Below are 113210 nucleotides of genomic sequence, written 5' to 3' on the forward strand. Positions count from 1 at the left end.
ACCGCAACGAAATTTGGCCCGGGGATAACGACGCCGGCCAAGTAGACCAAAAAGACTGTCAAAACGGCGGAACCATCGATCATGTGCTTCCTCGCGAGTCCTGTGGACGGTGATCGTCACGGGTGAGATGTACTAAGAGCTAAGGTCGTTTGTGACCTCAACGTCCATCGAAATAAGAGTCTTGCACAGCGTTATCGAGATCAGTGGCTTTTTACACACTTTGGACCACTGGCTGCCAGTCAATTGTGTCCAAAGAATCAGGGACAATTCATAATGCTGTCCATCTCCACTAACACCTCCAAGATCGACACCCATGCCTGAAGAGTTCGAAGTCCCCAGCCCACACGAGCAACACATTGAGCACACCACCCATCATGCGCATGCACAAGGCGACAGCTTTGCCAGCAAGATTGCGGTGATGACAGCCATCATGGCGACCGTCGGCGCCCTGATGAGCTATCAGGCCGGCTCAACGGAGAATGAGGCGGCCATGGACAAAAACAACGCCGCTATCCAGAAAACCGAAGCCGCCAACGAGTGGAATTATTACCAGGCCAAGTCCAGCCGGCAGAACCTGTCGGATCTGGCAAGCCATCTCCCAGGGCTGGACTCCGCCCATTATGTTGCTGAGGCGCGGCGGTACGGGGAACAGAAGGAGGAGGCGCGCAAGAAGGCTGAAGCATTCGAACAACGGGCAAGGGAGTGGGACGAGAAGTCAGAGCAGGCGTTGCATCAGCATCACCGCTGGGCCCAGGCAATGACAGCGATTCAAATAGCAATTTCACTGGCGGCCATTACCTTGCTGACGCGTAAGGAATGGCTCAAGCGGCTCTCGTTTGGGGCCGCGGGTGTTGGCGTCATGCTGGGTTCGCTGGCTTGGCTGCATATCTGAGCGAGGCGCTCAGACGTTCACCTGTCGAATGCGATTGCTACTGGTCGATTTCTGCCCTTCACGAACGGCAGGAATCGGTCAAAAGTGGACGGTGGACACGGTGATGGCAAAGCTAGACAAGGACTTACAGGACGACAAGGAACTTTATACGGCACGCCATCGCGACATGGCATGTCACCTATAGTAGTTATACGCTTGCAAGGAATCGCAATGATCACCGTCTATGGAATTGACTACAATTTAAATGCCAAAAAAGCACAGATGTCCGATGTGCTACATAATTGCATGACTACCGTTCTTGGGTTACCCGAAGACAAGCGTGCTCACCGTTTCGTCCCGCTAGATAAAACTAATTTCTATTACCCCGGCGGCAGATCTGAAAAATACACAGTAATCGAAATAAGCATGATTTCTGGGCGAACGGAAGAAACAAAAAAGAAGCTCATAAAGCAAATATTTACAGACTTTGAGCGAAACTTGGCTATAAATCCGGTTGACGTTGAAATCACAATATTTGAGCAACCAAGTCATTGCTGGGGATTCCGAGGGATCACAGGCGATGAGGCAACCTTGAGTTACAGGGTTAACGTATAACAAGCGGTTCAAGCCGTTCGCTTCGCTCTCTGGGACCGCGTACCGCGGTTCCTTGATTTATTTTCTCGACTCAAATCATCCACTTTTTGGCCGGTTTAGGTCTTCCGGGAACGGCTGCTATTCAATCGGCCAAAAGCGAACACTTGGGCACGCGCGACCATATCCGCTACCGGGAAACTCCCATTTCCCCGGCCGCTCGGCCATCAACCAAAGCCTGGATCTCTGCGAAGACACCCGAAGCAAGGCTGGCCGGGACGCCCCAATAATCAAATATCCCGCCCTCATCTCTGTTTTGGCCGCAAGTGACGAAAACGCCAGTTCCAAAATGCCGCTTCAGACGCATCGCCAACCAGCCCACGAATCCGCTGTTGTCTACGTTTTCAGGGAAATGGAAACGGAAGACGCCGAACAGTTCTCGCTCGATGTCGTCGCAAGGGACCAGTTGACTCCATACCTTGTCGTCTCGAACGAGCGCCAGTGCGTCGGGATATGCCGCACCAGGAAACGATGACAAGGGAAACTCCAAAAACGTATATGTGCCAGGAAAGAACCGGACGCGCGCCTGAGAGGTCACGTGCAGCAGTCGGCGCTCGGTATCCGCTGCCGTTTCATGCGATATGTTCACCAATTCATAATCTCCGCTCTACGAAGCGCAAGGCGCTATTACTTTGATTGACCAGAGGCATGATGAACAGCAAGATCTTGAAGATAAATGCTCAAGATTTAATAACATTGACAACTAAAGGTTGTAGATATGGACAAGCTGAAAAGCATGGCAGCGTTCGTGGCGGCAGCCGAATCAGACTCGTTCTCGGCAGCCGCTGCCTTGTTAGGCGTGACCCCGCAATTGATTGCCAAACAGGTCGGCAATCTGGAATCTGAGCTAGGCCTCAAATTGATCACGCGAACCACTCGCCGTCAAAGCTTGACTGCCGTGGGCAGGGAATATTACTCACGCTGCAAAGCCATTCTGAGCGACGTTGATGACGCCGATGCTCTGGCCTTGGCAGCGAACTCAACACCGCGAGGAAAAATAAGGATCAGTGCGCCGTATAATTATGGCTCTCATCGACTGATCCCGTTCCTCACCCAATACCTGACGCGTTACCCCGAAACGGAAATCGAGTTGGAGTTGACGGACAGGTTCGTGAATGTCGTGGAAGAAGGCTACGAAGTCGTCTTCCGGCTGGGAAAACCTCAGCTGGCCGACAGTGCAGCTCTGGTTCAACGCGGTTTGAAACCTTTCAGGATGTTAGCCTGCGCATCCCCCGCTTATCTCTCGCGCAAAGGGGTCCCGCTCCATCCTGAGCAGCTCGTGGACCATGACTGTCTGGGCTACCTGTTTTCCGATCGAATGACAGACAAGCTCTGGCGATTCACTAAAGATATGCAGACGTTCACGATCCCCATTGCGAGTCGACTGAAAGTAAACAACACCATGGCCAAGGTGAACGCCGCATTGTCGGGTTTCGGTATTACGCTCTGCGTCGAGGACGTGCTGACGCCCTACGTGCGACGAGGTGAGTTGGTCGTGCTTTTTGAGAACTTCGAAGGCCCCATCTACCCTGTCAACCTGATCTACCCCGCCGACCGTCGCCCTTCAGCAAAGCTCCGACACTTCGTGGATGAGGTCATCCAAAGCTTGGGTTGACCGCAGCTAGAGCTGATTGCACACAGCTTGAGCGAGCGTGCCAGTCGATGGATGGCGAGCACTGCGTGATCATGGATGTGGAACCCACACCGGCTCATCGAACCCCAGAAGTCGAGAGCACCAAGACGATAATCGATCGGGTCGAAGTGCAGTTCGACATCAAGCCAGAGCGCCTCATTGGCGACACCGCTTACGGTACTGCGCCGATGCTGGCCTGGATGGTGGAGAAAAAAGACATCGAGCCGCATATGCCGGTGTGGGACAAAACTGAGCGCAAGAACGACAGCTTTTCGAGTAACGATTTCCACTGGAATGAAGAGGCCGAGGAATACCGCTGCCCGGCCGGCAACGTATTACGCAGCGAATGGCGAGCCTTCAAGACGAGCGTTCGCACGTCACCAACACCATCATCTTCCGATCCAGGCAGACCGACTGCGCGACATGCCTGCTGAAAGCCAAGTGCTGTCCGAACACCTCGATTCGCAAGATTGCTCGCAGCGTCCATGAAGCCGCTCGTGATGTGGCTCGACGCATTGCAGCAACGCCGGAGTACGTGCGCTCTCACCATGAGCGCAAGAAGGTCGAAATGCTGTTTGCCCGCTTCAAGCGCATCCTGAAACTGGATCGCCTGCGACTACGGGGCATGAGTGGTGCGGCCGACGAATTCACGCTGGCCGTCGCAGTGCAGAACCGGCTATCGATCCTGCACGCAATGATGGCAATATGACTCATCTTGGAGAAAGTAACATTCGGCGCGAGGCGAAGCCGGATGTCATGCGCATAGGGATAAGGAATATGGTTTCGATTCAGGTGGATGGTGAGGACAAGACCGCAAAGATCAGCGACTGGGCGATTCGCTGGAGCGACAAGTACGAAGCCCTGGAACTGACCTGTCACTTCCCCTCCAAGAAAAAATACACCCGTGCGCTCAGTAACTGCCAAGTTTCGCCCACCCGCGAGTTGACCAATGTATTGCTGCACAAGCCCGGCAGCACGATCGTCACGCCCATTGCCAAAGCTACGATTTACGGCGAGCGATATGCCGTCGTGCACTACCCGGGCGCCGAAAAGCCCTATGTCTACAAGATGGACGGTATCGGCTTTACCGCCCCGACATCGATGAAGGAAACACCGGTCTTCCGCTATTTCACTCTCGTGGCGAATGCCCGACAGGATCACGCTGAGTCGAAAACTGATCGTGAAATTGCCGACAATGTGGTGCGCCAGCTCGGAAAACTGCCCGCCATCGCTGGCACTGCCCTGCAAGCCTATTGTACGGGGCGCAACGGCACGCTGGCGCCGGGTCAGGGGCTCATCTATCCGTTCGGGCTTAACGAGAGTCAGCTTCAGGCGGTCGAGCGGGCGTTCAGCGCGCAAATCAGCGTGATCGAAGGCCCGCCAGGGACCGGCAAGACCCAGACGATCCTCAACATCCTCGCCAATATTCTGTTACGTGGGCAGACGGTAGCGGTGCTGTCCAACAACAATGCTGCCGTGGAAAACGTCTACGAAAAGCTGGAGAAATACGGCCTGGGCTACTTGGTCGCCAAGCTTGGCAACCAGGACAAACGTGAGGCCTTCTTTGCCGATCTGCCTGCTTGGCCATCAAACGCACCCGAGCCGGCACCATCCCTAGATGAAATCCAGGCCTTGCTGACCCGCTTGAAGCAGCACCTGCAAGACCACAACAGGGCGGCACAACTGCAAATCGAGCTGGACGAGCTGGTCATCGAGCGGCGCTACCTGCAGCAGTGGCAGGCAGAAAGCGATGTACAGGCCACAGTCTCGCTCGACAAGTACGGCCTGACACCGCGCAAGACTGCGGACCTCATGGCCTACCTGGCGTACCTCGGCGAGCAGCGCATTCATCTCAAAGACCGTATCGAGCTTCTGTTCAAATTCAGAATCTTTCGCACCAAGCCATTCACCGAGGGCGAGGCGCGCATGGCCGTTTTCCATGCACTGCAGATGCATTACTACGACAAGTCGCTACGGGACAAGGAAGCGGAGCTGCGGGCGTGCCGTGAATCGTTGGCACGCGCGAATTTCACGGCCCTGCTGAAAGAACTGACAACAGCATCGATGCACCATCTCAAGCAGCATCTGCAACTTCAGGTACCGCCGCCGTCGGACAGCTTTGATGTCAAAACTTACCGCAGGCATTTCGATGTCTTCTTGCAGCGCTTCCCTATCCTGGGCAGCGGCACGCACTCCATCGTCAATTCGATCGCGCCGGGAGCGGTCCTCGACTACGTGATCATCGACGAAGCCTCTTTGCAGGACATCGTGCCGGGCATCCTGCCACTGGGCTGCGCAAAGAACCTGATCGTCGTTGGAGACAACCGCCAGTTGCCGCATATCCCTGTGGCACTGGGGCTTCAAGCGCCCGCCGAAGTCTACGATTGCGAGCACTACAGCCTGCTGGATTCGTGCATTGCCGTGTTTCAGGACACGCTGCCCAGAACCCTGCTGAAAGAACATTACCGCTGCCACCCCAGGATCATCCAGTTCTGCAACCAGCAGTTCTACGACAACGCACTGGTGCCGATGACCGAGGACAAGGGCGAAGCCCCCCTGCGCCTGGTGGTGACAGCCAAGGGCAACCACGCCAGGAAGAACACCAACCTTCGGGAATTGGACTCCCTGCTGAAGGTGCTTGGGGACGAGGGGCCGCCCGTCGGTATGGACGGTGAAGGCCGCGGTTACATCGCCCCGTTCCGGGCGCAAGTCAACCTTTCCGACACGCACTTGCCGACGGATTTCGTCAAGGACACCGTGCACAAGTTTCAGGGGCGCGAATGCGACGAGATCGTCTTCTCCACCGTGCTGGACAAGAAGCGCTACAACCAGGCGCGAACACGCCTGGATTTCGTCGACGACCCACGCATGATCAACGTGGCAGTTTCGCGGGCCAAACATCGCTTCACCCTGGTGACCGGTGACGAGGTGTTCACTGACAACAATGGCCACATCGCCGCGCTGATCCGCTACATCAGCTATTACGCGCAGGACGATCAGATCGTACGCGCGCCGGTGGTGTCGGCATTCGACTTGCTGTACCGCGAGTACGACCAGTCTCTGGCACGCTTGGACGCCCGCCTGCGGCCCGAGGATTCACGCTACAAGTCCGAGCAGATCGTGGCACAGTTGCTGCGTGAAGCGCTGTCAGCCCCGGCGTGCCAGGCATTGAAGTACCACACACAGATCCAGCTGGATAAGCTTGCATCGCCGGGTAGCCTCGACTGGACGGAGCCCCAGCGGGCGTTCATGAGGCGCGCCAGTTGCGATTTCGTGATCTATTTCAAAGTGGGCAAAAAACCGATAGGGGTGATCGAGGTTGATGGCGGGTACCACGACCGACCCGTGCAGGCAGCTCGGGACGCCATGAAAAATGAGATTTTGGCTAGAAGTGGCATTCCTATTCTGCGGCTGCGGACAGTTGAGAGTGACATTGAGCGGAGAGTTGGCGACTTTATCGGGCAGTGGGCTAGTCCTACGCATGGCGCATAAGCACTGGGTCAGAGGTCGTCAGTCGTTGATGGTAGCAATCGACCCGAAGCTGTCTGTAGCCAAGCCGCAAGCTAGCCGATCGAAGGGTTACCGAAAGTATTCGCGACTCCTGTGGGAGCGGGCTTACCGGAGTGCCGCACCACCGCGAACACGGGCGAAGCCCTTGCCATCCAACACGATGCCAGAGACAGCATTTTGCATGTAAGGATCAGGCTTGGTCAGTAATCGCTTCAGTGATCGGGTCGAAAGCAGCCGCTGGCGAGGGACCGCTTTCGACCCGGGCTGTGTAAAAACGTTTTAGAGCAGGTTTGAAGGTTCGAATCGGAACGAAAACCGCGTTCCTACGCAAATTTCAGGACCACTGATCTGCCAATCACGGTCAGATTTTACGTAGCGACACAGACTTCAAAACGAGGCCTGCGTTTTTACACAGCCTGGACCCATAGCGGACACTCCAGCAGCCAGTCAGATGTGTCTGCGAGACCAGAGGGCCATTCAACTTACTGGAAATTGTCTGCCCCCGACCTAGGCAACCTCATTGCGCACTTGACGGCAACTCTTATCCGGTATGGCGTGGCTTACAACCTCCTAACATCAGGCATTAGGTACTTTAAGGTCGAACAACAGCTCATCGGTTGCGCGATCAAAATGGTCGGTAAGGAAATCCAGCAATACACGCACGCGGGGAATCCGGTAACGATTGCCGTGTAATACCGCGTAGACGCCGGCCTCTCGGACACAAAAGTCAGGTAACAGGACCTTCAGTCGTCCAGCACGGATATCGGCTGCCGCATCCCAAATGGTCTTGCGTGCGATGCCATGTCCAGCCAACGCCCATGCGCGCGCGAGGGCGCCGTCGTTGGTTTCCCATGCCTGGCTCATGGGAACGGTGTGGTTCCATTCCTGACCATCCACCACAAAGTGAAAGGTGTTCAATGGACCTGCAGACGTCACCAGCACGATGAACTTGTGGCTAGGCAAGTCAGTAGGGGTTTGGGGTTCACCGTATCGCGCCAGATAATCAGGCGAAGCGCACAGTACTCGCCAGTTGGGAGCCAACTGCCTGGCGATCATCGAGCTGTCATGGGGCTGTCCAAACCGGATTGCCAGATCGACATCGTCCTGCACCAGATTTGATACCGAGTCCGACAACGTCAGTGCGACGTACAGTTCCGGGTGCAATGTACTGAATGTCTCAAGCCAGTCATTTAAAAGATTGCGGCCAAAATCGGCGGATGCGGATATCCGGACCTTGCCACGCACCTCTGTTTGACTGGCTTGAAGCCCAGCTTCCGCCTCATCGATAGCCCGCAATGCGACCCAGCATTGCTGCAAATAAAACCGACCTTCTTCCGTGAGGCGCAACTGACGCGTTGTGCGATCAAACAACTTGGTGCGCAGCGCCGCCTCAAGCTTGATAAGTCGCGCGCTGGCCGCGGCCGGCGACAGCGCCAGTTTGCGCCCTGCGGCAGACAAGCTGCCGAGTGCTGCCGCTTCGACAAACAAACGCATGTCGCCCAATCGGTCAGTAGCCATATTCAATTCAAATTTGATGGTTCATCAAATGGTAGACCAATTATCAAATTCGTAGCAATTCATCACACTCACGTCTCCCATTCCTCTGAGCACAGGTCATGACCGGCAAATCGCAATTTGAAAATGGCTCTTTCACGACATCGGGCAATACCGAATACCTCACTACTGGGCGTCTCCCATTGGCGGCCCTGTTGGCGCTGACAATGGGGAGCTTTATCGCCACCGCCAACGAAACGGTGCCAGCAGGACTTTTGCCGCAAATCGCCGAGGCATTTGGTGTGTCGCAAGCGTGGGCTGGTCAGATGGTGACCCTATGTGCGCTGGGCTCAGGGTTAGCGGCTATTCCATTGACTCTCGCTTTGCAGGGCTGGCGTCGGCGCTTGGTGCTATTACTGGCTGTCGGGGTGTTTTGCGCCTGTAATGCGGTGACCGCCCTGTCGCCCTGGTTTTCATTGACGCTGGCTGCCCGCTTCGTGGTGGGTATCGCAACCGGTCTGGCCTGGAGCCTGCTGGCCGGCTATGTCAGACGATTGGTCGCCCCACAGCAGCACGGTCGCGCAATGGCGCTGGCCATGCTCGGCATCCCTTTGGCACTTGCCCTAGGCGTACCGCTAGGTGCCTGGCTCGGCAAGCTGCTGGGATGGCGTTGTGTGTTCGGGACTCTCTCAGGACTCAGCCTTTTGCTGATGGCCTGGATATATCTGAAAGTGCCTGATTATCCCGGACAACGCTCCGATCGACGCTTGCCGCTACGCAGGGTCCTGCAAACCCCGGGCGTGCGGCCCGTGCTGGCGGTGGTCATGCTCTGGATCCTGGCTCACTACACCCTCTATACCTATATTGCTGCGTTCCTGGCTTCTGTTGGATTGGCCGATCAGATAGATCGGGGCCTCCTTTCATTCGGTATTGCGGCCTTGTTCGGTCTATGGATGATCGGCACGCTGATTGATGACAGGCTTCGGAGTCTGGTACTGCTCAGCCTGACAGCATTCATCCTGGTTTCGTTTGCCCTGGGCCTGGGTGAGCTGCCCGTCAGTGCGATCTATATCGGCATCGTCCTGTGGGGGATGAGCTTCGGTGGTGCGCCAACCTTATTGCAAACCTCCTTGGCTGATGTTGCCAGTGACGGCGCTGATATTGCGCAATCAATGTTGGTGACCGTCTTCAATCTGGCGTTTGCAGGCAGTGGTGTGATCGGCGGCATTTTCCTGGAAACATGGGGGGCAGGTGCTATTCCCTGGGTAGCGCTGGCATTGTTGCTACCAGCGCTGTTGATTGTTTCGATAGCCAAGGGGCATGCTTTCAGGCGTTAACTACTGCCGAGGAGTTGAGGATTTATCAACCCTAAGAGGGTGGGCAGAGGTGATCATTGAGGCTTCATTTGATTTGGCCTTGATACACCCTTGGTTTAAGGGCGATCCCTTCAATGAGCCTCCGTAGTTGTGCTCGCGATCGCCCTCGTGATGAGCAAGTGACCGATCTCTACCTATAAACGCGGTCAGCTGCTGGTCGATTTCTATCCGCGAAAGGCTGTTTCTGGTGGCTTTCTGCCTATCACGACTGACGGAGATCGACCCGTTTTCTGCCTTTCAGCATAGGCAGCTATGGCTCAGCATCAAACCGCACAAATCTTCTAAACGTTCTTTTCAAAAGCGCGGTAATTTAGTCGCCCGCACAGTTCAAAGCTGAACCATACCTCTGGAGCCTTCCGTGGATAAACGCAACTGGATTGAGCTGTCCCAGGATGCCGATACCGGGATTGAATCGATTCGTGCCCATTTTCAGGGGCATGCCTACGATCCGCACTGGCATGACAGTTTTCTGGTGGGGGTCACCGAACAGGGGGTGCAGCAGTTCAATTGCCGACGCGTTCGCCATCTTAGTACGCCGGGCAAGGTATTCATGCTGGAGCCGGGGGAAATCCACGATGGGCATGCGCCGACCGAGGAAGGGTTTACCTATTCCATGCTCTACCTCGATCCGCACTGGCTTGAACGGGAGTTGCATGCGTTGTTCGAGCACGCGCCAGCCGATAGTCAGCCGGGCTTTGCCGACACCCTGAGCCAGGATCCGGGCCTGGCCACTGCCATTTATCAAGCCTTCCACGTGCTCCATGAGGGTGACTTGCGCATCGTGCGCCAGAGCGCCATCGATACCTTGTTGGGGTCGCTCACTTGCCACCTTGATTGGCGCAAGCGGCAGGCCTTTGATCCGCGTCTGCCGTTGGTGGCCCAGGTTGCGCGTGACTATCTGCATGCCCATGTCTACGAGGACATCGGGTTGGATGATCTGGCTCAAGCCTGTGGTGTTGATCGCTTTCGCTTGACGCGGGCCTTCAAGGCAGCCTTTGGGCTGGCGCCTCATGCTTATCTGATCCAGCTGCGCCTGGCCAAGGCGCGGCAGCTACTGGCGCGGGGCGAGTCGCCGGCGCAGGTGGCCAGTGCTCTCGGGTTCTCCGATCAAAGCCATATGGGGCGCTGGTTCCGCCGTGCCTACCAGCTCACGCCAGCGGACTACCGCAAGCGCTGCTCAAACCTTCCAGACTGAATCCCGCTGACCCGCGACCATGGCCTCCTATCTGATCAAGGAGTCCATGCCATGTCTTTTTCGCTGTTCCTTTCTGCGCCTTCGATGTGTCCTCAGGGAGTCTGAGCCATGGAATCGTTGTTGCCTTTCCTGCTGTTTGCGTTCGTTGCCTCGATCACCCCGGGGCCGACCAATATTCTGGTGCTGAGCCACAGTTCGCGGTGGGGGCTGGGCGCTACGCTGCCGATCATTTTTGGCGCTTGCGTGGCGGCGGCGCTGATTGTGTTTGCCGTCGGGCTCGGCGTGGGCGAGACGCTGCTGCGGTTTCCGCGAGTGCAGCAGGCGATGGCCTGGATCGGGGTGTTCTGGTTGAGTTGGCTGGCCTGGCAGATCTTTCAAAGCGCACCGCCGTCCCTGAACCCGACTACCCCGCGCGACGAGGGCCTGAGTGTGTTCGGTGCCGCCACCCTGCAATTGCTCAACCCCAAAGTCTGGATGATGGCGGTGGCGGTGGTGAGCGTGTTTGCCGGTGGCGGCGACAAGACCATGCGGCTGGTGTTGTTGTCGCTGGTGTTCCTGTTGGTCTCTTTGCCGTGCATGACTCTGTGGGCGTTGCTCGGCGTGGGTAGTGCTCGGTTTTTTGGTTCGCCACAGGCGTTCAAACGCGTGAACCATGCACTGGCTTTTTTGCTGCTGGTGTCGGCCTGGTTGACCGTGCTGGTGTAGGTCGAACATACCTGGGCAGGGCGCTTTAATCAGCAGCCAGACCCCGCCAAGCTTAGGGTGATGATGAAGGCCTGTATGGAGAAATAGGCAGGCAGAATGCGTATTACCAGGCCGACTATAGTCTCGATTGTCCAGTAACGTTCTGGTTCTGACCGTTTAACTTGCTCTAAATCATTCTTACACAGCTTCGGCCGATTGCTGCCTGTCACGACAGGCAGAAAACGACCCAAAGCGGTCAGTCGTGACAAGTAAAAAGCGACTGAGTAAGGTCGTTCGCTTCGCGCCAGGCTCGACTGTCGAATCCGGTGGCAACATCTGGAAACTCTACACCCGCAACCGATAAAGAGCCCAGCAGGCTAACACTCGAATTCCCTTCATTGATTTTCGCTTGTTTCGTGGCCCTAAAACTGGACATCCCTCAGCGGCCTTGGCCCCGGTTTCTTTCATCAGGGCTTGAGTTGCTACAGAGCAGCGCGAGGGCTAGCTGGCTAGGGAAGCCGCATTGTCTGCCAACCCTCATTGCCCAATATCTTTGATAATGAGCGTACTGATTGCCGCACCTTTGACGCTGATCTATTACATCAGAGTTTCAAGACTTCCAAGCGAAAGTGGTGGCACACTCATAGTGGCTCTTATCCTAGAAATTTAATTTGTTGTTCTAAAACCCGGAACGTGGCTCTAGCCTGGTTTATTACATCGATGAACGTGAGCCGTTCCTCGTCAGTCAGATTGGGAATTCGCTCAAGTTTACTTATTGCCAATCCAGCTCTCTTCAGCAAACTTACATGCTTATCGTTAAATATTTCAGGATATCTATTGGTTAGTTCGTGCTTCACGAATGCTGCCAAATAACCTGCTTCAAAAGAAGTATGTATTGAAAAATTATTGCCACCGAACTCGCGCAAGTTATTTATAGCGTGCTCCAGCGAATAATCAACTTTCCTGCAGAATTCGCAAAGCTCGTCCTTGTCTTCCTCTCTCATTGATCTATATGTCTCAAAATACTTTATTATCTGTTGGCCGAGGTCAAATAATGCTTTAATGTCCGAGATCATTTTGATTGCCTCCACACTTTGTGTCAGTTGGTGGAGTATAGGCAAAAATCCGCCTTGATCAGCTCGCAACGCACCGCAACCCCGCATTTAGCCCCGTTGTGGACCTCTCCCACTGTCAGCCGTGAATTGGTATCTGCCTCTACCTCGGTGTGGTTGGGCTGCGTGACGGAGCTGAGACTTCAATCACTGATTTGGCTTAAAGGATGACAGAGGCTTGTAGGTCTCTGTCTGGTGGTGAGCAATCACATGCCATAGCCCGGCCATCTCCAGATGAGTTGGAAGCTCCTAATGGAGGTCCGCTTTTGGCCGATTCTGTTGAAAAAGTCGGTCTGCCCAAACTGCCTGATCATTGACTGGTGAAAACACCTTTTTTGCACGCTGCTACGTGAAATCTGAGTCCGGAAGCCACTGCAAAAAGTAAAGATTTCAATCTCGGACGCGTACTTTTCTGATACGCAAACCATGGCCGACTTTTTCAACAGAATCGGCCGATAGCTGCCTGAATCAGGCGTCGCCTAGCAGCATGATATGAGTAGCATGGACATCCTCTGTTCGCATGAAACCGCAGTGCAGGTAAAACGCGTCTCCTTCAGACGTATCGGTGGAAAGACGTACGTTCTGAAAGCGAAGAGTGGCATGTGCGACCAGCGCTTTTACTAGCGTTTGACCCACGTGTTGCCCCCTTGAAGAAGCTGCTACGTAAACCCGTCGCAGCCTTGCCGTATTAGTCTCGCCATATGGATCAACTGAAAGGCCTCCGATACCTATCAGTTGCTGGGTGAAATACGCCGCCATAAGACATTCTCCGGGTGCATCGAAGCGATTCGCTCCGGAGTGCCATTCGGCAATCAGCCGAGTGAGAAACCTGAAACCCTCTCCAACTGCCTCTTTTTCCAAGGCTAGAATCTGTGGCGGCAGGTGCGTGATCTGATGAATTTCGACTTGTTTCATGCATCGTCCTTGATTCGGTGTGAAACCGTTTTGGTTGGTCGAGAATCTTCGTGTGCACGCTATGAGAGATGCAAGTGGCAGTTATCGACCCAATGCTGCCATCGACGACTCAGCTTATGGCATGTGTAGAATAGTGTTTTCCCCATTTTCAAAGGAATGATCCAGTGATCACTTGCCACGTCAGGTATGTAATCGATCCCTACCAGATCCCGGCTTTCGAAAGCTATTCTCGCCATTGGATTCGTGTGGTGAACCGTATGGGAGGGAACCACCACGGCTACTTTCTACCAGCCGAAGGCGCCAACAATATCGCTTACTGTCTATTCAGCTTTTCCAGCCTGGCAGATTATGAGCAGTACCGTAGGGAGGCCGGAGTAGATCCTGAGTGCGTTCAATTGGTGACGCAGGCTACCGAGCAAAAATTCATCCTGAGCTACGAGCGCAGTTTCCTTCGTCCCATTCTTGATTGAACTGACTGTTTTCGACCCAAAGCTGCCGGTGGCGATAGATAGTCAAAAACGGCCAAGTGCGGACTGACACACGGATTCCGTCCATTTGCGCGAGCCAATGGGCACTCCGTAACAACCGCTGAACCTAACGACTTTCGTAGAGAGGCTGCCGATGCAGGACATTCCAACCATGTACGGTACCCACACGCTACGGAGAACTAAGGTATCGCTAATCTATCGCAGGACGAAGAACCTGAGAGCAGTGCAACTCCTGCTTGGCCGTACGAAGCTTGAATGTACCGTTAGATACTTGGGGATCGAGGTCGATGACGCCCTGGAAATGGCGGAACAGACGGACGTCTGACCACCCAACGGTCGAGACTAGACCGTTGCAGTCTCTTGCCAGGCTCTAGGTCGCCAATGCTATATGACCAGTAGGAAGGATTTGTTCAAGCATTGCTTGGCGAGGTACCAATCGCTGCAGATCCTTCATCGTGACGTTCCAGCTATCCAGGCGTCTATAACTTCGTAGCCAAGGTTGGCTCTCATCCTGGAAGAGGGAGATCTTTTATGATCATTAAACCGCGCGTTCGCGGCTTTGTCTGTGTGACTACCCACCCCACTGGCTGCGAAGCCAACGTCAAGAATCAGATCGATTACGTTACTACGAAAGGATTGATCACCGGGGGGCCAAAGAACGTACTGGTGATTGGTGCATCGACCGGATACGGACTTGCTGCGCGGATAACGGCAGCTTTTGGTTGTGGCGCCAGCACTCTCGGTGTGTTTTTCGAACGTGAAGGCGATGAGGGCAAGCTCGGCACCGCCGGCTGGTACAACACAGCGGCCTTTCACACGTTTGCCGAGTCCGACGGCCTCTACGCCAAGAGCATCAACGGCGATGCTTTTTCCGATGAGATCAAACAGAAGACTATCGACGTTATCAAGCGCGACTTCGGGAAGGTCGACCTGGTTGTTTACAGTCTTGCCGCACCGCGCCGGACACACCCCAAGACGGGTGAAGTACTCAGTTCTACCCTCAAGCCGCTCGACAAGGCCGTGACCTTGCGGGGCCTGGATACTGATAAGGAAGTGGTCAAGGACACCACGCTACAACCCGCGATCCAAAGCGAAATCGATGGCACGGTGGCCGTGATGGGCGGCGAAGATTGGCAGATGTGGATCGATGCCTTGCACGAAGCGGGTGTTCTGGCTGATGGGGCGAAAACGACCGCGTTCACTTATCTGGGCGAAAAGCTGACTCATGACATCTACTGGAACGGCTCCATTGGTGCGGCCAAGAAGGACCTGGATCAGAAAGTCCTTGGTATCCGTGAACGGTTGGCTGTTCTGGGAGGCGACGCGCGGGTCTCGGTATTGAAAGCGGTGGTTACCCAGGCAAGTTCAGCTATCCCGATCATGCCGCTGTATCTGTCATTGTTGTTCAAAGTCATGAAGGAGCAGGGCACACACGAGGGATGCGTCGAGCAGGTCTACGCGCTCTACAAAGACAGCTTGTACGGCCATTCTCCAGTTATGGATCAAGAGGGTCGCCTGCGCGCGGACTACAAGGAGCTGGCTCCCGAAGTCCAGGATCGGGTCAAGCAACTATGGGATCAGGTCAGCAATGACAACCTTTATGAACTTACTGATTTTGTCGGTTACAAGGCGGAGTTCCTGCGTCTCTTCGGTTTCGGGATCGAAGGGGTGGACTACGAGGCTGACGTCGATCCGGACGTCAAGATCTACAACCTGCTCCAAGCTTAGGTCGTAAGTATGGATAGCTGCCTCGATGCCCATGCAGAGGCAGCTGCTGCCCAAGAGGGGTTGTAACGGGATGTCTGTTTTGGCCGGTTGAATCCACAGCTGAAAGCGGTGCTTCGATGAACGTCCGGTCTTGGCCAGCCCCCTTCGATACCGACAAATTTATCCCTGCCGAGCGGATCTCTGGCAGCGCACAAGAGGCCGCCCCCGGCAGCCCAATCCTCAGAGCGACCTGCCTAAGCGCCATACCTCTAACTTCGCAACCCCCTCAAAGCAACCGTTCAATGGCAGAATCTCCTCAACTTGATCGTTTTGGAGAACACCATGCTTCGTGCGTTTGAACGAAGGCTCGACCCCTTTCCTCCTGACGAGGTACCACCGCCACCCGACGGCCTGGCTCGCTTCCTGTGGGCCTGTACGCGGGGTGCTCGCGGTTACATTCTGGTGTTTGCGCTGCTCAGTGCCGGTGTGTCGATTTACGAAGCCTGGCTGTTTTCCTTCCTCGGGCAAGTCGTGGACCTGCTCTCGACCTGGCAGGCAGGCGGTGAAGCGGCTGCGCAGGAAAGTCGCGTGTTGTGGGGCATGGGCATCATCATGGTGGCCAGTGTCGGGCTGGTGGCGTTGCGCACCATGGTGCAGCACCAGATATTGGCGATTAACTTGCCGTTGCGGCTGCGCTGGGACTTCCATCGCTTGATGCTGCGGCAAAGCCTTTCGTTTTTTTCCGATGAGTTTTCCGGCCGGGTCACGACCAAGGTGATGCAGACGGCGCTAGCGGTGCGCGACATGCTATTCACCCTTATCGAGATCGCGCCCGGGATCGGGGTATATTTCATCGCGATCATCGCACTGGCCGGCGGCTTCGCCCTGAAACTGATGCTGCCTTTCATTGCCTGGGTCGTGTTGTTCGGGCTGGCCATGTGGTACTTCGTGCCCCGCCTGGGGAAAGTCGGGCAGGAACAGGCCAATGCGCGGTCGATGATGACCGGGCGTATCTCAGACGCCTACACGAACATCACGACGGTGAAGCTGTTCTCCCACTCCAATCGTGAAGCGCATTTCGCGCGTGCAGCGATGGAGGATTTCAAACAAACCGGCTTTCGTCAGATGCGTCTGGTGAGCCAGTTCGAGATCGTCAACCAGGCATTGGTGGTGGCGTTGATCGTGGCGACGGGGGGGGATGCCCTGTGGCTATGGCACCAGGGTGAGGTCGGCGCAGGTGCCGTGGCGGCAATCACCGCCATGGCGTTGCGTATCAACGGCATGTCGCACTGGATCATGTGGCAAATGACCTCGCTGTTCGAGAGCATCGGCACCGTGCAGGATGGCATGGCAACCTTTACCCGGGGCCCAAAGGTGCAGGATGCGCCGGACGCGGGCGTGCTCGTGACCTCCGGCGGCGCGGTCACCTTCGATAAGGTGAGCTTCAACTACAATGGCGAACGTCAGGTGCTCGATGGCCTGAGCCTGCACATCCGTCCGGGCGAAAAGATCGGTCTGGTTGGCCGCTCTGGCGCCGGCAAATCCACGCTTATCAACTTGCTGCTGCGCTTTTATGACGTCGACAGCGGGGAGATTCGCATCGATGGCCAGAACATCGCACAAGTGACGCAAGACAGCCTGCGCGGCGCCATCGGTATGGTCACGCAGGATACCTCCCTGCTGCACCGTTCCATTCGTGACAACATCGCCTACGGCCGCCCCGATGCGACCGACGCGCAAATCCGCAGCGCCGCGGCCAATGCCCAGGCCGACGAGTTCATCAGCCAACTGAGCGACCGGCAAGGCCATACCGGTTACGACACCCTTGTGGGTGAGCGCGGCATCAAGCTGTCGGGCGGCCAGCGCCAACGCGTCGCGATTGCCCGGGTGATGCTCAAGAATGCCCCGATCCTGCTTCTTGACGAGGCCACCAGCGCGCTGGACTCGGAAGTCGAAGTGGCCATACAGGAAAGCCTCGATGAAATGATGCAGGGCAAGACGGTGATCGCCATCGCCCATCGACTGTCCACCATTGCGGCCATGGACCGGCTCATCGTCATGGACAACGGACGCATCATCGAGCAGGGCACCCACACCGAATTGCTCGGGAAGAACGGGATTTATGCGCGGCTGTGGCAGCATCAAAGCGGCGGGTTTCTGGGTGAGGATCAGGGAGTGGTCGAGGCTATGGATCAGGTGTGAGCGTGAAGAGGGCGCAGCCGGGGGCGATAGGGGCGGGCCACGACCGTTGCCACTCGGCGACGGCTGCTGTCGGCCCAAAGTGGGCAGATCGGTCCTGACTCGGACCGGTCTGTCGATGGCGGTTAGAAACACCAGTCCTCAGCATATACGACGCGACAGAATGGTCCCGCCAGAGTCGCATTGTGATGAGCGACAATCTCTTCAGCCGTCAGCGCAGGGGTGCTGTTGCAGGTGTGGCCATCGGCGATCAGCACTGCATCGAATCCAAAATCCCGTGCAGCGCGGCAGGTGCTATCGACACAGTATTGGGTCTTCATTCCGGTAATGACCACGCCCTGAGCGCCACAAGCTCGTAGCTGATCGGCCAGAGCAGTCTTGGTGAAGGCGTTGGGTCGGCTTTTCTCGAAGATCACTTCGTCACCCTGTAGCTCCAGTTCCTGCACCAGTTGCGTCAACGGACTTCCGGACTCGATAGGCGAACCAGGTGGACCAATATGGCGTGCGAGAAAAATCGGCGCACCTGCACGCCGGGCTTTACTCAACAGGTTATTCAACGTGTCTAGCAGCGCTTCGCCAGCCCATGGTTTTTCCGGACCATGAAACAAGCCAACCTGCATATCGAGAATCAAGAGTGCATACATAGTGCTTTTCCTTGCGTTTGGACCAGCGACACAAGGGCAAAAGAAAAGGCCCTATCCATCACTGGCGGGCCTTTGAAGTTCGTGTGTTATTGGCTCACGACACCTCTCACGACCCGCCTCTGGCGGTCGTGGTAGTCGTGGTCAAGGCAATTCGTGGCTGATTCATAACGCTGACAGTAGCTGCACGGCACCGGGTTGGCAAATGAGCGCATGAAGGTGAGGACTGATTCACCATCGTTAAGGTTCGCTGTTGGCCGATAGCCGTCCGCTACGAAGCGCAGCTATCGAATTCCTAGTCGCTCTGCTTCAGTCGCATTTTCCGAAAGCTGGATTTCTAAAGACATGGCGCTCTCCCTGAGCAGTGAGTAACGGGGTCAACAAGGTATGATTCTTAGGTCCTGCGCGTAGAGCAATACTCCACAATGAGTTGAGTGACCGCTGCCACAATCGCCTGATCCGCTTCAGGAGCGCTGAACAACCGAAACTGCGCATCCGGCAAATCCGGCAATCCTTGTTCCGCACCAAGAACCGCCAGTCCTTGCCCCAACTGGCTGACTGGCATGGGCGCTACCGCGAAGCCAGCAAGCGCCGCGGCTCGCAATCCGGCCGTGCTGCTGCACAACATCGCCGTTCGTTGGGCGATCCCCGCCCGAGCCAGTTGTGTCAGGGCCACCTCGCGATAAGGGCACGGCTCGGGGAACAGGGCCAGCGGCAACGGCGTCGGTAACTCGGTGACGGGCTGCGCCGACCAGGCCCACACCAGCGGTTCTTGCCATAGCAGCAGCCCCGTGTCGCTGGTTTCGCACAGAGAGCCGATGACCAGTTCCAGATGCCCTTGCTTCATCAAGGCCAGCAATGTGCCCGGAATGCCCACCTGCACGTCGATCTCCATCCCCGGGTACTGCGCCGCGAAATCCTGAAAAGTGCGCATTAATCGCGACTCGACAAAATCTTCGGATACCCCGATCCGCAGTCGCCCGTGAAACGGCGTGCGCGTCAGTTCAGCCCAGGCATCACGGTTCAGCGCAAGGATGGTGCGTGCATAAGCCACCAGGCGTTCGCCATCGGGCGTCAGTCGCTGGGAACGGGTGGTACGCCTCAACAGGGGTTTACCAATCTGTTCTTCCAGTCGTCGCACGTGCCCACTGACCGCGGACTGGGTCAGGTGCAGCTTCTCGGCTGCACGGCTGAAGCCTTCTTCATCGACGACTGTGACAAAAGTCTTGAGTAGCAGAGCATCGAACATAGTTTGATATGTGATTAATGGCTTATTTATTTACGATTTATATTCCAAATAAAACTATGTTGCAATGTTTGCCGCCCCCCATCTCCCATTACCCGAGGCGTGCCATGACTACTCTTCTGCATATCGAATGTTCCCCGCGCAAACAGCGCTCGGCCTCCCTTGAAGTCGCCCGCAGCTTCATTGCGCGCTATCAGGAAAACACCCCGGACACTGAAATCATCACCCTAGACCTTTGGAACATGGCGTTGCCGGAGTTCAATGATCAGGCCATGGAGGCCAAATATGCCGGACTCAATGGCACGCCCTTGACCCCGGTACAACAAGACGCCTGGAACACCTTGAAAGATCTGGCCGCACACCTGCACAGCGCGGATGTGCTGGTGATGTCCGTGCCACTGTGGAATTTCAGCATCCCGTACAAACTCAAGCACTTCATCGACCTGGTGTCGCAGAAAGACATCCTGTTCAGCTTCGACCCGGAGCGCGGTCTGGAAGGCATGCTGCACAACAAGACCGCTGTGGTGATGTATGCCCGCGGCCTGGATTTTTCGGCGCAGTCGATCACCCCGGCAGAGCGCTTCGACTTCCAGAAGCCTTACGTTGAAGCCTGGCTGAAATTTATCGGCGTGACGGATGTGCACTCGGTGACTGTAGAGAAAACCATCCTGGGGGAAGACGTTGACCTCAGCGCGCGTGAGGTCGCGACTCAGCAGGCCAGGAGATTGGCGGATAGTCTTGGTCGCTGAGGTTACAGAATCTTTCGCACGAAGAGGCCTGTTGGTCCCCCCCAGTCACGGGGGCCAAGAGCAGTCATTGGACAGAGTGATGGCCCTGTACTAGCATCACCCAGAATGATGCCTATTTGAATTGAGTTGCGACGAACGCCTTTAGATGGATCGTTAGAAGTAGTAGGAGTAGTCCATGGACGAAAGAACTTTCTACGATAGTGGTAAATTAAAAGTCACTGGCGTGAGATCTGTCGTCAATGATCATATCTATACTTTATCGCCTGTAAACTCAACCTGATTGACCCCAGTAGCCATTGGCGCTTATTTGCTTGTCTACTCAAAAGCGGGGGGCGGCGGTTCCCTCCTGCTCATCTCAGTCTCAGTAGTTCAGTTAATGATTGCTTTAATCAGGATGGGGTCACATGATGCTACTCATAATTGCCTGCTCAATTGTTATTTCAATGATGTTTGGGGCGCTATTTTACATTGTAAGGCAACCATTAAACCCAAGAAAAACTTTGCAAAATAGTATTTATAGTGGTGTCGCATTTACTGCGCTGGTAAGGCTTGTTGCAACAACTAATAAAGTTAACTCATCTATTCTCGTGCTTGTTGCGGCGGCGATAGGGGTTGTTGTCTGTTTTTTTCTTGGTTGGTCTTTGATTGGTATAAGAAAAGAGAAAAAAGAAAGCGCTTGAGAAAAGCAGGAAAGGATTTATTTGGTGAGACTGGTGAGGAGGTTTTTGCTGGACAAACGAGCGCTGTTTCTGGATCGGCTGGATGTCCGTGGTGATGAGCATGAAAATGGTTTTTTTGGTTTCTAAATTTTTAGCTGGGACTTCTGGTGTCTTACTGTTTTTTTATCGAAATAGCTTGTTTGTTCAATATGCGGGGGAGGGCACGAAAAATCCAGACGCGACACATCAAGTCCTGATCAATAATCACGGGGCTTATTCATATATAACCTCGACGCAATCTGACCATCTTCGTATGTTGATTTTGGCAGCGGCTGCTTTATTTGCAGTAGCGATCGCAATCGATCTTTTACAAAAGAAATACCGTCGTTAAATTACAGAGGAAATGGGGCGCAGCCCCCCCCCAGCGCTATAGTTGCGCATCCTGCACCGTAGGCTATTCAACGCCCAACGGGATATTCAAACCCAGCTTCACGGTGCTCATCGAAACAAGGGTTTTGAAGCGTTTGACGTTATTGTTCTCAAAGAGCAACTCGCGGGTCAGGTCGGTGTACTGCTGCATGCTCCTGACCGCGAGGATCAGCACGAAGTCCCACTCGCCCGCGACGTAGTAACACTGCTGCACTTGCGGACACGCGGCAAAGCTTTTGCACAGTACTTTGATCGACGGCACGCTGCGTCCGGATTCGATCTGCGCCAGCATCGCCCGACTCACGCCGCATTGCCGGGCCAGAGCGTCGAGGGACAAATGGCGCTTGCCCCGCAGCCGTTGCAGGTTCTGCGCGACCCGCTCGCAGATCGGGTCTTCTGAATGGCCGCGTCAAAGCCCTCGACTGCTCCTGATCAACTCATAGGCCCGACGCACCAGCGGGTTCACGGTGTTGGGCCGAATCCACAAGTGGTAGGTCACGTCCGGCAGCCGTGGCAGGCCATCGTTTTCGCCGAGCACGCGCATATCGGGGCCGAGCATTTCCATGCTTCTGGGCGTGACACCCAACCCGGCACGCGTTGCGGCCTTGATGCCAATCAGGTTCGACGCCAGGTACGCCTGGCGCCATGGAATATTCGCGCGCTCCAGCGCTTCCAGGGCGTAGCGACGATAGATACTCGGTTCATCCACCAGAATCAGCGGCAAGGGTTCTTCGGGCGTATGAATGTACTGCGCCGAGCAGATCCACCACACCGGCGAAGTGCGCAAGGCGAAGCCTTCGAGCGTCGGGTCTTCACGGGTGGAGATCACCATGTCGACCTTGCCCCGGTGCAGATCATCCATCAGAAACGGGCTGCGGCCGACATCGATCTCCAGGCGCAAGCGCGGGGCCGAGCGGGCGATGTGGCTGAGGATCGGCGGCAGGATGGTGTCGGCGATGTCATGGGGTGAGCCGATCCGCAGCACACCGCTCAAGTTGCTTTCGCGCAGGGAGTTCAGCGCATCGTCGTTGAGCGAAAGCATCTGCCGCGCATGACGCAACAACTGCAAGCCGGCTTCGGTCAGTTGCTTCTGACGCCCGCGCTTCTCGAACAGACTCACCCCCACTTGTTGTTCCAGACGTTGCATGTGCTGGGTGACCGACGATTGCGTGCGGGCCAGTTGTGCGCCGGCCTCGGCAAAACTGTGGTGATCGACCACGGCAATGAAGGTGCGCAGTAATTCGAGATCGAGGGTAGGTGAGGTCGGCATGGCCATTTCCGGGGCTGTTTTTACATCAAGGCTGCAAACATAAACATTACATTTGTTTATGTGTTTTTGGCGATGTTTTAGTGCTAATGCGGTAACTACGGGCGCTGTGAGGATTTTCGCTTAGCAGCAATACGGCAAGTTATAACGATATTAGATATTTGAATTTCCGTTACTTCAGGACTGTACCTAGGATGCCGCCTCATCAGGTCGGGGAACGCCGATCATCCATGAGGGGAAATCCATGTTGCTTGAGCGCTCACCTGTAAAACGATGGTTGCCTGTGATGCTGGGCGCCTTGATCTCATTGGCTACCAGTGCCGGGGCTCAGGCTGATGCCACGCTGGACAAGATCCAGCAACGGCATGTGCTGACGGTGGGGGTCGTACTGTCCGGCGGCCCCTTCGGCAGTATCGATCCGGGCACTCAGAAACCTCGGGGCTTGAACGTCGACCTCGCTCAGGAACTGGGTCGGCAGTTGGGCGCCGAGGTGCAATTGGTGCCGGTATTGCCCGCCAACCGCGTGCAGTTTTTGCAGCAGGGCAAAGTGGATTTGTTGATCGCCAACATGGAATGGACCGCCGAGCGCGGTGAGATCCTCGGTTTTGTGCCAACGCCTTTCTACCGTGTCGGCGGTACCGCGGCGCTGCTCAAGGACAGCAAGATCAGCCGTTGGGAAGACCTCAAGGGCCAGCCCGTCTGCACCTCCCAGGGCAGCAGCTACATCAAGCCGCTCACCGAGCTGGGTGTGGAGATCAAGGCGTTCAAGAGCTCGTCGGAATCCTTGCTCGCGCTGCGTGGCAACAACTGCGTCGCGGCAGTGCATGACGCCACGCTGATCAACCCGTTGATCGCCGACAACGCCGAATGGCAGGGCTATCGGGCGCTGAGTCCGGAGCTCAACCCGGCCCCTTCGGTGATCTGGACCCGACCTGGCGAACGCGACACCCAGGCCCGGCTCGACCCCATCGTCAAGGAACTGCACCGCAGCGGCTGGCTGATCGACGCCCAGGCCCGCAACCGCATCACCCCTGCGTCACCGGCCTTGGTGGAGTTGCAGAAACAGTTCCAGGCCAACGGCGCCTGAGCGGTTCACCTCATTGTTTTCAATAGACCGCCGACGGATTCGGCGGTCGTTCAAGGTAGTCGTGCATGAACCGATATTTTTCCGCTAGAAGCCTGGCCATGCTGTGCCTGGCAGGATGCGCCGTGCTGGGCGCCAGCCTCGCTCAGGCCGATGCCACGCTGGACAAGATCGAACAACGCCACGCGATCAGCGTCGGGGTGATGCTCAGTGGTCCGCCGTTCGGCACCCTCGACCCCAAGACCGGCGAACACCTGGGGTACAACGTCGAACTGGCTAAGGGCATCGCCAAGGCGCTGGGTGTCGAGGCCCAGACTGTTTCGGTGCTGGCACCCAACCGGGTGCAGTTCCTGCAGCAGGGCAAGGTCGACATCCTGATCGCCAATATGCAGTTCACCGAAGAACGCGCCGAGATTCTCGATTACGTGCCCACGCCCTATGAAGAAGTCGGTGGCGCCGCGTTGATTCGCAAGGGTGCGGGTATCACCCAGTGGAGCGACTTTAAGGACAAACCGGTGTGCGTGTCCCAGGGCAGCAACTTCATCAAGCCATTACAGGAAACCTACGGCGCGCAGATCAAGGCGTTTCGCAGCCAGTCCGAATCGCTGTTGTCGTTGCGCGGCAATGGCTGCGTGGCGGCGGTGCATGTCAGCCCGACCATGCATACCTTATTGAGCGATGCCGAGTGGGCCGGGTATGAAATTCCGCTGCCGGGTGACTTGATCCCGTCGAACTCGGTGATCTGGATACGCAAGGGCGAGCACGATACCCAGGCGAAGCTGGATGCCATCGTGCGCGACTGGCACCGCAGCGGCTGGCTGATCGAATTGGGCGAACGCACGGGCATGGCACCGTCGCAAGCCTTGCGTGACCTGCACGAGCAATACCGCAACGCGGCACCGCTGGCAGTGCGGTCATGAGTCGACCGTTGTTCGTGGCCTTGCAGCAACTGCTCGGCGCCCGTCATGTGCAGACCAGCGAAGAGGCCGCGCCGTACCTGACCGACAAACAGGGCCGTTACGTGGGGCAGGTGATTGCCGCCGTGCACCCGGCAAGCACCGAAGAAGTTGCGGCGGTGGTGCGCGCGTGCGTGGCCTGCGATACGCCGGTGGTGGTGCAGGGCGGCAACACCGGGCTGATGGGCGGCGCGACTCCGGACGCCAGTGGCCGCGCGGTGTTGTTGCTGCTCGACCGGATGAATCGCGTTCGGGCAGTGGACACCGACAACGACACCCTGACCGTCGAGGCGGGCTGCATTCTGCACACCATTCAGGGCGTCGCCCGCAATGCCGGGCGCCTGTTCCCGCTGAGCCTGGGCGCCGAAGGCAGCTGCACCATTGGCGGCAATCTGGGCACCAATGCCGGTGGCACGGCGGTGCTGCGCTATGGCAATACCCGCGAATTGACCCTTGGTCTGGAAGTGGTCACCGCCCAGGGCGACATCTGGAATGGCCTGCGCGGTTTGCGCAAGGACAACACCGGCTACGACTTGCGCGACCTGTTCATCGGCAGCGAAGGCACCCTCGGCATCATCACCGCCGCCACCCTGAGACTGTTCCCGTTGCCCAAGGCCCAGGCCACAGCGCTGTTGGCCTTCGACTCGCTGGCCCAAACGGTGACGTTCCTGTCCCATGCCCGCGCCGGTTTCGGTGCCAGCCTGACCGCGTTCGAACTGCTCAGTGCCGGGTGCCTTGCGTTGCTGCGCGAGCAATTTCCCGAAGGCCCACAACCCTTTTCCGGTGCCCGTCAGCCTTGGTTCGCGTTGTTGGAATTGTCCGATAACCACAGCGAAAGCCATGCCCGCGAAGCGTTTGAACAGGTACTGGGCGAGGCCTACGAGCAGAGCCTGCTGGCCGATGCGCTGATCGCCGAAAGCCTCGCCCAGAGCCAGGCGTTTTGGCTGTTGCGCGAGAACATGAGCGAGGCGCAGAAGCGTGCCGGTCGCAATATGAAGCACGACATCTCGGTGCCGATTTCCCAGGTCGTGGCATTTGTCGCCCATACCGATGCGCTGTTGCAGCGCCATTTCCCTGGTGTGCGGCATTACACCTTCGGCCATCTGGGCGACGGTAACCTGCATTACAACGTCGCCCATCCGCACAACTCAACGGTCGAGGCGCACATGGCCCATTACGCAGCACTCAGCCAACTGGTGCACGACAGCGCCCACGCTCACGGCGGCTCCATTAGCGCCGAGCACGGTGTCGGCCAGCGCAAACGGGACATGCTAGGGCGCTACAAAAGCCCGGTGGAACTCGACCTGATGCGCCGGATCAAGCAAGCGCTGGACCCGAACAATCTGCTGAACCCCGGCAAGGTTTTGAAGGGGAGTCAGTCATGACGCTTCGTCTGTCCAAACGCGTACAGCGCGTCTCGCTGTCGGCCAATGCCGCCGCGAAATCTCAAGCCACGGCATTGCGCGAGGCTGGTCGCGACATCCTCGACCTGACCACCGGCGAGCCGGATTTTGACACCCCGGAGCACATCAAGCAGGCCGCTTATGCCGCCATCGCCGCCGGTGCCACCAAGTACACGCCGAAACCGGGCGTGAAGGCCTTGCGCATCGCGGTGCAACGCAAACTCCAGCAGGAAAACCAGCTGGACTATCCGCTGGAATCGATCGTGATTGGCAACGGTGCCAAACAGATCATCTTCAATGCCTTTGCCGCCACCCTCGACGACGGCGATCAGGTGCTGGTGCCAACGCCGTACTGGCCGTCGTTCCCCGACAGCGTGCGCTTCAATGGCGGCGAGCCGGTGTTTATCGAATGCGGGCTGGCGCAGGGCTGCAAACTGACGGCCGAACAATTGGAGCAACGGATTGGCGAACGGACTCGCTGGCTGATCCTCAACGGCCCCGGCAACCCCAGCGGCGCGGTGTACAGCGCGGCCGAGCTGCGTGCCCTGGCCGAGGTGCTGCGGCGCCATCCCCACGTGCTGATTCTGCTGGATGAGCTCTACGAACATATCCGTTTCGACGGTTTGCCTGCCCAGAGCCTGCTCAACGTTGCGCCGGATTTGCAGGCGCGCAGCCTGCTGGTGGGCGGGGTGTCCAAGACCTACGCCATGACCGGTTGGCGCATCGGTTTCGGCGCCGGACCGCAAGCGCTGACCCAGGCCATGACCGTGGTGCAATCGCAATCCACCTCGGGCGCTTCCTCGGTCGGACAAGCCGCCGCATTGGCGGCATTCGAAGGTGGACTGGATTTCTTGCGGTCGCAAGTCGCGGCCTATCAACAACGCCGGGATTCACTGGTCAGCGCCTTACGCGAAGTGGACGGTCTTGAAGTGCTCGAACCTCAAGGTGGTTTCTTCGTGTTTGTGCGCTGCGCCGGGTTGTTGGGGCGCTATCGCCCGGACGGTCGACGTCTGCAAAGCGATGCCGACGTCGTCGCGTATTTGCTGGAAGAGGGCGTGGCCGGCGTGGCGGGCAGCGCTTATGGCTTGTCGCCGTGGTTTCGCCTGTCCATTGCCACGGCGACCGACACCGTAGTCGAAGCCGGATGCCGCATCGCTCAAGCCTGCAGGCAATTGCGGGGCGAACCATGAGTCATTTGTTGGAGCTGTTCGTCCACTGGGCCGCCGGATTCGGCCTGAACTACGGCTTTCTGCTGGACGCTTATCAGCGCGGAACCCTGGAGAAGGGCGCGCTGACCACGGTGCTGCTGTGCCTGTTCACCATCGTCGGCAGCCTGCTGGCGGGGGTCGGTTTGGCGGCGATGTTGACCTCGGGTAAACCCTGGCTGACAAAACCTGCTCGGGTGTTTGTCGAAGTCACCCGCAACACACCGACGCTGGTGCAGCTGTATTGCGCATTTCTGGTGCTGAATATGCTGCTGACCCAGGCCGTCGGCGCGGCCAACCCGCTGACGCCGTTCGCTTGGGTGGTGATCGTGATTTCGCTGCACAAAGGTGCGTTTCATGCCGAAGCCTTGCGTGCCGGGATCGAAGCGGTGCCGGCAGTGACAATCGAGGCGGCCAGTTCGCTGGCGTTCAGCAGTCGCCAGTTGTTGTGGAATGTGCAACTGCCGCTGGCCCTGCGTTTTGCCTTGCCATCGCTGATCAACAATCTGATCGACCTGGTGAAAATGACCGCCGTCGCCTCGGCCATTGCCGTCGGCGACATCACCTACGCGGCGATCATGATCTGGACCCAGAGCGATAACGTGTTGGAGCTGATGATTCTGATCCTGACGTTTTTCGGCCTGCTGAGTTTTACCGTCAATTGTGTGGGGCGCCTGCTCGAAGCGCGCCTGAGGATGCCCGGCTATGGCCATTGAATCGTCCGTCACCGCGCCGCTGGCCTGGCCGCGTCGGCATGTCGGCAAGTTGCTGCTGTTGGCGGGGGCCGTGCTCTGGCTGGTGTATTTCGCGCCGCACAGCCCGGTACTCAAGGCTTTGCTGCAATGGTCGCCAGCCTTGGTCGTCGGGTTTGGCCAGAACATTCTGATCAGTCTGGTGGCGATCGGGCTGGGCTCGTTGCTGGGGTTGTTGGTCGGAGCCCTGACGTTGTCGCCGTTGTGGCTGCTGCGCTTGCCGGCGCGGATCTGGGTGCAGATTTTTCGCAACGCGCCGTGGCTGGTGCTGATCTATTTCACCACCTATGTGTTCCCGTTCGAGATCCACATCGGCAGCGCTTATGTCGCGTTCCCGGACTGGGTCAAGGTCACGATTGGCCTGGCGTTGCCGGCGAGCGCCAATGTTGCGGAGATCTTCCGTGGTGCCGTCGCCTCGATCCCCAGTACCCAGTGGGAAGCGGCGCGATCCCTGGCCTTCACTCGCGCTCAGATTTTTAGTTCGATCATCCTGCCGCAGTGCTTCAAGCGCATGTTGCCGCCGTGGATGAACCTCTACGCGGTGATCACCATGGGCACCGCACTGGCGTCTTTGGTGGGCGTGCATGACGTGATCGACACCGCGCAAATCGCCAGCAACACGGTGAACCTCACCGGCTTCACTGTGGTGATTTACCTGAGCCTGCTGGTGCTGTTCTTTGCTTACTGCTACCCGATTTCCCGACTCACCCAACGCCTGGAGCGACGTTATGCCTTCTACTGAAACCGTCGCCGAACCCTTGGTCAGCCTGCGCGACCTGCACCTGTCATTTGGCAGCAACCCGGTGCTCAAGGGCATAGACCTCGACGTGCATCGCGGCCAGGCCGTGTCGATCATTGGCCCGTCCGGCTCCGGCAAGTCGACGATCCTGCGCTGCATCACCGGCCTGTTGCAGCCCCAGCGCGGGAGCATCCGCGTCGGCGCCACCGAGGTTCACACCCTGGCCCAGGAAAGCCAGCGTATCGAATTGCGCAAGCGTGTGGGGTTTGTGTTCCAGCAGTACAACCTGTTTCCGCATTTGTCGGTGCTGGAGAACCTGGTAATCGCCCCGCGCAAAGTGCTCGGGCGCAACCGCGCCGAGGCCGAAAAAGACGCCCGCGCCTTGCTGGCCAAGGTGCGCATGGAGCACAAGGCCGATGCTTTTCCGGGGCAACTCTCCGGCGGTCAGCAACAGCGGGTGGCGATTGCCCGGGCGTTGGCCATGCGCCCGGAACTGATTCTGTTCGATGAGGTGACTTCTGCCCTCGACCCGGAAACCGTTGGTGAGGTGCTGACGGTGATTCGCGAACTCACGGAAGAGGGCATGACCTGCGTGCTGGTGACCCACGAAATGCGTTTTGCCGAAGAGATCAGCGACATCGTCTACTTCACCGAAAACGGTGTGATCGTCGAACGCGGCAGTGCCGAGCAGATCTTCCAGCACCCCACCAGCGAACGGACCCAGGAGTTTCTGCGTCACGCCCTGGGCGATCCGGGACGCCGTCCCCGTGTCGCCAACGATCCATATCTGTTGAGTAACCTGAGCCGCTACAGCCTGTCCGTCTAATACCGAGGAGTCTGTTCATGAGTACCGATAACCGTGCCGCCGTCATCGAGGATTTCCTCAAGAAAATCCGCGTCATCCATCAGCGTGGCGTCGACCGCGCCGCGTTGACGGAGATCGTCGCCTTGCTCGAAACCCTGGCCGAGCGCCGTGATTTGTTTAATTTCGACGCGTTCCCGGCGCCCGTGCCGGGGCAGGGCAGCACCGCGTTCCGCTACCGCCTCAACGACGATGGCGACACGCCGACGCTGTACCTCAACTCATTGCTGCCGGGTAAAAGTACGATCCCGCACAACCACGAAACCTGGGCGATCATCAGCGCCATCGAAGGCCAGGAAATCAATTACGTCTACACCCGTGATGACGAGGGCCGCGAGCCTGGGTTCACCACGTTGCACCTGGAAAAGGAAGTGATCGTGCAACCCGGCACATCGATCTCGTTTCTCGGTGAAGACCTGCATGGCATCCGTGTCGAAGGCGAGCAGCCGACCCTGCATTTCCACCTGTACGGTTTGCCGCTGGAATCGCTCAATGGCCGTTATGGGGTCGAGGCCGACGGGCGCATTCTCAATTACAACGCCTCGCAAATGGCGCCGTCGATCAAGGCCTACACATGAGCCAGACCGTAACCCCAGGGCAACTGCAGCAATGGCTGTTCGACGGGCAGGAAATTGCCCTGTTTGACGTGCGTGAGCATGGCCAATATGGCGAAGCTCACCTGTTTCACGGGGTGAACCTGCCCTACAGTCGCCTGGAGCTGGAGGTCCGACGCCTGGCGCCGAATCCTCAGGTGCGGCTGGTGATCTATGACCAGAACGGCGGGGACATCGCGGTGCGCTCTGCTCGGCGTTTGCAGGCGCTGGGGTACAGCCGCGTGCATATTCTCGACGGCGGTGCCGATGCCTGGCAGGCGGCAGGCCTGCAACTGTTCGCGGGTGTGCATGTGCCGTCCAAAGCCTTTGGCGAATTGGTGGAAGAGACCAGTGATACGCCGCATGTCACCGCCAGGCAGCTGGCTGAATGGCAAGCCCGGGGCGAGCCTCTGGTGGTGCTGGACGGTCGGCCGTTCGACGAATACCGCAAGATGACCATCCCCGGTTCTGTCTGCTGCCCGAACGGCGAGCTGGGCTATCGCGTACAGGATCTGGTGCCGGACGACAGCACGCCGATTGTGGTCAATTGTGCCGGTCGAACCCGCAGCATTATTGGCGCCCAGACCCTGATCAATCTTGGATTGAAGAATCCGGTCTACGCCTTGGAAAACGGTACGCAGGGCTGGTACCTGGAAGATTTCCGGCTGGAACATGGCAGCACCCGCCGCTATGCCGATGAGGTGTCATCCAAGACCTTGCCGCAACAACGCCTCGCCGCGGCACAACTGGCCGCACGGGCCGGGGTAGAAACCGTTACGGCGGCGCAAGTCGAGCAGTGGGCCGGGGAGGCCGCACGCAGTTTGTTTCTGTGCGATGTGCGCACCGCCGAGGAGTTTGTCACCGGCAGTTTGCCCGGTGCGCAACACACGCCGGGCGGGCAGTTGATTCAGTCTACCGACCTGTACATCGGCGTGCGTCAGGCGCGGTTGGTGCTGATCGACAGCGATGGCATACGGGCGCCGATCGTTGCCAGTTGGCTTCGGCAGTTGGGGCATGAAGCTTATGTGCTGGAAGGTGGGGTGAGTAGCGGTCTGGCATTGCCCGCGCTTGAGGTATCCGTTCACGAAACATTGCCCGTGACCACCGCGCAAGCCCTGGCCGATGCGTTGAAGGATGGCGCGGTGGCATTGATTGACCTGCGCCCGAGCATGACCTTCCGCAAAGGTCATATCGCCGGCTCACGCTGGTCGATTCGTTCGTTGCTGGCAAGTGAAGTGGCCGGTGAACAGCGACCCCTGGTGTTGCTGGCCGATGACCCGCAGCTGGCAGCGTTCGCGGCGCTGGAATTGCCCGATGTTCAACGTGCGCAAACCCGGCTGTTGAGCGGCGGCGTTGACGCCTGGCGCGAGGCGGGTTTTGCGTTGCAAGAAGATGCCAATACGCCGCCCGATCAGCAGTGCATCGATTTTCTGTTCTTTACCCATGATCGCCACGCCGGCAACAAGGACGCGGCGCGTCAGTACCTGGCCTGGGAAATCGGCCTGTTGGCGCAAATGAGCGCAGACGAAATCGCCAGCCTGAAACCGCTGCGCGCGCCGTCTCAAGCGACTCGTGATGCGCGGGTGCGTACCCGTCTAGTGCAGGCGGCGCGTACCGAAAAGGGCAGTGGCAGTCGAGGTGTCAACGTGCCCGTCACTCGTTTGAGTACGGTGCTGTTCGACAACCTGGCGCAGATGCGCGATGCCCGTGCTCGCCGTGACCGGGAGCGGGTGCTGAGCTATGGCGCTCGGGGCAATCCGACCGCTTTTGCCTTGGAAGACCTGGTGACGGAGCTGGAAGGCGGTTATCGCACCCGCTTGTTTGGCACCGGGCTGGCGGCGGTGGCGCAGACGTTCCTGGCCTACCTGCGGCCCGGCGATCATGTGCTGATTACCGACGCGGTGTATGCGCCCGTGCGGCGTCTGGCTCGGGAGCTGCTTGGGCCGTTCGGCATCCAGGTCGGCTACTTCGCGCCTGACGGCAGCGGCCTGCAAGGGCAACTGCAAGCCAATACAAAAATGGTCTACACCGAAGTGCCCGGCTCGCTGCTGTATGAACTCAGCGACCTGCCGGCCATCGCCGCGCTGTGCAAACCACGAGGCATTCTGCTGGCCGTCGATAACACCTGGGGCTCGGGCTACCTGTACCGGCCGCTGACGCTGGGCGCGGACATCTCGATCATGGCGTTGACCAAGTACCTGTGCGGCCACAGCGATGTGGTCATGGGCAGCGTCTGTACCCGACAAGAAGTCTGGCAGCCGCTGGCGTCCATGAGCGACACCTTTGGCAGCGCCGTCAGCCCCGACGACGCCTGGCTGGTGCTGCGCGGCGCCCGAACCCTGGCGTCACGCCTGGAGGTGCACGAACGCCAGGCCCTGGAAATCGCTCATTGGCTACAAGCGCAACCGCAGGTGAAACGGGTGTTCCATCCGGCGCTGGCCGATCATCCCCATCATGCCCTGTGGCGGCGGGACTTCACGGGCAGTAACGGCTTACTGTCCTTCGAACTGCGTGATGCCGACGCTACGTATGTAGAGCGCTTCATCGATGCGTTGCAGGTGTTTGGTCTGGGCGCGTCCTGGGGCGGCTATGAAAGCCTGGTCACCGTCGCCGACACCCAGGATCGCAACAGTGCGGCAGATCGCGCATTGAACCCGGTGCTGCGGTTGCACATTGGCCTGGAAGATGTCGACGCGTTGATCGAGGATTTGCAACGCGGGTTCACCGCGATCGCGGACTAGGACTTGCGCTGATGCGGGTAAGTCGCATCGCGATCTGTAGCAGCTGTCGAGCTTGCGAGGCTGCGTTCGGCTGCGAAGCAGTCGTCAAACCAGAACTTGCGGTGTGTCAGGCGAATCGCGTTAGCCGGATTCACGACTGCTGCGCAGCCGAACGCAGCCTCGCAAGCTCGACAGCTGCTACAAAGAGTGCGCTGCGGCTTAATTTGCCGGCATTAGGACTTGCGTAGCAGGAGCAACGCCAACGCCGCAGCCGCCAGCACCGCCCCGGCGATGAAAGTGCTGGCGGAGCCCGAGGTTTCCCATAGCGCGCCAGCCAGTACGCTGGCGATCAACAGGCACACGCCGCTGATCAGATTGAACAGGCCGAACGCCGTGCCCCTGAGATGCTCGGGTGCGGTGTCGGCGATCAGCGTCGCGAGAATGCCCTGGCTGAAGCCCATGTGCAGACCCCACAGGGCTACGCCCGCCAGCATGGTCATGATTGAATCCGCTTGCGCCAGCAGCAGGTCCGCCAGGATCAGCAGCCCCATGCCGACACACAGCAACTTGGTGCGGCTGATCCGGTCGGACAGCCAGCCGGCCGGGTAGGCGGACACCGCATACAACAGCGACATGACCACCATCACCATCGGCACCCAAGTGGCCGTCAGACCTGTCTGCTGCGCTTTCAAGACCAGAAAGGCCTCGCTGAAACGGGCCAGCGTGAAGAGCCCGCCGACGATCACCACCCACCAGTAACCCTGGGAAAACTCCCGCAGTACCTTCCAGTGGATAGGCGAGCGAAAGGTGTGTTTCCCGGCGACATCGGTAGGCTCTTTAACGCCACCGACAATCAGCGCCACCGATATCACCGCCGGGATCACCGCAAACCACAACACCAGATGGATCTGCCCGAGCCAGAGCATCAGCACGATCGCCAGAACCGGACCCAGAATCGCCCCCACGGTGTCCATCGACTGGCGTAAGCCGAAGCAGGCACCACGGATTTCGGCGGGGGCGACATCGGCGACCAGCGCATCGCGCGGCGCGCCACGAATGCCTTTGCCGATGCGATCCAGAAAGCGCGCGGTGAATACCACATCAACCGAGTGCGCGAGGGGAAACAGCGGCTTCGACAACGCCGCCAGACCGTAGCCCATCAACAGCAGGCCTTTACGCCGGCCGATAAAGTCGCTGATGGCGCCGGAGAATATCTTGACCACCATCGCCGTCGCCTCGGCAATGCCTTCGATCACCCCGACGGTCAGTGCGCTAGCGCCTAAAGTAGTGACCAGAAATACCGGCAACAGGCTGTGCACCAGCTCTGACGAAAGGTCCATGAACAGGCTGACAAAACCCAGGGCCCAGACCGTGGAGGGGATACGCAGTGAGGCTGGTCTGGGTTTTGCTAGGTTGTCCATGCTGGTTTCCGGGCTGAATACTCATCGAGTATTGATAGCGCCAACCTCGGCTATCAAAGGTTCTGACTTAAAAAGATCAACGTATTGCCATGCGCCTCGGCCGCCGCCCGTTGGTTGTAGCTGTCACGGTGCGAGCAGTTGAAACCATGTTCGGCCCCCGGATACACCTCGATATCGACATCGTCGTTGAACTCGAAACGCTCGGCGATTTGCTTCACGGCGTCGATGGGGATGTGGCTGTCCTGTTCGCCGAAGTGCATCAGCAGCGGCACCTTGATTTCACCGGCCCGATCCAGTTGGTTCTGAATGCCGCCGCCGTAATAGGCGATCGCCACGTCGACGAAACCGTTGGCTGCGGTGTTGTACGACAGCATGCCGCCGAAGCAGTAACCGATGGAGGCGATCCTGCCGTCGAGCCCGGTATGCGTCTTCAGGGTATCGATGGCCAGTTTGATGTCAGCCTGGGCTTTATAGCGGTCGGTGGCGTTCATCAATTCGACAGCGCGTTTCCAGCCGGCTTCGTCGTAGCCCAGTTCGATACGGTGGCCGTGGCGCCAGAACAGATCCGGCGCTATGACCAGATAGCCATCGGCGGCGTATTGCTCGGCAACCGAGCGAATGTGTTCGTTGACCCCGAAGATTTCCTGAATCAGCACGATCCCCGGCCCTTTACGGGTGTGGGGGATGGCCAGGTAAGCGCCGAAGGTGCCTTCGGGACTGCTGATTTCGATCCATTGGCTGGTTACGCTCATGATGGCTCCTTTGCATAAGTTGGATGGGGTATCGAGACGCTGGCGTCTCAGCGGTGACTGCGCCGCCAGAAGAGTCGAGCCAACAACGCGTCCATGCTGAGTTTGCCGGCCCCCGAGAACAACAACGGCATGAGGGCTGCGAGGTAGATCAACGGCAGCTTGAAGTTGCCGTGGCCTTTGTTGCTGATGGCATAACCCTGGGCAAGTTCACTCAATGTAGACCAATCGGCCGGCCAGTGGACGGCAGCGGTCGCGACGACCGTGACCACCACGAGAATAATCGCCGAGAGCCGTGTCCCGAGGCCTGCCAGCAGGGTGAGGGCGCAGATCAGCTCGGCCCACATCGCCAGTTCCCAGTTCAGCGTGGCGGGAACGTGGTTGAAGGGAAACGGGAAGCGGTCCTGGATGTCCGCGAACCAGTTCTGGCCGTTCCATTTTTCCAGGCCAGACTCGAAAAACTCCCAGGCCAGAAACAGCCGCAGGGTGAGGGGCGCGATCCAGTTGCCGACGCGGTCGAGGTTCAGGTGCAGGCCTTTGACGGCTGATGAAAGGGAAGTGTTCATGGGTTTGATCTCCGTGAGTTTGATCGTTGGCAGGCAATCACCCGTAGCCGCTGTAGCAGCTGCCGAGCAGCGCGAGGCTGCGTTCGGCTGCGCAGCAGTCGTACAGCCTGACGTTGCGGTGCGTCAGGCTGACCGCGTTAGTCGAATTCACGACTGCTGCGCAGCCGAACGCAGCCTCGCAGGCTCGACAGCTGCTACAGCGAGCGCAGAGCTGCTACGGGGTGTTGTTGGTCAGGGGATAGGCGCGGGGCAGGCTACGTTTGTACTTCTGCGCAATCGTGCCCAGCAGCCGAATGACAATCGCCGAAAACATCAGGCCGAACGGCAGGACGTACCAGGCGCTCAGGGGGATGCGTTTGAAGTTGGAAAAGGCGAACACCGCCGCGATCACCCACATGCCGCAGGTGTGCAGGGTTTTCCAGGCTTTGGGGCCGATCAGGCGCGCCGTGGTTTTGAATGAGGTCAATGCCATCAACAGAATGAACAGGTAACCGACCGAACCCGGAATATTGCCGACGGTGGTGCGACCAGGCCAGAACTCGGGGTTCAGTTGGCCGTAGCTGTAGATCAGAATGGCGTGGACCAGATGGGAAAACGCGAAGGCCAGGCCGATGAAGCGTCGTTCACGCACCAGCGAGTGGCTGAAAGGCGAGGGCACCAGCACCGCCAGGGCCGATGCAGTGAATGCAGCAAGAAACAGCGCAAACGAAGTGCGTGCGGTGGCGCGAATGGCGCTGCGGGTGGCTTCCACCAGATCGGGGTTGAGCAGCAGAATCAGGCCGGTCATCAACAGCACCAGCATGGCCAGCAGGCCAAACAGCGACCAACCATGGTAACGGGGGACTTGGGTCATCATGACGACACTCCTGAGCAAGGGCCGACCCGGTTTGCCGGTGGTCAGCGGACGACAGAAGTGTTGCAATCAGCTGTATTGGCGATATGTCTGAAAGACCACCCGGTGCAAGTTGGTGTATCCCGGGCCGCGACAGATACATTCCCATACAAAACTGTGATTCAACGCCGCTCAGCGGCGTCTAGCGACAGTGTCCCCGCAATCCCATGGGGCGAGACTTCGGAACCCGGCATGCAAGCTCTGTTGAACGAGATCCTTGACGCAGTCCGACCGTTGATCGGTCAGGGCAAAGTGGCTGACTACATTCCCGCCCTCGGCGAGGTACCGGGCAATCAATTGGGCATTGCCGTGTATGGCAATGACGGCGAGTTGTTTTGTGCTGGAGACGCCGACACGCCGTTTTCGGTGCAGAGTATTTCCAAGGTGTTCAGCCTGGTGCAGGCCATCGAACACTCCGGCGAAGCGATATGGGAACGCCTGGGCCACGAGCCGTCGGGCCAGCCGTTCAACTCGCTGGTGCAGTTGGAATTCGAGCGCGGGCGCCCGCGCAATCCCTTCATCAATGCCGGTGCACTGGTGATCTGCGACATCAATCAATCGCGCTTTGCCGCTCCAGCGCTGTCGATGCGCGATTTCGTCCGGCGCTTGTCCGGCAACCCGAACATCATGGTGGACGGCAAGGTCGCCGAATCCGAATACCAGCACCGCGCGCGTAACGCGGCCATGGCGTATCTGATGCAGTCGTTCGGCAACTTCCATAACGATGTCGAGGCGGTGCTGCGCAGCTACTTCAGCCATTGCGCGCTGCGCATGAGTTGCGTGGACCTCGCCCGGGCGTTCTGCTTCCTGGCCAACGACGGCTTCTGCAAACACAGCGGCGCACAGATCCTCAGCGCCCGCCAGACCCAACAAGTCAACTCGATCATGGCCACCAGCGGGCTGTACGACGAAGCGGGCAACTTTGCCTATCGCGTCGGTCTGCCGGGCAAGAGCGGCGTGGGCGGGGGCATCGTCGCGGTGGTGCCGGGGCAATTCACGGTGTGCGTCTGGTCACCGGAATTGAATGCCGCCGGTAACTCGCTCGCTGGCATGGCGGCGCTGGAGTTGTTGAGTCAGCGGATTGGCTGGTCGGTGTTCTGATGGCGCTCCTTGACTTGCACCGGGTGGTCGCTAACGTGAAGTAGATCTTTTGACTGCTCACCCGATCGGGTGGAGGCGCGGGTGATTCCATGATGAAGTTCGGTTCCGCGCTTCTCGTCTTCAATGAGGCGGACGCTCATTTGCGCGACGGGTTGTCTGCCGTGGTGCAGGTCGGTAATACCCTGTGGGTCGCCAATGATGAATCCTTGAGCCTTGAACGTTTCACCCAGCGCGAGCGCGCCAGCCCGGGCCAATTTCTGTTTGATCAGCAGAAGCGGTTCCCGTTGGCATCCCTGTTGACGCTGCCGGTCATGCCGGACATTGGCAAAGAAGACGTTGAAGCCGACCTGGAAGGCATGAGCTACGACCGCGACACAGGGTATCTCTGGATCGTGGGCTCTCACAGCCTGAAACGGAAAAAACCCGATAGCACCAAGTCCCTGAAGAAAAACGCCGAACGTCTGGCCATTGTCAGCCGTGATGGCAATCGTTTTCTCCTGGCCCGGATTCCGCTGGTCGAAGAAAACGGGACGTTCACTTTGGTGAAGAGCACCACCAGCGATGATCGAGTCGCCGCTCAATTGGCCGGCAATCAACTGGGTAACGAATTGCTCGATGAACTCAAGGACGACGAACATGTCGGGGCATTCCTGCACATTCCCGGCAAGGACAACGGGTTCGATACCGAAGGCCTCGAGGTCAATGGCAAGCGTGTTTTTATCGGGTTGCGAGGGCCTGTGCTGCGGGGATGGGCAATCATTCTGGAGGTCGAACCCGAAGACCATCCCAAGGTTGCTCACACACTGAGGCTGAAGAAAATCGGGCCGGGTGGGCGAAAGTATCGAAAGCATTTCTTCCAGCTGAATGGACTCGGCGTCAGGGACTTATGCCTCGATGGTGACGATATGTTGATCCTGGCTGGACCGACGATGGACCTCGACGGGCCCGTTACTGTATTTCGATGGCACGACGGCGCCAGGCCAGCAGATGAAGGTTTCGTTTTCAGCGAACAATTGACGTCGGTCCTGGAGGTTCCTTATGGGCAAGGAGAAGATAAAGGCTGCGATCATGCCGAAGGGATGACCTTTATCGGCACCGAAGGCGTAGAAGAGCCCTTGTTGCTGGTGGTTTATGACGTGAATTCGGACAAGCGTAAACAGGGTAGCAATGGACTGGAGCAGGACGTATTTCGACTTGCAAAAAAGTAACCTCCACCGCGTCCCGGTGAATGACGCTCCACGGATTTTCCTATACATTTTCCGACCGCCCCCCTGCATGGTGAAACCGCTTCATGTCTCTTGCGCTCGAACGTCTAGTCGCTGGCACGCCGATCCCATTTGCCGGTAATCGTGTCACGGTCGTCAGCCCCGAACTGGCGGCGCGCTTTCAGCCCGGCGACCATCTGCTGGTGGAGCAGGTCAGCGGCGAGTTGTTGCTGATCCCGGTGGCGGATCAGCAGGCGGCGACGGTCGCCATCGAGCGCGCCGAGGCGGCGTTTGCCGCAATGTCCAGCGTTTCGGATCACGCCATCAGCGAGTTCTTCGATCGCTTCGCGCAACGCCTGGAAACCCCGGAATGCTGGGCCTTGATTGCAGCCGCCAACCTGGCCGACATCGAGCGGGCCAAGGCGCGCGGGCGTTCCACCACAAGATTGCTGGCCGATGAGCGCATGCGCCGCGACATGATTGCCGGCCTGCGGGCCTGGCGCGATGCACCGGCCACCCGCGGCCAAGTCGTGAGCTGCGTCGAGCACGACGGCTGGAAAGTCGAGCAGGTGGTTTCGCCGCTGGGCATCGTCGCTTTTGTGTTCGAAGGCCGGCCGAATGTCTTCGCCGACGCCGCCGGTGTATTGCGTACCGGTAACACTGCGGTGCTGCGCATTGGCAGCGACGCGTTGGGCACCGCCCAGGCCATCGTCACCCATGCATTGAATCCGGCACTGGCCGATGCCGGGTTGCCGAGCGGTGCAGTGTCGCTGGTCGAAAGTGTCAATCACGCCGCCGGCTGGGCAATGTTCGCCGACCGGCGCCTGTCGCTGGCCGTGGCTCGTGGTTCGGGGCGTGCGGTCAGCCAGTTGGGCAGCATCGCGCAACAGGCCGGCACCGCCGTCAGCCTGCATGGCACCGGTGGCGCCTGGCTGATCGCGAATAAAGATGCCGATGCCCAGCGTTTCGCCGCCGTGGTGCGCAATTCGCTGGACCGCAAAGTCTGCAACACCTTGAACGTTTGCCTGATCCACCGCGACCGAGCAGCCGAACTGGTGCCGCTGTTTCTCGATGCACTGCAACAGGCTGGCACCGCGCGGGGCCAGGGCTGCAAACTGCACATCGTCGAGGGCAGCGAGCAGCATTTGCCGAGCGATTGGCGCACCGCGAGCGTCGAGGTGTACCGCGCCGAAGGCTATCAGACCGAAGCACAGGCCGAACCGCTGCCCGAGGACCAATTGGGCCGCGAGTGGGAATGGGAAGAAACCCCGGAAGTCAGCCTGAAGATCGTCGACGATCTGGATCAGGCCATTGCCTTGTTCAACCGCTACAGCCCGCAATTCACCGTGTCTCTGATCAGTGAAGATGCCCAGGCGCAGGCGCGGTTCTACAACGCGGTCAACGCGCCTTTTGTCGGCAACGGGATCACCCGCTGGGTCGACGGACAGTACGCGCTGAACAAGCCGGAACTGGGGCTTTCGAACTGGGAGAGCGGTCGCCTGTTTGCGCGCAGCGCGATTCTCTCGGGTGATGGCGTGTTCACGATCCGCAGCCGCATGACCCAGACGAGCCTGTCGGTCAAACGCTGAGAGCGGTAAGTAAAGCTGCTCCCAGAGGATTTTCATCGCTCATCAGGAGCCGCCGGCCGCAGGCAACGGCACGCACTATACTTATTGTGTGTCCGTGCCCGCGCGGGGACGGACAGCGCATCTGATTACGTGTGAGAGGATTGCGCCATGAAACTTCATGACTTCCAACATTACTCCCATGGTCTGGAAACGGTCGTTCACGACACGTGGATTACCACCCGGGTAAAGTCGGCCCTGGCATTGGCCGATACCACTCTTGGCCTGAATGTCCATGTCAAAACCCATGCGGGTGCGGTGGCATTGAGCGGTCGCGTCAATACCCATAGACAGTGTGAGCACGCTGTTGCACTGGCCCGTTCGGTTCCTGGTGTCGTCAACATCGATGCCAGCGAATTGCTCACTCATGTGTTCACCCCAGGCAGTTTTCCAGAAGCGCCCAACGCTGAAGACACACCTGAACGTCGGCCACAATCGTCAGCCAAGACGGACGACAAATAACCAGGGCGACCGTGTGAGTGTCACATTCCCGGCCGGGAAACGAGGACGGGCGCAGTAGCGCGCCTGTCCACTTTGTAACGCTGCGCCAAGCCTGGTGCAGCTTGTGCGGTCGACACCTTCAGGCGGCTTCGACCGTTTTGCCGTGCACGGCGCAAGTGCCGGGGTGTTCGGCCAGCGACACGAAGCTGTGACTGCCGGCATCCAGGGCATCGACCGAGCCGGTTTCGATGTCATAGACCCAGCCATGCAGGTTCAACAGGCCTTTTTCCAGGGCCAGGCGCACGCTCGGGTGGGTCTGGATATTCGCCAGTTGGGCGATGACGTTTTCCCGCACCATCGAACTGACCTTGGCCGCGTCGCTGGCATGAGGGCGGGCTTCGTTGATCACCTTGGCCGACTCGGCGTGCTGCAACCAGCCGCTGACGGCGGGCAGGTGATCCATGCATTTGCACTGGGCAATGGCGGTCATGGCGCCACAGTCCGAATGACCGCAGATCACGATGTCCGTCACGCCCAATACCGCGACCGCATATTCCACCGTGGCCGACACGCCGCCCGGATGCGGGCTGTAAGAGGGCACGATATTGCCGGCGTTGCGCACCACGAACAGTTCGCCGGGCTCTTGCTGGGTCAGCAGTTCCGGTACCACGCGGCTGTCGGAACAGGTGATGAACAAGGTGCCGGGATGCTGGGTGGTGGCCAGGTGTTTGAACAGGTCGGTACGTTGCGGAAACGCTTCTTTCTGAAACTTCAATAAACCTTCGATGAGCGCTTTCATGGCGGACTTCCTTGCAATGAATGAGGGGGCGTAGCAGCCTCGCAGGCTCGGCAGCTGCTACGGGGTATCGCTTGCTAAAGGTGGCCAGTTACTTAGAACGGACGCAGCGGCAGGAACTTGCCGTCCAGGGTAATCACGGCGCGGGAGCCGCCTTCCGGGTCTTCGACCTTTTTCAGGTCCAGCTTGAAGTTGATCGCGCTGATGATGCCGTCGCCGAACTGCTCGTGAACCAGGGCTTTGAGCGTGGTGCCGTAGATCTGGATCATTTCGTAGAAACGGTAGATGGTCGGGTCGGTCGGAACACCCGACAGGCTGCCGCGCAGCGGGATGATTTGCAGGCGGGCCACGGAGTCGGCGTCCAGCTCGAGTTTTTCGCCGATTACTCTGGCGGCGGCTTCCGGCAGTGGATGCTGACCGAGCAGGGCGGCGGTGACGTAGGCCAGACCCAGGCCGGTGCCGTCAGTCAGATCCTGCCAGGACAGATTCTTGCGCGCCTTGGCATCGAGGATCGAAGTGGTCAGGGCCAGACGAGTGTCCTGGTAAGCGTGGGACTGTTGCATGGTGTGACTCCTATCGGTTGTGGCTGGAAAGTGGAGCCATCTTCGGTTGATTGATCCATAGCGTCCAAGATCGATATACAATGATTTGCATAAGTCCTGCCTATAGATGATGAGCCCCATGCTGCTCCGACATTTGCGCTACCTGCTGGCGGTCGCCGACCACGGCGGCTTCACCCGCGCCGCGGAGGCATTGCACGTCTCCCAACCGACACTGTCCCAGCAGATCCGGCAACTGGAGGAAACCCTGGGTGTCAGCCTGTTCGACCGCACCTCGCGCACGGTCAGAGCGACCGACGCGGGGCAGGCCTATATCGAATGCGCCCGGCGGGTGCTGGTGGAACTGGAAGCGGGCAAACGCGCGCTGCATGATGTGAAGGACTTGTCTCGCGGCACCTTGCGACTGGCCATGACGCCAACGTTCATGGCGTATCTGGTGGGGCCGCTGGTGCGCGATTACGCGGCGAAGTTTCCGAACATCCATCTGCAGATTTTCGAGTTGTCGATGGATGACATCGAGACGGGGTTGCTTGATGACTCGCTAGACATTGCCATTGCCTTCACCCCGGTGAGGAGCCCGGATATCGAGTGCGTGCCGGCGTTTGTCGAGACTCTGGGTGTGGTGGTCGGGCACCGTCATCCGTTGTACGAACGGCAGATCCCGCTATCGCCCAAGGAGATGGCGCAATTGGAATTCGCGTTGCTGACGCCGGACTTCATCACCCGATCCTCAGTCGACGAGTATTTTCGGCAGCAGAACATCACGGCCAAGGTGGCGATCGAGGTGAATTCGGTGAGTACGTTGCTGGAGGTCATTCGCCACACGCCGATGGCCACCATCCTCCCGGAGCCCATCGCCACGGCGGAACGGGCATTGCGCCGAATTGAATTACAGGGCGAGGCACCCCGGCGCGACGCGGCATTGCTGCGCAGGAAGAACAACTATCACAGTGCCGCGTCTGTGGCGTTCGCGAACCTGGTGATGGCCGGCAGCACCAGCGTGTGAATCAATCATCCACCGACTGGCAGATGCCATTGCCGCCTTTCTTGCTGGTATAGGTCACGGCTACCGTTTCGTCATCCGCGATGCTGATCGAGATCGTCACATCCGGCCCCTTGGCCTCGAAAAGGCGATCATTGATCATTTTGGTCTGGGCTTCTTTGCTGTTGATCATCACCGGACCATCCTGGTCGGCGTGGACCATGATTTTCCCGGGACAGTCCACATCGAAGGCGGGAATGCCGGGGAGACTGTTCGCATGGGCTGCACTCGCCAATGCCAGTAGCATGAATGTCAGGGTTGTTTTCATCGCAGACCTCCAGCGGATAAACCGATGTCCAGCGCACTGTTAACCATAGCCCTGTTCTTTTGACCCGGTGCAAAGTCAGAGGTGCAGACGGTGACGAATAAAAAAGGCCCCGCTCGATAAAACGAGCGGGGCCTTCTTGTGTTTGGGAGAGATCAGTACAACCGATCAATCACCCGAACTTCATTCTGGTTCTGCAGCGAGGCCCACGCCTGTGTCAGCGTTTGCAGCACATTACCGATGAAGTCCTTGTCGGCCGCGGCTTTCTTGCCGACATAGCCCTGGCCGCGACGGTACATCTTCATGCGGGCCAGCAGGTTCTGGTTGTTCTTGTCGAACTCTTCTTCGTGGGCATGGGGCGACAGGCAGTCGATATGGACCTGGCCCGATTTGCTGATCCACAGAATATGGCTGTCATGGCTGTCTTTTTGCGCAGCGAACAAACGAGCCAGTTCATCGATAGTAGGTTGATTGTTCAGATTCATTGTAAGCCCCTTGACCATTTGGTGATCTTTCAAAGTTGATTCGCTAATACAGGTAGCCCATCGGTTAGTTGATCCCTGGCACCGAAACCAGGACGTCAGCGGTCGACCGTCAATACGACGGGGTCGCGCATCTGTTGCATGTAGTCGTGTTGAATAACTGCTACGCAATAGCGTCACAACGAAGAGAAGCAGCGAAAACCTGGAGGCCACTGCCGACGTTTTCAGGGTCGGCCACAAGCTTCATGAGGATTGATCGCTAGCGTTTCTCGCCCTTGTACTGGACGTTCAGGCCAGGTCAGCTTCTTCAATCTGCCTTGTGGGCAGCGTGTATCCGGGAAAAACAGCTCGGCGGTCAGACGAACTTGCTCAAACGTGTTGCCTGTACTCCCGATCGGGGAGACGTCTGCATCATGCAAGGGCAAATCGGAGGCGTCAACGGTTTTGTAGTGATTATTTTTGTTCACTACATATTGTCGGACAAAGTGGTTTTGGAATTAGAAAGTCAGCGTGGCCACCGTTTGGAATCTTTGGCAGCGCTTACCCCGGCCCCGTAGGCGTTGCCGAGGGCTGCGATCTTTCAAAGCGGTAAACGGTGCATGGATAACCGTCGATCGGCAGCTGATGCACGGTGAACACTCCGGCCGTGAGATCGGGCATCACCCTGGCCCAGAACAGCCGCGCAGGCTGGTTGGCATCGATGTGGAAAATCTGCCATTGACCGGGGAAGCGGCTCAAGAGGGCAGAGACGACAAACTTCGCGACACCTTGGCCACGAAAGCGTCGACTGACAAAAAAGTAGCCGATGTTGTACTCGGCGCCGACGATATGGGTTTGGTTATCCACGGTCACGAACCCTGCCAGCTCGCCGTCGACCTTGATCAGAAACGGCCGGGTTGCCGGGTTGCGCCAGTAGTCCAGTCTGGGCTGGATGTTGAAGAAACCATGTTCCCCGAGCTTCAGCGGCAGCCATTCGCTGAAATCGTACATGTAGAACTGCATCAGGTTTTCGATGGTTTCCAGTTCGTCGCGCTGGGCGGCGTGCAGTTCTATCGAGGGCTGGCTCCTGATTGTCGCCATGGTCGTACCTTCGGTGTCTTAACTGACATTGAAGAACACTAGACCATTTCGATTCGCTGCCCTCAAACCTTGCCCGCCGGTTTCGCCGCGCGCTTGGTTCCAGTCGAAGGCTTGCGTTTGGCGGGTTTGCGTTTGTTTTTCCACGGTGTGGCGCCACGCCCGGCCGGGCTTGCCGGCCCGCTGATGGTCAGGTTCAGGCCGGCGCAACGTGCCACTTGCTTGCTCATCCACGCGGCCTGTTTGGTGACGAATTCTTCCAGGCTCATTTCACCGCTCTGCACCATGTCCAGCGCCTGTTCCCAGATCGCCGTGGTGCCGGGGTCGGCAATCGCGCGCGGCACCGCATCGATCAGGCTGAAAGCCGCCGGCGTCGCGGCCAGGGCCTTGCCGTTCTTGATCAGATAACCACGATCCAACAGGCCCTGGATGATCGAGGCGCGTGTGGCTTCGGTGCCGATGCCGGTGGTGTCCTTGAGCTTTTGCTTGAGCAGCGGATCTTCCACCAGTTTGGCAACGTTCTTCATTGCCTTGATCAGATCGCCTTCGGTGAATGGCTTGGGCGGCTGGGTCCAGAGGTCCTTGAGCTTCACGTCGGCCACCGCGCAGTCACGCCCTTCGGCCAGTGTCGGCAGTGTTTGCGGTGCCGGTGCTTCGCGGCCCTTGGCGGGCGCGAGGGCTTCGGGCAGGGCGCGTTTCCAGCCGGGCTCGGCAATCTGCTTGCCCACGGCACGCAAGGCTTCACCGGCACAGTCGAAGTCGGCCTGGGTGCGGTCGTATTCATGATTGGGCAGGAACTGCGCCAGGTAACGCGCACGAATCAGGGTGTAGACCGCCCGTTGCTTGCCCACCAGTCGATCGAGATTCTTCGCCGCGGCGGTCGGAATGATGCCGTGGTGCGCGCTGACCTTGGCATCGTTCCAGGCCCGCGATCGGCGTTGCGGCTCCAGATAATCGTGCAAGGCGTTCAGGGCCGGATCGGCTTGCCGGAGCGCCGCCAGAATACCCGGCGCTTCGCTGTGCTGACTCAGGGGCAGGTAGCCGCAGTCGCTGCGCGGGTAGGTGATGACTTTATGGGTTTCATACAGGGCCTGGGCGATATCGAGGGTTTCCTGGGCGCCGAGCCCGAGTTTTTTCGAGCAGACTTCCTGCAAAGTACCCAGGTCGAACGGCAGCGGCGCGACTTCGCGCATGCGCTCGGTACGTAGCTTGATCACCCGAGCGCTCGCCGCATTGCCAATGGCCGCAGCCGCCTGCTGGGCCAGCGCCTGGTTCAGGCAGCGATCCTGATCGTCACAAGCATCGGACGCCGCGCGCCACTGGGCAGTGAACGCAGTGCCATCGTGCAGCAGTTGCACGTCGATGGCCCAGTAGGCCACCGGGACGAAATCGGCAATGCTGCGGTCGCGATCCACCACCAGGCGCAAAGTCGGCGTCTGCACCCGACCGACCGGCAACACGCCCTGATAGCCGGACTGACGCCCCAGCAGGGTGAACAGCCGACTCATGTTCATCCCGATCAACCAGTCGGCCCGGGAGCGCCCCAACGCCGAATGATAGAGGCTGAACGTCTCGGCCCCCGGCTTGAGCGCCGCCAGCGCCTTGCGGATCGATGCATCGTCCAGGGCCGACAACCACAGCCGCTGGATCGGCCCGCGATAACGGCAATGTTCCACCAGTTCCCGGGCGATCATCTCGCCCTCACGGTCGGCGTCGGTGGCAATCACCAGTTCACTGGCCTCGCCGAGCAGGCGTTTGACTGCCTTGTACTGGCTGGCCGTGCGCGGCTTGACGGTCATTTTCCATTTTTCGGGAATGATCGGCAGATCCGCCAGCACCCAGCGCTTGTAACGCGCGTCGTAGGCATCCGGCGGCGCGGTTTCCAGCAGGTGGCCGATGCACCAGGTCACCGTGACGTCCGTTCCCAGCCAGCAGCCGTCGCCCCGACGCCTGGCGCCGAGCACGGCCGCGATATCTTTGGCCTGGGAAGGTTTTTCACAGAGGTACAGCCGCATAACCACCATCATCGATCAGTGTTCGAGAGGTGCACAGAATGGCGGTTGATGAGCGATGGAGCAATCTTTATCTGTATGGATGTACAGCTTGAGCTGTTGCGTTTGATGACAGCGGTCAATCCAGCGACTGAAGCACGCTCCGTTCGGCTGCGAAGTACTCGCGATACCAGAACATGGGGTATACCTGTTGGGGCGCGGAAACCGCACAACAGCAACAGAGGAACCTACTTCATGAAAGTCCCAGGTGCCGGTAGTCCCATCTCCATCGTCCCCCAACCCGGCTGCGTGGTGGTGAAGTTCCATGGCATTCAAGTGGCGTCGTCCACTCGGGCGCTGGTCATGCATGAGACCAATTATCCTCCGGTGTACTACATCCCGCGGGAGGACATCGCCGAACAGTATTTCGCCCGCACCGACCACACCAGCTATTGCCCGTACAAGGGCGATGCCAGCTACTACAGCCTGCAGATCCCCGGGCATGAAGGTGCCAATGCGGTATGGAGTTATGAGCACCCCAAGGTGTCGGTTGCGCAGATTGGCGGGTATGTGGCGTTCTATCCTGACGAAGTGACGTTTGAGGTGCTCAAGACCTGATGTGCAGAAAACATTTTGTGGCGAGGGGGCTTGCACCCTCGCCACAAACTAACCTCCCGTTAGCGCTCAGTTTTTATCGAGATCCACGTTCTTCGTCTCGCGCAAACACATCATCCCCACCACCAGGCTCACCCCGGTAATCACCACCGGGTACCACAACCCGTAAAAGATGTCCCCGGTGTACACCACCAGGGCAAACGACACCGTCGGCAGGAAACCACCAAACCAGCCGTTGCCGATGTGATAGGGCAGGGACATCGAGGTGTAGCGAATGCGGGTCGGGAACAGTTCGACCATCAGCGCCGCCAGCGGGCCGTAGCACATGGCGGAGATGATGATCAGCGCGACGATCAACACCACGATCATCGGTTTATTGATCAGCTGGATGTCGGCTTTTGACGGATACCCGGCCAGGGTCACTGCGCCACGCAGGGCCGCTTCGTCAAAGCCGTCGAGCTTCACGTCACCGACGCTCACCTGCACACCGCTGCCGGTCGGGGCCGCTTCGCTGCTGTAGGGCAGGCCCTGTTTGACCAGGAAGGTTTTGACCTTGTCGCACGGGCTATCAAATTTCGCCTTGCCCACCGGGTCGAACTGGAAGGTGCAGGTGGCCGGGTCGGCCAGCACGGTGATAGGTGCCTGACGGCTGGCCTGGTCGATGGCCGGGTTGGCGTAGTGGGCGATGGACTTGAAGATCGGAAAGTACAGTGCAGTCGCCAGCAGCAGGCCGATCATCAGCACCGGTTTGCGCCCGACTTTATCCGACAGCCAGCCGAAGAAAATGAAGAACGGTGCGCCAATGATCACGCTGACAATCAGCAGACTGTTGGCCAGGGCCGGGTCCATTTTCAGGAACTGCGTGAGGAAGAACAGCACGTAGAACTGCGCGGCATAGAAGGTCACCGCTTGCCCGGCGTTGATGCTGAACAGGGCGATCAGCACCACTTTAAGGTTTTCCCATTTGCCGAAGGAATCGCGCAGCGGCGACTTGCAGAGTTTGCCTTCCTCTTTCATTTTCACGAACGCAGGCGACTCGTGCAGGCTCAGGCGAATCCAGGTGGAAATGCCCAGCAGCACGATCGAAAACAGAAACGGAATACGCCAGCCCCAGACTTCGAACTGGTCGCCGGTGAAGTAACGGCAGCCGAGCACCACCAGCAGCGACAGCAGCAAGCCGAGGGTGGCGGTGGATTGAATCCAGCTGGTGTGGAAGCCGCGCTTGCCGATCGGTGCGTGTTCGGCGACGTAAGTGGCAGCGCCGCCGTACTCACCACCCAGCGCCAGGCCCTGGAGCATGCGCAGCACCACGAGGATGATCGGCGCGGCGATGCCGATGCTCGCGTAAGTCGGCAGCAAACCGACGCAGAAAGTCGCCAGACCCATGAGGACGATGGTCGCGAGGAACGTGTATTTACGCCCGATCATGTCCCCCAACCGTCCGAACACCAACGCACCGAACGGGCGCACGATGAAGCCGGCGGCGAAGGCCATCAGCGCGAAAATGAACGCCGTGGTGTCGTTGACCCCGGCGAAGAACTGTTTGCTGATGACCGCCGCGAGGGCGCCGTAGAGGAAAAAGTCGTACCACTCGAACACCGTCCCCAGGGACGAGGCGAAGATGACTTTCTGGGTTTCCTGACTGGTGCCCGCGCTGCGGACGGCTTCCAGGGGCTGAACATGTTCTGACATATCGGTATCCCTCACAGTGATTGTTTTTGTTGTTCCACTGTCGACGCCAGCCTTGTGGGCGGGTGCCGCTATTCCTTTGCTCAAGAGACTGCGGTCAGTGCTTTTTCGTCAGGGGCAAAACTCCTTGCGGTTGTTTCGAGGATCAGTTGCGCGGCTTTCTCGGCGATCATCAATGTCGGCGAGCAGGTGTTGCCCGAGGTGATGCGCGGCATGATCGAGGCGTCGGCGATGCGCAGGCCGGGGATTCCATGCACGCGCAGCTCAGCGTCGACTACTGCTTCCGCGTCGTTGCCCATCCGGCAGGTGCCCACCGGGTGGAAAATGGTGGTGCCGATCCGGGCGGCGGCTTCGTGCAATTGCTCTTCGCTCTGCAAGCTGTCGCCGGGCAGGTATTCCACCGGTTTGAACGCTTGCAGGGCGGGGGCGCGAACGATGCGGCGGGTCAGGCGGATCGCGTCGGCCGCCACTCGCAAGTCTTCGGGATGGCTCAAGTAGTTGGGCTGAATCAGCGGCGCTTCCCGCGGGTCGGCGGAGCGAATGTCTATGCGCCCACGGCTTTGCGGGCGCAGATCGCAGACCGACGCGGTGAAGGCGGGGAAGGCGTGCAGCGGTTCGCCAAAGCGCTCCAGCGACAGGGGTTGCACGTGGTATTCGAGGTTCGCCGAGGTCTGCTCCGGCCCCGAACGGGCGAAGGCGCCGAGTTGGCTTGGGGCCATGGACAATGGGCCGCTGCGGTCATACAGATAACGCAGGCCCATGCCCATCTTGCCCCACAGCGTGCCGGCGATCTGGTTCAGGGTGCGGGCGTTTTCCAGTTTGTAGATCAGCCGCAGTTGCAGGTGATCCTGCAGGTTGCCGCCCACGCCGGGCAGTTCATGGGCAACGCCGATGCCGAGTTGTTGCAGCAGCGGGCGAGGGCCGATGCCGGAACGCTGGAGGATGCCGGGTGAACCGACGGAGCCGGCACACAGGATGATTTCCTTACGCGCCTTGAAGGTTTTCGCCTTATCTTGCCAACGGGCGCTGATCGCCGAGGCACGGCCGTTTTCCAGCAGCACGCGGTCGACTTCAACATCAGTCAGCACCGTGAGGTTGGTGCGGTGACGGACCGGTTTGAGAAACGCCTTGGCCGCGTTCCAGCGCACCCCGGCTTTCTGGTTGACCTGGAAATAGCCGCAGCCTTCGTTGTCGCCCTGGTTGAAGTCATCGATGCTGGCAATGCCGCTTTGTTCGGCAGCAGTGCGGAAGGCATCGAGAATCGGCCACGACAGGCGTTGCCGCTCGATCCGCCATTCGCCGGCGGCGCCGTGAAACTCCGAATCGCCGGCAAAATGGTTTTCGCTCTGTTTGAACAGCGGCAGCACGTCTTGCCAGCCCCAGCCGGGATTGCCCTCGGCCGCCCAGCCATCGTAGTCGCCAGCCTGGCCGCGCATGTAGATCATGCCGTTGATCGAGGAACAGCCGCCGAGCACCTTGCCGCGCGGGTAGCTCAGGGCACGGCCTTGCAGGCCCGGTTGCGACTCGGTCTTGAAACACCAGTCGGTGCGCGGGTTGCCGATGCAGAACAGGTAACCCACGGGGATGTGAATCCACGGATAGTTGTCGCGGCCGCCGGCTTCGAGCAGCAACACGCGGTGTTGCGGGTTGGCTGACAGTCGATTGGCCAGCAAACACCCGGCCGGCCCGGCGCCGACCACGATGTAATCGTATTCATCAAGGGAAGTCTGCATCCCTGACCTCGTATTGTTGTTCTTGTTGTCGGTCATCCTAGTTGTTAGCTTTCGTTAAAAGAATGTTAGTTTTTGCGCAGCTGCTGTGCGTTTTTAAACAGCCGTTAGTAACGGCATAACGTCAAGGATGGTTCATGTTCGACTGGAATGACCTGCGGTTTTTTCTTGAATTGCAGCGCAGCGGCCGCTTGCTGACCGCCGCCCGCCGCTTGAACACCACCCACGCCACCGTGGCCCGGCACATCGAGGCCATCGAAAAAAGCCTCGGCACCGCGCTGTTCGTCCAGCATGCCCAAGGCTACGAATTGACCCCGGCTGGCGAAGCGCTGCTCAAGCACGCCGAGGCCATGGAAAACGTCGCGCTACTGGCCCAGGAAGAAATCACCCAATCCACCGCGCCGCTGGGCAAGATCCGCGTCGGGGTGACGGAGGGGCTGGGCATCATGTTCCTCGCCAGCCGCATGAACGGGTTGTTCGAACGCTATCCGGGGTTGGAAGTGGAACTGGTGGCGGTGCCGCGCTTCGTCAGCATCCTCAACCGTGAAGCGGAGATCAGCATTCACCTCGAACGCCCGGCCGCCGACATGCTGGTCACCCGCAAACTCACCGACTATCGACTGGCGCTCTACGCCAGCCAGGCCTATCTGGACCGCTCGCCACCGCTGCGCAGCCGCGAAGACCTCGGCCGCCACGCGTGGATCGGCTACGTCGATGATTTGCTGTTCAGCCAGGAACTGATGTTCCTCAACAGCTTCTGCCGTAACCCTCAGGTGGTGTTTCACAGCACCAGCGTCATCGCCCAACAACAGGCCGCACGCTCGGGCCTGGGGATCGCCGTGCTGCCGTGCTACATGGCCAGCGCCGATCCTGAACTGGTGCCGTTGCTGCCGGACGAAAGCATCCAGCGCAGCTATTGGATCAGTACGCGGCGCGAGCTGCACAAGTCGGTGCGGCTGCGGGTGTTGTGGGATTACGTGGTGGAGTTGTGTGAGCGTGAGCAGGCTCTGCTGCGAGGCTCCATTCCTTTGTAGGAGCGAGCGGTGCGGCGATCCGACTTGCCTGCGAAGGCGTCAGGTCTGGCACACCGCGTTATCGTTCTTCGCGGGCTAGCCTCGCTCGGGTAATGGAATCTTGAGTCAGTGAGAAACCTGTGGCGAGGGAGCTTGCTCCCGCTTGAGTGCGTAGCACTCACAAAAATCGGCGATTGTTCAGATTTTGGGGCCGCTACGTAGCCCAGCGGGAGCAAGCTCCCTCGCCACAGAGTGTTCAATGGTGCTGGTCAACAGGAATCGACAGCGTCGCCCGCAACCCGCCTTCGGGCGGATTGACCAGGGTAATCCGCCCACCCAGCCGCGTCGCGATGGTGTTGACGATGGCCAGTCCCAAGCCTGCGCCGCCGGTGTTTCCACGGCTGTAAAAGCGTTCGAACAATCGTGCGCGATCCGCTTCGTCGATGCCCGGTCCCTGGTCCTGGACGCTCAAATTGTAGAACCCGTCGTCCTGGCTCAATTGCACGGTGATGACGCCATGCTCCGGCGAAAAATTCGCCGCGTTGGTGACCAGGTTGTTCAGGGCGATGTCGATGGTGCCGGCGTCGGCGAGGACTTTGAAAGGCCGATCCTCGGCGTCGAAAGCCAGTTCCAGGTTCCTGCTCAGTAACCAGGGTGTGAGCTGGGCCAGGCTGGCGCGCACGGTTTCACTCAGGTCGATGCTGTGCAGCACCGGCGTCACAGCCTTGGGTTCGAGACGGGCCATGGTCAGCAATTGATTGACCAGACGGCTGGCGCGGTCGACCCCGGCAATCAGAAACGCCAGGGACTCACGACGCTCCTGTTCCGTGCCGGCTTCCAGCAGGTTTTGCGCATGCACCCGCAACACGGCCAGTGGCGTACGTAATTCGTGGGCGGCGTCGGCGATGAAGCGCCGCTCACGGCCAAGCACCTCTTGAATTTGCGCGAGCATCCGATTGAGCGCCGCTTGCATCGGTTCCAGTTCGCTGGGCAACGGGGTCAGTTGCAACGGCTCCAGAGAACCGCTGTGCCGTGCCCGCAACGTTGCCGCCATATCGGCCAGGGGTTTGAGCCCCCAGCCAATGGCCAGCCAGACCATGGCCGCCAGCATCAGGCTGCCCAGCACATTGGGCCACAGGGTGTGACGCACGATCCGGTCGACCAGGTCTGCACGCACGTCGTCCCGTTCACCGACCCAGATGCGCAGGTCATTCTCTTTGTCTTCGAGCACGAACACCCGCCAATGACGGCTGCTCAAATCCACCACATCGCTGAAACCATGTGTCGTCGGCGGCACGGTGAAGGAGGGGGCGCTGGCGGTGTGCACCAGCACTTCGCCTTTGCTATTCCACACCTGAAAGGCAATTTTGCCTTCATAGGGGTGACCATCGACGCCCGGCACCGCTTCACTCAAGGCCTTGTTGAACGCTTGATACAGTTCGGCGTGTTCATGGCTGGCCAGCGGCATGCGCATCACACCCTGCAGCAGCCGGGCATTCTGCGCCAGTTGGGCGTCGTAGACTTCGGCGATTTCGTGATTGCTGTCGTGCAGGTTGAACACGCTGAGGATTGCCAACCCCGTCAGCATCAGGCCGATGATCAGCGTCAGGGTGCGACGCCGGATCGAAGTCATCGACGCTCCTCCACCAGATAACCCACCCCACGAATGGTGCGGATCAGGTCGGTGGAGAACTTCTTGCGCAAGTGATGGATGTGCACTTCCAGGGTGTTGCTTTCGGCTTCTTCGTTCCAGCCGTAAAGCAGTTGCATCAGGTGATCGCGGGTCATGACCCGGCCCGGAGGCGAGAGCAATTCATGGAGCAGTTGATATTCCTTGGGCGTCAGCGCCACCGGTTCGCCCTGATAGCTGACTTGCTGGGTGCCGGGGTTCAGGCAGATGCCAGCGTGTTCGATCAGCACTTGCGCGCGACCGGCACTGCGGCGCAACAAAGCTCGCAGGCGAGCCTTGAGTTCGGCCAGATCGAAGGGTTTAACCAGGTAATCGTCGGCGCCGGCATCCAGCCCGGCGATGCGGTCTTCAGTGGCATCCCGGGAGGTGAGGATCAGCACCGGCAGGTTCGAGCCGCTGTCACGCAAGCGGCGTAGCACTTCCAGACCGTCCATGCGCGGCAGGCCGAGGTCGAGCACGGCCACATCGAAGGTTTCGCTGAGCAGTGAATGCAAGGCGTTGCTGCCGTCCTGCAGCCAGTCGACGGTGTAACCCTCACGGCCCAGGGCCTGATGAATGCCCTCGCCAAGGGCTACGTCATCCTCGATCAGTAATAAGCGCACACGGGACTCCTGTCAGTCGAGTTTCTTGTTCACGTCACCCAGTAATGCTTCGATCTCTTTGCGACGCCCGGCGTCGGCGCTTTCCCGGCCAGGACGGGGCGCGGCGTGCAGGGCTTTTTGCAGGGCATCCCGAGCTTCACCATAGCGCTTTTGACGGTAAAGGTGATCACCCCAGAAGTACAGGCTGTCGATGCCGGTCGGGTTCAGGTCCAAGGCCTGCTTCAACAGTTTTTCGGCCTTGTCGGCGTCGCCGAAACCGATAGGCCAGCCGGGCACCCGATCATACAGCGCCGCGAGGCTGGTGTAGGCCGAGCCTTGCAGGGCCTTGGGATCGATGGCCAGGGCTTTTTCCAGATCGACTTTGGCGGCCTTGGCCTTGCTCAGGGCACCGAGGCCACCCTGGGCGCCGGCCCAACTGCTGGTGACGATGCCGGACCAGATCCACGCTTCGGCCAGGGACTGGCGTTCCCGGGTGAACGCCGAGGCCTGGGCTGCGAGTTTTTCGAAGGCGGCGCTGCGCTGTTCGGCAGGCAATTCGTACTGGATGTGCGCCCAGCTCTGTTGGATGGCATTGAGGCGCTGCTGATCGGCGGCGTCCAGCGCCCAGACGCTTTGGCTCAGTACCCCGAACAGCAAGCAGGCGAGAATTTTCTTCATGGTTTGAGGCTCTCCTTATCGGGCTTCTGACTCAGGCGACGGATCAGCGGCAATTGCTTGCGCAAGCCACGGTCCACCAGATGCGGCAACAGACTGTTCAGGCGCACGAAAAAGCGTTCCGGCCAGCCCAGGTACAAGTCGCGACGGTCACCGGCAATGGCGTGGATGACCGCCGAGGCAACGGTTTGCGGGTCGTCGACATTGGCTTTGAGCGCATCGTTCAGCGCTTGGGCCGCCGCGCTGTTCATGCTGGTATGGGTTGCCCGGGGGGCGACGTAGAGCACGTTGATCCGGGTATCGGCCAGTTCCCGGCGCAGGGCTTCGGAGAAACCGCGCAGGGCAAACTTGGTGGCGCAATAGCTGGCGTAACCGGGGTAGCCGATGGAGCCGTAGGTCGAACCGACGTTCACCACCATGGCACTCTCGGCCTGCCTGAGCAGCGGCAGCAACAGCCTGGTCAGGCTGATCGGCGCGCCGACGTTCACCGCGAGCATGGCGTTGATCTCGCTGTCATCGAGCTGTTCGAGCATGGCGAAGTGATTGACGCCCGCGGCATTGATCAGCAGGTTGATGCCGCCGATGGCCTCGGCCGCCGCCAGCACTTTGCGCCGGTCGTCGGGCAGGGTCAGGTCCGCCCCGACCCAGCGCAACTGCTCCGGGTAGCGCTCGAGCAAGGGCTCCAGCGACTCTCGATGCCGGGCCACGGCCAATACGTGTGCACCACTGGCACACAGGGTGCCGGCGATGGCCAGGCCGATGCCGCCACTGGCGCCGGTCAATACCACGCGTGCCTCAGACGGGCGCATGCAGATTCTCCCCATCGCGCGGCAGGCCACGGAACATGTCGGTGTAGAGCGTGTACACGACCTTTGAGGCATGAATCACCGCAGCCTGGTCGGCCGGGTCTTCGAGCAGGTTCATCAAGCGGCGGTAGGTCTGCATGTGTTCGATATCCAGTGAGCCGTGGGAGCTCAGGTAGCTGAAGGCGGTCTCCGGCAGCGCCAAGCGTTCGCGGATGCTGCCGGCCGCGTGGGTGGCCAGGGCGATGCTGGTGCCTTCCAGCACGTTGACCATGCCGAACAGGCCCACCGGGTTGTCCCGGGCAATCAGGTCGTAAAGAAAGCTGACCATCAACTCGATCGGCAGCGATGGACGACCATCACGCACGGCGTCTTTGTCGCCGCCACAGGCTGCGATGTCGTCGAGCACCCACTGTTCGTGGCCGTATTCGTCCTCGATGTACTCGCACACCGCTTTGCGCAGCCATTCCAGACGCTGCGGCAGACGTGCGCCGCACGCCATCATCAACGGCACGGTATGGCGCACATGGTAGTAGGCCTGGGTGAGGAAGGCGCGGTAGCTGTCCAGGCTCACGTTGCCCTCAAGGGCATCGCGGATGATCGGCAGATTGAACAGCTCGTGGCGTTCTTGATAGGTGGCTTCTTGCAGCGTGTCGAAAAAACTCATGGTGCAGATACCTCGGGGAAAACGGATTCAGTGAGCAGCGCCCGGTAACGCTCGACAATGGCGTCGCGGCGCGGTCGGCCATTGGCGGTCAGCAGGCCGTTGGCGGGGGTGAACGGTTGATCGAGACGGGTCCAGTGATGAACCTGAGCGTAATCAGGCAAGGCCTCATTGGCCTGGGCCACGGCGGTGGCCAGTTCTTCATCGGTGCAGTCCGGCCGATGGGGCCAGAGCAGGGCGTGGTTGCTCGGCGTCGCTTCGCCGTAGACGAACGCCTGGGCGATGTGGCGACGCTGGGTGAGTTCGGCCTCGACCCATTCCGGGTTGACGTTGCGGCCGAAACTGGTGATGAACTGATGCTTCTTGCGCCCGTTGAGGTAGAGAAAACCTTCCGGGTCGAACTCGCCGAGATCGCCGGTCGGCCACCATTCATCGTGGTAGGGCGCTTGCCCCAGATAGCCGAGCAGGGTCGAGCCCTTGACCAGCACTTCGCCGTCGTCGGCCAGGCGAATTTCTACATGGGGCAGGGGCCGGCCGACGCTGCCGGGGCGGTGTGCTCCGGGGCGATTGAGGCACACCACCGACGCACATTCTGACAATCCGTAACCTTCATACACTGGCATGCCGATGCGTTGGGCACGATGCAGCAGTTCTTCGGAAACCCGCGCACCGCCCACGGCGGCAAAACGCAACGATTGGGGGTTGAACGCTTTTTGCTCGGCGGCGCTGACCAGCATCAGCAGCAACTGTGGCACCAGGATCAAGCTCTCGGGCGCGCGGGAGGCCAGACACCCCAACAAGCGCGGCACATCGACACCGCTGGCCCCCTGAATGCCCAGGGTTTTCTGGCTCGGCACGCTCAGGGTCGCGCCGGCATACAGCGCGGCATAACAACCGAGGTTTTCCAGCAGGATCGCCAGGGGCAGCAGTGCCAAGTGATGTCGCGGATGGGTGGGCTTGCTCGCCTGATCCAGTTCACGGGCCACTCGCAAAAGGCTTTCGGCGCTCAGGCATACACCTTTGGGTGTGCCGGTGGTGCCGGAAGTGAAGGTGAGTTTGGCGGTGCCTTCGGGGATGAGGTTCGGGCCGCTGAAGGAACGACGCCAGAATTCGCCTGTGTGTTCGTAGCCGGCCCCTTGCAGTTCGGCGCCCAGTTCCGGCTCGGCAATCACCCGTTCGGCCTGGCTCTGTTGCAGGCAATGAATGCGTTGTGCCGGGCTGAAGAAGGGCGGCAACGTCAGGCAGGTCAGGCCTTCGAACAGGATGGCCAGGTCCCAGAGCATCGCCTCGGTACCGTTGTCCAGGGCCAGCGCGACCACTTTGACGTGCTCATCACGAAGACGCTGTTGGCGATCCGTGACCTCGGCGTACAGCGTGGCGTAGTCGAGTTTCAACTGATCGCCCCACAGGGCGACGGCGTTGCCTTTGTGTTCGGCGTGATGGCGCAGGGTTTGTTTGAAACGCTCCATTTCAGGCGACATGGCTGGACTCCTCAAGGGAGGTTGGCAGCCCCAGGCGATTGAACAGGCCGATGTTGCGCAAATGAATGAAGCCGGCGCGGATGTTGCCGACATGCACCCATGGCTGGCTCTCGTAATAACTGCCCCAGTGGTGACGGTCGTCGCCCAACCGCTCGGGATCGGCGGCGCAGAGCGTCACCGGCTTCAAACCCAGGCGATGAAAACTGTTTACCAGCCCGATGTTGCCGGTGAACGCCACCCATTCCAGCCCGCCCATGGCCAACAGATAGGTGATGGCGACGATGCTCAGCCGCGCGCTACCGGTATCGCTGGCTGCGAGGTTACCGACCTCGACAATCCCGGCCCGGTCCACCGGTTGGCCGGCAGCGGCGCTGATCAGCGGATCGATCGCCTCGTCCAGGTAACGCTCCAGAAACAAGGGTTCGGCACTGGCCAGTCGTAAGCCGGCCACCGCACACAGCGTGTCGGACTCATCGCTCAGGCCGAACAGTTGTGGCATGAAATGGCGGATATCGGCGCCATGGGCCTTGCGAAAACGCTGCTGGATAAAAGCTTCGAAGACGGGTCGCTGGGCATCGTCTGGCAAGGCCCTGACCAGACTCATCTGCGAGGTTTCGGCTTGACCGAAGTGCAGGGGCAGAGGGATGTTCCAGTCAAAATCGTGCATGGGCAAGAACGCCTCCCCGAGTCAGTTTGGGGGGAGTATCAAAGGCGATTCTTAACGAAGTCTGAAGGTTATCTTCAGATTGTCTTAAGACTGGACAGGCAGGGTGGCGCCGGTCGGTTCGACGAAACCGGATCCAGGCTGCACGAAATGAGTCGGCAGCCGCCACCGATCTTCAAGAGGCTCTGTATGACCCGAGATTCAGCAGTACACCGGTATGGAAAACTCTCGATCACCTTGCACTGGCTGATGTTGGCGCTGTTCGTCGGCGTTTATGGCTGCATCGAGATCAAAGGGCTACTGCCCCGTGGAAGTGATTCGAGGGGCCTTTTTCTGGGGCTTCACGGCTTATTCGGATTGAGCATTTTTGCGTTGGTCTGGGTCCGCCTGCTCGGGCGCCTCACCCCCCGGCCACCGATTACCCCGGCTCTGTCAACCTGGCAGACCGGCGTCTCGCACCTCATGCACCTGGCGCTGTATGTGCTGATGATCGCAACACCGCTATTGGCCTGGTTGATGCTGGCCGCCGGCGGCAAGCCAATGCCGTATTTCGATTTCTTCCTGCCGGCGCCCGTGGCGGTTGATCCCGTGCTGGCCAAGCAATTCAAACATTGGCATGAGTGGCTCGGCAGTGCCGGCTACTGGCTGATCGGTTTGCACGCGGCGGCGGGGTTGGTCCATCACTACTGGGTTCGCGACAACACGCTCACGCGCATGCTGCCCAAGGGCTTTGGTGCGGGTGTCAACGAGCGTCAGCGATAAGTTTCCCTGGGCGTTCGGGGTGCCTCGAACACTGCGTTATCGTTCATCGCGAGCCTGCTCGCGATGAAGCCATCACCGTTACCTCAAACCTTGCCCGCTTGCTCTTCCAGCTGATCCGACTCAAACAACTTCGCCAGTTCCGCCCGCGCTTCCTGCGCCGTCTGCATCACCTTGGCCGCATCGTCATACACCGCGTGCTGAGCCTCCAGCACCTGTTCGTCGTGATGGGTAAAGCGCTTGATCCGCGCATCCGCCTGGGCTTGGGTCAGCCCAAGGCCAACCAGGGTGCGCCGGGTCATTTCCAGGCTGGAGTAATAAGTTTCCCGCACCGCCTGCGCCCCGACATCCACCAACCGGTGCACATGCTGACGGTTACGGGCACGGGCGATGATCTTGATGTGCGGATACAGCTTGTGCACCACCTCGGCCGTCTTGATGTTGGTGTCCGGATCATCGGTGGCGATCACAAAGAACTCCGCTTGCTCGACCTTGGCCGCGCTGAGGATTTCCGGGCGCATCGGGTCGCCGTAGAACACCGGCACGCCGCCGAAGCTGCGGGACAGTTCGATGGTTTCCACCGAGGTGTCGAGGGCGATGAACTTGATGTTCTGCGCCCGCAGAATCCGCGCCACGATCTGACCCATACGGCCCATGCCCGCGATGACCACGCGGGGCGTGTCGGCGTCGATTTCGCGGAACTTCTGCGGCACCTCCACCGGTTGCACCTTGGGTTTGACCAGGCGTGCGCAGGCGAGCAGCAACAGCGGCGTCAGCGCCATCGACAGGGTGATGGTCAACACCAGCAAGTCGTACAGGCGCGGCTCGAACAAGCCCTGGTCCCGACCGATCTTGAACACCACGAAGGCAAACTCACCACCGGCCGCCAGCACGATCCCCAGACGAATCGCATTAACCTTGCCCAACCCTCCGGCCAGTCGACCGACCACAAACAGCAGCGGCAGCTTGATGGCGATCAGCAGCAGGGTCAGCCCCAGCACCACGACCGGCGCACTGAGCAGCAGACTCAAGTTGGCACCCATGCCGACGCTGATGAAAAACAGCCCCAGCAGCAGGCCCTTGAACGGTTCGATCTGCGCTTCCAGTTCGTGACGGTATTCGGAGTCCGCCAGCAGCAAACCGGCGAGGAACGCGCCGAGTGCCATGGACACGCCCACCAGATCCATCAGCCACGCCGTGCCGATCACTACCAGCAATGCGGTGGCGGTGGACACCTCCGGCAGACCAGTCTTGGCCACCACGCGAAACACCGGGCGCAACAGATAACGCCCGCCGATCACCACCACCGCGATGCTGCCCAGCACCCGCAAGCCATGGTTCAAATCTTCGGCCGCGCTGCTGGTGTGATCACCGCCGGCCAGCAACGGCACCATCGCGATCAAAGGGATCGCGGCGATGTCCTGGAACAGCAAAATCGCGAACGCCAACCGCCCATGGGGGCTGGTCAGCTCCTTGCGCTCGGCCAGGCTTTGCAAGCCAAACGCGGTGGACGACAACGCCAGGCCGAGGCCCAACACGATGGCACTGTTCAGGGACTGGCCGAACACGAACAACGCCAGCACACCAATCACCGAACCGGTCAGCAGCACCTGTGCCAGGCCCACGCCGAACACCGATTTGCGCATCACCCACAAACGTCGCGGCGACAGCTCGAGGCCGATGATGAACAGCAACAACACCACCCCGAGTTCGGAGATGTGGCTGACGCTTTGTGGATTACCGATCAAACCCAGCACCGACGGCCCGATGATCACCCCGGCAAACAGATAGCCGAGCACCGCCCCCAATTGCAGGCGCTTGGCCAAGGGAACGGCGAGCACCGCCGCGAACAAAAAGACGACAGCGGCTTGTAACAGGTTGCCTTCATGGGGCATGTGAAACTCCAAAAACTCGATACGGCGGGGGCGATAAGGATAAAGGCTGGAGCCGGATGCGTCAGCCATGAACGAAAATGTTTGGGCCTCGCGATGGCAATTTTGCAGGCACCCAAGATGTCGTTACATTTAGCATCAATTAGTGACATTCATAGGATAAGCTGATCAAACTGTTCGTTCCCGAGTGCGCACCATGACCATCAACTTCGACCTTAACGATCTGCAAGCCTTTCGCGCCGTGGTGGAGCAGGGCAGCTTTCGCAAGGCTGCGGACACCGTGCGTATCTCCCAACCGGCCCTCAGCCGGCGGATCGAAAAGCTCGAAGATGCTCTGGGCGTGAAATTGTTCGAACGCACCACTCGCCGGGTCAGCCTGACTCAGGCCGGGCGTGGTTTCATGCCCAGCGTCGAACGCCTGCTGGATGACCTGGACGTGGCGCTACTGGGTATCAGCGAAGTCGCCTCGACCCGGCTCGGGCATGTCACCGTCGCCTGTGTGCCGTCGGCGGCGTACTACTTCATGCCGCGTGTGATCGCCCACTACCATCGGCAATTTCCGCGGATCAAGGTCAAGGTGCTCGACTCCAGTGCTCACGAGGTATTGAGTGCCGTGGTCAACGGTGAAGCGGACTTTGGCCTGAGCTTCATGGGCACCCTGGAAGCCGAAGTCGAATTCGAGCCGCTGGTGCAGGAAGGTTATGTGGTGGCGTGCAGACGAGATCACCCCCTTGCAGGACGCAGCAGCGTGACATGGGATGAGTTTTATCAGCAGGATTACATCTCGCTGGACAAGACTTCGGGCAATCGCTTTTTGCTGGATCAAGCGCTGGCTGGCGTGGTGCCGCAGCGGCCGAGCATCTGCGAAACCCGTCATGTGACGACCATGATCGGTCTGGTGGAGGCCGGGTTGGGCGTGGCTGCCGTGCCGTTGATGGCGATGCCGGCGGCGGACCACCCGATTCTGACGCGGGTACCGTTGACCGATCCGCAGGTGATGCGCAATGTCGGGTTGATCAAGCGCCGGGGTCGTACGTTAACCCCGGCGGCATTGGCGTTGGAGCGCCTGGTGGTGGAAATGAAAGTCCAGCAACCTTCGGTCAGTGGCTGACTGAGTCCAGCCCCGTCGCTTTTACGTCCGGCTGGGCTGCGCTGGAGGCCAGGTACGCAAGCAGCGCCTTGGCCTCGGCCGGGTGTTGCGCATTGACCGGAATACCGGCGGCGAAACGGGTGACCGATTGCACCGATTCCGGAATTTTCGCCACAAAACTTACCCCAGGCACCGGTAGCAATTCGCTGACCTGCTGGAAGCCCAGTTGATAATCGCCGGTGGCAACCACCGAGCCCACCGGGATTTTCGGGATCATCTTCGATTTGGGTTTGAGCTGGTTTTCGATGCCCAGACGCTTGAACAGTTGATCCTCGATATACACGCCGCTGGCACTGTCGGAGTAGGCGACTGACTTGGCGTCGAGCAAGGTTTTTTTCAGGCCTTCCACCGAGCTGATGTCCGGCTTCGGCGCACCTTCACGCACCACCATGCCGATCCGCGAATCCGCCAGTTCGACCCGTGAAGCGGGATCGACTTTGCCTTGCTTGATCAGGTCGTCGAGGGCATAGCCGACCATGATGACCACGTCGGCTTTCTCACCGCGGGCCAGACGATTGGGAATCGCTTCCGGGGCTTTTCCCATGGATGGACCGAGGGCGGTGTCCAGGGTGTTGCCGCTAGACTCGGCGAATTTCGGACCGAGGATTTTGTAGGCTGCCGTGAAACCACCGGACGTCATTACACGGATTTCTTCAGCCTGGGCGATCGAACTCAGACCGAGACTGGCCACCAGGGCCAGGGCGGTAAAGTTGAAAAACCTTTTCATCAAATAGCTCTCGCAGTTAGAGGTTGGGTGGTTCACGACACGGCCGGTTGCAGGCGGCCAGAGGCACGGCGATAGAGAAACAGCGTCGCGCACAGGGCACAGAACGCGGCGAAACTCATCCAGTAACCGGGTGCGGCCTTATCGCCGGTGTACTGGATCAGGAAGGTCGATATGGCCGGTGTGAAACCGCCGAACACCGCCGTCGCCAGGCTATAAGCCAAGGAGAAACCTGCGACCCGAACCTCGACCGGCATGATTTCCGTCAGCGCGGCGATCATTGCGCCGTTGTACAAGCCATAAATGAACGACAACCACAGCAGCACCAACAGCATGTTGATGAAACTCGGTGCTTGCACCAGATAGGTCAGCGCTGGGTAGGCCGTGGCCAACGTCAGCAACGCCATGGCGATCAGTACCGGGCGACGACCGATGCGATCTGAAAGCGCGCCGCCAATCGGCAACCAGAAAAAATTCGAAACGCCCACCAGCAAGGTCACCAACAGCGCATCGGAGGTATTCAGGTGCAGCACGGTTTTGCCGAAGGTCGGCGCGTACACGGTGATCAGATAGAACGCGGTAGTGGTCAGGGCGACCATCATCATCCCGGCGAACACGATGACCCAGTTCTGTCCCAGGGTGCGGAACACGTCGCCCATGCTTGGCCGGTGTTTACGGGCGGTGAACTCTTCGGTTTCTTCCAGGTTACGGCGCAGGAAGAAGATGAAAGGCACGATCATGCAGCCGACGAAAAACGGAATCCGCCATCCCCAATCGGCAATCATCGTCGGCGCCATCCATTGGTTCAGACCATAGCCCAAAGCCGCCGCGACGATGATCGCCACTTGCTGGCTCGCGGATTGCCAACTGGTGAAGAAACCTTTGTTGCCGGGAGTGGCGATCTCCGCGAGGTACACCGATACACCGCCCAGTTCCGCACCGGCCGAGAAGCCTTGCAGCAATCGGCCGATCAGCACGATGGCCGGGGCGAACAGCCCGATGGTTTCGTATCCGGGCACCAGCACAATCAGAATCGTACCGCTGGCCATGATCGACAGGGTGACGATCAGCCCTTTGCGGCGCCCCACATCATCGATGTAAGCGCCCAGTATCACGGCGCCCAACGGACGCATCAGGAAGCCCGCGCCGAACACCGCGAACGTCATCATCAGGGACGCAAACTCGCTGCTGGCAGGGAAAAATACGGCAGCGATCTGCGTGGCATAGAAGCCGAAAAGGAAGAAATCGAATTGCTCGAGGAAGTTGCCCGAGGTCACTCGGAAAATCGCACTGGTCCGGGAGCGACCGGAATGGATTGATGCTGTCATTGACGTGTACTCCACCGCTTTTATGACGTGCACTGCCTGGACGCGGTGCACGGTTCTTATTGGGGTGGATAGTGGAGCAGGGACATCGATATGTTAATTGCATAGTTGGTATGTATTGATGCATGAAGCGGATCAATGCTGCCGACCCAGAGACGCGGCGTTTACCCAAGGCTATTCGCTGTGTACGCGTATCGGGCTGATGTTCCCCAACCGATACTGATTATTCCCGCTGCGCTTGGCCTCATACATCGCCAGGTCGGCAATGTGAATCAACCGGTCCATGCTCGGCGCATGGTCCGGGAACACCGCAACCCCAAGGCTGCTGCCGATGTGGCGCTGGTCGTTGCCGATGGTCACCGGCGGTGCGAGTTCGATGAAGATTTTCTGGCAGATGCTGCGGGCTTCGTCTTGCAGGCTGTTGCCTTGGGGAAGGCCTTGGAGGATGACCACGAACTCGTCGCCACCGATCCGGGCGACGGTGTCGGTTGAACGCAGGATTTTCTTCAGGCGTGTTGCGGTGGTGACCAGCACGCGGTCGCCGGCCGCATGGCCATAGTGGTCGTTGATCGCCTTGAACCCATTGAGGTCGACAAATACCAGTGCCACCCGCGTGGCGCTGAGGCGGGCGTGTTCCAGGGCAGCGGACAGGCGCTCTTCGAGTACCAGGCGATTGGGCAGGCCGGTCAGTGGGTCGTAATGGGCCAGGTGCTGCAGATAACTGGCGGAGGCTTTTTCTTCGGTGATGTCGCGGACCACGCCCATCATCTTGATCGTTGCGTCATGCTCATTCTTGACCACATTGCCGGTCTCCCGCAGCCAGCGGATGCTGCCGTCCGGCCAGACCACGCGGTATTCCTCGTCGTGGTTTTCGCCGGTTTCCAGGCAACGCAATTCACCGGCGCGGACCTTGACCCGGTCGTCCGGGTGCACACAGGAACAGAACAGGGCGTAGGAGGGCGTCACCTCGCCGATCTTGAACCCGAACATCCCATAGATTGCATCCGACCAATAGAGCTTGTCGGTATCAACCTCCCAGTCCCAGGTGCCGATGCGGGCGAAGTATTGGCTGCGTTTGAAGCGCTCGGCGTCGCCTTCCTGGTGGATACTTTGTCCCTCGGTGAGGCTATCGATCAGCGCACGGCACTCGGCCAACTGCTTTTGCAGCGAACGATCGCGCCAAATCAGCGCGACGATCAGGGCAAGGGTCAGCGAGCCGATGGTGACGTCGGTCCAGAGCTGACTCATTGAGGAATTGCGCTCATGGCGTATCGAACCGTGGGGGAGGTGGCGGGTATATTAAGGCTCTGTACGAAAAACTGCCTGCGTGTCGATCATGATGCGTTAAAAACAGGCTCGGAATGCTCATTTACAACCCGTAAACTCCGCTTCTTCGCCTGTTTTTGCCTTGCCTGATCGACACTCGGCGACTTTTCGTACAGACCCTGGCAAGCAGGAGGTGGGTCAGTTCACCACTGACGGTTGCGTCGCGACCGAGACGGTGAAGGTCACGACAACCAGCACGACGAGTACCCAGAACATCACCATGACTGTCAGCATGACGACCTTCAGGCTTTGATAAAGCCAGCGCAACCAATGGCCTTCGGGTTTTGCTTCTGAGCGGGTTCTGAGTACGCCTTTCAAATAGAAGCCGAGGAGGGCCAGCAGTGCGCCGTCAATCAACAGCGCAGGCAGGCCGGCTTCGGGGAAAATGCTTCCCCACCGATAGAATGACGACCGGCTCAGGAACACCACATAACAAATGAGGCTGCCGTAGGGGATGGCTCTCCACCATTTACCGGCCAGCGCTCCGACCATCAGGCACATAATCACCATGAACGGGTTGAGGAGAATATTGATCATCCACTCCAGTACGTTGGGGAAGTAGCCCGGGGAATGGATGCTGCGCCAGATGTGTTCAAACATTGTTCAGGCTCCTGCCTTCTATGGAGTAAGTGGTGCTTCGGTGCTTCGGTGCTTCGGTGCTTCCGTGCCGCTGCACGGTATCGGCGTATTGTCGGGTTACATAAGTCCTGTTGTGTAAATTAGGGTCTGTACGAAAAGTCGCCGAGTGGCGATCAGGCAGTTTTCGTATAGTGCCCAGTTCACGACCACTGCCGGATGCAGAGCGAAATGGTTGCCAATAGCCCGCATTTCTGGGAAAACGGCGCCCATCAAGCCCGCTCGGGCAAGCGCACAGATAGAGTGAATGTAATGAATGATGAGTTGCAGGTAATCGACCTTGAAGTGGGCGACGGCAAAGCCGCCGTCAAAGGCGCGCTGATCACTACCCAATATCGCGGGTGGTTGGAAGACGGCACCGAATTCGATTCTTCCTACAGCCGGGGCAAACCGTTTCAGTGCGTGATTGGCACCGGGCGGGTAATCAAGGGCTGGGACCAGGGAATCATGGGCATGCAGGTCGGCGGTAAGCGCAAGCTGCTGGTGCCGGCGCACCTGGCCTACGGCGAGCGCTCGATGGGGGCGATTACGCCGAATTCGAATCTGATTTTCGAGATTGAATTGCTGGAAGTGCTGACGCGGGATGATTGATGGGCGAGTGAATTGAAATGATTAACCCCGCTGTCTCTGAGAGGAGAGAGCGGGGTTTTTGCTATCTGTGGCGAGGGGCTTGCTGTGGCGAGGGGGCTTGCCCCCGTTGGGTTGCGCAGCGACCCCAAATCCAATCCATCGCGGTTTCTCAGGACTGACCGCATACGTTGATTTTACGACTGCTGCGCAGCCGAACGGGGCGATGCGGCGTTCCGACAAGCCCCCTCGCCACGGATGCTCATTTCAACAACTATTTTTGCTGAAGGCTTGATCGGCTATTACTGCGGATCGATGTTATCCAGCGCCCGGTTCACGGCCAGTTCCCTTTGCGGATGGGCAAGTCAGGTGAATGCCTCAATATCATCAAGGGTGTTCGCCACAATCCCTTCCAGGGAGGGAAATTTCTTCTTCATCTTCTCAAGGGCCGGGCGTACAGCACCCAAGTCCAGACCACCCTGTCTGCGGGCTATGTGCCCGAGCGCGGTTATGGCAGATGCTGCAACTGATTCGGACTCACTCTCGAGGTACTTCAGACAGGTGTTTTGAGCCCAGGACTTGTCTTGTTCATTCAGGCCAATAGAAATCAATGCGACAACAACGCTGGTTTCTACGTTGCTAGCTAGAAGTCTCGTCGTTTCCTCGTGGCTCATTGTTGGATCTTGGTAGAGAAGGCTCACTTTTTAACTCCCTGAATATTGCCTTTGTGATCGGTTTTTCCTTTCCAGCCATGAGCGTCCTGGTTTCATCTTTTGAAAGCGATGCGGACGCTATATCAAAGGGCATTTGATAGATGTAGGACTGGTCTGAAACTCTGGCCGCTATTACAAATGCTAATGGCAACAACAGTTTTTGCTGGAGGCCTGATCCGCTATTACCGCGATACAAGCCGATGAGCCATGATGCGGTCAACCCGACTTGCCAGCCCCGGCAATATCGGTAACTATGCCCGCCTAAATAGGGGTAGGGGGTATAGGTATGTCGCACATCCACGAACACAAAGACGATTTGCTCAATCGCGTCCGGCGCATTGCCGGTCAGGTCCAGGCGGTGGAGCGGGCGTTGGAGTCCGATGCCGAGTGCGCCAAAACCCTGCACTTGGTTGCGGCAATTCGCGGTGCGGTCAATGGTCTGATGGACCAGTTCATCGACGCCCACGCCCGTGAACATGTGGCCCGTCCCGGCCTCAGCGACGAAGCACGCGCCGAAGGCGTGGAAGACTTGTTGCAAGCCATCCGCCGTTACTCGAAATAGAGGCCTGCCCCATGACACTGACACCTCAGGCTTCGCGCTTTACTCACGACCATCTGTTTCTGGGGGCCGCCCACGATGAAAATGCTCGCCGCACGTTGTGGGTGGTGGCGCTGACGTTCGTGATGATGATTGGCGAGATTGCCGCTGGTTATATCACCGGCTCCATGGCGTTACTGGCGGACGGCTTTCATATGGCGACCCACGCCGTGGCCTTGGGCATTGCCGCGGCGGCCTACAGTTTTGCCAGGCGACACGCCAACAATTCGCGCTTCAGCTTCGGTACTGGCAAGGTCGGGGATCTGGCGGCTTTTGCTTCTGCCATGGTGCTGGGCCTGGTGTCGATCGGCATCGCCGGCGAATCGATCCTGCGGCTGTTTCAACCTATCACCGTGGCTTTCACCGAAGCGACGGTGATTGCGGTGGTGGGGCTGGCGGTGAATGTCGTCAGCGCATTGCTGCTGGCGGGCAACCATGGGGATCACGGTCATGATCATCACAACCATAACCACGGTCACCATCATCACGACAACAACCTGCGCTCGGCGTATGTCCATGTGCTGGCCGATGCATTGACCTCGGTACTGGCTATTGCGGCATTGTTGGCCGGGCGCTATTTGGGTTGGGTCTGGCTGGACCCGGTGATAGGCGTCGTCGGAGCCCTTGTTATCGCGAAATGGGCCTATGGCTTGATGCGCGATAGCGCCGCGGTATTGCTCGACGCCACCGACGAGCACGTCGCCGCCGAAATTCGTGAGCTGCTTGAATCGACGGACGATGTCCGCATCAGTGACCTTCATGTCTGGCAAGTCGGGCCCCAGGCGCGAGCCGCAATTGTGAGTGTCGTGGCTACGGCGAGCGTCAGTGCCGACGCCATCCGCGAACGTCTGGCGCCGGTTCATGAGTTGTCTCACCTGACGGTCGAATATCGCAACGCTTGAGGTGTTTTTCAGGCAAAGAGCGGAATGCGCCCGTTAAGGGAAGGGCGGTAGTGCCAGGTCAACCGATCCAAAGCCGGTTTCATTATCAGGATCTGAGTCAGCGTCGCGCGGGCAATGCTCAAGGCCAGCACCTGCCCTGGGCATTGATGACGGCCGGCGCCGAAGGTGAAGCTGCGGCGGTTTGGGCGTTCGAGCAGGAATGTATCGGGATCGTCATTGAGCAGCGGATCACGATTGGCCGAGGCCAGCAGCACCAGAATGACGTCGCCGGAGTTCAGGTTCACGCCGTCGATTTCGCAGGGCGCTGCGACGAAGCGGCGGGTGTTCTGTACCGAAGGATCGAAGCGCTGCACTTCGGCGATCAGGTCGTTGGCTTGAGTTGGGTCGATCTGCGGGTTTCGGCTCAACGCCAGTAGCGCATTGCCGATCAGCCCAGCGGTGGCTTCGTAGGTCTGGGAGAACAGGCCGATCAGGTTGGCGATCAAGGTTTCCGGGGCGGTCGAGGTGGCGAAGCGCTGCCGGATACCGGCGAGCAGGGTGCTTCGATTGTTCGGATCAGCCAGAAGCTCGATGAAATATCCCTTCAGCTGTTCTGCCGCAACATGGGCAGCGTCCAGTTGGGCCTGGTCGCTGAGGGGTGACAGGCAGGCGATGAAGTCAGCGGTCAGCTCGCTGATGGCCCGGCCCTGAGCCGGAGAAAAGCCCAGCAACGTCGCCACTACACAGACCGGCCCGCGAAACATCGCCGCGTACAACCCATCGGCTCCAGGGGTAATCAACCGAGCGCTGACCAGTGAATTGACGTCATTCCCATCAATCAGCGTCAGCCCCGGCTCAATCGCTGCCCTCGGGCAACGCTGCCGCTCACCCTCGTTCATCCGCATTAGCTGACCGAACACTTTGCCCGCCATGCCCTGAGCAATTGCCTTGGGCACCGGCTCATGCGCCGGCCGCACATGGCAATCCGGATGCGCCAGCACGGCGGCGACCGCTCGGGCGCTGCTGGCCACCCACAGTTTCAGTCCCTGATGAAAAACCAATCCACCCTCGGCACGCAGTTGCGCGTAGTAGGGGTAAGGATCGGCGTGAGTCGCAGCGATGATCGGGTCCATGGGTCGCAGCCTTATCGATGGTTGAAAAGTGTTGCTACTATCTCCAGTCCGAAGGGGCCTTGATTCGTCCGGGAGCGAAATATGAACGCAGAGCAACACGACGTTGGCATCTCTCAAGTGGCGGCAGCGATTGCAGAGCCTGCGCGGACGAAAATCCTCTGCTCGCTGATGGACGGCCATGCCCGCACCAGCACCGAGCTGGCGGCGGTTGCCGAAGTCAGCGCCTCGACCGCCAGCGCACACCTGGCCAAGCTCAAGGAACTGGCGCTGGTGCGTTTGCACGTTCAGGGCCGCCATCGCTATTACAGCCTCGCGGACAAACGCGTGGCCCAGGCACTCGAAGCACTGATGGTGATCGGCCAGAACGCCGTGCCGACATTCAACCCGCGCACCCCGGACCGCCTGCAATTCGCCCGCACCTGCTACGACCACATGGCCGGCACGTTGGCAGTGGTGCTGCATGACCGGATGATCGACGCGGGGTGGTTGCTGCAAACCGATGAGCAGGCTTATCGATTGAGCGACAGTGGTGAAGCGTTGTTCGAAGGATTGGGCATCGACGTCAAAGACCTCGGCACTTTGCGCCGCCGCTTTGCCTGCCCGTGCCTGGACTGGAGCATGCGTCGGCCGCACCTGGGCGGTGCCTTGGGCGCGGCGTTGCTGCAAACGGCGATCAAACGCCAATGGGTGACGCAGGATCTGGACAGTCGGGCGTTGGCGTTGACGGCGGTGGGGCGAAAGGAACTCGGTCACCGGTTCGCCGTTGAACTGCCGATTCAGGGAACGACAGCGCCACTCACGTCCACCGGGAACAGGCGCCGCGCGATCGCCAGTCCTGCGACTTAGCGACTGGCCGAGGCCATGAGCACGCCAAAACCGGCGAAGGTCACGCCCGAAACTTTTGCGGTCAGCCAGGAACCTTTCGGGCTCGACAACCAGCCTTTGGCGGCATTGGCGAGCAAGGCATAGCTGCCGTGCACCAGGATTACCAGTACGCCGTAGGAGGCGACCAGCTTGATGAACTGGCTGTAGAAGTGCGCCGAAGTGTCGATGAATTGCGGGAACACCGCCAAAAAGAAAAACACCGCCTTGGGGTTCAGAAGCTGCATCGAAGCCGCTTCAAGGAAGCGATAACCCGGGCTTGAGGAGCGTGTTTCAAGCAGCGTGCTGAAACGATCCGAGCGCCAGCTTTTGTAGCCCAGGTACAACAAATAGCCAGCCCCTGCGTATTTCAATGCGGTAAAGGCATTCGCGGAGGTGCTGAGTATCAGGCCAACACTGGTGGCGCTGATGGCGGCGACCACAAACGCCCCCGACGCGATCCCCAGAATGCCCGGCACGGCCCCCCTCCAACCGTGGCGCACCGCGTTGGACAGGGTCAGGACCACACCAGGCCCCGGGCTCAAAATGGTCAGGGTGGCGAAGAGTACAAAGAGTCCGTAACTGTTCATGGCTTGCTCCGTCAGGTGGCGTTGGCTGCGTGCTGGCAGATTGGCGTGGCGAGGAGGGCGTGACAAACGCTTTAATTACAGCGCATAGGTGACTAAATTAGACGCATGAATCCACTACCGCCTCTTAATGCTGTTCGCGCCTTCGCCGTTGCTGCTCGTCATCAGAGCTTCAGCCTGGCGGCCGAAGAGCTGCATGTCAGCCACAGTGCCGTCAGCCGGCATATCAAATTGCTCGAGGAATACCTGGGGGTGCTGCTGTTCGAGCGACGTATCCGGCAATCGGTGCTGACGCCGGCCGGCCAGCGCTTCTATGAGCAGGTCAGCGCCGGGCTGTCGCAGATCGCCAATGCCGCCACTGCGCTCAAGCAGCATGCCTCGCTGCCTACGGTGAAGATCAATGTGCGTCCGTCCTTCGCCATGCTTTGGCTGACGCCCAGGCTGGCGGATTTCGTTGCGCGGCACCCCGGCATCAAACCGCAGGTGATCACCCAGACCCAGGCACCCGATCAGGCACGCGACGGGTTCGATATCGTCATTCGCCGTGGTCGTGACGATTGGGCACCGGCGATTGAGGCGCGAGCGCTGTTCGAAGACGAACTGTTGCTGGTCGCGGCCCCTGCGCTGATCGAGCGCCTGCCACTTGAAGACCTCACGTCCCTGAGTCGGCATACGTTACTGACCGCCAAGGCACGCCGTGAAGACTGGCACAATTGGGCCATGCACTTTGGTCAAAGCCAGTCAGCCACTCAGGTCACCCGGCAGTTTGATCACATGCACCTGGTGCTTCAGGCCGCAGTGGATGGACAGGGCGTTGCCCTGTGCCCGACCTCTTTGCTGGGCAGCCATATCTCGAGCGGACGCCTGATCTGCCCGTTATCCGAGTTGCGCATGCCGTTGCCGCGTTATTACTACGGTGTTGCGCCGGACGTGACGGCGCACACGCGGATCTTTGTGGAGTGGTTGTTTGCCCGGATTGCTCAGGATGAGCTGAGTTGGCAGACACCTCGTGCCGTGACCGCTACGCCCTGAAATCCCAGACGATCTCCACCACCCGCACCGCCAGCACCAGGTAAACCAGACCCAGGATGATCTGGAACGCCGTGTGATACGGCAACCTGGACAGCCGGCGCAAGCCGTCGCTGACACTGAGCAGCATCAACAGTGCTGATATTGCAATCAACCCCCAGCCGGCAAGGTTTGAGGCGAGCAATCCCATAAACAGTTGATGACCGCCTCGCAACGCGTTGGTGCCCGCCGCGAACAACAGGGCGCACACCAGCAGGTTCTTGATGTTGTCGAACACCTGCGTGGTGAAGTCGGTTTCCAGCAAGGCCAGATACTTTCGCCAGAATTTATCCATGGTTGTGGTGGCACCTGTTGATGGCGGTTGCACGAGGCAAGTCTAGTGGCGTTTTGCACGAAACGCGGGCGAAAAAAAGCCCGGCCTTCAATGTGATGGCCGGGCTTTTGTGTTCAAACGGACTGTGGCGTCAGATCAAACCTTGACGATCCAGCCCGCTGGCGCTTCGATGTCGCCGGTCTGTACACCGGTCAGCTCTTTGTAGAGCTTCTGGGTGACCGGGCCGACTTCGGTTTCGCTGTGGAACACGTGCAGCTTGTCGTTGTAGCTGATGCCGCCGATCGGGGTGATCACCGCGGCGGTACCGCAAGCACCGGCTTCCTTGAAGTCGGACAGCTTGTCGATGAACACGTCACCTTCAACCACTTCCAGGCCCAGACGGGTCTTGGCCAGTTCGATCAACGACAGACGGGTGATGCCCGGCAACACCGAAGGGGAATTCGGGGTGACGAACTTGTTGTCGTGGGTGATCCCGAAGAAGTTGGCCGAGCCGACTTCTTCGATTTTGGTGTGGGTCATCGGGTCCAGGTAGATGGCGTCGGCGAAGTGCGCCTTCTTGGCCTGGGAGCCTGGCATCAGGCTGGCGGCGTAGTTGCCACCGACCTTGGCCGCGCCGGTGCCTTGTGGAGCGGCACGGTCGTAGCTGGAGATCTGGAAGTTGTGTGGGGTCAGGCCGCCCTTGAAGTAGGCGCCGACCGGGATGCAGAAGATCGAGAAGATGAACTCGGGTGCGGTACGCACGCCGATGTTGTCACCCACGCCGATCACGAACGGACGCAGGTACAGCGCGCCGCCGGTGCCGTAAGGCGGAATGAAACGCTCGTTGGCGCGGACCACGTCCTTGCACGCTTCGATGAACTGTTCGGTGGACACTTGCGGCATCAGCAGGCGCGCGCAGCTGCGTTGCATGCGGGCGGCGTTCTGGTCCGGGCGGAACAGGTTGATCGAACCGTCCTTGCAACGGTAGGCCTTCAGGCCTTCGAAGCACTGCTGGCCATAGTGAAGGGCAGTCGAGCCTTCGCTGATGTGCAGCACGTTGTCTTCGGTCAGGGTGCCTTTGTCCCACTCGCCATTACGCCAGTGCGACAGATAGCGCTTGTCTGTCTTGATGTAGTCAAAACCCAGCTTGTCCCAATTGATGCTTTCGTTACCCATGACACCCTCTATCACTTAACAACCGTCGAAACGGTTCAAGGCTTCTGACATTTTTCTGGATGGGGACAACAATACTTCATTCCGGGCCTAAATCGCAGCCCGGACTATCGGGTGATTGGCAGATTTCTTAGCCAGCTCATGAAACTTGTCGCCGATCTTTCATCATTCGAAACCCTGTGGCGAGGGAGCTTGCTCCCGTTCCGGTGCGCAGCACTGGTAAAACCGAACACTGCGGTGCATCAGGCAGATCGCAGTGACGCGGTTGGGGCCGCTTCGCAGCCCAGCGGGAGCAAGCTCCCTCGCCACAGTTGAGCGGTTACAAATGCAGCGCGTGACCCAACGCACGCAACGCCGCTTCCTGCACCGCCTCGCCGAGCGTCGGATGCGCGTGGATGGTGCCAGCGATGTCTTCCAGCCGCGCGCCCATTTCCAGGCTCTGACCGAACGCCGTCGACAACTCCGAAACACCCACACCCACCGCCTGCCAGCCAATAATCAGATGATTGTCACGCCGCGCCACGACCCGCACGAAGCCACTTTTGGACTCCAGTGTCATCGCCCGGCCATTGGCGGCGAACGGGAAGCTGGACACGATGCAGTCCAGCCCCGCAGCCTTGGCCTCGTCCGGGGTCTTGCCGACCACCACCAGTTCCGGGTCGGTGAAACACACGGCGGCAATGGCGGTCGGGTTGAATTCGCGGTGTTTGCCGCTGATCAGTTCGGCAACCATCTCGCCCTGGGCCATGGCCCGGTGGGCGAGCATCGGTTCGCCGCTGAGGTCGCCGATGGCGTAGACGTTGCGCATGCTGGTCTGGCAACGGTTGTCGATCTTGATCGCCGAACCGTTCATGTCCAGGTTCAAGGTTTCGAGGTTCCAGCCCTGGGTGTTGGGTTTGCGACCGACGGCCACCAGCACCTGATCGGTTGCAAGATTCAGGATGTCGCCGTTCGGGTCGCGAACTCGCAGGGAATTTCTTTGTGAATCAAAGCCTTCAACGCTGTGCTTCAAGTAAAGCTTCACATCGAGTTGTTTGAGTGCTTCGTGCACCGGATGGGTCAGTTCGGCATCGTAGGCCGGCAGAATACGATCCTGCGCCTCGACTACGCTGACCTCGGCGCCGAGCTTGCGATAAGCAATCCCCAGCTCCAGACCGATGTAACCGCCACCGACCACAACCAACCGTTTCGGCACGCTTTTCGGCGCCAGGGCTTCAGTGGAGGAGATGATCGGCCCGCCAATCGGCAGCATCGGCAGGTTGACGCTTGTCGAACCGGTGGCCAGCACCAGGTGCTCGCACTGAATCCGCGTGTCGCCGACCTCAACGGTTTTGCCGTCGATCACTTTCGCCCAGCCGTGGATGACCTGGACCTTGTGCTTCTTTAATAGCGCGGAGACGCCAGTGGTCAGGCGATCAACGATGCCGTCCTTCCACTCGACGCTTTTGCCGATGTCCAGGGTCGGCGCCGATACGCTGATGCCCAGCGCCGAGTATTGGCTGTGGTGCTGTGTCTGATGGAACTGTTCGGCGACGTGAATCAACGCCTTGGACGGAATGCAGCCGATGTTCAGGCAGGTGCCGCCCAACGATTGGCCTTCCACCAGAATGGTCGAAATGCCCAATTGACCGGCACGGATCGCCGTCACATAGCCGCCAGGGCCGCCGCCGATGATTAGCAGCGTAGTATTTAGAGTCTGTTGCATTCCTTACTCCACAAACAGCGTTGCGGGTTGTTCGAGCAAGCCACGAACGGCCTGGATGAATTGCGCCGCGTCCATGCCATCGACCACGCGGTGATCGAAGGAGCTGGAGAGGTTCATCATCTTGCGGATCACGATCTGGCCTTTGATCACCATTGGTCGTTCGACGATTTTGTTCACGCCGACGATCGCCACTTCCGGCAGGTTCAGCACCGGCGTGCTGACGATGCCGCCCAGGGCGCCGAGGCTGGTCAGCGTGATGGTCGAGCCGGACAGCTCATCGCGGCTGGCCTTGCCAGTGCGTGCGGCAGTTGCCAGGCGGGAGATTTCCGCGGCGTTGTCCCACAGGCTGCGGGCTTCGGCGTGACGCACCACCGGCACCATCAAACCGATGTCGGCTTGGGTGGCGACGCCCACATGCACCGCGCCGAGGCGGGTGATGACCTGGGCCTCGTCGTCGTAACGGGCGTTGATCTGCGGGAAGTCGCGCAGGGCCACGACCAGGGCGCGCACCAGGAACGGCAGCAAGGTCAGCTTGCCACGGGTCGCGCCGTGTTTTTCGTTCAGGTGCGCGCGCAGTTCTTCTACGGCGGTGACGTCGATTTCTTCGACGTAACTGAAGTGGGCGGCACGCTGGGTGGCGTCCTGCATACGCTGGGCGATCTTGCGGCGCATGCCGATCACCGGGATTTGCTGTTCGTCGTTGCGCTGGGCGTAAGCGGCGGTGGCCGTCGATGCGTTCGACTGACCCTGAGCCAGATAAGCCTCGAGGTCTTCGTGCAGAATCCGCCCGGCAGGGCCGCTGCCCCGCACCAGTCGCAATTGAATGCCAAGGTCCAACGCATGCTTGCGCACGGCCGGGGAGGCCAGCGGACGTTCGTCGGCTTCACGCGCGACCATCGGTCCTTGGCAAGCGGCAGCCGGACGCGGGGCCGCTGCAGCCGGTGCGCTTTCTACGACGGCTTCAACGTTCGGCGCCGCCACAGGTGCTTCTTTAACAACAGCCGCTGGCGCAGTCGATTCCTTAACGTTACCCGCGCCTTCGACTTCAATGCTGATCAGCACGCTGCCGACCGCCATGACTTCGCCCGGCTGTCCGCCCAGTGCAATCACCTTGCCGTTCACCGGCGAGGGGATGTCGACCATCGCCTTGTCGGTCATGACATCGGCCAGCACCTGATCTTCGACGACCATGTCGCCGACCTTGACGTGCCACTGAGACAATTCAACTTCTGCAATGCCTTCGCCAATGTCCGGCATTTTAATAACGTGCGTGCCCATTCAGACCTCCATAACCCGATGCAAAGCCGCGCCCACACGGGACGGACCAGGGAAATACGCCCACTCTTGCGCGTGCGGGTAGGGGGTGTCCCAACCGGTGACTCGCTCGATCGGCGCTTCCAGGTAGTGGAAGCAATGCTCTTGCACCAGCGCGACCAGCTCGGCGCCGAATCCGCAGGTACGGGTCGCTTCGTGAACAACTACGCAGCGTCCGGTTTTCTTCACCGACTTGACGATGGTTTCCAGGTCCAGCGGCCACAGGCTGCGCAGGTCGATGACTTCGGCGTCGATGCCGGTTTCTTCAGCGGCGACTTGCGACACATAAACCGTGGTGCCGTAGGTCAGGATGGTCACGTCCTTGCCCGGGCGGGTGATGGCGGCAACGTCCAGCGGCACGGTGTAGTAACCGTCCGGCACTTGCGCGGCCGGGTGCTTCGACCATGGGGTCACCGGGCGCTCGTGGTGACCGTCGAACGGGCCGTTGTACAGGCGTTTTGGCTCGAGGAAGATCACCGGGTCATCGTTTTCGATGGAGGCGATCAGCAGGCCTTTGGCGTCGTAAGGGTTGGATGGCATGACGGTGCGCAAGCCGCAGACCTGGGTGAACATCGCCTCGATGCTCTGGCTGTGAGTCTGGCCGCCATAGATGCCGCCGCCGCAGGGCATGCGCAGGGTCATCGGCGCGGTGAACTCGCCGGCCGAGCGATAACGCAAGCGCGCCGCTTCGGAAATGATCTGGTCCGACGCCGGGTACACGTAGTCGGCGAACTGGATCTCGGCCACCGGCCGCAAACCGTAAGCACCCATGCCCACGGCGACGCCGACGATGCCGCTTTCGGAGATCGGTGCATCGAATACGCGGGAGGTGCCGTACTTGGTCTGCAGGCCTTCGGTGCAACGGAACACACCACCGAAGTAGCCGACGTCCTGGCCGAACACCACGACGTTGTCGTCACGCTCAAGCATCACATCCATGGCCGAGCGCAGGGCCTGGATCATGGTCATGGTGGTCGTGGTCATGGCGGTTTCCAACTGAATATTATTGTTGTGATCGTTCATGTCAGATCCCCAACTCCTGACGCTGGCGCTTCAAGTGCTCCGGCATCTCTTTGTAGACGTCTTCGAACATGGTCGCGGCGCTCGGAATCTGGCCGCCGGCGAGGGTGCCGTACTGCTCGGCTTCTTTCTGCGCGGCGATCACTTCGGCTTCCAGTTCGGCGCTGACAGCGGCGTGTTCCTCCTCGGACCACTGACCGATTTTGATCAGGTGCTGCTTGAGGCGAGCAATCGGGTCACCCAACGGGAAGTGACTCCAGTCGTCCGCAGGACGGTATTTGGAAGGATCATCGGAGGTCGAGTGCGGGCCGGCGCGGTAGGTGACCCATTCGATCATGGTCGGGCCGAGGTTGCGCCGCGCGCGTTCGGCAGCCCAGGCGGATGCAGCGTAGACCGCGTAGAAATCGTTGCCATCGACCCGCAGGGAGGCGATGCCGCAACCGACGCCGCGTCCGGCAAAGGTGGTGGCTTCACCGCCGGCAATCGCCTGGAACGTGGAGATCGCCCACTGGTTGTTGACCACGTTGAGGATCACCGGCGCACGGTACACATGGGCGAAGGTGAGGGCGGTGTGGAAGTCCGATTCAGCAGTGGCACCGTCGCCGATCCACGCCGAGGCGATTTTGGTGTCGCCCTTGATCGCCGAGGCCATGCCCCAGCCCACCGCCTGGACGAATTGGGTGGCGAGATTGCCGGAAATGGTGAAGAAACCGGCTTCCTTGACCGAGTACATGATCGGCAACTGACGGCCCTTGAGCGGATCGCGCTCGTTGGACAGCAGTTGGCAGATCAGGTCCACCAGCGGCACTTCGCGGGCCATCAGGATGCTTTGCTGACGGTAGGTGGGGAAGCACATGTCGTCGATGTTCAGGGCCAGGGCCTGGGCGCTGCCGATGGCTTCTTCGCCGAGGCTCTGCATGTAGAACGACATTTTTTTCTGGCGCTGGGCGACCACCATGCGGTTGTCGTAGATCCGCGTCTTGAGCATGGCGCGCATGCCTTTACGCAGGATCTCGACGGGTACGCCTTCAGCCCATGGGCCGAGGGCATTGCCCTGGTCGTCGAGCACGCGAATCAGGCCTTTGGCCAGATCAGCGGTATCGGCCGGTTCTACGTCGATTGGGGGTTTGCGCACCGTGCCGGCATCGGTCAGATGCAGGTAGGAGAAGTCGGTTTTGCAGCCGGGACGGCCCGAAGGTTCGGGAACGTGCAGGCGCAGCGGTTCGTACGCTTGGTTCATGGCTTCTACGCTCGATCTTGTGAATTTCTTGTAGTGAGCTGGCAGTCATTCTTCGGTAAAAGAATTCTTGTCCTACAACAATCATAGGCCGGGCCAAGAAGAATATTTCTCTGTGTTTCGTTGCACTGGAGGTCATTTGAGGATAAAAAATCTGCATAAACATAAAAAACAGGTGTTTTTGTCTCATGCGCAAACTGGACCGTACCGACATCGGCATTCTCAACAGCCTTCAGGAGAACGCGCGCATCACCAACGCCGACCTCGCGCGCTCAGTGAACCTGTCGCCCACGCCGTGCTTCAATCGGGTCAAGGCGATGGAAGAATTAGGGCTGATTCGCGAGCAGGTGACGTTGCTGGATGCCGACTTGCTGGGGCTGCATGTGAATGTGTTCATTCACGTCAGCCTGGAGAAGCAGGTGGAAGAGGCGCTGCAGCATTTCGAAGAGGCGATTTCGGATCGCCCGGAAGTGATGGAGTGCTATTTGATGGCCGGTGACCCGGACTATTTGATCCGCGTGCTGGTGCCGACCATCCAGTCGCTGGAGCGCTTCATGATGGACTTCCTGACCAAGGTGCCGGGGGTGGCGAACATTCGTTCGAGCTTTGCGCTCAAGCAAGTGCGCTACAAGACGGCGCTGCCGTTGCCGGCGAATGGTCTGACTCTGGCCAACTGATCGTTCCCACGCGTGGGAACGATCGATGGCGTGGGTCAGAGTTGGTTCAGGGGGATCTTCAGGTAAGTGACGCCATTGTCTTCCGCCGGCGGCAAATTCCCCGCCCGCACATTCACCTGAATCGCCGGCAGCAACAGCGTCGGCATGCACAAACCGGCGTCACGCTGGGTACGCATGGCGACGAAGGCGGCCTCATCAATACCATCGTGGATATGAATGTTGCTTTTACGCTGCTCGCCAACCGTGGTCTGGCACTGTGGAGCGCGACTGTCGGGCGGGTAATCGTGGCAAACGAAGAGACGCACACTGGCGGGGAAGGCCAGCAGTTTGCGGATCGAGGCGAACATCTGGTTGGCGTTGCCGCCGGGGAAGTCGCAACGCGCGGTGCCGACGTCCGGCATGAACAACGTGTCGCCCACCATAATCACATCGCCGTCGATCAAATAAGCCATATCTGCCGGAGTATGCCCTGGCACATGCAGGGCCGTGGCCTTGAGATTGCCAATGCGGAATGACTCGTCCGGCGCGAACAGGTGATCGAACTGCGAACCGTCGGTCCTGAATCCCGGCTCAAGGTTGAACAGTGTCTTGAACACACCCTGAACCTTGCTGATCGACCGACCAATCGCAATCTTGCCCCCCAGTTCCCGGCGCAGATAAGGCGCGGCCGACAGGTGGTCGGCGTGGGCATGGGTTTCCAGCAGCCATTGCACCTGCAACTGGTGTTGGCGAACGAAGGCGATGATCCTGTCGGCCTGGACGGTCGAAGTGCGCCCGGCGGCGGCGTTGTAATCGAGCACCGGGTCGACAATCGCGCAGTGCCCGCCATCGTGCTCGTAGATCACGTAGCTGTAGGTCTTGGATGCGGGGTCGAGGAAGGCTTCAATCAAGGCGGGCATGGTGGCTGTTTCTGTTTGGACAAGCCTTGAGGGTAGTTTCATTTTCCCTGCGTTGACCAGCCCCGCATCAATTCAATTAATGAAAAAAACTGTGCGGGCTCTATCCTGTCACTCAATCGATACCGGGCGTCCCCGGCCTTTTTTCGCGGATCATGAGTGTTTTATGTTGTTGGCAAGTTTTTTTGGCCTGGTCATGGGCCTGGTGCTCGGTTTGACTGGCGCCGGTGGCGGTATTCTTGCGGTGCCGGCCCTGGTGCTCGGGCTGGGTTTGACCATGACCCAGGCGGCGCCCGTCGCCTTGTTCGCGGTGGGCAGTGCGGCGGCGATCGGTGCGGTCGACGGTCTGCGCCATGGTCTGGTGCGCTATCGCGCGGCGCTGTTGATTGCTTTGCTCGGCGCGGTGTTTTCGCCGGTGGGTATCTACTTCGCTCATCAGTTGCCGGAAAAGATCTTGAAAATCCTGTTCAGTCTGCTGATGGTCATGGTGGCCTGGCGGATGCTGCGCCCGGAAAAGCTCGACACCGGTCCGAGCGACCACGGCCACGCCAACTGGGGCCAGAAGAACTGCATGCTCGATCAGCAGACCGGGCGTTTTTCCTGGACCGCCAAATGCACCGCGACCCTCGCCGCACTCGGCGCGGTCACTGGTGTGGTCTCGGGGTTGCTCGGGGTCGGTGGCGGTTTTCTGATAGTGCCTGCGTTCAAGCAACTGACCGATGTGCAGATGCGCGGGATCGTCGCCACGTCGTTGATGGTGATCAGCCTGATCTCGATCATCGGGGTGATTGGCGCGTTTCACGCCGGGGTGCGGATCGATGGTTTGGGCGTGTCGTTCATTGTCGCCAGCATCGTCGGGATGATCCTCGGCCGAAAACTCTGCGCGCGGGTGCCGGCCCGAGGGTTGCAGATCGGCTTTGCCAGCGTCTGCGTGGTGGTTGCCGTTTACATGCTGTTTAGAGCGCTCGCCTAGCGCGCACCGGTTCCTGTGGACGCCTGTGTGGCCCGCAGGCTTACACCCTAAGTTTCGGGCCTGGCCGACGGGCGGTCTTACACCGAATTTGCCGCGCGCTACCGGCCACCCCAAAGCACCTGACAACCGCCTCCAAGGCAGCGTATGACGCCGCCTGTCCGCTTTCGATAATCGCCTCCGACATCAAGTCCCCGTAGCGGAGCGCGTCATGCACAACAATAAGAATTTCAAGCATCGTTTCTTGCCGGCTTTCATCGTTAGTCTGTCATCCCTGGGCCTGAGCTCGATGGTCCAGGCCGAGATCATGCTGTACGACAAGGACCAGACCACATTCTCCACCGATGGCTACATCAACGCCTTCTACGTCAATAGCAACGTGGACCGGGCCGGCGATCAGTACGACCGGCGCCAGGCGCGGGTGAAGATGGGTTTTTTGCCTAACTATCTGGGTTTCAACATGGGCAAACAGGTCGATGACCTCAAGCTCGGCGCCCGGGCCTCGTTCTGGGTGACCATCAACGACAGCGAAACCAACGGCACCAACACCGCCATTGACGTGCGGCAGTTCTACGGCACGGTGGCCAACCCGGAATGGGGCGAGGTGCTGATCGGCAAAGACTTCGGCCTGTTTGCCCGTTCCAACATCCTGCTCGACGAACTGCTCTCTGGTTACGGTCAGGTCAGCGATACGTTGGGCCTGGTGGACGGCGGCGGGGTGTCGTTCGGCAACATCGGCAGCGGTTATCCGTACCCGTTCCCGACCTCGCAGATTACCTATCGCACCCCGATGATGGACGGCTTGCGGGTGGCGGTGGGGATCATGGACCCGGTCGACACCAACGACAGCAGCGCAACCGGCAAGGCGTACCAGAAGAACCCGCGCACCGAGAGCGAGATCACCTATCAGTTCGACCTCGGCGGGGCGAAGATTTACAGCTGGCTCAACGGCAGCTACCAGACCTCGGACAACACCGATTCCAGCGTCGGGTCCGTCACCTCCAAAGGCGTCGGCTATGGCTTGCAGGCGAAGATGGGCGGGCTGTCGCTGACCGGCTCCGGTTTCCAGGCCAAAGGCATTAACCCGTTCTTCACCAACAATGCCGGTGAACCGACCCTGCGCAATGTCGACAGCAACGGTTACCTGTTGCAGGGCTCCTACAAACTGGGCAAGAACCGCCTGGCCTTGTCTTATGGCAAGACCAAGGACGACGGTAACGGCGTGGTCGGCAGCGGCGCCGATTATGAGACTCGCGGCGTTGCGCTGTTCCATGACGTCAACGACAACCTCAAGCTGGTGGCCGAGTACAACCAGTTCGAAATCAACGGCCACGACACCAGCGCCCAGAATGAAAACACCGATACGTTTGCGGTGGGGGCGGTGTTGACCTGGTAGGAGCTGACTAACCACTCCTTGTGGCGAGGGAGCTTGCTGTGGCGAGGGGACTTGCCTGTGGCGAGGGAGCTTGCTCCCGTTGGGTCGCGCAGCGGCCCCGATCCTGGTCGCGCATCGGCCAGTATTCGGGGGACTGCTTCGCAGTCCAGCGGGAGCAAGCTCCCTCGCCACAATTGCGCTAGTCACCCATTGATCAGGCCACCATTCTCATCCCATCGAACCACCCACCCGCTACCCAAGTAGCATTCGTCGCCGCCCGCAGGCTTCGTACACTCGAGCCTCTTACAGGCGAGGGGCGACGATGCAGCAGGTTCAGAGCGACGGTGTGGTCAGTGCCATGTCCCAGGCCATCGATGCCCAGCAAGCGGCGCAGGATCTGGCGCGACAACTCTTGCACCCGCATTTGGGCTTCGTGCTGTTCTTCTGTTCCGCCGAGTACGACTTGCAGGCGCTGGGGCAGGCGTTGCAGCAGAGCTTCGGCGGCATTCGGCTGGTGGGCTGCACCAGTGCCGGCGAAATCACCCCCCAAGGTTATGGCCGCAGCTGCGTGACCGCGGTGGGCTTCGATCATCGGCACTTTTCCATCTCTACCGAACTGATCGATGAGATGGAGCATTTCAGCCTGATCGATGCCCAGCAAATGGTCGAGCGCCTGGTCAGCGGTTGTCGCAGCAATACCCTGGCGCCGATCAAGGGCAACAGCTTCGCCCTGACCCTGCTCGATGGCTTGTCCAGTCGTGAAGAAATGGTGCTCGCTGCCTTGAGCGCGGCGTTGGGCGATATTCCGCATTTCGGCGGTTCGGCCGGCGACGACAATTACCTGACCCACACTCATGTGTATTTCGGCGGCGAGTTTCACAGCGGCGCGGCGGTGGTGGTGCTGGTCAATACCTGGCTGGACTTTGAAGTCTTCACCACCCACCACATCCTGCCCAGGGCCGAAAAACTGGTGGTCACCGCTGCCGACAGCACTTCGCGCCGGGTATTCGAACTCAACGCCGAACCGGCCGCCGAGGAGTACGCCCGGCATATCGGCGTGCCGGTGGCCGACCTCGATTACCGGACCTTTGCCGCACACCCGTTGGCGGTGCGGATCAACGATCAGTATTACGTGCGGGCGATCCAGCAGGTTCATCCAGACCTGAGCCTGAGTTTCTACTGTGCGGTGGAAAACGGCATCGTCCTCACCGTCATGAAACCCGGCCCCATGCTGCCGAATCTGCAAGGCTTGTTCGAGGGCTTGCGCGAGCGTCTCGGGGACTTGTTGCTGACCATCGGCTGTGACTGTTTTCTCCGGCGCCTGGAACTGGAGGACGCCGGCAGTCTCGAGCAGATCGGCGCGTTTTTGCGGGACCAGCGGGTGATGGGTTTCAACACCTACGGAGAACAGTTCAATGGCATGCACATCAACCAGACCTTCACCGGGGTTGCCATTGCCCGAGGACGCGCCCCTGGACAGCGCTGACCTTCAGGCGCAAATCGCCAGCCTGCGGCACGAGAACCAAAAATTGCAGCGCATCAATGACGCGTTGATCGAACGCATCGAGTCCGGTATCACCCGGGGCAACGACCCGTATGCGGCGTTCCAGCATTCGGTGGTGCTGGCCGAACAGGTGCGTGAGCGCACCGACGCCCTGAACCAGGCCATGGCCGAACTCAAGGCTGGCAACCATTTGCTCAGCGAAGCGCGGCTACGGGCCGAAACCGCCCATCAACACTTGATCGACGCCATTGAAAGCATCTCCGACGCTTTTGTGCTGTTCGATGCCGAGCAGCGGATCGTGCTGTTCAACAGCCGTTTCAAGGCGTTTTGGGGTAACAGCCGGGTACGGATCAACGCGGGCATGCGCCTGAGTGAGGTCAAACGGTTGATGACTTCGACCGGGTTGTTCAGTGAAGAACCCCGGTCGCCTGTCGACGAAAGCCTGCTCTATCGCCTGCACAATGGCCGTTGGCTGCAAGTCAGCGAGCGGCCGACCCAGGAAGGCGGGCGGGTGATCCTGTTCACCGACATTACCGACGTCAAACTCAGCGAAACCCTGCGCCGCGAGCAGGCGGTGGCGCAGAAATCGCACCTATTGCAACGGGCGGTCGACAACCTGTCCCAAGGGGTGGCGATGGTCAACGCCGAGGGCATTCTGGAGTTGTGGAACCGGCGCTTCCTGGAACTCAGTGGCCTGGCCCCGGTGGCGGCTCATCGGCCGTTCGCCGAAGTGATCGCCGACAGCGAGCTGAACCTGCTGACCCCGGCCAGTCGCGATGCCAACGGGCGGTACGTGCAGGAATGCGAGCAGCGCCTCTACGATGGCCGGGTCCTGGAAATCCGCACCCATCCGTTGCCCACCGGCGGCTTCGTCAACACCTTCACCGACATCACCGAACGCTATCAGCACGCCGAAGCCCTCAGCGAAAGCGAGCGCTGGATTCGCTTGATCACCGACCATGTGCCGGCGCTGATCGCCTACCTGAATGCCGATCTGGTCTATGAGTTCACCAACAAAGTCTATGAAGAATGGTACTGCTGGCCCCGGGGCGTGATGCTCGGGCAGAGCCTGCGCGAAGTGCACAGCGAGCAGCACTATCAGCGCCTCGAGGCCTATGTGGCTCGTGCCCTGGCCGGCGAGAGCGTGACGTTCGAGTTCGCCGAAACCAACATCAACAATCAGGAGCGCTACATGCTGCGCTCCTACGTGCCCAACCGCCTGGCCAGCGGGGAAGTGGTGGGGATTTTCGTGTTGATCCGCGACATCACCGAGCGCCGCCGCACCGCCGAGGCGCTGCATCAGGCCTATCAGAACCTTGAGTTGCGGGTACGCGAACGCACCACCGAACTGACCACCCTCAATGACCAGCTATTGCGCGAAATCGACGAGCGCCGCCGCGTGGAATCACGCTTGCGCGAGGCCAAGCTCGAGGCCGAGCAGGCCAACCTGTCGAAGACCAAATTTCTCGCCGCCGTCAGTCACGACCTGCTGCAACCGCTCAACGCCGCGCGATTGTTTACCAGCGCGTTGCTGGAGCGCCGGGAACCGGTGGCCAACGAGAATCTGGTGCGCAATGTCAGCAATTCCCTGGAAGACGTGGAAAACCTGTTGGGCACACTGGTGGACATTTCCAAACTGGATGCCGGGGTGATCAAGGCCGACATTGCGCCGTTCGCCCTCAGCGAATTGCTGGAAAACCTGGCCGCCGAATACACCCAAGTGGCCCGCAGTGAAGGCCTCGAGCTGCATTTCATCCCGTGTTCGGCGCTGGTGCGCAGTGACATTCAATTGCTCGCGCGGATCCTGCGCAACCTGCTGAGCAACGCAATCCGCTATACCTACAGCGGGCGGGTGGTACTCGGTTGCCGGCGCCATCACCAGCGGCTGACCATCGAAGTCTGGGACAGCGGCATGGGCATTGCCGAGAACCGTCTGGAGGAGATTTTTCAGGAGTTCAAACGCGGTGACGTACAGCGCCCCGATCAAGATCGCGGCTTGGGGCTGGGCCTGGCGATCGTCGAGAAAATCGCGCGTATTCTTGGCCACCGGATTCACGTGCGTTCATGGCCGGGCAAGGGCTCGATGTTTTCCGTCGAAGTGCCTTTGAGCGCCACGGCGCCGAAGGCATTGCCGAGTTTGTTGATGAGTGAACCGATGCTCGAGCGCCTGCGCGGTGCACGGGTGTGGGTGCTGGACAACGACGCGGCAATTTGTGCCGGGATGCGCACCTTGCTCGAAGGTTGGGGCTGCCGGGTGGTTACGGCGCTGTCGGAGGAGGATCTGGCGCGGCAAGTGGATAATTATCACGCCGAAGCCGACCTGTTGATCGCCGACTATCACCTGGATGACGAGCAGAACGGTGTCGACGCCGTGGCCCGCATCAACGCCCGTCGCGCTTCGGCGATCCCGGCGATGATGATCACCGCCAACTACAGCAACGAACTCAAGCAACAGATCCGCGAACTGGGCCACACCCTGATGCACAAACCGGTGCGGCCGATGAAGCTCAAGACGGCGATGAGTCATTTGCTCGGCCCATCCAGATAACACCGAACCTGTGGCGAGGGAGCTTGCTCCCGCTGGGGCGCGAAGCGGCCCTTTACAAACCACCGAGTCGCCTGGATTGACGACTGCTTCGCAGCCGAGCGGGAGCAAGCTCCCTCGCCACAGGTCAGCTTTCAAACCGGGCAGTTACCGCCGAAGATACGACCCGAAATCAATATCCCCGGCACTCAATATCGCCTGCACCCGGTTGTGCACATTGAGTTTGCGCAAGATCGCCGAGACGTGGGCCTTGACCGTGGTTTCGGCGATTTCCAGGGTGTAGGCGATCTGTTTGTTCGACTCGCCCTTGGTCATGCGTTCAAGCACCAGCAGCTGTTTGCGGGTCAGCGCCTGGAGCAGCTCCGGCGGGAAGCTCGGGGTCTCGCTCATGCGCCGGCTGGCACCGCTCTTTTGCGTGCGGATGATGTCTGGCGGCAGGTACACATTGCCATTGAGAATCTGCTGGATGGCTTCGGTCATCTGCGCCCGTGGCGAGGACTTGGTGATGAACCCCACCGCGCCATAGGTGATGGCTTGCAGCACGATCTGCTTGTCCTGTTCGGCCGAGACGATCACCACCGGAATGGTCGGCGCCTCGTTGCGCAGGTTGATCAGGCCATTGAGGCCGTGCATGCCGGGCATGTTCAGGTCGAGCAGGATCAGGTCCAGGTCGTCGTTTTCCTGGGTCAGGGCCAGGGCGCTGTCGAGGTCGGCGGTTTCCATGACCTCGCTGCCGGGGAAACCGTCGCTGATGACGTTATGAATGGCTTCGCGAAACAGCGGGTGATCGTCGGCAATCAGAATTTTGTACATGGCCTTTCACCTCATTATTTTTTTTCAGGGTGTGGCAACAACACGCAAATGCTCAAGTCAGGGAAAAGGCTCGGGCTTCGCCTGTGTCACGGGCAGATTCGCCGCTTGCCAGGCATCCAGTCCGTCGCGGTACCAATACAGTGTTTTATAGCCCATGGAAGCAGCGCGTTTTACCGCGTTCCAGCTCAACCAGCAATCGGAACGGCAGTAAAAGACCAACGGTTGCGTGTGATCGCCAGCGGTCAATGTGTTCAGGTTACGCGCAAAATAGTCTTGCCAGTCGGGCGTCAGATCGCCGTCACCGGTATTGGCCAACCAATGGCTGCCGGGCAGGTTTTCGTGGGGCTGGTCTTCAATGAAGCGGCCTTGCAGCCATTGTCGGCGGTAGACGTCGATCAGCACCGGCGGGGGTGTCTGCTTGAGCAGGTCTTGCAGGGCGGGCGTGTCGATGATGCTCGCGCCCTGGAGCTGAGTCGGGGTCGGGCTGCGGTACAGGCCGATGCGATAACCGTCGGCGGAGAACAGCGCTGTTTCGGCCTGTGCGGTGCCCAGCAACAGGCTCAGCGACAGCGCAGCGAGAGAAGGGCGCAACAGAACACGTCGGGCACGCGGCATAGGGGTCAGTCCTTATAGTTATGAACCCATTACATGCCAGTAGCGATGCGTTGTGAATGCGACGATAGACAGGTAAACCAGTACCAAAGTAGTAATTTTGTCCTGTTTTTTATCGTTCGGAGTAGTCAGCCGGATTTACGCAAGGCCGCATGTTGCGGGTTGAAGGTGAGCACAGCTAGCAGGGCGAACACCAGCGTCAGCCCCGCGCACACCGCCAGCGCCAAGAGGTTGAAGCGTTCGTACAGCGCGAAGCGCACCAGCTCCACCGCATGGGTGAACGGGTTCAAGGCGCACAGCCAATACAGCCACTCGCTGGAATCGCGCATTTTCCACAGCGGATATAGCGCCGACGACAGGAAAAACAGCGGGAAGATCACGAAATTCATCACCCCGGCAAAGTTCTCCAGTTGGCGAATCGCATTGGACAGCAACAGGCCCAGCGCACTGAGCATCAACGCCACCAGCAGCAACGCCGGCAACGCCAGCAACAGGCCCATGGCCGGCGGTTGCACGCCGTACAGCCAGGCAATCGCGAGGAAGGCGTACACCTGCAACAACGAAATCAGCGACGTCGCCAGTAATTTGCTGCACAGCAGAAAGGTCCGGGGCAGGGGGCTGGTCAGCAGCACGCGCATGCTGCCCATCTCCCGGTCATACACCATCGACAACGAACCTTGCATGCCGTTGAACAGCAGGATCATGCAGGCAAGGCCGGGGATGATGTAAACCTCATAGGGAATGTAGGTGTCGTAGGGCTCGATGATGGCGATGCCCAGTGCCGCGCGGAACCCGGCAGCGAACACCAGCAGCCACAGCAACGGCCGCACCAGCGCACTGAGAAACCGCGTGCGCTGCAACACGAAGCGCAGCCATTCGCGCAGCACGATACCGCTGAAACATTGCCAGTAAGCGTTCATCTGCTGACTGCTCCTGAAGGGGTCGAGGTGGTCAGGCGAGCGAAGGCCGAATCGAGGTCGCCGCCATGTTCCAGGCTCAGCGCATCAGCTTGTCCGCTGGCGACCAAACGGCCTTGATGCAGGATCAGCAAGTCGTCGCTGGGTTGCACTTCATCCAGCAAATGAGTGGTCCAGAGCACGCTGATGGTTTGCTCGCGGCACAGGCTGCGGATGTGCTGATTGAGCGCCAGGCGACTGGCCGGGTCGAGGCCGACGCTGGCCTCGTCAAGCAACAACAGGCGTGGTTCGTGCAGCAACGCGCGGGCGATTTCCACCCGCCGACGATGGCCGCCATTGAGTTCGCGGACCCGCTCGCGACGGCGCTCGGTCAGGGCCTGACGCGCCAGCTCAGCGTCGACCCGCAGCCCGGTCTGGCGTCGGGACAGACCATGCAGCGCGGCGTGATAACGCAGGTTCTGCTCGACGCTGAGGTCCAGATCCAGCGTGCTTTGCTGAAACACCACCCCTAATTGCTTGAGCGCCGGGCGTGCCGCGTCGCGCAACGAGCAGCCGCCAACCCGGATATCACCGCGTTGCAGATCATAGAGGCGGGTGAGCAGGGCGATCAGGGTGGATTTGCCCGCGCCATTGGGCCCAAGCAGCGCCGCAAAACGCCCCGGTGCCAAGCTGAAACTCACTTGGCGCAAGGCCTCGCGCGGGCCGTAGGCGAAACTCAGGTCGCTGACCTCAAGGGCGTTCATGGTGTCACCACCACGCCCCACGGATAGCGCCCGACCTTCACCGATTTGCTGACTTTGAGGGTGTCGACATCGATCACCGACACATCGCCACTGACGCCATTGGTGGCCAGCAATTGCCGTTGATCCGGGGTGAACGCCATCTGCCAGACCCGTCGGCCCACCAGCAGGTAATCAACAATCTCGAAGGTCTTGGCGTCGATCACTGCCACATGGTTGGCCGGGCCGAGGGCGACAAAGCCGTACTTGCCGTCGGCGCTGAGTTTGATGCCCACCGGCTGGACTTTGTCCGGGTGCACGCCTTTGATCTGGAAACTCAGGGTCTTGAGGATCTTGCGGCTGGCGACATCGAGAATCGTCACCGTGCCACCGATTTCCGCCGAGGCCCAAAGCTGCGAGCCATCGGGATTGAACTCGACGAAACGCGGCCGCTGATCCACCAGCGTATTGTCGGCCAGGGTCTGGGTGCTGGTGTCGATCCAGTGCAGCATGTTGGTGGTTTCGCTGGTGTTCACCGCCCATTTGCCATCGGGGCTGACGGCCATGCCTTCGGGCTCGACGCCGACGTTGATCTGCCCGAGCACCTTGGAGGTTTCGGTGTCGATCACCGTCACCAGCGCATCGTCTTCGTTGGAGACATACAACCAGCGATTGTTGGGGTGCAGGGCGAATTGTTCGGGGTCTTTGCCCGAAGGCAGTTCCTTGATGATCTTGCGCGTGGCGACGTCCATCACCTGGACCCGGTCCGAATCGCTGGCGCAGATGTACAGCAGCTTGTTGTCGTGGGACAGCAACAGGCCGCGCGGGCGCTGGCCGACGGGCAGGGTGTCGGTGACTTGCAGGGTCTGCATGTCGATCAGGCTCAGGCTGTTGTCCTTTTCGTTGGAGACCCAGGCGGTGCTGGCCGCCGCATGCCCGGCGGCGAGCAGTAGAGCGCATGAAAGCAGGGTGCGGCGCATGGCAGATTCCTTATTGTTGTGGTGGTAGAGCTTTCAGGGAAAGCGGCAACTGACCTCGGCTTTGTCGTAACCCAGGCTGTCCATTTCGTTGAAGGGGTGCAGGAAGCCGTCTTGCGGCGACGTACTGACCAGCGCCCTGGGTTGCACGATGGGGATCGGCTGGCGCAACTGACCGTTCCATGGCCGATAACTGAGCTTGCGACCCTTGAAGCCGTCCAGCGGCAATTGCTCGCTGATTTCAAGCGTACGAATCGCCATGGCATCGGCCTGACGCAGTTTGCCCACCGCGCTGGCAATGCTGCGCACCGCCATCCAGGCGGCGAAATCCCGATCGTTCATCCAGCGCCCGGCCAGGGCTTCGAAGCGTTTTTGCAACTGGGCGGCACCGTAGGTTTCCACGGTCTTGTGCCAGCCCACCGGGGTCAGGCCCTGGGTGCCGGCGACCGGCCGTGGGTACCAGGTCTGGTAGGGCACGTACTCGCCGAAATCTCCGCGTTCATCGGCGACCAGCACTACGTCGTACTCGGCGGTTTGGGTGAACAGCGGCATATCGGCCTGGGCGCTGCGGCGCTGGTCGTTATCAAAGCTCCAGGCTTTTTCCGCCACCAGTTGCAGGCCGAAGCGTTTCGCCGCCCGGCGCAGGGCGGCGGCATAGGCTTGATCGTCGGCGGTGGGGCCGACGATCAGCAGCGCCCGTTGCCATTTGCGCAGCACCAGAAATTGCGCGAGTGCATCGGCCAGCATCGCGCGGCTCGGCAGGCTGTGCAGCACGTTCGGCAGGCAGTCGGTGCTGCGCAGGCTGTCATCCGGGCTGCCGGCATTGAACAGCAGGCTGTCGGGCAGCACCGCGCTGAGCTGGCGCAGGGTTTGCGCCGGCGCATTCACCACAAACAGGCGCAGGCCTTGTTGGTGCTGGGCTTTGGCGGCTTCGAGCAAGGCGTCGGGGTTGTCGACATTGGCGCTGACCAACTCGTAGCGCTGGTTGAGAAAGTGCCCGGTGCTGTTGCTGTCGATGATTGCCAGTTCAGCGCCCCGCAGGCCGGCATCGGTCGGTTCAGGAATAACGTTCGACAGCAATGGCCCAGGATCGGGGCGATACCCCAGGTAGCCGATCCGCACCTGCAACGGAGCATCCGCCGCCTGACTCTGGGTCGCCAACCCGGCGGCGCAGGCAATCGCCAGCAGGTAGATCAAGGCATAAGGGGCGAGCTGGCGCATAAGGCACTCCATCACAGGTAGCGCCAGCATAGGAACCCCGGTCGGTCGGGGAAATATGCAGAAAGTACCGATGAGCCAGTACCAAGGTAGTAACGGCGCCAGAACGCCCCCGGACTGTTCGCCGCAAGCCCTACTACCAAGGGAGTAGGCCGCGACCACCAAAGCAGCATGGGGTTGGCGCGAAGCCGTTCCTAAGATGGCTGCCATAGCCTCTGTAAAGAGGTTCTGCGTGCAATCTTGAGGGCATAACAATGACAACAAAACGCAACGCCTTGCTCGTTGCCGGACTGCTGGCCGGCTTCATCAGCGCAGGTTCCGTCTGGGCCCACGGCAACGTGGTACCCCAGGCCGTCGAAACCAAGGGACTGACCCCGATCAAGGATGCCGGTGTGCAGGTCGATGCCGATGGTTGGGCGGCGGTGAACCCGTATCGTTCCTCTCCGGAGCACGATAAAGCGTTGGAAATCGGCTCTTCGGCCTACAACCAGAACTGCGCGGCCTGTCATGGTCTGGAAGCCAAGTCCGGCGGCATCGCCCCTGACTTGCGCAAGCTCGACGTCGCCGAAGCCGGTGACGAGTGGTTCGTCGAACGGGTGCGCCATGGCGCGGTGCGTGATGGCCGAGTGTACATGCCGAAGATGGCTGACTATTTGAGTCAGGAAGCCTTGTGGGCGGTACGCACCTACCTGGACAGCGTGCACGTCGAGGAGTGACCCATGCGCCTGCTCGCGGTGTTGATCAGCGCTGTGTGGTTGTGCTGCCAGGCAGCGCAGGCACAGGTCCGGACCTATGACGAAATGATCGCCGCCGCCGAGCTGAAAGTCGCGGTCTACAAGGACTTCGCGCCCTACAGTTTCGAGGACGCCGGCCAGCCTCGCGGAGTCGATGTCGAACTCGCCCAGGCCTTGGCCAAGGCCATGGGGGTAAGCCTGAAACTGATCTGGGCACCCGCCGGGGAGAAGCTCGACGACGACCTGCGCGATTACATCTGGCGGGCCAGTCAGCTGCACAATCAGCAACTGGCCGACCTGATGATGCGCGTCCCCTACGACCGCGATTACTCACAGAAACGCAATGAGCTGGGCGAACTGGAGAACGGCCATGTGGTGATGTTCGGGCCGTACCAGACCGAACAATGGCAGGTGGCGTATGACCGTCGTCGACTGGACTCGGTGGCCAGCGTCGCGGTGTTCCAGCAGCACCCGATTGGCGTCGAAGTCGACAGCGTGCCCTCGTTTTACCTGACCTCGGTGTTCAACGGCATGCTTGCCGCCAAGACCCACCATTACCCCGGCGTGCCCCAGGCGTTTGCCGCGATGAAGGCCGGTGAAGTCGACGCGGTGATGGCGATGCGCGGCGAGATCGACTGGCAGGTGCATCAGGCCGCCGACCCGCAAGTGGCGCTGGCGGAAAACGCCTACCCGAACATGGGCAAGCAACGCTGGGAGATCGGCATGGCGGTGCATGAAAGCAACCGGCAACTGGCCTATGCCGTGGAAGAGGCGTTGGAAACGTTGATTCGCGAGGGCACGCTCAAAAGCATTTATGCCCATTACGGCCTGCGCTATGACGTGCCCGAGATGTATCAACAATGAACTGGCGCGCGCGTTGGCTGTTGGCCTGCTGGTTGCCCTTGGCCGCGCAGGCGGTTGAGGTCGATCCGGTGCCGTCGGTGATGTGGGCGTTCTATCACAAGCAGATGCTTGGCGACGCACCGTTCGTGTTCGACGAGCGGGTCAAGCTGCTGGCACCGCCGTTCGCCGAAGACGCCCGGCAAGTGCCGTTGGAAATCGACGCTCGGGCGTTCAAGGGCGAAGTGGTGCGAATCCTTGCCTGGGCCGAACTCAACCCGCTGCCGAAAATCGTCGACTTCGAGCCTTTGACCGGTGTGCTGCCCTGGCTGTCGATCCGCATCCGCGTTGAACAGGCCACGCCATTGCGCGCGGCGGTGTTGACTCGCGACGGGCTGTGGCATGTCGGCTCGACCCTGATCGACGCGGCGGGCGGCGGTTGCACGGCGCCGAGCGTGGTGCGCACCCAGCCGGGCTGGGAAGAACACATCGGCGAAGTGCTTGGCGGTCGTTATCCCCGTGGTGAGTTCAGTCGCGTGCGTTTGCAAGTGGCGCATCCGATGGACAACGGCATGGTCAGCGGCATCCCGGAATTTTTCCTCAACCAGGCCGAGCTGCGGGACTCAGACGACCGGGTACTGGCGCGTCTGGAGCTGTTCCCGGCGGTCAGCGAAAACCCCAACCTGGCTTTCGACATCGAAGGTGCGGGGCAGACGCGCCTGATACTGCGCGACAACAGCGGCAATCAATTCGATGCGGCCATACCCTGACCCAAGGAGCGTGTGATGCGCTGGATGCTGTTGTTGTTCATCTGTGTGAGCCTGCCGACCCTGGCCGATCCCGATTACGCACTCAAGCCCCGACAGATTGCCGAAGACACCTGGCTGCTTGAGGGCAGCACCGATAACTTCGCCAAGAACAACGGCGGCAACATCGTCAACACCGCGTTCATCGTCACCGGGCAAGGGGTGGTGGTGATCGACACCGGGCCATCGAAGCGCTACGGCGAGGCCCTGCGCAAAGCGATTGCCACAACCACCGATAAACCGGTGATCCAGGTGTTGCTGACCCATCACCATCCCGACCATGTGCTGGGCAATCAGGCCTTCGTCGACGTGCCGATTGGTGCACTGGCCGGCACCACCGAGCTGTTGCATCAACAGGGTGATGCGATGGCCGAGAACATGTATCGACTGGTGGGTGACTGGATGCGCGGCACCGAAGTGGTGTTGCCGACGCAGACGCTGACGCCAGGCGTGCAAAGTTTTGGGAACCACGATTTGCGGCTGCTGAGTCTGGGTGGGCACACCGGCGCGGATCTGGCTATTCTCGACCAGAAAACCGGCGTGCTGTTTGCCGGGGATCTGGTGTTTTATCAACGGGCCCTGACCACGCCGAACAGCCCGGGGTTGTCGGTGTGGCTGGCGGATATCGCCACGCTTCAGGGGCTGCCGTGGACGCTGATCGTCCCCGGTCATGGCCCCGTGGCAACGGACAGCAAACCGTTCGAGCAAATGCGCGATTACCTCTCCTGGCTCGATCAACTCATGCGCGAGGGTGCGGCGAACGGCAGCGACATGGCCGAGATGATCCGCAGCCCCATTCCTGAACGTTTCGCCGGGATCAACCTGAGCCGTTATGAGCTGATCCGCAGCGTCAGCCATTTGTACCCGCGCTATGAGCGCGCGCAGATGACGCGGGTGGATTCCGGCAAGGATCAGTAGTCCATCTCAGATACGACGCATCCTTTGTGGTGAGCCTTCGTTGATTGGCATCATCCGACCCGCTACCAAGGAACTAGAAATCTCCGCATTGCGGGCAATTGTTGCAAGGGCGGCGGCGCCCAAGAATCTGCACCAGACCGGGAAAATTTCCCGGGTATAACAAAAACCGCAGAGGTAGCCGTCATGACCCAACCCGCACGTCGCCAACCCTTCGTCTTGAGCGTGCTGCTCAGTGCCATGCTGTTGTCCGGCCAGGCAATGGCCGCAGTCTCCGATCAAGACATCCTCCAGGATCCGAAGAATCCGGAACAGGTCGTCACCAATGGCCTGGGCGTCCAGGGTCAGCGCTACAGCCCGCTGGACACCCTCAATGTCGACAACGTGAAAGACTTGCGCCCGGTCTGGGCCTTTTCGTTCGGCGGTGAAAAACAGCGCGGTCAGCAAGCGCAGCCGATGATCAAGGACGGCGTGATGTACATGACCGGTTCCTACTCACGGGTGTTCGCCGTGGATGCGCGCACCGGCCGCAAGCTCTGGCAATACGACGCGCGCCTGCCGGATGACATCCGTCCGTGCTGTGACGTGATCAACCGTGGCGTGGCGCTGTATGGCGACCTGGTGATCTTCGGCACTCTCGACGCCAAGCTCGTGGCCCTGAATAAAGACACCGGTAAAGTGGTATGGAGCAAGAAAGTCGCCGACCACAAGGAAGGCTACTCCATCAGCGCCGCGCCACTGGTGATCAACGGCAAACTGATCACTGGCGTGGCGGGTGGCGAGTTCGGGGTGGTGGGCAAGATCGAAGCCTACGACCCGAAAAACGGTGATCTGCTGTGGACCCGGCCAACGGTCGAAGGCCACATGGGTTACGTCTACAAAGACGGCAAGGCCGTAGAGAACGGCATCTCCGGCGGCGAAGCGGGCAAGACCTGGCCGGGCGATTTGTGGAAAACCGGCGGCGCGGCGCCGTGGCTGGGCGGCTACTACGACCCGGAAACCAATCTGCTGCTGTTCGGCACCGGCAACCCGGCACCCTGGAACTCGCACCTGCGCCCTGGCGACAACCTTTACTCGTCCTCGCGCCTGGCGCTGAACCCGGACGACGGCACGATCAAATGGCACTTCCAGAGCACCCCTCACGACGGCTGGGACTATGACGGCGTGAACGAACTGGTGTCGTTCAACTACAACGAAGGCGGCAAGGAAATCAAAGCCGCGGCCACCGCGGACCGTAACGGTTTCTTCTATGTGCTGGATCGCACCAACGGCAAATTCATCCGCGGCTTCCCGTTCGTGGACAAGATCACCTGGGCCAGTGGCCTGGATAAAAACGGTCGGCCGATCTACAACGAAGACAGCCGTCCGGGTGCACCGGGCTCCGAGGCCAAAGGCAGTTCGGTGTTTGTAGCGCCGGCGTTCCTGGGGGCGAAAAACTGGATGCCGATGGCCTACAACCGCGACACCGGCTTGTTCTATGTGCCGTCCAACGAGTGGGGCATGGACATCTGGAACGAAGGCATCGCCTATAAAAAAGGCGCGGCGTTCCTCGGCGCCGGTTTCACCATCAAGCCATTGAATGAAGACTACATCGGCGTGCTGCGCGCCATCGACCCGAAAACCGGCAAGGAAGTCTGGCGCCACAAGAACTTCGCGCCGTTGTGGGGCGGGGTGCTGACCACCAAGGGCAACCTGGTGTTCACCGGCACGCCTGAAGGCTTCCTGCAGGCGTTCAATGCCAAGACCGGCGAGAAAGTCTGGGAATTCCAGACCGGCTCCGGCGTGCTAGGCTCGCCTATCACCTGGGAAATGGATGGCGAACAATACGTTTCGGTGCTCTCCGGCTGGGGCGGCGCGGTACCGCTGTGGGGCGGCGAAGTGGCCAAGCGCATCAAGGACTTCAACCAGGGCGGCATGCTGTGGACCTTCAAGCTGCCGAAGGACCTGGTTGCCAAGCACTAACCCTGGCAACCACAACCTGAGTGGCGATGAATGACCTGTGGCGAGGGAGCTTGCTCCCGCTGGGCTGCGAAGCCGCCCCCAACGTTCCCGGCCCCAACCGAGTCGTTTGGATTTACGACTGCTTCGCAGCCGAACGGGAGCAAGCTCCCTCGCCACAAAAGCCGCTGACACAGCGGCGCCTTCTACTACCAAATAACGAGAGTCCCCCTGCCAACGGCGCATTCGTCTGACAGGCGGGGCTCTCTACTATCGGTTCATCGCCTGTTGGCCTGACAGGCATCGACCCAGACAGAGGCCCATCATGATCTACGCACAACCCGGAACACCTGGCGCCATCGTTTCCTTCAAACCGCGCTACGGCAATTTCATCGGCGGCGAGTTCGTCGCCCCGGTCAATGGCGAGTACTTCACCAATACCTCACCGGTCACCGGTGAAGTGATCGCCGAATTCCCGCGCTCCAGCGCCGCCGACATCGAAAAGGCTCTCGACGCCGCCCATGCCGCCGCTGATGCCTGGGGCAAAACCTCGGCGCAGGACCGCTCGCTGGTGCTGCTGAAAATCGCTGACCGCATCGAACAGAACCTGGAAATCCTCGCCGTCACCGAAACCTGGGACAACGGCAAGGCCGTGCGCGAAACCCTCAACGCTGACGTGCCGCTGGCCGCCGACCACTTCCGTTACTTCGCCGGTTGCATCCGCGCTCAAGAGGGCGGTGCCGCTGAAATCAACGAACTGACTACCGCCTATCATTTCCACGAACCACTGGGCGTGGTCGGGCAGATCATTCCGTGGAACTTCCCGCTGCTGATGGCCGCGTGGAAACTCGCCCCGGCCCTGGCTGCCGGCAACTGCATCGTGCTCAAACCCGCCGAGCAAACACCGCTGTCGATCATGGTGTTCGCCGAGCTGATCGCCGATTTGCTGCCGGCCGGCGTGCTGAACATCGTCCAGGGCTTCGGTCGCGAAGCCGGTGAAGCGCTGGCCACCAGCAAGCGCATCGCCAAGATCGCCTTCACCGGTTCCACCCCGGTGGGCGCGCACATCATGCATTGCGCAGCCGAGAACATCATTCCAAGCACCGTTGAGCTGGGCGGCAAGTCGCCGAACATCTTCTTCGAAGACATCATGAACGCCGAACCGCAGTTCATCGAAAAAGCCGCCGAAGGCCTGGTGCTGGCGTTCTTCAACCAGGGCGAAGTCTGCACTTGTCCGTCGCGGGCACTGGTGCAGGAATCGATCTATGAGCCGTTCATGGCCGAGGTGATGAAGAAGATCGTCAAGATCAAGCGCGGCAACCCGCTGGACACCGAGACCATGGTCGGCGCCCAGGCGTCCGAGCAGCAATACGACAAGATCCTCTCGTACCTGAAAATCGCCCAGGAGGAGGGCGCCGAACTGCTCACCGGTGGCGCGGCCGAGCGTCTGGAAGGCGACTTGTCCAGCGGCTATTACATCCAGCCGACGCTGCTCAAGGGCCACAACAAAATGCGCGTGTTCCAGGAAGAAATCTTCGGCCCGGTGGTGGGTGTCACCACCTTCAAGGACGAAGCCGAAGCCCTGGCGATCGCCAACGACAGCGAGTTCGGCCTCGGTGCGGGCCTGTGGACCCGCGACATCAACCGCGCCTACCGCATGGGCCGGGCGATCAAGGCCGGGCGCGTCTGGACCAACTGCTACCACCTGTACCCGGCCCACGCCGCGTTCGGTGGCTACAAGAAGTCCGGTGTCGGCCGTGAGAACCACAAGATGATGCTCGACCATTACCAACAGACCAAAAACCTGCTGGTGAGCTACGACATCAATCCGCTGGGGTTCTTCTAACCCCATAAGCACAGCACAAACCAAATGTGGGAGCGGGCTGATGTGGCGAGGGGGCTTGCCCCCGTTGGACTGCGGAGCAGTCCCCGGAACTTCAGGTTTTGGGGCCGCTTCGCGACCCAACGGGGGCAAGCCCCCTCGCCACATCAGCCCGTTCCCGCATTGGTTCTGTGTGTGCTTGAAGGCCTTGCAACACCCCCTACCAACGCACGCCGCCACCTCCTTCGAAAGTAGCATTCGGGCAGTCGGCGCCCCGTGCATTAATGGCTCCACCGGAATCGTCCGGCACAAGAAGAGGAATGACCCATGTGGCATAAACCCGCGTTTACCGATCTGCGCATTGGCTTCGAAGTGACGATGTATTTCGCCAACCGTTGATTGATCGCCCGGTCAGCCGTCGCGTTGGCCGGGCCTGCTTTCTGGAGCCTGCCATGCACATCCGCGTTCTCGGTTCCGCCGCCGGCGGCGGTTTTCCGCAATGGAACTGCAACTGCCGCCAGTGCGCGGCGATGCGTCACGGCAACCTGCGTGCGCAACGCCGTACGCAGTCGTCCATTGCCCTGAGCGACGACGGTGTGGAATGGATACTCTGCAATGCTTCACCAGACATCCGCGCCCAACTCGAAAGCTTCCCGACGCTGCAACCGGCCCGCCGCGTGCGTGATACGGCGATTGCCGGCGTGGTCCTGCTGGACAGTCAGATCGACCATTGCACCGGCCTGTTGAGCCTGCGCGAAGGCTGCCCGCATTCGGTCTGGTGCACCGAGCGGGTGCATGAAGACCTGAGCAGCGGCTTCCCGTTGTTCACCATGCTCAAGCACTGGAACGGTGGTTTGCAGTGGCAACCGATCGAACTGGACCGTGAGCCGTTCAGCATCGCAGCCTGCCAACACCTGCAATTTCGCGCCATTCCATTGGTCAGCAACGCACCGCCGTATTCCCCCAACCGTGGCAACCCGCAGCCGGGGGACACCATCGGCCTGTTCATCGAAGACCTGCGCAACGGAGCATCGGTGTTCTATGCGCCGGGTCTGGGGCAGGTCGACGCCGAGGTATTGAGCTGGATGCAGCGCGCCGATTGCCTGCTGCTGGACGGCACGCTGTGGCGCGACGATGAAATGCGCGTATGTGAAGTCGGCCAGAGCCTGGGCCGCGAAATGGGCCACCTGCCGCAAAGCGGTCCCGGCGGGATGCTCGAAGTGCTGGAGGGCTTCAATCGCCAGCGCAAGGTGCTGATCCACATCAACAACACCAACCCGATCCTCGACGAAGACTCGGCCGAGCGGGCGTTGCTGGAACGGCGGGGGATTGAAGTGGCTTATGACGGCATGAGTATTGAGCTGTAGCGGATGGCCTCATCGCAGAACCCAACGGTTATTCCCCGGAGAACCGCAATGACTGACACTCCCATGACCCCCACTGAATTCGAAGCGGCCCTGCGCGCCAAAGGCGCCTATTACCACATCCACCACCCATTCCACCAAGCCATGTACGCCGGGCGCGCCACCCGCGAGCAGATCCAGGGCTGGGTCGCCAATCGCTTCTACTATCAGGTGAACATTCCCCTGAAGGACGCGGCAATCCTCGCCAACTGTCCGGACCGCGACGTGCGGCGGGAATGGCTGCAACGGATTCTCGACCATGACGGAGTCCCCGGCAGCGAAGGCGGCATCGAAGCCTGGTTGCGTCTGGGCGAAGCGGTGGGGCTGGATCGCGAACAAATTCTCTCGCAAGAGTTGGTGCTGCCGGGTGTGCGATTTGCCGTGGACGCCTACGTCAATTTCGCCCGCCGTGCTTGTTGGCAGGAAGCGGCCAGCAGTTCGCTGACCGAACTGTTCGCACCGCAGATCCATCAGTCTCGGCTCGACGCCTGGCCCAGCCATTACCCATGGATCGACCCGGCCGGTTACGACTATTTCCGTACGCGCCTGAGCCAGGCCCGGCGCGATGTCGAGCATGGTTTGTGCATCACCCTGGCGCATTACGTCACGGTCGAGGGCCAGCAGCGCATGCTGGAGATTCTGCAGTTCAAGCTTGATGTGCTGTGGAGCATGCTCGACGCGATGAGTATGGCCTATGAGCTGGACCGCCCGCCGTATCACACGGTCACCGCCGAGCGGGTCTGGCACCGGGGGATCGCCCTGTGAACGCGATCGAGCAGCAACCCGGCCCACCGTTGTGGCTGTTGGCGGAGCTGACCTATCGCTGCCCGCTGCAATGCCCGTATTGCTCCAATCCCTTGGATTTCGCCCAACAGGGTGAGGAGTTGAGCACGGAAGAGTGGATCCGGGTGTTCCGCGAGGCCCGGGAGATGGGCGCCGCGCAACTGGGGTTTTCCGGTGGCGAGCCGTTGGTGCGCCAGGACCTGGCCGAGCTGATCAAGGCCGCGCGGGACATGGGTTACTACACCAACCTGATCACCTCGGGTATCGGCCTGACCGAGCAGAAGGTCCGCGACTTCAAGGTCGCCGGGCTGGACCACATCCAGATCAGCTTTCAGGCCGCCGACGAAGCGGTCAACAACATGCTCGCCGGCTCACGCAAGGCCTTCGCCCAGAAACTGGCCATGGCCCGGGCGGTGAAAGCCCAGGGCTACCCGATGGTGCTGAACTTCGTTACCCATCGGCACAACATCGACCAGATCGCGCAGATCATCGAACTGTGCCTGGAGCTGGAGGCGGATTTCGTCGAGTTGGCGACCTGCCAGTTCTACGGCTGGGCCGAACTCAACCGCGTCGGCCTGTTGCCGACCCGCGAACAATTACAGCGCGCCGAGCGCATCACCAACGAGTATCGCCAGCGGCTTGAGGCCGAGGGCCACCCGTGCAAGCTGATTTTCGTCACCCCGGACTACTACGAAGAGCGCCCCAAGACCTGCATGAATGGCTGGGCCAACCTGTTTCTCGACATCACCCCGGACGGTACGGCGTTGCCTTGTCATAGCGCGCGTCAGCTGCCGGTGCAGTTCCCCAATGTGCGCGAGCACAGCGTCGAACACATCTGGAACGACTCCTTCGGTTTCAACCGGTTTCGTGGCGATGACTGGATGAAAGAGCCGTGCCGTTCCTGCGATGAAAAACATAAGGACCTGGGCGGCTGCCGCTGCCAGGCGTTCATGCTCACGGGGGACGCGAGCAACGCCGACCCGGTGTGCAACAAGTCGCCGCACCACAGCGTCATCCTCAAGGCCCGGGACGAAGCCGACGCGCCGGGGCAGGGCATGGAACACCTGACATTGCGCAATGAAAAGGCTTCGCGGCTGATCTATCGCGGATAAATTGCGAACGCGAAGCCCCCACCCCCGGTAGTTGCTACCCATTGGTCTGATTGCATTCGCAGCCGGATGCTTTAGTGTTGGCTTTACCTTTCAAAACAATAAAAACAGGCTTTCCAATGAGCCAGAATCTCAGTCAACTGCGTAAATTCGTTTCACCTGAAATCATCTTCGGTGCCGGCTGTCGGCATAACGTCGGCAATTACGCCAAGACCTTCGGCGCCCGCAAGGTGCTGGTGGTCAGCGACCCCGGTGTGATCGCCGCCGGTTGGGTCGCCGATGTCGAGGCCAGCCTGCAAGCCCAGGGCATCGATTACTTTGTGTACAGCGACGTTTCGCCCAACCCGCGGATCGAGGAAGTGATGCTCGGCGCCGAGCTGTACCGGGAGAATCACTGCGATGTGATCGTCGCGGTCGGCGGCGGCAGCCCGATGGACTGCGGCAAGGGCATCGGCATCGTCGTCGCCCACGGGCGCAACATCCTTGAATTCGAGGGCGTGGACACCCTGCGCATGCCCAGCCCGCCGCTGATCCTGATCCCGACCACCGCCGGCACGTCGGCCGATGTGTCGCAGTTCGTGATCATCTCCAATCAGCAAGAACGCATGAAATTCTCCATCGTCAGCAAGGCTGCGGTGCCGGACGTGTCGCTGATCGACCCGGAAACCACCTTGAGCATGGACCCGTTCCTGTCGGCCTGTACCGGCATCGACGCGTTGGTCCACGCCATCGAGGCCTTCGTTTCCACAGGCCACGGGCCGCTCACCGATCCCCATGCGCTGGAGGCGATGCGGCTGATCAACGGCAATCTGGTGCAAATGATCGCCAACCCCGGCGATATTGTCCTGCGGGAAAAAATCATGCTCGGCAGCATGCAGGCCGGGCTGGCGTTCTCCAACGCGATCCTCGGTGCGGTGCATGCCATGTCCCACAGCCTCGGTGGATTCCTCGATCTGCCTCACGGCTTGTGCAACGCGGTGCTGGTGGAGCACGTGGTGGCGTTCAACTACAGCTCTGCGCCTGAGCGCTTCAAGGTGATTGCCGAGACCTTCGGCATCGATTGTCGCGGCCTGAACCACCGGCAGATCTGCGGACGTCTGGTCGACCACTTGATCGCCCTCAAACACGCCATCGGCTTCCACGAAACACTGGGCCTGCACGGGGTGAGTACGTCGGACATTCCGTTCCTGTCACAACATGCCATGGATGACCCGTGCATCCTTACCAACCCGCGCGAGTCCAGCCAGCGCGACGTCGAGGTCGTCTATGGCGAAGCCCTCTGACGAACAGCAACGGGCGCTGACCGGGTTACTCGGCCTGGGCAATCACTCGGCGCGCAAGAGTCATTACCCGGAACTGGCCGCGCGCCTGGATGAACTGGAGGCCGAGCGCAACCGCTACAAATGGCTGTTCGAAAACGCCGTGCACGGAATCTTCCAGGCCAGCCTGCAGGAAGGCATGCGCGCCGCCAACCCGGCGCTGGCGCGGATGCTTGGCTATCAGGACCCGCAGGAGGTGCTGTTTTCCCTGACGGACCTGGCGGGCACGCTGTTCGTCGGCGGCGCGCAAGAGCTGGAAGGCATCGGCGAAGTCCTCCAGCGTGAGCGCAGCCTGCTGGGCTATGAAACCCAGCTGCGGCGCAAGGACGGCACTGTCCTCGACGTGTTGATGAACCTGCTGCTCAAACCGGATCAGGAAGGCCTGGTGGAGGGGTTCGTCGCCGACATCACCGAACGAAAACAGGCCCAGGAGCGCTTGCAACAGCTCAATGATCAACTGGAGCAACGGGTCACCGCGCGCACCAATGAGTTGCTGGACGCCAACCGCAATCTGCAACAACAGATCACCGAGCGCAAACAGATCGCCGAAGCCTTGCGCGACGCCCGTGATGCCGCCGAAGCGGCCAATCGCAGCAAGGACAAATACCTCGCCGCCGCCAGTCACGACCTGCTGCAACCGCTCAATGCCGCGCGTTTGTTGATCTCGACCTTGCGCGAACGGCATTTGCCCGACGTCGAACAGGTACTGGTGGAGCGCACCCATCAGGCACTGGAAGGGGCCGAAGACTTGCTCACCGACCTGCTGGATATTTCCCGGCTCGATCAGGCCGCGGTAAAGCCGGACATCGCCCTGTACCGCCTCGATGAATTGTTCGCGCCACTGGTTTCGGAGTTTCAGTCGGTGGCCGCGGCGACCGGGTTGAACCTGCGGGTGCACATGGGTGATTACGCGATTCATACCGACTTGCGGCTGATGACGCGGATTCTGCGCAACTTCCTCAGCAATGCCTGCCGCTACACCGACGACGGCAGCATCCTGCTGGGTGCCCGGCGCCGGGGCGACGTACTGCGAATCGAAGTCTGGGACACCGGGCGCGGGATCCCGGCGGATCGTCTCGATTCGATCTTCCTTGAATTTAATCAACTGGACGTTGGCCGCGCCGCCGATCGCAAGGGCGTGGGCCTGGGACTGGCGATTGTCGAACGCATCGCCAAGATCCTCGATTACCGGATTCAGGTGCATTCGCGGCCAGGGCGCGGTTCGATGTTCAGCATCGAGGTGCCGATTTCCCGTGAGATTCCACTGCCGATCAGCCAGGCCGCGCCGCAGCCGAGCACCGGCAACCCGCTGCCGGGGCGGCGCCTGCTGGTGCTGGACAACGAAGTCAGCATCCTTGAAAGCATGAGCGCACTGCTCGGGCAGTGGGGCTGCGAGGTGGTCACCGCCACCGATGAGGCCACCGCGCTGGTGGCTTTGCAGGGGCAGGCGCCGGAACTGATTCTGGCGGATTACCACCTCGATCACGGGGTGGTGGGCTGTGAAGTGGTCCGGCATCTGCGCGAGCATTTCAGCCGGACGATACCGGCGGTGATCATCACCGCCGACCGCACCGATCAGTGTCGACGCTCGTTGCAGCGGCTCGACGCGCCATTGCTGAACAAACCGGTGAAACCCGGCAAGTTGCGTGCGGTGTTGAGTCAGTTGTTGGCGTAGCGAGCCGATGAAAAGATCGCAGTCTGCGATCTTTTCATTCCGGTTTTGGCGGTGATTTGGCTCAGTGGTTGTACGCCGCCTCGGTGTTATCGATCAGCGGGTTCTTTTCGGTCAGCACGATCTGGGCAATCTGATCCTTGCGCATGAAGCTGACCTTCGGATGGGACTTGGCGTAACGGATAAAACGCTCCACCGCCTCGACCATCGCCGGGGTGCCGCCGATGCGGTCATGCAGACTCACCGACATCATCCGCCGCTGGCTGGCGCCTTCGGCGTACAGGCGGTCGAATTCCAGCACCAATTGCCGGTAGAACTGTTGCGCCGAGAAGTGCCGGCCTTCGATCAGCACGATGTCGTTGTTGCGCAGGGTGTATGGCACCACGGCGAATTTCTTGCCACGGACCAGGGTCACAAACGGCTCATCACGGCTGACGTCGTCGATGTGATAGGTGAAGTTCAGGTCCTGCAGCACTTTCAGGGTATTGGGGCTGCGCCGCAGCCAATTGGCGTTGTAGCCCACCGAGCGCTGGCCGGTGAGTTTCTGCACCGCCTCGACGCCGTCGCCGATGAAGGCCTTCTCTTGCTCGTAGCTCATGTTGTAGGAGTCGGCCCAGCGCATGCCATGGGCGGCGACTTCATGGCCACGGTCGGCGATCGCCCGCACCAGTTCGGGGTGTTTCAACGCCGCTTCGCCCACCACATGGGACGTGACCTTGATGCCGTTGCGGTCCCACAGGTCGAGCATCCGCCACAGGCCTTCCTTGTAGCCGTAGTCGAACCAGGTCTGTGCCGGCATGTCCGGGTAACCCTTGGGCAATGGAGTGCCGGAGAACGGACTTTCGGCACCGTCGGGCTGGCCGCCGGTTTCGAATTGCATGGAGAACGAAATCACCAGTTGCGAGCCATCCGGCCACGGGCGTTCCTGGGCGAACGCGAGGGACGGCAGCAGCAGGGCGGCGGCCAGCAGATTTTTCAGCCAGCGGGGGGAGCGTTGCCAATGGGCAGTGGTCATAAGGGGCACCTTTTGAGTTGAACAGTGCCGTGAGGGTGTCATTTGGATTGCCCCGGAAAAATCCGCTACGGGCGAGAAGACTTTTAAACAGAATTTACGAATCCCGCCGAACACACCGTCCAGTGTGGGAGAAGTCCTGTGGCGAGGGGGCTTGCCCCCGTTGGGGCGCGAAGCGGCCCCTATTTTTTCCTGCATGTCGAGTTGTCTGAATTGCGACTGCTTCGCAGCCGAACGGGGGCAAGCCCCCTCGCCACAGGCTCGTGTTTGCAAGGGTGTGTTCTCCCCGTGATTTTGCGGCAAACTGACAACACTCCTTGAACCAAGGCCACTGAATGAATCACTACACCCCGCGCGACTGGCAGCCCCACGAGCGGCCCAGCCTGCCCGGATCGCCCTCGACGCCGTTGCACTCCAACCCCAGGCGGCTGGCCTACGCGCTGGTGGGGGTGTTGGTGGCATTGACCGGTGGTCTCGGCAACTCGCTGGTGGTCGCCAACCTGCCGTATCTGCAAGGCGCGCTGGGCGCGACCACGGCCGAGATGGCCTGGCTGCCGGCGGCTTACGTCATGACCAACGTGTCGATGAACCTGCTGCTGGTGAAGTTTCGTCAGCAGTTCGGCCTGCGGGCGTTCACCGAAGTGTTCCTGATGCTTTATGCGCTGGTGACCTTCGGCCATTTGTTCGTCAACGACCTCAGTTCGGCGATCGCCGTGCGCGCGGCCCACGGCATGGTCGGCGCAGCGCTGAGTTCGTTGGGCCTGTATTACATGATCCAGGCCTTCCCGGCGAAATGGCGGATGAAGGCGCTGGTATTGGGCCTCGGCACCTCGCAACTGGCTTTGCCCATGGCGCGGTTGTTTTCCGAAGACCTGCTGCAGATCGCCGAATGGCGCGGGCTGTACCTGTTCGAACTGGGCATGGCGCTGTTGTCCCTGGGCTGCGTGTTTCTGCTGAAACTGCCGCCGGGTGACCGCTTCAAGACCTTCGAAAAACTCGACTTCCTGACCTTCGCCATCCTCGCCACCGGCGTGGCCTTGCTCTGCGCGGTGTTGTCTTTGGGGCGGATCGACTGGTGGCTGGAAGCGCAGTGGATCGGCGTGGCGTCGGCGGCTTCGATCGTGTTGATCCTCACGGGCCTGGCCATCGAGCACAATCGCAGCAACCCGATGCTGATGACCCGCTGGCTCGGCAGCGGGGCGATGATCCGCCTGGCCCTGGCGGTGATCCTGATTCGCATGGTGACGTCGGAACAGTCCACCGGCGCGGTGGGGTTCATGCAGACGCTGAACATGAGCAGTCAACAGCTGCACAGCCTGTATGTGGTGATGTTGATCGGCAGTATCGCTGGCCTTGCCACCAGCGCCCTGACCATCGACCCCAAGTACCTGATCATGCCGCTGAACATCTCCCTGGCGCTGATGGCGGTCGGTTCGGTGATGGACAGTTATTCGAACAACCTGACCCGCCCGGAAAACCTGTATTTCAGCCAGTTTCTGCTGGCCTTCGGCGGGACGTTCTTCCTCGGGCCGACCATGGTCTTCGGCATGCGTAACGTGCTGTCCAGCCCGCGCAACCTGGTGAGTTTCTCGGTGCTGTTCGGTATCTGTCAGAACCTCGGCGGCTTGATCGGCGCGGCACTGCTGGGGACGTTCCAGATCGCGCGGGAGAAGTTTCATTCCAGTCACATCGTCGAGCAGCTGACGTTGCTCGACCCGCGTGTGGCGGCGCGGGTCCAGAGCGGCGGCAACGCGGTCGGCTCGATAATTTCCGACCCGAGCCTGCGCAACCTGCAGGGCATCCGTAGCCTGGCCGCTGCCGCCACTCGCGAGGCTAATGTCCTGGCCTATAACGATGTGTTCATGCTGATTGCCGTGATCGCGGTGCTGACCATGATCTGGATTTCCATTCGCGCCCTGTGGCTGATGAGCACTACCCAAGCCGTTGCCCCGGCGCCTGCCACTCCAACCAAACAATCCAGCGGTGCCACTTCTTCATGACCGAACCGACCACCACGACCACCAACACTATTGCCGCCACCCCCGAAGGCGTGACGCCGCCATCCTCGCCGGGCTCTGAACCGCGCTCGCTGGGGGTGCGGATCATCTCGTCCCTGGGCTTTGCGGCGATTGCTCTCGTCGGTGTACTGATCGTGTTGTACGCCTGGCAACTGCCACCGTTCAGCAGCGCGGTCGAGACCACGGAAAACGCCCTGGTGCGCGGGCAGGTGACGATCATCGGCCCGCAACTCAGCGGTTACGTGTACGAAGTGCCGGTGCAGGATTTCCAGTTCGTGAAGGCCGGCGATTTACTGGTGCGCCTCGACGACCGCATCTATAAGCAACGTCTCGATCAATCCCTGGCACAACTGGCGGTGCAGAAAGCCGCGCTGGCCAACGTGGTGCAGCAACGCAACAGCGCCGAGGCGACCATCAAGTTGCGTCAGGCCGCCGTCGCCGACGCCCAGGCACAGTTGCGCAAAAGTGAAGCGGATTTGCGCCGCAACAAAGAGCTGGTCGGTGATGGCTCGGTGTCGAAACGCGAGCTGGACGTGACCCTGGCCGCCAACGCCCAGACCGTTGCCGCCGTGGCGCAAGCCCAGGCCAATCTGGACATCGCCCGCCAGGATCTGCAAACGGTGATCGTCAATCGCGGCTCGCTGGAAGCGGCGGTGGCCAGTGCTGAGGCGGCGGTGCAACTGGCGCGGATCGACCTGTCGAACACCCGCGTGGTGGCGCCGCGCGACGGTCAACTCGGGCAGATCGGCGTGCGCCTTGGCGCCTACGTCAACTCCGGGGCGCAGCTGATGGCGTTGGTGCCGAACCAGTTGTGGGTGATCGCCAACATGAAGGAAACCCAGATGGACAACGTGCGGGTCGGCCAGCCGGTGAGCTTCACCGTCGATGCGCTGAACCACCAGAAATTCCACGGGCGGGTGCAACGGATTTCACCGGCCACAGGCTCCGAGTTCAGCTTGTTGCAGGCTGACAATGCCACTGGCAACTTCGTCAAGATTGCCCAGCGAGTGCCGGTGCGGATCAGCGTCGATGCCGATCAGGAACAGAGCGAACGGCTGCGGCCGGGGATGTCGGTGGTGGTGAGTATTGATACCGCTGCCGAAGGGGATCCCAGTACCCCTGACTAACGCATACCTCTTGTGGGGGGTGACCTGTGGCGAGGGGGCTTGCCCCCGTTTGAGTGCGTAGCACTCACAGGATTTTTGGTACAACAGAAACTTTGGGGCTGCTTCGCAACCCAACGGGGGCAAGCCCCCTCGCCACAGGTCGCTCCTACAGGGGAGGTGTGTTTCAGTTGGCGATCATTGGGGGCAGGGTGCCCAGCAGTGAAACCGCCGCTACCGCGCCGATCCCCAGTATCCATTCCAGCATGACGCTGGTGCGCAACAGCCCCGGACGCTGCTGGCAATCTTTGACCCGCAGCCGATTGAACAGCGCCAACCCCAGCATCGCGATCACCAGCACAACCTTGATCAACAGAATCAGCGCAAACCCGGACAGCAACGGCGTCGGCCAGAACACGCCGGTCAGTACGCGCACGTTGATCAGGCCGGTCATCACCAACCCCGCCACCAACGTGTAACCGATCCCGCTGAAGCGTTGCAGTATCGCGCTCAAGGGATGATCGTCCGGTTGGCGCAGGATCATCACCAGCAACATCAACCCACCGAGCCAGGCGCCGACGCACGTCAGGTGAACAATCTGGTTGAGGATTAACAGTTGGCCTTGCAGGCCATCGAGCATGGCGCCATGACCGACCGGGGCCAGGGTCGCCAGCAGCAGGCTGGAAAGGCCGATGCGCCAGGCCATGTTGGAACGCCAGGGCGTCAACAACAATGCCACGAGCAACAGATTGAGCAGCAGATGCCAGCGCCATACCTGACCGAAAAAGGTATTGCTCAGCACCAGGTTCAGCATCGCCGGGTCGAATGCCGCCTCCGGGGAACTGGCCATGCTGGCGGTGATCAGCAGCAACCAGCCGACGCCGCTGAGCAACGCCACCACGCTGAGCCAGCGGGTCGCTCGCGCCAGGGCCGGATCCAGCCACTTCGTTTCGCGGCCCAACAGCAAAGGCCTGAACACCCAGGCCCCGAACAACATCAGCACCACGGTGAAATGCAGGAAGCGGCACAGCACCAGCGCCTCGGTCATGAATTACTGACCCACCTTGAAGCGGTAGGCGCCTTCACTTTTATGGGTGTCGACCGACACGGCATGCCATTCGACCTTGTAATCGCCAGCGGCCAACGGCGCTGCCGGGGTGACGACCAGGGTTTTCTTGTCGCTGCCTTCGGTGGCGAGGCTTTTTACCGGTACGTCGGCACCGTCCTTGCTGATTTTCACTTTGGTGAACATTGCTTCAACCCCTTCGGAAAACACCAGGCGCAGTTCCATTGGCGCCTGCACGGTGCTGTCGGCCGCCGGGGTCTGGCTTTTCAGATGGGCGTGGGCAAACACCGATGAGGCGGCGAGCAGCGAGCCGAGCAGGGCAGCGGTGGTCAGGGCGTTCTTGATCAGCATCGTGAAGACCTCAGCGGCAGGTTCAAAGTGGCGGGCAGTTTACCTGCCGCAGGGCCGCTGTACGAAGTTTCGTTTTCCCCTGTCGCCGCGACGTAGAGCGGATGCTAGTCTTGAGCAACGCTGTTGTCAGGGAGCCCTCATGGGCAATCACAAGATCGAGATTCGTCGCAGTAACGTCGAAAAAATCCTGTTGGCGGCCGAAAAGGTCTTCGCCGAAAAAGGCTTCGGCAGCACCGCCATGGCCGACATCGCCGCCGAAGTGCAACTGCCGCGCTCCAACCTGCATTACTACTTCAGCACCAAGAGCGAGCTGTACAGCGCGGTGCTCCTGGGTTTGCTGGAGGTCTGGAAGCAGGACGCCCTGTGCTTCGAGATGTTCGACGACCCGCGCGTGGTGCTCAGTAGCTACATCCGCGCCAAGATGAACCATTCCCGCAGCCGGCCGTACGGTTCGAAAGTCTGGGCCAACGAAATCATCCACGGCGCTCCGACCCTCGGTGAGAAACTGGATGCGAGCCTGTACGACTGGGCCAAGATGAAGGAAGCGAAAATTCGCCAGTGGGTGGAAGACAAACGCATCCTGCCGGTGGAGCCTTCCAGCCTGTTGTACATGATCTGGGCCTCGACCCAGCACTACGCCGACTTCGATCATCAGGTGAACATCCTCAATGATCATCAGCCGTTGTCGGACATGCAGTTCGAACGGGCGGTGCAGACGGTGACCAGTGTGATCTTGCGTGGGATCGGGTTGGAGCCATAGATCGAGGGATCGCAGCCTCGTTTCACTCGACAGCTCCTACAGAGTGCAACGAGGCTGTGATCCCTTGATCTTCAGCCCTCAAACCGTGACATGGTAGGGATTGCGGGGATCATGGTTCCAATCCAGAAACGGCTTGCCCGTATCCACCGGGACCATCTCGATGCAATCCTGCACCGGGCAGGTGATCTGGCACAGGTTGCAGCCCACGCACTCCTCATCGATCACTTGATATTTATGCGTGCCATCGGCCTGTTTGAGGCTGGCAATCGCCTGGTGCGAGGTGTCTTCGCAAGCGATGTGGCAGCGACCGCAACCGATGCACGCCTCCTGATCGATTTTCGCAATCACCTGATAGTTGATGTCCAGGTACTTCCAGTCCGTGGTATTGCCCACCGCACGCCCGGAAAAATCCGACACGCTGGCGTAGCCCTGACT

108 protein-coding genes and 3 pseudogenes (1 of these 111 running past the window's edge) are annotated in these 113210 nt (G+C 60.0%); 58 read left to right on the forward strand and 53 right to left on the reverse strand.

Going from position 1 to position 113210, the window contains the following annotated elements; translation table 11 throughout:
• The first annotated feature begins 313 nt into the window (after positions 1 to 313).
• Positions 314 to 892, forward strand: a complete 579-nt coding sequence (locus tag AC07VO_RS23675; protein ID WP_018930261.1) for a DUF4337 domain-containing protein — start codon at positions 314 to 316, stop codon at positions 890 to 892.
• Between the two features lie 210 nt (positions 893 to 1102).
• Positions 1103 to 1486 (forward strand): tautomerase family protein, encoded by a 384-nt coding sequence (locus tag AC07VO_RS23680; RefSeq protein ID WP_018930326.1) that lies wholly within the window; start codon positions 1103 to 1105, stop codon positions 1484 to 1486.
• Between the two features lie 166 nt (positions 1487 to 1652).
• Here the strand turns inward: AC07VO_RS23680 and AC07VO_RS23685 are convergent, their stop codons facing one another.
• On the reverse strand, positions 1653 to 2111 hold the full coding sequence (locus tag AC07VO_RS23685; RefSeq protein WP_230139439.1) for a DUF6196 family protein: 459 nt from the start codon (positions 2109 to 2111) through the stop codon (positions 1653 to 1655).
• 129 nt (positions 2112 to 2240) lie between these two features.
• Here AC07VO_RS23685 and AC07VO_RS23690 point away from each other — a divergent pair, with 129 nt between their 5' ends.
• The 3 genes and pseudogenes from AC07VO_RS23690 (at position 2241) to AC07VO_RS23700 (ending at position 6647) form a co-directional block, all read left to right on the forward strand.
• Positions 2241 to 3137, forward strand: a complete 897-nt coding sequence (locus AC07VO_RS23690) for a LysR family transcriptional regulator (RefSeq protein WP_018930328.1) — start codon at positions 2241 to 2243, stop codon at positions 3135 to 3137.
• A gap of 47 nt (positions 3138 to 3184) precedes the next feature.
• Positions 3185 to 3864: pseudogene (locus AC07VO_RS23695) on the forward strand (transposase); the annotation flags it as partial.
• Between the two features lie 68 nt (positions 3865 to 3932).
• On the forward strand, positions 3933 to 6647 hold the full coding sequence (locus AC07VO_RS23700; RefSeq protein ID WP_086946190.1) for an AAA domain-containing protein: 2715 nt from the start codon (positions 3933 to 3935) through the stop codon (positions 6645 to 6647).
• Between the two features lie 594 nt (positions 6648 to 7241).
• Here the strand turns inward: AC07VO_RS23700 and AC07VO_RS23705 are convergent.
• A complete protein-coding gene (locus AC07VO_RS23705) occupies positions 7242 to 8183 on the reverse strand; it encodes a LysR family transcriptional regulator (protein ID WP_064618400.1) in 942 nt (313 codons plus the stop codon).
• A 98-nt stretch (positions 8184 to 8281) separates the two neighbouring features.
• Between AC07VO_RS23705 and AC07VO_RS23710 the strand changes: the two genes are divergently transcribed.
• The 3 genes from AC07VO_RS23710 (at position 8282) to AC07VO_RS23720 (ending at position 11435) form a co-directional block, all read left to right on the forward strand.
• Positions 8282 to 9496, forward strand: a complete 1215-nt coding sequence (locus tag AC07VO_RS23710) for an MFS transporter (protein WP_086946191.1) — start codon at positions 8282 to 8284, stop codon at positions 9494 to 9496.
• 397 nt (positions 9497 to 9893) lie between these two features.
• Positions 9894 to 10730 (forward strand): AraC family transcriptional regulator, encoded by an 837-nt coding sequence (locus tag AC07VO_RS23715; protein WP_019579480.1) that lies wholly within the window; start codon positions 9894 to 9896, stop codon positions 10728 to 10730.
• Between the two features lie 108 nt (positions 10731 to 10838).
• Positions 10839 to 11435: a LysE family translocator gene (locus tag AC07VO_RS23720; RefSeq protein WP_019579479.1), complete on the forward strand. Its 597-nt coding sequence runs from the start codon at positions 10839 to 10841 to the stop codon at positions 11433 to 11435.
• A gap of 632 nt (positions 11436 to 12067) precedes the next feature.
• Here the strand turns inward: AC07VO_RS23720 and AC07VO_RS23725 are convergent.
• On the reverse strand, positions 12068 to 12490 hold the full coding sequence (locus tag AC07VO_RS23725) for a hypothetical protein (RefSeq protein ID WP_086946192.1): 423 nt from the start codon (positions 12488 to 12490) through the stop codon (positions 12068 to 12070).
• 504 nt (positions 12491 to 12994) lie between these two features.
• On the reverse strand, positions 12995 to 13441 hold the full coding sequence (locus AC07VO_RS23730; protein ID WP_086946194.1) for a GNAT family N-acetyltransferase: 447 nt from the start codon (positions 13439 to 13441) through the stop codon (positions 12995 to 12997).
• Between the two features lie 164 nt (positions 13442 to 13605).
• On the opposite strand from AC07VO_RS23730, the gene AC07VO_RS23735 reads away from it, so the two are divergent.
• The 4 genes and pseudogenes from AC07VO_RS23735 to AC07VO_RS23750 all read left to right on the forward strand — a co-directional run bounded on the left by AC07VO_RS23735 (position 13606) and on the right by AC07VO_RS23750 (position 17838).
• The gene (locus AC07VO_RS23735; protein WP_086946195.1) at positions 13606 to 13911 is read left to right on the forward strand and encodes an NIPSNAP family protein; all 306 of its coding nucleotides are present in this window, start codon (positions 13606 to 13608) and stop codon (positions 13909 to 13911) included.
• A 163-nt stretch (positions 13912 to 14074) separates the two neighbouring features.
• A pseudogene (locus AC07VO_RS23740) lies at positions 14075 to 14254 on the forward strand (integrase); the annotation flags it as partial.
• A 206-nt stretch (positions 14255 to 14460) separates the two neighbouring features.
• Entirely contained in the window at positions 14461 to 15657 is a 1197-nt protein-coding gene (fabV, locus tag AC07VO_RS23745) for an enoyl-ACP reductase FabV (RefSeq protein WP_086946197.1), read from the forward strand.
• A gap of 321 nt (positions 15658 to 15978) precedes the next feature.
• Positions 15979 to 17838: an ABC transporter ATP-binding protein gene (locus tag AC07VO_RS23750; RefSeq protein WP_495007673.1), complete on the forward strand. Its 1860-nt coding sequence runs from the start codon at positions 15979 to 15981 to the stop codon at positions 17836 to 17838.
• 122 nt (positions 17839 to 17960) lie between these two features.
• Here the strand turns inward: AC07VO_RS23750 and AC07VO_RS23755 are convergent, their stop codons facing one another.
• Positions 17961 to 18479, reverse strand: a complete 519-nt coding sequence (locus AC07VO_RS23755) for a cysteine hydrolase family protein (protein WP_086946199.1) — start codon at positions 18477 to 18479, stop codon at positions 17961 to 17963.
• Between the two features lie 391 nt (positions 18480 to 18870).
• Positions 18871 to 19725, reverse strand: coding sequence for a LysR substrate-binding domain-containing protein (locus AC07VO_RS23760; protein ID WP_086946200.1), 855 nt, complete (start codon positions 19723 to 19725; stop codon positions 18871 to 18873).
• Positions 19726 to 19829: 104 nt separating this feature from the next.
• On the opposite strand from AC07VO_RS23760, the gene AC07VO_RS23765 reads away from it, so the two are divergent.
• The 3 genes from AC07VO_RS23765 (at position 19830) to AC07VO_RS23775 (ending at position 21521) form a co-directional block, all read left to right on the forward strand.
• Positions 19830 to 20471: an FMN-dependent NADH-azoreductase gene (locus tag AC07VO_RS23765; protein WP_086946201.1), complete on the forward strand. Its 642-nt coding sequence runs from the start codon at positions 19830 to 19832 to the stop codon at positions 20469 to 20471.
• Between the two features lie 404 nt (positions 20472 to 20875).
• Positions 20876 to 21151: a hypothetical protein gene (locus tag AC07VO_RS23770; RefSeq protein WP_140393642.1), complete on the forward strand. Its 276-nt coding sequence runs from the start codon at positions 20876 to 20878 to the stop codon at positions 21149 to 21151.
• Positions 21152 to 21233: 82 nt separating this feature from the next.
• On the forward strand, positions 21234 to 21521 hold the full coding sequence (locus AC07VO_RS23775) for a hypothetical protein (RefSeq protein ID WP_086946202.1): 288 nt from the start codon (positions 21234 to 21236) through the stop codon (positions 21519 to 21521).
• Between the two features lie 63 nt (positions 21522 to 21584).
• On the opposite strand, the gene AC07VO_RS23780 is transcribed toward AC07VO_RS23775, so the two are convergent.
• The 3 genes and pseudogenes from AC07VO_RS23780 to AC07VO_RS23790 all read right to left on the reverse strand — a co-directional run bounded on the left by AC07VO_RS23780 (position 21585) and on the right by AC07VO_RS23790 (position 22829).
• Positions 21585 to 21821, reverse strand: coding sequence for an Lrp/AsnC ligand binding domain-containing protein (locus tag AC07VO_RS23780; RefSeq protein ID WP_370741166.1), 237 nt, complete (start codon positions 21819 to 21821; stop codon positions 21585 to 21587).
• Positions 21795 to 21947: pseudogene (locus AC07VO_RS23785) on the reverse strand (helix-turn-helix domain-containing protein); the annotation flags it as partial. The gene AC07VO_RS23780 and the pseudogene AC07VO_RS23785, both read right to left, overlap by 27 nt.
• A 21-nt stretch (positions 21948 to 21968) precedes the next feature.
• Entirely contained in the window at positions 21969 to 22829 is an 861-nt protein-coding gene (locus AC07VO_RS23790; RefSeq protein ID WP_018929776.1) for a LysR substrate-binding domain-containing protein, read from the reverse strand.
• Between the two features lie 241 nt (positions 22830 to 23070).
• On the opposite strand from AC07VO_RS23790, the gene AC07VO_RS23795 reads away from it, so the two are divergent.
• The 9 genes from AC07VO_RS23795 to metC all read left to right on the forward strand — a co-directional run bounded on the left by AC07VO_RS23795 (position 23071) and on the right by metC (position 33161).
• Positions 23071 to 23913 (forward strand): transporter substrate-binding domain-containing protein, encoded by an 843-nt coding sequence (locus tag AC07VO_RS23795; RefSeq protein ID WP_086946203.1) that lies wholly within the window; start codon positions 23071 to 23073, stop codon positions 23911 to 23913.
• A 65-nt stretch (positions 23914 to 23978) separates the two neighbouring features.
• Complete coding sequence (locus AC07VO_RS23800; protein ID WP_026286690.1) at positions 23979 to 24830, forward strand: transporter substrate-binding domain-containing protein; 852 nt, start codon at positions 23979 to 23981, stop codon at positions 24828 to 24830.
• Positions 24827 to 26251: an FAD-binding oxidoreductase gene (locus AC07VO_RS23805; RefSeq protein ID WP_086946204.1), complete on the forward strand. Its 1425-nt coding sequence runs from the start codon at positions 24827 to 24829 to the stop codon at positions 26249 to 26251. Before AC07VO_RS23800 ends, AC07VO_RS23805 begins: the two co-directional genes overlap by 4 nt.
• Positions 26248 to 27459 (forward strand): aminotransferase class I/II-fold pyridoxal phosphate-dependent enzyme, encoded by a 1212-nt coding sequence (locus AC07VO_RS23810; RefSeq protein ID WP_086946205.1) that lies wholly within the window; start codon positions 26248 to 26250, stop codon positions 27457 to 27459. Before AC07VO_RS23805 ends, AC07VO_RS23810 begins: the two co-directional genes overlap by 4 nt.
• Complete coding sequence (locus tag AC07VO_RS23815) at positions 27456 to 28190, forward strand: amino acid ABC transporter permease (RefSeq protein ID WP_086946206.1); 735 nt, start codon at positions 27456 to 27458, stop codon at positions 28188 to 28190. Before AC07VO_RS23810 ends, AC07VO_RS23815 begins: the two co-directional genes overlap by 4 nt.
• Positions 28180 to 28968 (forward strand): amino acid ABC transporter permease, encoded by a 789-nt coding sequence (locus tag AC07VO_RS23820; protein WP_064618372.1) that lies wholly within the window; start codon positions 28180 to 28182, stop codon positions 28966 to 28968. Before AC07VO_RS23815 ends, AC07VO_RS23820 begins: the two co-directional genes overlap by 11 nt.
• On the forward strand, positions 28955 to 29791 hold the full coding sequence (locus tag AC07VO_RS23825; RefSeq protein ID WP_086946207.1) for an amino acid ABC transporter ATP-binding protein: 837 nt from the start codon (positions 28955 to 28957) through the stop codon (positions 29789 to 29791). Before AC07VO_RS23820 ends, AC07VO_RS23825 begins: the two co-directional genes overlap by 14 nt.
• Before the next feature lie 17 nt (positions 29792 to 29808).
• Positions 29809 to 30405: a cysteine dioxygenase family protein gene (locus AC07VO_RS23830; RefSeq protein WP_064618368.1), complete on the forward strand. Its 597-nt coding sequence runs from the start codon at positions 29809 to 29811 to the stop codon at positions 30403 to 30405.
• The gene (gene metC / locus AC07VO_RS23835) at positions 30402 to 33161 is read left to right on the forward strand and encodes a cystathionine beta-lyase (RefSeq protein WP_086946208.1); all 2760 of its coding nucleotides are present in this window, start codon (positions 30402 to 30404) and stop codon (positions 33159 to 33161) included. The genes AC07VO_RS23830 and metC overlap by 4 nt, the downstream gene beginning before the upstream one ends.
• 212 nt (positions 33162 to 33373) lie before the next feature.
• On the opposite strand, the gene AC07VO_RS23840 is transcribed toward metC, so the two are convergent.
• The 4 genes from AC07VO_RS23840 to AC07VO_RS23855 all read right to left on the reverse strand — a co-directional run bounded on the left by AC07VO_RS23840 (position 33374) and on the right by AC07VO_RS23855 (position 36732).
• Positions 33374 to 34561: an MFS transporter gene (locus AC07VO_RS23840; RefSeq protein ID WP_086946209.1), complete on the reverse strand. Its 1188-nt coding sequence runs from the start codon at positions 34559 to 34561 to the stop codon at positions 33374 to 33376.
• 53 nt (positions 34562 to 34614) lie between these two features.
• Positions 34615 to 35313: a dienelactone hydrolase family protein gene (locus tag AC07VO_RS23845; RefSeq protein WP_018929765.1), complete on the reverse strand. Its 699-nt coding sequence runs from the start codon at positions 35311 to 35313 to the stop codon at positions 34615 to 34617.
• Positions 35314 to 35360: 47 nt separating this feature from the next.
• Positions 35361 to 35876, reverse strand: a complete 516-nt coding sequence (locus AC07VO_RS23850; protein WP_086946252.1) for an HvfX family Cu-binding RiPP maturation protein — start codon at positions 35874 to 35876, stop codon at positions 35361 to 35363.
• 214 nt (positions 35877 to 36090) lie between these two features.
• On the reverse strand, positions 36091 to 36732 hold the full coding sequence (locus AC07VO_RS23855) for a ferric reductase-like transmembrane domain-containing protein (protein WP_086946210.1): 642 nt from the start codon (positions 36730 to 36732) through the stop codon (positions 36091 to 36093).
• A 228-nt stretch (positions 36733 to 36960) separates the two neighbouring features.
• On the opposite strand from AC07VO_RS23855, the gene glsB reads away from it, so the two are divergent.
• The 4 genes from glsB (at position 36961) to AC07VO_RS23875 (ending at position 41161) form a co-directional block, all read left to right on the forward strand.
• Positions 36961 to 37869: a glutaminase B gene (gene glsB / locus AC07VO_RS23860; RefSeq protein ID WP_018929762.1), complete on the forward strand. Its 909-nt coding sequence runs from the start codon at positions 36961 to 36963 to the stop codon at positions 37867 to 37869.
• 89 nt (positions 37870 to 37958) lie between these two features.
• Positions 37959 to 39077, forward strand: coding sequence for a DUF3616 domain-containing protein (locus tag AC07VO_RS23865; RefSeq protein ID WP_086946211.1), 1119 nt, complete (start codon positions 37959 to 37961; stop codon positions 39075 to 39077).
• 83 nt (positions 39078 to 39160) lie between these two features.
• The gene (locus AC07VO_RS23870) at positions 39161 to 40663 is read left to right on the forward strand and encodes an aldehyde dehydrogenase family protein (RefSeq protein WP_019648709.1); all 1503 of its coding nucleotides are present in this window, start codon (positions 39161 to 39163) and stop codon (positions 40661 to 40663) included.
• Positions 40664 to 40810: 147 nt separating this feature from the next.
• The gene (locus tag AC07VO_RS23875; protein WP_081625598.1) at positions 40811 to 41161 is read left to right on the forward strand and encodes a BON domain-containing protein; all 351 of its coding nucleotides are present in this window, start codon (positions 40811 to 40813) and stop codon (positions 41159 to 41161) included.
• 118 nt (positions 41162 to 41279) lie between these two features.
• Here AC07VO_RS23875 and AC07VO_RS23880 read toward each other — a convergent pair whose 3' ends face one another.
• Positions 41280 to 41939, reverse strand: a complete 660-nt coding sequence (locus AC07VO_RS23880) for a carbonic anhydrase (protein ID WP_018929758.1) — start codon at positions 41937 to 41939, stop codon at positions 41280 to 41282.
• Between the two features lie 92 nt (positions 41940 to 42031).
• Positions 42032 to 42499: a cyanase gene (gene cynS, locus AC07VO_RS23885; protein ID WP_086946212.1), complete on the reverse strand. Its 468-nt coding sequence runs from the start codon at positions 42497 to 42499 to the stop codon at positions 42032 to 42034.
• A gap of 118 nt (positions 42500 to 42617) precedes the next feature.
• On the opposite strand from cynS, the gene cynR reads away from it, so the two are divergent.
• Complete coding sequence (gene cynR, locus AC07VO_RS23890; protein WP_086946213.1) at positions 42618 to 43502, forward strand: transcriptional regulator CynR; 885 nt, start codon at positions 42618 to 42620, stop codon at positions 43500 to 43502.
• Between the two features lies 1 nt (position 43503).
• Here cynR and AC07VO_RS23895 read toward each other — a convergent pair whose 3' ends face one another.
• From AC07VO_RS23895 to AC07VO_RS23910, 4 genes are all read right to left on the reverse strand, one after another.
• On the reverse strand, positions 43504 to 43806 hold the full coding sequence (locus AC07VO_RS23895; RefSeq protein WP_086946214.1) for a hypothetical protein: 303 nt from the start codon (positions 43804 to 43806) through the stop codon (positions 43504 to 43506).
• A gap of 152 nt (positions 43807 to 43958) precedes the next feature.
• The gene (locus tag AC07VO_RS23900; RefSeq protein WP_018929754.1) at positions 43959 to 44288 is read right to left on the reverse strand and encodes a hypothetical protein; all 330 of its coding nucleotides are present in this window, start codon (positions 44286 to 44288) and stop codon (positions 43959 to 43961) included.
• A 537-nt stretch (positions 44289 to 44825) separates the two neighbouring features.
• Entirely contained in the window at positions 44826 to 45365 is a 540-nt protein-coding gene (locus tag AC07VO_RS23905; RefSeq protein ID WP_086946216.1) for a GNAT family N-acetyltransferase, read from the reverse strand.
• A 62-nt stretch (positions 45366 to 45427) separates the two neighbouring features.
• Positions 45428 to 47377: a DNA topoisomerase III gene (locus AC07VO_RS23910; RefSeq protein WP_064618348.1), complete on the reverse strand. Its 1950-nt coding sequence runs from the start codon at positions 47375 to 47377 to the stop codon at positions 45428 to 45430.
• Positions 47378 to 47608: 231 nt separating this feature from the next.
• Between AC07VO_RS23910 and AC07VO_RS23915 the strand changes: the two genes are divergently transcribed.
• On the forward strand, positions 47609 to 47971 hold the full coding sequence (locus AC07VO_RS23915) for a DUF427 domain-containing protein (RefSeq protein WP_018929751.1): 363 nt from the start codon (positions 47609 to 47611) through the stop codon (positions 47969 to 47971).
• A 66-nt stretch (positions 47972 to 48037) separates the two neighbouring features.
• On the opposite strand, the gene AC07VO_RS23920 is transcribed toward AC07VO_RS23915, so the two are convergent.
• The gene (locus tag AC07VO_RS23920; RefSeq protein ID WP_018929750.1) at positions 48038 to 49660 is read right to left on the reverse strand and encodes an MFS transporter; all 1623 of its coding nucleotides are present in this window, start codon (positions 49658 to 49660) and stop codon (positions 48038 to 48040) included.
• 80 nt (positions 49661 to 49740) lie between these two features.
• The gene (locus AC07VO_RS23925) at positions 49741 to 51390 is read right to left on the reverse strand and encodes a GMC family oxidoreductase (RefSeq protein WP_086946217.1); all 1650 of its coding nucleotides are present in this window, start codon (positions 51388 to 51390) and stop codon (positions 49741 to 49743) included.
• Positions 51391 to 51524: 134 nt separating this feature from the next.
• Between AC07VO_RS23925 and AC07VO_RS23930 the strand changes: the two genes are divergently transcribed.
• Positions 51525 to 52421: a LysR family transcriptional regulator gene (locus AC07VO_RS23930; protein ID WP_018929748.1), complete on the forward strand. Its 897-nt coding sequence runs from the start codon at positions 51525 to 51527 to the stop codon at positions 52419 to 52421.
• A gap of 235 nt (positions 52422 to 52656) precedes the next feature.
• Here the strand turns inward: AC07VO_RS23930 and AC07VO_RS23935 are convergent, their stop codons facing one another.
• Genes AC07VO_RS23935 through AC07VO_RS23965 form a run of 7 tightly spaced genes read right to left on the reverse strand, consistent with a single transcriptional unit; the run spans position 52657 to position 58961 of the window.
• A complete protein-coding gene (locus AC07VO_RS23935; protein ID WP_086946218.1) occupies positions 52657 to 54033 on the reverse strand; it encodes a sensor histidine kinase in 1377 nt (458 codons plus the stop codon).
• Positions 54030 to 54692 (reverse strand): response regulator, encoded by a 663-nt coding sequence (locus AC07VO_RS23940; RefSeq protein ID WP_018929746.1) that lies wholly within the window; start codon positions 54690 to 54692, stop codon positions 54030 to 54032. The genes AC07VO_RS23935 and AC07VO_RS23940 overlap by 4 nt, the downstream gene beginning before the upstream one ends.
• Positions 54693 to 54704: 12 nt before the next feature.
• Entirely contained in the window at positions 54705 to 55349 is a 645-nt protein-coding gene (locus AC07VO_RS23945; RefSeq protein WP_018929745.1) for a tetratricopeptide repeat protein, read from the reverse strand.
• Positions 55346 to 56155, reverse strand: a complete 810-nt coding sequence (locus AC07VO_RS23950) for an SDR family oxidoreductase (RefSeq protein WP_018929744.1) — start codon at positions 56153 to 56155, stop codon at positions 55346 to 55348. Before AC07VO_RS23950 ends, AC07VO_RS23945 begins: the two co-directional genes overlap by 4 nt.
• Positions 56142 to 56816: an iron-containing redox enzyme family protein gene (locus AC07VO_RS23955; protein WP_018929743.1), complete on the reverse strand. Its 675-nt coding sequence runs from the start codon at positions 56814 to 56816 to the stop codon at positions 56142 to 56144. The genes AC07VO_RS23950 and AC07VO_RS23955 overlap by 14 nt, the downstream gene beginning before the upstream one ends.
• Positions 56813 to 58294 (reverse strand): AMP-binding protein, encoded by a 1482-nt coding sequence (locus tag AC07VO_RS23960; protein WP_086946219.1) that lies wholly within the window; start codon positions 58292 to 58294, stop codon positions 56813 to 56815. Before AC07VO_RS23960 ends, AC07VO_RS23955 begins: the two co-directional genes overlap by 4 nt.
• On the reverse strand, positions 58284 to 58961 hold the full coding sequence (locus AC07VO_RS23965; protein ID WP_018929741.1) for a thermostable hemolysin: 678 nt from the start codon (positions 58959 to 58961) through the stop codon (positions 58284 to 58286). The genes AC07VO_RS23960 and AC07VO_RS23965 overlap by 11 nt, the downstream gene beginning before the upstream one ends.
• A gap of 186 nt (positions 58962 to 59147) precedes the next feature.
• On the opposite strand from AC07VO_RS23965, the gene AC07VO_RS23970 reads away from it, so the two are divergent.
• On the forward strand, positions 59148 to 59720 hold the full coding sequence (locus AC07VO_RS23970) for a cytochrome b (protein WP_026286689.1): 573 nt from the start codon (positions 59148 to 59150) through the stop codon (positions 59718 to 59720).
• An 83-nt stretch (positions 59721 to 59803) separates the two neighbouring features.
• On the opposite strand, the gene AC07VO_RS23975 is transcribed toward AC07VO_RS23970, so the two are convergent.
• Positions 59804 to 61612 (reverse strand): monovalent cation:proton antiporter-2 (CPA2) family protein, encoded by a 1809-nt coding sequence (locus AC07VO_RS23975; protein ID WP_018929739.1) that lies wholly within the window; start codon positions 61610 to 61612, stop codon positions 59804 to 59806.
• 193 nt (positions 61613 to 61805) lie between these two features.
• Here AC07VO_RS23975 and AC07VO_RS23980 point away from each other — a divergent pair, with 193 nt between their 5' ends.
• On the forward strand, positions 61806 to 62720 hold the full coding sequence (locus tag AC07VO_RS23980; protein WP_018929738.1) for a LysR family transcriptional regulator: 915 nt from the start codon (positions 61806 to 61808) through the stop codon (positions 62718 to 62720).
• On the opposite strand, the gene AC07VO_RS23985 is transcribed toward AC07VO_RS23980, so the two are convergent.
• From AC07VO_RS23985 to AC07VO_RS24000, 4 genes are all read right to left on the reverse strand, one after another.
• Positions 62710 to 63486 carry a substrate-binding domain-containing protein gene (locus tag AC07VO_RS23985; protein ID WP_019579429.1) on the reverse strand — a complete coding sequence of 259 codons (777 nt, stop codon included), beginning with the start codon at positions 63484 to 63486 and terminating at the stop codon, positions 62710 to 62712. The genes AC07VO_RS23980 and AC07VO_RS23985 overlap by 11 nt on opposite strands.
• Before the next feature lie 32 nt (positions 63487 to 63518).
• On the reverse strand, positions 63519 to 64811 hold the full coding sequence (locus AC07VO_RS23990; RefSeq protein ID WP_018929736.1) for an MFS transporter: 1293 nt from the start codon (positions 64809 to 64811) through the stop codon (positions 63519 to 63521).
• 171 nt (positions 64812 to 64982) lie between these two features.
• Positions 64983 to 66056 carry a sensor domain-containing diguanylate cyclase gene (locus AC07VO_RS23995; protein ID WP_064618339.1) on the reverse strand — a complete coding sequence of 358 codons (1074 nt, stop codon included), beginning with the start codon at positions 66054 to 66056 and terminating at the stop codon, positions 64983 to 64985.
• 216 nt (positions 66057 to 66272) lie between these two features.
• The gene (locus AC07VO_RS24000; RefSeq protein ID WP_019579425.1) at positions 66273 to 66734 is read right to left on the reverse strand and encodes a hypothetical protein; all 462 of its coding nucleotides are present in this window, start codon (positions 66732 to 66734) and stop codon (positions 66273 to 66275) included.
• 288 nt (positions 66735 to 67022) lie between these two features.
• Between AC07VO_RS24000 and AC07VO_RS24005 the strand changes: the two genes are divergently transcribed.
• On the forward strand, positions 67023 to 67361 hold the full coding sequence (locus AC07VO_RS24005) for an FKBP-type peptidyl-prolyl cis-trans isomerase (RefSeq protein WP_018929733.1): 339 nt from the start codon (positions 67023 to 67025) through the stop codon (positions 67359 to 67361).
• A 341-nt stretch (positions 67362 to 67702) separates the two neighbouring features.
• On the opposite strand, the gene AC07VO_RS24010 is transcribed toward AC07VO_RS24005, so the two are convergent.
• Positions 67703 to 68038, reverse strand: a complete 336-nt coding sequence (locus AC07VO_RS24010) for a hypothetical protein (protein ID WP_064618337.1) — start codon at positions 68036 to 68038, stop codon at positions 67703 to 67705.
• 298 nt (positions 68039 to 68336) lie between these two features.
• On the opposite strand from AC07VO_RS24010, the gene AC07VO_RS24015 reads away from it, so the two are divergent.
• Positions 68337 to 68612 (forward strand): metal/formaldehyde-sensitive transcriptional repressor, encoded by a 276-nt coding sequence (locus AC07VO_RS24015; protein ID WP_019648873.1) that lies wholly within the window; start codon positions 68337 to 68339, stop codon positions 68610 to 68612.
• An 11-nt stretch (positions 68613 to 68623) separates the two neighbouring features.
• The gene (gene dmeF / locus AC07VO_RS24020; protein ID WP_064618335.1) at positions 68624 to 69550 is read left to right on the forward strand and encodes a CDF family Co(II)/Ni(II) efflux transporter DmeF; all 927 of its coding nucleotides are present in this window, start codon (positions 68624 to 68626) and stop codon (positions 69548 to 69550) included.
• Positions 69551 to 69558: 8 nt separating this feature from the next.
• Here the strand turns inward: dmeF and AC07VO_RS24025 are convergent, their stop codons facing one another.
• The gene (locus AC07VO_RS24025; protein WP_086946220.1) at positions 69559 to 70662 is read right to left on the reverse strand and encodes a cytochrome P450; all 1104 of its coding nucleotides are present in this window, start codon (positions 70660 to 70662) and stop codon (positions 69559 to 69561) included.
• Between the two features lie 81 nt (positions 70663 to 70743).
• Here AC07VO_RS24025 and AC07VO_RS24030 point away from each other — a divergent pair, with 81 nt between their 5' ends.
• Complete coding sequence (locus tag AC07VO_RS24030; protein ID WP_086946221.1) at positions 70744 to 71508, forward strand: ArsR/SmtB family transcription factor; 765 nt, start codon at positions 70744 to 70746, stop codon at positions 71506 to 71508.
• On the opposite strand, the gene AC07VO_RS24035 is transcribed toward AC07VO_RS24030, so the two are convergent.
• Positions 71505 to 72113: a LysE family translocator gene (locus AC07VO_RS24035; RefSeq protein WP_086946222.1), complete on the reverse strand. Its 609-nt coding sequence runs from the start codon at positions 72111 to 72113 to the stop codon at positions 71505 to 71507. The genes AC07VO_RS24030 and AC07VO_RS24035 overlap by 4 nt on opposite strands.
• A 105-nt stretch (positions 72114 to 72218) precedes the next feature.
• Between AC07VO_RS24035 and AC07VO_RS24040 the strand changes: the two genes are divergently transcribed.
• Positions 72219 to 73142, forward strand: a complete 924-nt coding sequence (locus AC07VO_RS24040; protein ID WP_086946223.1) for a LysR substrate-binding domain-containing protein — start codon at positions 72219 to 72221, stop codon at positions 73140 to 73142.
• On the opposite strand, the gene AC07VO_RS24045 is transcribed toward AC07VO_RS24040, so the two are convergent.
• From AC07VO_RS24045 to AC07VO_RS24070, 6 genes are all read right to left on the reverse strand, one after another.
• On the reverse strand, positions 73132 to 73473 hold the full coding sequence (locus tag AC07VO_RS24045; RefSeq protein ID WP_018929728.1) for a hypothetical protein: 342 nt from the start codon (positions 73471 to 73473) through the stop codon (positions 73132 to 73134). The genes AC07VO_RS24040 and AC07VO_RS24045 overlap by 11 nt on opposite strands.
• Positions 73474 to 73608: 135 nt before the next feature.
• Positions 73609 to 74628 carry a branched-chain amino acid aminotransferase gene (locus AC07VO_RS24050; RefSeq protein ID WP_018929727.1) on the reverse strand — a complete coding sequence of 340 codons (1020 nt, stop codon included), beginning with the start codon at positions 74626 to 74628 and terminating at the stop codon, positions 73609 to 73611.
• Positions 74629 to 74944: 316 nt separating this feature from the next.
• Positions 74945 to 76330, reverse strand: a complete 1386-nt coding sequence (gene lpdA / locus AC07VO_RS24055) for a dihydrolipoyl dehydrogenase (RefSeq protein ID WP_086946224.1) — start codon at positions 76328 to 76330, stop codon at positions 74945 to 74947.
• Between the two features lie 3 nt (positions 76331 to 76333).
• Entirely contained in the window at positions 76334 to 77608 is a 1275-nt protein-coding gene (locus AC07VO_RS24060; RefSeq protein ID WP_086946225.1) for a dihydrolipoamide acetyltransferase family protein, read from the reverse strand.
• Positions 77609 to 78667 carry an alpha-ketoacid dehydrogenase subunit beta gene (locus tag AC07VO_RS24065; RefSeq protein ID WP_019648882.1) on the reverse strand — a complete coding sequence of 353 codons (1059 nt, stop codon included), beginning with the start codon at positions 78665 to 78667 and terminating at the stop codon, positions 77609 to 77611.
• 1 nt (position 78668) lies between these two features.
• Entirely contained in the window at positions 78669 to 79904 is a 1236-nt protein-coding gene (locus AC07VO_RS24070) for a 3-methyl-2-oxobutanoate dehydrogenase (2-methylpropanoyl-transferring) subunit alpha (RefSeq protein ID WP_018929723.1), read from the reverse strand.
• 185 nt (positions 79905 to 80089) lie between these two features.
• Between AC07VO_RS24070 and bkdR the strand changes: the two genes are divergently transcribed.
• Positions 80090 to 80578: a Bkd operon transcriptional regulator BkdR gene (gene bkdR, locus AC07VO_RS24075; protein ID WP_017339472.1), complete on the forward strand. Its 489-nt coding sequence runs from the start codon at positions 80090 to 80092 to the stop codon at positions 80576 to 80578.
• A gap of 35 nt (positions 80579 to 80613) precedes the next feature.
• On the opposite strand, the gene AC07VO_RS24080 is transcribed toward bkdR, so the two are convergent.
• Positions 80614 to 81477, reverse strand: a complete 864-nt coding sequence (locus AC07VO_RS24080) for an MBL fold metallo-hydrolase (protein ID WP_086946226.1) — start codon at positions 81475 to 81477, stop codon at positions 80614 to 80616.
• A 163-nt stretch (positions 81478 to 81640) separates the two neighbouring features.
• Here AC07VO_RS24080 and AC07VO_RS24085 point away from each other — a divergent pair, with 163 nt between their 5' ends.
• From AC07VO_RS24085 to nahK, 4 genes are all read left to right on the forward strand, one after another.
• Positions 81641 to 82447, forward strand: coding sequence for a sulfite exporter TauE/SafE family protein (locus tag AC07VO_RS24085; RefSeq protein ID WP_086946227.1), 807 nt, complete (start codon positions 81641 to 81643; stop codon positions 82445 to 82447).
• 208 nt (positions 82448 to 82655) lie between these two features.
• Positions 82656 to 83840, forward strand: a complete 1185-nt coding sequence (locus tag AC07VO_RS24090; RefSeq protein WP_086946228.1) for a porin — start codon at positions 82656 to 82658, stop codon at positions 83838 to 83840.
• 301 nt (positions 83841 to 84141) lie between these two features.
• A complete protein-coding gene (nosP, locus tag AC07VO_RS24095; RefSeq protein WP_019648886.1) occupies positions 84142 to 85305 on the forward strand; it encodes a nitric oxide-sensing protein NosP in 1164 nt (387 codons plus the stop codon).
• Positions 85235 to 87871, forward strand: coding sequence for a hybrid sensor histidine kinase/response regulator NahK/ErcS' (nahK, locus tag AC07VO_RS24100; RefSeq protein WP_372240827.1), 2637 nt, complete (start codon positions 85235 to 85237; stop codon positions 87869 to 87871). Before nosP ends, nahK begins: the two co-directional genes overlap by 71 nt.
• Before the next feature lie 144 nt (positions 87872 to 88015).
• On the opposite strand, the gene AC07VO_RS24105 is transcribed toward nahK, so the two are convergent.
• The 6 genes from AC07VO_RS24105 to AC07VO_RS24130 all read right to left on the reverse strand — a co-directional run bounded on the left by AC07VO_RS24105 (position 88016) and on the right by AC07VO_RS24130 (position 93127).
• The gene (locus tag AC07VO_RS24105) at positions 88016 to 88681 is read right to left on the reverse strand and encodes a response regulator transcription factor (protein ID WP_064618318.1); all 666 of its coding nucleotides are present in this window, start codon (positions 88679 to 88681) and stop codon (positions 88016 to 88018) included.
• 57 nt (positions 88682 to 88738) lie between these two features.
• The gene (locus AC07VO_RS24110) at positions 88739 to 89296 is read right to left on the reverse strand and encodes a PQQ-dependent catabolism-associated CXXCW motif protein (RefSeq protein WP_064618316.1); all 558 of its coding nucleotides are present in this window, start codon (positions 89294 to 89296) and stop codon (positions 88739 to 88741) included.
• Positions 89297 to 89421: 125 nt separating this feature from the next.
• Positions 89422 to 90213, reverse strand: a complete 792-nt coding sequence (locus AC07VO_RS24115) for an ABC transporter permease (protein WP_064618314.1) — start codon at positions 90211 to 90213, stop codon at positions 89422 to 89424.
• Complete coding sequence (locus AC07VO_RS24120; RefSeq protein WP_064618312.1) at positions 90210 to 90953, reverse strand: ABC transporter ATP-binding protein; 744 nt, start codon at positions 90951 to 90953, stop codon at positions 90210 to 90212. The genes AC07VO_RS24115 and AC07VO_RS24120 overlap by 4 nt, the downstream gene beginning before the upstream one ends.
• Entirely contained in the window at positions 90950 to 91909 is a 960-nt protein-coding gene (locus tag AC07VO_RS24125; RefSeq protein ID WP_086946230.1) for a YVTN family beta-propeller repeat protein, read from the reverse strand. Before AC07VO_RS24125 ends, AC07VO_RS24120 begins: the two co-directional genes overlap by 4 nt.
• Before the next feature lie 33 nt (positions 91910 to 91942).
• Positions 91943 to 93127: an ABC transporter substrate-binding protein gene (locus tag AC07VO_RS24130; RefSeq protein WP_086946231.1), complete on the reverse strand. Its 1185-nt coding sequence runs from the start codon at positions 93125 to 93127 to the stop codon at positions 91943 to 91945.
• Positions 93128 to 93378: 251 nt separating this feature from the next.
• On the opposite strand from AC07VO_RS24130, the gene pedF reads away from it, so the two are divergent.
• The 12 genes from pedF to AC07VO_RS24190 all read left to right on the forward strand — a co-directional run bounded on the left by pedF (position 93379) and on the right by AC07VO_RS24190 (position 106468).
• Positions 93379 to 93840: a cytochrome c-550 PedF gene (gene pedF, locus AC07VO_RS24135; protein WP_018929707.1), complete on the forward strand. Its 462-nt coding sequence runs from the start codon at positions 93379 to 93381 to the stop codon at positions 93838 to 93840.
• Positions 93841 to 93843: 3 nt separating this feature from the next.
• A complete protein-coding gene (locus AC07VO_RS24140; RefSeq protein ID WP_086946232.1) occupies positions 93844 to 94722 on the forward strand; it encodes a substrate-binding periplasmic protein in 879 nt (292 codons plus the stop codon).
• Positions 94719 to 95468: a quinoprotein dehydrogenase-associated SoxYZ-like carrier gene (locus AC07VO_RS24145; RefSeq protein WP_086946233.1), complete on the forward strand. Its 750-nt coding sequence runs from the start codon at positions 94719 to 94721 to the stop codon at positions 95466 to 95468. Before AC07VO_RS24140 ends, AC07VO_RS24145 begins: the two co-directional genes overlap by 4 nt.
• A 15-nt stretch (positions 95469 to 95483) precedes the next feature.
• Positions 95484 to 96422 carry a quinoprotein relay system zinc metallohydrolase 1 gene (locus tag AC07VO_RS24150; protein ID WP_018929704.1) on the forward strand — a complete coding sequence of 313 codons (939 nt, stop codon included), beginning with the start codon at positions 95484 to 95486 and terminating at the stop codon, positions 96420 to 96422.
• 183 nt (positions 96423 to 96605) lie between these two features.
• On the forward strand, positions 96606 to 98381 hold the full coding sequence (locus AC07VO_RS24155; protein ID WP_018929703.1) for a PQQ-dependent methanol/ethanol family dehydrogenase: 1776 nt from the start codon (positions 96606 to 96608) through the stop codon (positions 98379 to 98381).
• Positions 98382 to 98682: 301 nt separating this feature from the next.
• On the forward strand, positions 98683 to 100203 hold the full coding sequence (gene exaC, locus AC07VO_RS24160) for an acetaldehyde dehydrogenase ExaC (RefSeq protein WP_019648895.1): 1521 nt from the start codon (positions 98683 to 98685) through the stop codon (positions 100201 to 100203).
• A 303-nt stretch (positions 100204 to 100506) separates the two neighbouring features.
• Positions 100507 to 100578 carry a pyrroloquinoline quinone precursor peptide PqqA gene (pqqA, locus tag AC07VO_RS24165; RefSeq protein WP_081499480.1) on the forward strand — a complete coding sequence of 24 codons (72 nt, stop codon included), beginning with the start codon at positions 100507 to 100509 and terminating at the stop codon, positions 100576 to 100578.
• A 53-nt stretch (positions 100579 to 100631) separates the two neighbouring features.
• Complete coding sequence (gene pqqB / locus AC07VO_RS24170; protein WP_018929701.1) at positions 100632 to 101546, forward strand: pyrroloquinoline quinone biosynthesis protein PqqB; 915 nt, start codon at positions 100632 to 100634, stop codon at positions 101544 to 101546.
• 48 nt (positions 101547 to 101594) lie between these two features.
• Positions 101595 to 102347: a pyrroloquinoline-quinone synthase PqqC gene (pqqC, locus tag AC07VO_RS24175; RefSeq protein ID WP_086946234.1), complete on the forward strand. Its 753-nt coding sequence runs from the start codon at positions 101595 to 101597 to the stop codon at positions 102345 to 102347.
• Positions 102344 to 103477, forward strand: coding sequence for a pyrroloquinoline quinone biosynthesis protein PqqE (gene pqqE / locus AC07VO_RS24180; protein WP_086946235.1), 1134 nt, complete (start codon positions 102344 to 102346; stop codon positions 103475 to 103477). Before pqqC ends, pqqE begins: the two co-directional genes overlap by 4 nt.
• A gap of 116 nt (positions 103478 to 103593) precedes the next feature.
• Positions 103594 to 104757 carry an alcohol dehydrogenase-like regulatory protein ErcA gene (gene ercA / locus AC07VO_RS24185; protein ID WP_086946236.1) on the forward strand — a complete coding sequence of 388 codons (1164 nt, stop codon included), beginning with the start codon at positions 103594 to 103596 and terminating at the stop codon, positions 104755 to 104757.
• Entirely contained in the window at positions 104741 to 106468 is a 1728-nt protein-coding gene (locus tag AC07VO_RS24190; RefSeq protein ID WP_064618296.1) for a hybrid sensor histidine kinase/response regulator, read from the forward strand. The genes ercA and AC07VO_RS24190 overlap by 17 nt, the downstream gene beginning before the upstream one ends.
• Positions 106469 to 106529: 61 nt before the next feature.
• Here AC07VO_RS24190 and AC07VO_RS24195 read toward each other — a convergent pair whose 3' ends face one another.
• Positions 106530 to 107480 carry a polysaccharide deacetylase family protein gene (locus AC07VO_RS24195; RefSeq protein WP_086946237.1) on the reverse strand — a complete coding sequence of 317 codons (951 nt, stop codon included), beginning with the start codon at positions 107478 to 107480 and terminating at the stop codon, positions 106530 to 106532.
• A 332-nt stretch (positions 107481 to 107812) separates the two neighbouring features.
• Between AC07VO_RS24195 and AC07VO_RS24200 the strand changes: the two genes are divergently transcribed.
• Together AC07VO_RS24200 and AC07VO_RS24205 are read left to right on the forward strand one after the other, a co-directional pair.
• The gene (locus tag AC07VO_RS24200) at positions 107813 to 109477 is read left to right on the forward strand and encodes an MFS transporter (protein WP_086946238.1); all 1665 of its coding nucleotides are present in this window, start codon (positions 107813 to 107815) and stop codon (positions 109475 to 109477) included.
• Entirely contained in the window at positions 109474 to 110622 is a 1149-nt protein-coding gene (locus AC07VO_RS24205; RefSeq protein ID WP_019579387.1) for an HlyD family secretion protein, read from the forward strand. Before AC07VO_RS24200 ends, AC07VO_RS24205 begins: the two co-directional genes overlap by 4 nt.
• 163 nt (positions 110623 to 110785) lie before the next feature.
• Here AC07VO_RS24205 and copD read toward each other — a convergent pair whose 3' ends face one another.
• Together copD and copC are read right to left on the reverse strand one after the other, a co-directional pair.
• Positions 110786 to 111646: a copper homeostasis membrane protein CopD gene (gene copD / locus AC07VO_RS24210; protein ID WP_086946240.1), complete on the reverse strand. Its 861-nt coding sequence runs from the start codon at positions 111644 to 111646 to the stop codon at positions 110786 to 110788.
• A 3-nt stretch (positions 111647 to 111649) separates the two neighbouring features.
• Positions 111650 to 112015 (reverse strand): copper homeostasis periplasmic binding protein CopC, encoded by a 366-nt coding sequence (gene copC, locus AC07VO_RS24215; protein WP_086946241.1) that lies wholly within the window; start codon positions 112013 to 112015, stop codon positions 111650 to 111652.
• Between the two features lie 139 nt (positions 112016 to 112154).
• Between copC and AC07VO_RS24220 the strand changes: the two genes are divergently transcribed.
• Positions 112155 to 112775 (forward strand): TetR/AcrR family transcriptional regulator, encoded by a 621-nt coding sequence (locus tag AC07VO_RS24220; protein ID WP_007937670.1) that lies wholly within the window; start codon positions 112155 to 112157, stop codon positions 112773 to 112775.
• Between the two features lie 78 nt (positions 112776 to 112853).
• On the opposite strand, the gene preA is transcribed toward AC07VO_RS24220, so the two are convergent.
• Positions 112854 to 113210, reverse strand: the final stretch of a protein-coding gene (preA, locus tag AC07VO_RS24225) for an NAD-dependent dihydropyrimidine dehydrogenase subunit PreA (protein WP_086946242.1). It continues 918 nt past the right edge of the window; 357 of the gene's 1275 nt are visible here — the last part of the coding sequence; its start codon lies off the right edge, out of view; the stop codon is at positions 112854 to 112856.

The sequence above is a fragment of the Pseudomonas sp. GW821-FHT03E01 genome (assembly GCF_059420765.1).

Coding starts and splice junctions, on each gene's coding strand:
- AC07VO_RS24060 (WP_086946225.1), bottom strand. CDS start 77,608: ATGGGCACGCACGTTATTAAAATGCCGGACATTGGCGAAGGCATTGCA.
- AC07VO_RS24195 (WP_086946237.1), bottom strand. CDS start 107,480: ATGACCACTGCCCATTGGCAACGCTCCCCCCGCTGGCTGAAAAATCTG.
- AC07VO_RS23925 (WP_086946217.1), bottom strand. CDS start 51,390: ATGCAGACTTCCCTTGATGAATACGATTACATCGTGGTCGGCGCCGGG.
- AC07VO_RS23845 (WP_018929765.1), bottom strand. CDS start 35,313: ATGAGCGTAACCAGCCAATGGATCGAAATCAGCAGTCCCGAAGGCACC.
- AC07VO_RS24030 (WP_086946221.1), top strand. CDS start 70,744: ATGAACGCAGAGCAACACGACGTTGGCATCTCTCAAGTGGCGGCAGCG.
- AC07VO_RS23850 (WP_086946252.1), bottom strand. CDS start 35,876: ATGAACACTTCCCTTTCATCAGCCGTCAAAGGCCTGCACCTGAACCTC.
- AC07VO_RS23675 (WP_018930261.1), top strand. CDS start 314: ATGCCTGAAGAGTTCGAAGTCCCCAGCCCACACGAGCAACACATTGAG.
- AC07VO_RS24105 (WP_064618318.1), bottom strand. CDS start 88,681: ATGTACAAAATTCTGATTGCCGACGATCACCCGCTGTTTCGCGAAGCC.
- AC07VO_RS23995 (WP_064618339.1), bottom strand. CDS start 66,056: ATGAGTCAGCTCTGGACCGACGTCACCATCGGCTCGCTGACCCTTGCC.
- AC07VO_RS24045 (WP_018929728.1), bottom strand. CDS start 73,473: ATGGATAAATTCTGGCGAAAGTATCTGGCCTTGCTGGAAACCGACTTC.
- pqqC (WP_086946234.1), top strand. CDS start 101,595: ATGACTGACACTCCCATGACCCCCACTGAATTCGAAGCGGCCCTGCGC.
- AC07VO_RS24220 (WP_007937670.1), top strand. CDS start 112,155: ATGGGCAATCACAAGATCGAGATTCGTCGCAGTAACGTCGAAAAAATC.
- AC07VO_RS24125 (WP_086946230.1), bottom strand. CDS start 91,909: ATGCGCCGCACCCTGCTTTCATGCGCTCTACTGCTCGCCGCCGGGCAT.
- AC07VO_RS23680 (WP_018930326.1), top strand. CDS start 1,103: ATGATCACCGTCTATGGAATTGACTACAATTTAAATGCCAAAAAAGCA.
- AC07VO_RS23690 (WP_018930328.1), top strand. CDS start 2,241: ATGGACAAGCTGAAAAGCATGGCAGCGTTCGTGGCGGCAGCCGAATCA.
- AC07VO_RS23900 (WP_018929754.1), bottom strand. CDS start 44,288: ATGAATCTGAACAATCAACCTACTATCGATGAACTGGCTCGTTTGTTC.
- nosP (WP_019648886.1), top strand. CDS start 84,142: ATGCAGCAGGTTCAGAGCGACGGTGTGGTCAGTGCCATGTCCCAGGCC.
- AC07VO_RS24005 (WP_018929733.1), top strand. CDS start 67,023: ATGAATGATGAGTTGCAGGTAATCGACCTTGAAGTGGGCGACGGCAAA.
- AC07VO_RS24080 (WP_086946226.1), bottom strand. CDS start 81,477: ATGCCCGCCTTGATTGAAGCCTTCCTCGACCCCGCATCCAAGACCTAC.
- AC07VO_RS23920 (WP_018929750.1), bottom strand. CDS start 49,660: ATGTCAGAACATGTTCAGCCCCTGGAAGCCGTCCGCAGCGCGGGCACC.
- dmeF (WP_064618335.1), top strand. CDS start 68,624: ATGACACTGACACCTCAGGCTTCGCGCTTTACTCACGACCATCTGTTT.
- AC07VO_RS23820 (WP_064618372.1), top strand. CDS start 28,180: ATGGCCATTGAATCGTCCGTCACCGCGCCGCTGGCCTGGCCGCGTCGG.
- AC07VO_RS23705 (WP_064618400.1), bottom strand. CDS start 8,183: ATGGCTACTGACCGATTGGGCGACATGCGTTTGTTTGTCGAAGCGGCA.
- glsB (WP_018929762.1), top strand. CDS start 36,961: ATGCAAGCTCTGTTGAACGAGATCCTTGACGCAGTCCGACCGTTGATC.
- copD (WP_086946240.1), bottom strand. CDS start 111,646: ATGACCGAGGCGCTGGTGCTGTGCCGCTTCCTGCATTTCACCGTGGTG.
- fabV (WP_086946197.1), top strand. CDS start 14,461: ATGATCATTAAACCGCGCGTTCGCGGCTTTGTCTGTGTGACTACCCAC.
- pedF (WP_018929707.1), top strand. CDS start 93,379: ATGACAACAAAACGCAACGCCTTGCTCGTTGCCGGACTGCTGGCCGGC.
- AC07VO_RS23770 (WP_140393642.1), top strand. CDS start 20,876: ATGATGCTACTCATAATTGCCTGCTCAATTGTTATTTCAATGATGTTT.
- AC07VO_RS23875 (WP_081625598.1), top strand. CDS start 40,811: ATGAAACTTCATGACTTCCAACATTACTCCCATGGTCTGGAAACGGTC.
- AC07VO_RS24025 (WP_086946220.1), bottom strand. CDS start 70,662: ATGGACCCGATCATCGCTGCGACTCACGCCGATCCTTACCCCTACTAC.
- AC07VO_RS23935 (WP_086946218.1), bottom strand. CDS start 54,033: ATGACTTCGATCCGGCGTCGCACCCTGACGCTGATCATCGGCCTGATG.
- AC07VO_RS24040 (WP_086946223.1), top strand. CDS start 72,219: ATGAATCCACTACCGCCTCTTAATGCTGTTCGCGCCTTCGCCGTTGCT.
- AC07VO_RS23945 (WP_018929745.1), bottom strand. CDS start 55,349: ATGAAGAAAATTCTCGCCTGCTTGCTGTTCGGGGTACTGAGCCAAAGC.
- AC07VO_RS23805 (WP_086946204.1), top strand. CDS start 24,827: ATGAGTCGACCGTTGTTCGTGGCCTTGCAGCAACTGCTCGGCGCCCGT.
- AC07VO_RS24140 (WP_086946232.1), top strand. CDS start 93,844: ATGCGCCTGCTCGCGGTGTTGATCAGCGCTGTGTGGTTGTGCTGCCAG.
- AC07VO_RS23975 (WP_018929739.1), bottom strand. CDS start 61,612: ATGCCCCATGAAGGCAACCTGTTACAAGCCGCTGTCGTCTTTTTGTTC.
- AC07VO_RS23750 (WP_495007673.1), top strand. CDS start 15,979: ATGCTTCGTGCGTTTGAACGAAGGCTCGACCCCTTTCCTCCTGACGAG.
- AC07VO_RS23710 (WP_086946191.1), top strand. CDS start 8,282: ATGACCGGCAAATCGCAATTTGAAAATGGCTCTTTCACGACATCGGGC.
- AC07VO_RS23725 (WP_086946192.1), bottom strand. CDS start 12,490: ATGATCTCGGACATTAAAGCATTATTTGACCTCGGCCAACAGATAATA.
- AC07VO_RS24000 (WP_019579425.1), bottom strand. CDS start 66,734: ATGTTTGAACACATCTGGCGCAGCATCCATTCCCCGGGCTACTTCCCC.
- AC07VO_RS23840 (WP_086946209.1), bottom strand. CDS start 34,561: ATGGACAACCTAGCAAAACCCAGACCAGCCTCACTGCGTATCCCCTCC.
- AC07VO_RS24200 (WP_086946238.1), top strand. CDS start 107,813: ATGAATCACTACACCCCGCGCGACTGGCAGCCCCACGAGCGGCCCAGC.
- metC (WP_086946208.1), top strand. CDS start 30,402: ATGAGCCAGACCGTAACCCCAGGGCAACTGCAGCAATGGCTGTTCGAC.
- AC07VO_RS23810 (WP_086946205.1), top strand. CDS start 26,248: ATGACGCTTCGTCTGTCCAAACGCGTACAGCGCGTCTCGCTGTCGGCC.
- AC07VO_RS23790 (WP_018929776.1), bottom strand. CDS start 22,829: ATGCCGACCTCACCTACCCTCGATCTCGAATTACTGCGCACCTTCATT.
- AC07VO_RS23865 (WP_086946211.1), top strand. CDS start 37,959: ATGATGAAGTTCGGTTCCGCGCTTCTCGTCTTCAATGAGGCGGACGCT.
- AC07VO_RS24070 (WP_018929723.1), bottom strand. CDS start 79,904: ATGAACCAAGCGTACGAACCGCTGCGCCTGCACGTTCCCGAACCTTCG.
- AC07VO_RS23960 (WP_086946219.1), bottom strand. CDS start 58,294: ATGTCGCCTGAAATGGAGCGTTTCAAACAAACCCTGCGCCATCACGCC.
- AC07VO_RS24120 (WP_064618312.1), bottom strand. CDS start 90,953: ATGAACGCCCTTGAGGTCAGCGACCTGAGTTTCGCCTACGGCCCGCGC.
- AC07VO_RS23905 (WP_086946216.1), bottom strand. CDS start 45,365: ATGGCGACAATCAGGAGCCAGCCCTCGATAGAACTGCACGCCGCCCAG.
- AC07VO_RS23815 (WP_086946206.1), top strand. CDS start 27,456: ATGAGTCATTTGTTGGAGCTGTTCGTCCACTGGGCCGCCGGATTCGGC.
- AC07VO_RS23760 (WP_086946200.1), bottom strand. CDS start 19,725: ATGTTCGATGCTCTGCTACTCAAGACTTTTGTCACAGTCGTCGATGAA.
- AC07VO_RS23765 (WP_086946201.1), top strand. CDS start 19,830: ATGACTACTCTTCTGCATATCGAATGTTCCCCGCGCAAACAGCGCTCG.
- AC07VO_RS23755 (WP_086946199.1), bottom strand. CDS start 18,479: ATGTATGCACTCTTGATTCTCGATATGCAGGTTGGCTTGTTTCATGGT.
- AC07VO_RS24110 (WP_064618316.1), bottom strand. CDS start 89,296: ATGCCGCGTGCCCGACGTGTTCTGTTGCGCCCTTCTCTCGCTGCGCTG.
- AC07VO_RS23930 (WP_018929748.1), top strand. CDS start 51,525: ATGTTCGACTGGAATGACCTGCGGTTTTTTCTTGAATTGCAGCGCAGC.
- AC07VO_RS23955 (WP_018929743.1), bottom strand. CDS start 56,816: ATGAGTTTTTTCGACACGCTGCAAGAAGCCACCTATCAAGAACGCCAC.
- AC07VO_RS23870 (WP_019648709.1), top strand. CDS start 39,161: ATGTCTCTTGCGCTCGAACGTCTAGTCGCTGGCACGCCGATCCCATTT.
- AC07VO_RS23965 (WP_018929741.1), bottom strand. CDS start 58,961: ATGCACGATTTTGACTGGAACATCCCTCTGCCCCTGCACTTCGGTCAA.
- AC07VO_RS23980 (WP_018929738.1), top strand. CDS start 61,806: ATGACCATCAACTTCGACCTTAACGATCTGCAAGCCTTTCGCGCCGTG.
- pqqB (WP_018929701.1), top strand. CDS start 100,632: ATGCACATCCGCGTTCTCGGTTCCGCCGCCGGCGGCGGTTTTCCGCAA.
- AC07VO_RS23720 (WP_019579479.1), top strand. CDS start 10,839: ATGGAATCGTTGTTGCCTTTCCTGCTGTTTGCGTTCGTTGCCTCGATC.
- AC07VO_RS24145 (WP_086946233.1), top strand. CDS start 94,719: ATGAACTGGCGCGCGCGTTGGCTGTTGGCCTGCTGGTTGCCCTTGGCC.
- AC07VO_RS23910 (WP_064618348.1), bottom strand. CDS start 47,377: ATGCGGCTGTACCTCTGTGAAAAACCTTCCCAGGCCAAAGATATCGCG.
- AC07VO_RS24050 (WP_018929727.1), bottom strand. CDS start 74,628: ATGGGTAACGAAAGCATCAATTGGGACAAGCTGGGTTTTGACTACATC.
- ercA (WP_086946236.1), top strand. CDS start 103,594: ATGAGCCAGAATCTCAGTCAACTGCGTAAATTCGTTTCACCTGAAATC.
- bkdR (WP_017339472.1), top strand. CDS start 80,090: ATGCGCAAACTGGACCGTACCGACATCGGCATTCTCAACAGCCTTCAG.
- lpdA (WP_086946224.1), bottom strand. CDS start 76,330: ATGCAACAGACTCTAAATACTACGCTGCTAATCATCGGCGGCGGCCCT.
- AC07VO_RS23795 (WP_086946203.1), top strand. CDS start 23,071: ATGTTGCTTGAGCGCTCACCTGTAAAACGATGGTTGCCTGTGATGCTG.
- AC07VO_RS24015 (WP_019648873.1), top strand. CDS start 68,337: ATGTCGCACATCCACGAACACAAAGACGATTTGCTCAATCGCGTCCGG.
- AC07VO_RS23990 (WP_018929736.1), bottom strand. CDS start 64,811: ATGACAGCATCAATCCATTCCGGTCGCTCCCGGACCAGTGCGATTTTC.
- AC07VO_RS24090 (WP_086946228.1), top strand. CDS start 82,656: ATGCACAACAATAAGAATTTCAAGCATCGTTTCTTGCCGGCTTTCATC.
- AC07VO_RS23855 (WP_086946210.1), bottom strand. CDS start 36,732: ATGATGACCCAAGTCCCCCGTTACCATGGTTGGTCGCTGTTTGGCCTG.
- AC07VO_RS23895 (WP_086946214.1), bottom strand. CDS start 43,806: ATGAAAACAACCCTGACATTCATGCTACTGGCATTGGCGAGTGCAGCC.
- copC (WP_086946241.1), bottom strand. CDS start 112,015: ATGCTGATCAAGAACGCCCTGACCACCGCTGCCCTGCTCGGCTCGCTG.
- AC07VO_RS23825 (WP_086946207.1), top strand. CDS start 28,955: ATGCCTTCTACTGAAACCGTCGCCGAACCCTTGGTCAGCCTGCGCGAC.
- AC07VO_RS24205 (WP_019579387.1), top strand. CDS start 109,474: ATGACCGAACCGACCACCACGACCACCAACACTATTGCCGCCACCCCC.
- AC07VO_RS23950 (WP_018929744.1), bottom strand. CDS start 56,155: ATGCGCCCGTCTGAGGCACGCGTGGTATTGACCGGCGCCAGTGGCGGC.
- AC07VO_RS23775 (WP_086946202.1), top strand. CDS start 21,234: ATGTCCGTGGTGATGAGCATGAAAATGGTTTTTTTGGTTTCTAAATTT.
- nahK (WP_372240827.1), top strand. CDS start 85,235: ATGGCATGCACATCAACCAGACCTTCACCGGGGTTGCCATTGCCCGAG.
- AC07VO_RS23880 (WP_018929758.1), bottom strand. CDS start 41,939: ATGAAAGCGCTCATCGAAGGTTTATTGAAGTTTCAGAAAGAAGCGTTT.
- AC07VO_RS23700 (WP_086946190.1), top strand. CDS start 3,933: ATGGTTTCGATTCAGGTGGATGGTGAGGACAAGACCGCAAAGATCAGC.
- AC07VO_RS23985 (WP_019579429.1), bottom strand. CDS start 63,486: ATGAAAAGGTTTTTCAACTTTACCGCCCTGGCCCTGGTGGCCAGTCTC.
- AC07VO_RS24150 (WP_018929704.1), top strand. CDS start 95,484: ATGCGCTGGATGCTGTTGTTGTTCATCTGTGTGAGCCTGCCGACCCTG.
- AC07VO_RS23915 (WP_018929751.1), top strand. CDS start 47,609: ATGAAAGTCCCAGGTGCCGGTAGTCCCATCTCCATCGTCCCCCAACCC.
- AC07VO_RS23800 (WP_026286690.1), top strand. CDS start 23,979: ATGAACCGATATTTTTCCGCTAGAAGCCTGGCCATGCTGTGCCTGGCA.
- AC07VO_RS23970 (WP_026286689.1), top strand. CDS start 59,148: ATGACCCGAGATTCAGCAGTACACCGGTATGGAAAACTCTCGATCACC.
- cynR (WP_086946213.1), top strand. CDS start 42,618: ATGCTGCTCCGACATTTGCGCTACCTGCTGGCGGTCGCCGACCACGGC.
- AC07VO_RS24065 (WP_019648882.1), bottom strand. CDS start 78,667: ATGAACGATCACAACAATAATATTCAGTTGGAAACCGCCATGACCACG.
- cynS (WP_086946212.1), bottom strand. CDS start 42,499: ATGCAACAGTCCCACGCTTACCAGGACACTCGTCTGGCCCTGACCACT.
- AC07VO_RS24085 (WP_086946227.1), top strand. CDS start 81,641: ATGTTGTTGGCAAGTTTTTTTGGCCTGGTCATGGGCCTGGTGCTCGGT.
- AC07VO_RS24115 (WP_064618314.1), bottom strand. CDS start 90,213: ATGAACGCTTACTGGCAATGTTTCAGCGGTATCGTGCTGCGCGAATGG.
- AC07VO_RS24155 (WP_018929703.1), top strand. CDS start 96,606: ATGACCCAACCCGCACGTCGCCAACCCTTCGTCTTGAGCGTGCTGCTC.
- exaC (WP_019648895.1), top strand. CDS start 98,683: ATGATCTACGCACAACCCGGAACACCTGGCGCCATCGTTTCCTTCAAA.
- AC07VO_RS24130 (WP_086946231.1), bottom strand. CDS start 93,127: ATGCGCCAGCTCGCCCCTTATGCCTTGATCTACCTGCTGGCGATTGCC.
- AC07VO_RS24035 (WP_086946222.1), bottom strand. CDS start 72,113: ATGAACAGTTACGGACTCTTTGTACTCTTCGCCACCCTGACCATTTTG.
- AC07VO_RS24190 (WP_064618296.1), top strand. CDS start 104,741: ATGGCGAAGCCCTCTGACGAACAGCAACGGGCGCTGACCGGGTTACTC.
- AC07VO_RS23830 (WP_064618368.1), top strand. CDS start 29,809: ATGAGTACCGATAACCGTGCCGCCGTCATCGAGGATTTCCTCAAGAAA.
- AC07VO_RS23730 (WP_086946194.1), bottom strand. CDS start 13,441: ATGAAACAAGTCGAAATTCATCAGATCACGCACCTGCCGCCACAGATT.